The 115343-nt window shown below is 67.1% G+C and carries 98 protein-coding genes, 3 tRNA genes and 1 pseudogene (1 of these 102 running past the window's edge); 49 read left to right on the top strand and 53 right to left on the bottom strand.

What is annotated here, in order from left to right; genetic code table 11:
* The 5 genes from I6B53_RS00500 to I6B53_RS00480 form a co-directional block, all read right to left on the bottom strand.
* Window positions 1-525, bottom strand: the 5' portion of a protein-coding gene (locus tag I6B53_RS00500) for a GntR family transcriptional regulator (RefSeq protein WP_216764334.1). 168 nt of this gene lie to the left of the window's left edge; only the first 525 of its 693 coding nucleotides appear in the window; the start codon lies at window positions 523-525; its stop codon lies beyond the left edge, outside the window.
* 107 nt (window positions 526-632) lie between these two features.
* Complete coding sequence (mmsB, locus tag I6B53_RS00495) at window positions 633-1847, bottom strand: multiple monosaccharide ABC transporter permease (RefSeq protein WP_216764333.1); 1215 nt, start codon at window positions 1845-1847, stop codon at window positions 633-635.
* Between the two features lie 14 nt (window positions 1848-1861).
* Window positions 1862-3403 (bottom strand): sugar ABC transporter ATP-binding protein, encoded by a 1542-nt coding sequence (locus I6B53_RS00490; protein WP_253953901.1) that lies wholly within the window; start codon window positions 3401-3403, stop codon window positions 1862-1864.
* A gap of 99 nt (window positions 3404-3502) precedes the next feature.
* Window positions 3503-4648 (bottom strand): sugar-binding protein, encoded by a 1146-nt coding sequence (locus tag I6B53_RS00485; RefSeq protein ID WP_216764332.1) that lies wholly within the window; start codon window positions 4646-4648, stop codon window positions 3503-3505.
* Window positions 4649-4826: 178 nt separating this feature from the next.
* Window positions 4827-5858 carry a TIM barrel protein gene (locus I6B53_RS00480; protein ID WP_216764331.1) on the bottom strand — a complete coding sequence of 344 codons (1032 nt, stop codon included), beginning with the start codon at window positions 5856-5858 and terminating at the stop codon, window positions 4827-4829.
* Between the two features lie 216 nt (window positions 5859-6074).
* Here I6B53_RS00480 and I6B53_RS00475 point away from each other — a divergent pair, with 216 nt between their 5' ends.
* On the top strand, window positions 6075-7094 hold the full coding sequence (locus I6B53_RS00475) for a carbohydrate kinase family protein (protein WP_216764329.1): 1020 nt from the start codon (window positions 6075-6077) through the stop codon (window positions 7092-7094).
* Window positions 7091-8320 carry a mannitol-1-phosphate 5-dehydrogenase gene (locus tag I6B53_RS00470; protein ID WP_216764328.1) on the top strand — a complete coding sequence of 410 codons (1230 nt, stop codon included), beginning with the start codon at window positions 7091-7093 and terminating at the stop codon, window positions 8318-8320. Before I6B53_RS00475 ends, I6B53_RS00470 begins: the two co-directional genes overlap by 4 nt.
* Window positions 8321-8606: 286 nt before the next feature.
* Here the strand turns inward: I6B53_RS00470 and I6B53_RS00465 are convergent, their stop codons facing one another.
* Complete coding sequence (locus I6B53_RS00465; RefSeq protein WP_216764326.1) at window positions 8607-9962, bottom strand: xylulokinase; 1356 nt, start codon at window positions 9960-9962, stop codon at window positions 8607-8609.
* An 85-nt stretch (window positions 9963-10047) separates the two neighbouring features.
* A complete protein-coding gene (gene xylA, locus I6B53_RS00460; protein WP_216764325.1) occupies window positions 10048-11229 on the bottom strand; it encodes a xylose isomerase in 1182 nt (393 codons plus the stop codon).
* A 131-nt stretch (window positions 11230-11360) separates the two neighbouring features.
* On the opposite strand from xylA, the gene I6B53_RS00455 reads away from it, so the two are divergent.
* The 3 genes and pseudogenes from I6B53_RS00455 to I6B53_RS10995 all read left to right on the top strand — a co-directional run bounded on the left by I6B53_RS00455 (window position 11361) and on the right by I6B53_RS10995 (window position 13751).
* Window positions 11361-12623 (top strand): ROK family protein, encoded by a 1263-nt coding sequence (locus I6B53_RS00455; RefSeq protein ID WP_216764324.1) that lies wholly within the window; start codon window positions 11361-11363, stop codon window positions 12621-12623.
* Window positions 12624-12835: 212 nt separating this feature from the next.
* Window positions 12836-13454 (top strand): annotated as a pseudogene (locus tag I6B53_RS11005) (Abi family protein); the annotation flags it as partial.
* Between the two features lie 51 nt (window positions 13455-13505).
* Window positions 13506-13751, top strand: a complete 246-nt coding sequence (locus tag I6B53_RS10995) for a hypothetical protein (protein WP_253954048.1) — start codon at window positions 13506-13508, stop codon at window positions 13749-13751.
* A 176-nt stretch (window positions 13752-13927) separates the two neighbouring features.
* On the opposite strand, the gene I6B53_RS00445 is transcribed toward I6B53_RS10995, so the two are convergent.
* On the bottom strand, window positions 13928-14821 hold the full coding sequence (locus I6B53_RS00445; RefSeq protein WP_216764323.1) for a CPBP family intramembrane glutamic endopeptidase: 894 nt from the start codon (window positions 14819-14821) through the stop codon (window positions 13928-13930).
* A 185-nt stretch (window positions 14822-15006) separates the two neighbouring features.
* On the opposite strand from I6B53_RS00445, the gene I6B53_RS00440 reads away from it, so the two are divergent.
* The 3 genes from I6B53_RS00440 (at window position 15007) to I6B53_RS00435 (ending at window position 17121) form a co-directional block, all read left to right on the top strand.
* The gene (locus I6B53_RS00440; RefSeq protein ID WP_216764322.1) at window positions 15007-16023 is read left to right on the top strand and encodes a LacI family DNA-binding transcriptional regulator; all 1017 of its coding nucleotides are present in this window, start codon (window positions 15007-15009) and stop codon (window positions 16021-16023) included.
* Between the two features lie 308 nt (window positions 16024-16331).
* Window positions 16332-16583 carry a putative adhesin gene (locus tag I6B53_RS11255; protein WP_367880384.1) on the top strand — a complete coding sequence of 84 codons (252 nt, stop codon included), beginning with the start codon at window positions 16332-16334 and terminating at the stop codon, window positions 16581-16583.
* 55 nt (window positions 16584-16638) lie between these two features.
* Window positions 16639-17121: a hypothetical protein gene (locus I6B53_RS00435; RefSeq protein WP_216764321.1), complete on the top strand. Its 483-nt coding sequence runs from the start codon at window positions 16639-16641 to the stop codon at window positions 17119-17121.
* A gap of 244 nt (window positions 17122-17365) precedes the next feature.
* Here I6B53_RS00435 and I6B53_RS00430 read toward each other — a convergent pair whose 3' ends face one another.
* From I6B53_RS00430 to I6B53_RS00390, 9 genes are all read right to left on the bottom strand, one after another.
* Window positions 17366-17929 carry an RpiB/LacA/LacB family sugar-phosphate isomerase gene (locus tag I6B53_RS00430; protein WP_216764320.1) on the bottom strand — a complete coding sequence of 188 codons (564 nt, stop codon included), beginning with the start codon at window positions 17927-17929 and terminating at the stop codon, window positions 17366-17368.
* Window positions 17926-18993, bottom strand: a complete 1068-nt coding sequence (locus I6B53_RS00425; protein ID WP_216764319.1) for an ABC transporter permease — start codon at window positions 18991-18993, stop codon at window positions 17926-17928. The genes I6B53_RS00430 and I6B53_RS00425 overlap by 4 nt, the downstream gene beginning before the upstream one ends.
* A gap of 18 nt (window positions 18994-19011) precedes the next feature.
* Window positions 19012-20082 (bottom strand): ABC transporter permease, encoded by a 1071-nt coding sequence (locus I6B53_RS00420; RefSeq protein WP_216764318.1) that lies wholly within the window; start codon window positions 20080-20082, stop codon window positions 19012-19014.
* 1 nt (window position 20083) lies between these two features.
* Window positions 20084-21595, bottom strand: coding sequence for a sugar ABC transporter ATP-binding protein (locus I6B53_RS00415; protein WP_216764317.1), 1512 nt, complete (start codon window positions 21593-21595; stop codon window positions 20084-20086).
* A 116-nt stretch (window positions 21596-21711) separates the two neighbouring features.
* Window positions 21712-22773, bottom strand: a complete 1062-nt coding sequence (locus tag I6B53_RS00410; protein ID WP_216764316.1) for an autoinducer 2 ABC transporter substrate-binding protein — start codon at window positions 22771-22773, stop codon at window positions 21712-21714.
* Between the two features lie 302 nt (window positions 22774-23075).
* Window positions 23076-24038, bottom strand: coding sequence for a ribokinase (gene rbsK / locus I6B53_RS00405; protein ID WP_216764315.1), 963 nt, complete (start codon window positions 24036-24038; stop codon window positions 23076-23078).
* A gap of 144 nt (window positions 24039-24182) precedes the next feature.
* A complete protein-coding gene (locus I6B53_RS00400) occupies window positions 24183-24653 on the bottom strand; it encodes a response regulator (RefSeq protein ID WP_216764314.1) in 471 nt (156 codons plus the stop codon).
* Complete coding sequence (locus tag I6B53_RS00395; RefSeq protein WP_216764313.1) at window positions 24650-26800, bottom strand: sensor histidine kinase; 2151 nt, start codon at window positions 26798-26800, stop codon at window positions 24650-24652. The genes I6B53_RS00400 and I6B53_RS00395 overlap by 4 nt, the downstream gene beginning before the upstream one ends.
* Window position 26801: 1 nt before the next feature.
* On the bottom strand, window positions 26802-28262 hold the full coding sequence (locus tag I6B53_RS00390; protein ID WP_216764312.1) for a DASS family sodium-coupled anion symporter: 1461 nt from the start codon (window positions 28260-28262) through the stop codon (window positions 26802-26804).
* A gap of 153 nt (window positions 28263-28415) precedes the next feature.
* Here I6B53_RS00390 and I6B53_RS00385 point away from each other — a divergent pair, with 153 nt between their 5' ends.
* Entirely contained in the window at window positions 28416-29834 is a 1419-nt protein-coding gene (locus tag I6B53_RS00385) for a polysaccharide deacetylase family protein (protein ID WP_216764311.1), read from the top strand.
* A gap of 96 nt (window positions 29835-29930) precedes the next feature.
* Window positions 29931-30014: transfer RNA gene (locus I6B53_RS00380), tRNA-Leu, on the top strand.
* A 408-nt stretch (window positions 30015-30422) separates the two neighbouring features.
* On the opposite strand, the gene I6B53_RS00375 is transcribed toward I6B53_RS00380, so the two are convergent.
* On the bottom strand, window positions 30423-33497 hold the full coding sequence (locus I6B53_RS00375; protein ID WP_216764310.1) for an integrin alpha: 3075 nt from the start codon (window positions 33495-33497) through the stop codon (window positions 30423-30425).
* Window positions 33498-34126: 629 nt separating this feature from the next.
* On the opposite strand from I6B53_RS00375, the gene I6B53_RS00370 reads away from it, so the two are divergent.
* The 3 genes from I6B53_RS00370 (at window position 34127) to rarD (ending at window position 36036) form a co-directional block, all read left to right on the top strand.
* Window positions 34127-34336 carry a cold-shock protein gene (locus tag I6B53_RS00370; RefSeq protein WP_216764309.1) on the top strand — a complete coding sequence of 70 codons (210 nt, stop codon included), beginning with the start codon at window positions 34127-34129 and terminating at the stop codon, window positions 34334-34336.
* Between the two features lie 271 nt (window positions 34337-34607).
* Window positions 34608-34829 (top strand): hypothetical protein, encoded by a 222-nt coding sequence (locus tag I6B53_RS00365; RefSeq protein WP_216764308.1) that lies wholly within the window; start codon window positions 34608-34610, stop codon window positions 34827-34829.
* Window positions 34830-35043: 214 nt separating this feature from the next.
* Complete coding sequence (gene rarD, locus I6B53_RS00360; protein WP_367880383.1) at window positions 35044-36036, top strand: EamA family transporter RarD; 993 nt, start codon at window positions 35044-35046, stop codon at window positions 36034-36036.
* A gap of 55 nt (window positions 36037-36091) precedes the next feature.
* On the opposite strand, the gene I6B53_RS00355 is transcribed toward rarD, so the two are convergent.
* The gene (locus I6B53_RS00355) at window positions 36092-39160 is read right to left on the bottom strand and encodes a hypothetical protein (protein ID WP_216764307.1); all 3069 of its coding nucleotides are present in this window, start codon (window positions 39158-39160) and stop codon (window positions 36092-36094) included.
* A gap of 96 nt (window positions 39161-39256) precedes the next feature.
* Window positions 39257-40606, bottom strand: coding sequence for a replicative DNA helicase (gene dnaB / locus I6B53_RS00350; protein WP_216764306.1), 1350 nt, complete (start codon window positions 40604-40606; stop codon window positions 39257-39259).
* Between the two features lie 640 nt (window positions 40607-41246).
* On the opposite strand from dnaB, the gene I6B53_RS00345 reads away from it, so the two are divergent.
* From I6B53_RS00345 to rplI, 5 genes are all read left to right on the top strand, one after another.
* Complete coding sequence (locus I6B53_RS00345; RefSeq protein ID WP_253953899.1) at window positions 41247-42629, top strand: MATE family efflux transporter; 1383 nt, start codon at window positions 41247-41249, stop codon at window positions 42627-42629.
* Between the two features lie 199 nt (window positions 42630-42828).
* Window positions 42829-43119 (top strand): 30S ribosomal protein S6, encoded by a 291-nt coding sequence (gene rpsF / locus I6B53_RS00340; protein ID WP_216764305.1) that lies wholly within the window; start codon window positions 42829-42831, stop codon window positions 43117-43119.
* A gap of 85 nt (window positions 43120-43204) precedes the next feature.
* Window positions 43205-43792 carry a single-stranded DNA-binding protein gene (locus tag I6B53_RS00335; protein WP_216764304.1) on the top strand — a complete coding sequence of 196 codons (588 nt, stop codon included), beginning with the start codon at window positions 43205-43207 and terminating at the stop codon, window positions 43790-43792.
* Between the two features lie 136 nt (window positions 43793-43928).
* Window positions 43929-44171 carry a 30S ribosomal protein S18 gene (rpsR, locus tag I6B53_RS00330; RefSeq protein WP_216764303.1) on the top strand — a complete coding sequence of 81 codons (243 nt, stop codon included), beginning with the start codon at window positions 43929-43931 and terminating at the stop codon, window positions 44169-44171.
* A 27-nt stretch (window positions 44172-44198) separates the two neighbouring features.
* Window positions 44199-44663: a 50S ribosomal protein L9 gene (rplI, locus tag I6B53_RS00325; protein ID WP_216764302.1), complete on the top strand. Its 465-nt coding sequence runs from the start codon at window positions 44199-44201 to the stop codon at window positions 44661-44663.
* A gap of 88 nt (window positions 44664-44751) precedes the next feature.
* Here the strand turns inward: rplI and I6B53_RS00320 are convergent, their stop codons facing one another.
* Both I6B53_RS00320 and gndA read right to left on the bottom strand, forming a co-directional pair.
* Window positions 44752-47070, bottom strand: a complete 2319-nt coding sequence (locus tag I6B53_RS00320) for a transglycosylase domain-containing protein (RefSeq protein WP_253953898.1) — start codon at window positions 47068-47070, stop codon at window positions 44752-44754.
* 303 nt (window positions 47071-47373) lie between these two features.
* On the bottom strand, window positions 47374-48843 hold the full coding sequence (gene gndA / locus I6B53_RS00315; RefSeq protein ID WP_216764301.1) for an NADP-dependent phosphogluconate dehydrogenase: 1470 nt from the start codon (window positions 48841-48843) through the stop codon (window positions 47374-47376).
* A gap of 173 nt (window positions 48844-49016) precedes the next feature.
* Here gndA and I6B53_RS00310 point away from each other — a divergent pair, with 173 nt between their 5' ends.
* From I6B53_RS00310 to I6B53_RS00285, 6 genes are all read left to right on the top strand, one after another.
* Window positions 49017-49217, top strand: coding sequence for a hypothetical protein (locus I6B53_RS00310; RefSeq protein WP_216764300.1), 201 nt, complete (start codon window positions 49017-49019; stop codon window positions 49215-49217).
* Window positions 49214-50041 (top strand): ABC transporter ATP-binding protein, encoded by an 828-nt coding sequence (locus I6B53_RS00305; RefSeq protein ID WP_216764299.1) that lies wholly within the window; start codon window positions 49214-49216, stop codon window positions 50039-50041. Before I6B53_RS00310 ends, I6B53_RS00305 begins: the two co-directional genes overlap by 4 nt.
* Complete coding sequence (locus tag I6B53_RS00300; RefSeq protein ID WP_216764298.1) at window positions 50038-50688, top strand: ABC transporter permease; 651 nt, start codon at window positions 50038-50040, stop codon at window positions 50686-50688. The genes I6B53_RS00305 and I6B53_RS00300 overlap by 4 nt, the downstream gene beginning before the upstream one ends.
* A complete protein-coding gene (locus I6B53_RS00295; RefSeq protein WP_216764297.1) occupies window positions 50685-51386 on the top strand; it encodes an ABC transporter permease subunit in 702 nt (233 codons plus the stop codon). Before I6B53_RS00300 ends, I6B53_RS00295 begins: the two co-directional genes overlap by 4 nt.
* Window positions 51386-52417, top strand: coding sequence for an ABC transporter substrate-binding protein (locus I6B53_RS00290; protein ID WP_216764296.1), 1032 nt, complete (start codon window positions 51386-51388; stop codon window positions 52415-52417). The genes I6B53_RS00295 and I6B53_RS00290 overlap by 1 nt, the downstream gene beginning before the upstream one ends.
* A gap of 161 nt (window positions 52418-52578) precedes the next feature.
* The gene (locus tag I6B53_RS00285; protein ID WP_216764295.1) at window positions 52579-53211 is read left to right on the top strand and encodes an NYN domain-containing protein; all 633 of its coding nucleotides are present in this window, start codon (window positions 52579-52581) and stop codon (window positions 53209-53211) included.
* Here I6B53_RS00285 and I6B53_RS00280 read toward each other — a convergent pair.
* Window positions 53208-54722, bottom strand: a complete 1515-nt coding sequence (locus tag I6B53_RS00280; protein ID WP_253954044.1) for a CCA tRNA nucleotidyltransferase — start codon at window positions 54720-54722, stop codon at window positions 53208-53210. The genes I6B53_RS00285 and I6B53_RS00280 overlap by 4 nt on opposite strands.
* Window positions 54723-55166: 444 nt before the next feature.
* Here I6B53_RS00280 and I6B53_RS00275 point away from each other — a divergent pair, with 444 nt between their 5' ends.
* From I6B53_RS00275 to pknB, 11 genes are all read left to right on the top strand, one after another.
* Window positions 55167-55700: an NUDIX hydrolase gene (locus tag I6B53_RS00275; protein ID WP_216764293.1), complete on the top strand. Its 534-nt coding sequence runs from the start codon at window positions 55167-55169 to the stop codon at window positions 55698-55700.
* Window positions 55700-58165 (top strand): DUF6049 family protein, encoded by a 2466-nt coding sequence (locus I6B53_RS00270; RefSeq protein WP_216764292.1) that lies wholly within the window; start codon window positions 55700-55702, stop codon window positions 58163-58165. The genes I6B53_RS00275 and I6B53_RS00270 overlap by 1 nt, the downstream gene beginning before the upstream one ends.
* A gap of 167 nt (window positions 58166-58332) precedes the next feature.
* Window positions 58333-61677, top strand: coding sequence for a lipid II flippase MurJ (locus I6B53_RS10990; protein WP_253953897.1), 3345 nt, complete (start codon window positions 58333-58335; stop codon window positions 61675-61677).
* Between the two features lie 60 nt (window positions 61678-61737).
* Window positions 61738-62778: a thioredoxin-disulfide reductase gene (gene trxB / locus I6B53_RS00260; protein ID WP_216764291.1), complete on the top strand. Its 1041-nt coding sequence runs from the start codon at window positions 61738-61740 to the stop codon at window positions 62776-62778.
* Window positions 62779-63090: 312 nt separating this feature from the next.
* Window positions 63091-63795, top strand: a complete 705-nt coding sequence (locus I6B53_RS00255) for a DUF3662 and FHA domain-containing protein (RefSeq protein WP_216764290.1) — start codon at window positions 63091-63093, stop codon at window positions 63793-63795.
* Complete coding sequence (locus I6B53_RS00250; RefSeq protein ID WP_216765249.1) at window positions 63792-64286, top strand: FHA domain-containing protein; 495 nt, start codon at window positions 63792-63794, stop codon at window positions 64284-64286. The genes I6B53_RS00255 and I6B53_RS00250 overlap by 4 nt, the downstream gene beginning before the upstream one ends.
* 3 nt (window positions 64287-64289) lie before the next feature.
* A complete protein-coding gene (locus tag I6B53_RS00245) occupies window positions 64290-65690 on the top strand; it encodes a PP2C family serine/threonine-protein phosphatase (protein ID WP_216764289.1) in 1401 nt (466 codons plus the stop codon).
* Entirely contained in the window at window positions 65690-67090 is a 1401-nt protein-coding gene (locus I6B53_RS00240) for an FtsW/RodA/SpoVE family cell cycle protein (protein WP_216764288.1), read from the top strand. Before I6B53_RS00245 ends, I6B53_RS00240 begins: the two co-directional genes overlap by 1 nt.
* Window positions 67087-68544 (top strand): penicillin-binding protein 2, encoded by a 1458-nt coding sequence (locus I6B53_RS00235; protein ID WP_216764287.1) that lies wholly within the window; start codon window positions 67087-67089, stop codon window positions 68542-68544. Before I6B53_RS00240 ends, I6B53_RS00235 begins: the two co-directional genes overlap by 4 nt.
* A complete protein-coding gene (locus I6B53_RS00230) occupies window positions 68541-69884 on the top strand; it encodes a serine/threonine-protein kinase (protein WP_216764286.1) in 1344 nt (447 codons plus the stop codon). The genes I6B53_RS00235 and I6B53_RS00230 overlap by 4 nt, the downstream gene beginning before the upstream one ends.
* Complete coding sequence (gene pknB, locus I6B53_RS00225; protein ID WP_216764285.1) at window positions 69881-71890, top strand: Stk1 family PASTA domain-containing Ser/Thr kinase; 2010 nt, start codon at window positions 69881-69883, stop codon at window positions 71888-71890. Before I6B53_RS00230 ends, pknB begins: the two co-directional genes overlap by 4 nt.
* A gap of 56 nt (window positions 71891-71946) precedes the next feature.
* Here the strand turns inward: pknB and I6B53_RS00220 are convergent, their stop codons facing one another.
* The 4 genes from I6B53_RS00220 to I6B53_RS00205 form a co-directional block, all read right to left on the bottom strand.
* Entirely contained in the window at window positions 71947-72588 is a 642-nt protein-coding gene (locus tag I6B53_RS00220; protein ID WP_216764284.1) for an aminodeoxychorismate/anthranilate synthase component II, read from the bottom strand.
* A gap of 79 nt (window positions 72589-72667) precedes the next feature.
* Window positions 72668-72823: a hypothetical protein gene (locus I6B53_RS00215; protein WP_216764283.1), complete on the bottom strand. Its 156-nt coding sequence runs from the start codon at window positions 72821-72823 to the stop codon at window positions 72668-72670.
* A 12-nt stretch (window positions 72824-72835) separates the two neighbouring features.
* Complete coding sequence (locus tag I6B53_RS00210) at window positions 72836-73618, bottom strand: class E sortase (protein WP_253953896.1); 783 nt, start codon at window positions 73616-73618, stop codon at window positions 72836-72838.
* 13 nt (window positions 73619-73631) lie between these two features.
* Complete coding sequence (locus tag I6B53_RS00205; protein ID WP_253953895.1) at window positions 73632-74852, bottom strand: DUF881 domain-containing protein; 1221 nt, start codon at window positions 74850-74852, stop codon at window positions 73632-73634.
* Window positions 74853-74998: 146 nt separating this feature from the next.
* Between I6B53_RS00205 and I6B53_RS00200 the strand changes: the two genes are divergently transcribed.
* Complete coding sequence (locus I6B53_RS00200) at window positions 74999-75262, top strand: cell division protein CrgA (protein ID WP_216764281.1); 264 nt, start codon at window positions 74999-75001, stop codon at window positions 75260-75262.
* Between the two features lie 401 nt (window positions 75263-75663).
* Here I6B53_RS00200 and I6B53_RS00195 read toward each other — a convergent pair whose 3' ends face one another.
* Window positions 75664-76416 (bottom strand): rhomboid family intramembrane serine protease, encoded by a 753-nt coding sequence (locus I6B53_RS00195; protein WP_253953894.1) that lies wholly within the window; start codon window positions 76414-76416, stop codon window positions 75664-75666.
* A gap of 270 nt (window positions 76417-76686) precedes the next feature.
* Window positions 76687-77208, bottom strand: a complete 522-nt coding sequence (locus I6B53_RS00190) for a peptidylprolyl isomerase (protein ID WP_216764279.1) — start codon at window positions 77206-77208, stop codon at window positions 76687-76689.
* A gap of 153 nt (window positions 77209-77361) precedes the next feature.
* On the opposite strand from I6B53_RS00190, the gene I6B53_RS00185 reads away from it, so the two are divergent.
* Window positions 77362-77973: a hypothetical protein gene (locus tag I6B53_RS00185; RefSeq protein WP_216764278.1), complete on the top strand. Its 612-nt coding sequence runs from the start codon at window positions 77362-77364 to the stop codon at window positions 77971-77973.
* 60 nt (window positions 77974-78033) lie between these two features.
* On the opposite strand, the gene I6B53_RS00180 is transcribed toward I6B53_RS00185, so the two are convergent.
* The gene (locus tag I6B53_RS00180) at window positions 78034-78912 is read right to left on the bottom strand and encodes a Cof-type HAD-IIB family hydrolase (protein ID WP_253953893.1); all 879 of its coding nucleotides are present in this window, start codon (window positions 78910-78912) and stop codon (window positions 78034-78036) included.
* A gap of 128 nt (window positions 78913-79040) precedes the next feature.
* On the opposite strand from I6B53_RS00180, the gene I6B53_RS00175 reads away from it, so the two are divergent.
* The 6 genes from I6B53_RS00175 (at window position 79041) to I6B53_RS00150 (ending at window position 85634) form a co-directional block, all read left to right on the top strand.
* Window positions 79041-80969: an adenosylhomocysteinase gene (locus tag I6B53_RS00175; RefSeq protein ID WP_253953892.1), complete on the top strand. Its 1929-nt coding sequence runs from the start codon at window positions 79041-79043 to the stop codon at window positions 80967-80969.
* Window positions 80970-80979: 10 nt separating this feature from the next.
* On the top strand, window positions 80980-82335 hold the full coding sequence (locus I6B53_RS00170) for an amidohydrolase family protein (protein ID WP_216764276.1): 1356 nt from the start codon (window positions 80980-80982) through the stop codon (window positions 82333-82335).
* Window positions 82332-82778 carry a cupin domain-containing protein gene (locus tag I6B53_RS00165; protein ID WP_216764275.1) on the top strand — a complete coding sequence of 149 codons (447 nt, stop codon included), beginning with the start codon at window positions 82332-82334 and terminating at the stop codon, window positions 82776-82778. The genes I6B53_RS00170 and I6B53_RS00165 overlap by 4 nt, the downstream gene beginning before the upstream one ends.
* 215 nt (window positions 82779-82993) lie before the next feature.
* Window positions 82994-83884: an ABC transporter substrate-binding protein gene (locus tag I6B53_RS00160; RefSeq protein WP_216764274.1), complete on the top strand. Its 891-nt coding sequence runs from the start codon at window positions 82994-82996 to the stop codon at window positions 83882-83884.
* A gap of 71 nt (window positions 83885-83955) precedes the next feature.
* Window positions 83956-84885 (top strand): amino acid ABC transporter permease, encoded by a 930-nt coding sequence (locus tag I6B53_RS00155; RefSeq protein WP_216764273.1) that lies wholly within the window; start codon window positions 83956-83958, stop codon window positions 84883-84885.
* Window positions 84885-85634, top strand: coding sequence for an amino acid ABC transporter ATP-binding protein (locus tag I6B53_RS00150; protein ID WP_216764272.1), 750 nt, complete (start codon window positions 84885-84887; stop codon window positions 85632-85634). The genes I6B53_RS00155 and I6B53_RS00150 overlap by 1 nt, the downstream gene beginning before the upstream one ends.
* Before the next feature lie 174 nt (window positions 85635-85808).
* On the opposite strand, the gene I6B53_RS00145 is transcribed toward I6B53_RS00150, so the two are convergent.
* The 3 genes from I6B53_RS00145 to I6B53_RS00135 all read right to left on the bottom strand — a co-directional run bounded on the left by I6B53_RS00145 (window position 85809) and on the right by I6B53_RS00135 (window position 88470).
* A complete protein-coding gene (locus I6B53_RS00145; RefSeq protein ID WP_216764271.1) occupies window positions 85809-86255 on the bottom strand; it encodes a hypothetical protein in 447 nt (148 codons plus the stop codon).
* Between the two features lie 149 nt (window positions 86256-86404).
* Window positions 86405-87757 carry an ABC transporter permease gene (locus I6B53_RS00140; RefSeq protein WP_216764270.1) on the bottom strand — a complete coding sequence of 451 codons (1353 nt, stop codon included), beginning with the start codon at window positions 87755-87757 and terminating at the stop codon, window positions 86405-86407.
* The gene (locus tag I6B53_RS00135) at window positions 87754-88470 is read right to left on the bottom strand and encodes an ABC transporter ATP-binding protein (RefSeq protein ID WP_216764269.1); all 717 of its coding nucleotides are present in this window, start codon (window positions 88468-88470) and stop codon (window positions 87754-87756) included. Before I6B53_RS00135 ends, I6B53_RS00140 begins: the two co-directional genes overlap by 4 nt.
* 156 nt (window positions 88471-88626) lie before the next feature.
* Between I6B53_RS00135 and I6B53_RS00130 the strand changes: the two genes are divergently transcribed.
* The gene (locus I6B53_RS00130; protein ID WP_253953891.1) at window positions 88627-89418 is read left to right on the top strand and encodes a nitroreductase family protein; all 792 of its coding nucleotides are present in this window, start codon (window positions 88627-88629) and stop codon (window positions 89416-89418) included.
* Between the two features lie 277 nt (window positions 89419-89695).
* Window positions 89696-91102, top strand: a complete 1407-nt coding sequence (locus I6B53_RS00125; protein ID WP_216764268.1) for a hypothetical protein — start codon at window positions 89696-89698, stop codon at window positions 91100-91102.
* Here the strand turns inward: I6B53_RS00125 and I6B53_RS00120 are convergent.
* The 6 genes from I6B53_RS00120 to I6B53_RS00095 all read right to left on the bottom strand — a co-directional run bounded on the left by I6B53_RS00120 (window position 91047) and on the right by I6B53_RS00095 (window position 98244).
* A complete protein-coding gene (locus I6B53_RS00120) occupies window positions 91047-92264 on the bottom strand; it encodes an ROK family transcriptional regulator (RefSeq protein WP_216764267.1) in 1218 nt (405 codons plus the stop codon). The two genes, I6B53_RS00125 and I6B53_RS00120, sit on opposite strands and share 56 nt — an antisense overlap.
* Before the next feature lie 21 nt (window positions 92265-92285).
* On the bottom strand, window positions 92286-93545 hold the full coding sequence (locus I6B53_RS00115; protein ID WP_216764266.1) for a Gfo/Idh/MocA family protein: 1260 nt from the start codon (window positions 93543-93545) through the stop codon (window positions 92286-92288).
* Window positions 93546-93633: 88 nt separating this feature from the next.
* The gene (locus I6B53_RS00110) at window positions 93634-94620 is read right to left on the bottom strand and encodes an ABC transporter permease (protein ID WP_216764265.1); all 987 of its coding nucleotides are present in this window, start codon (window positions 94618-94620) and stop codon (window positions 93634-93636) included.
* Complete coding sequence (locus I6B53_RS00105) at window positions 94610-95590, bottom strand: ABC transporter permease (protein WP_216764264.1); 981 nt, start codon at window positions 95588-95590, stop codon at window positions 94610-94612. The genes I6B53_RS00110 and I6B53_RS00105 overlap by 11 nt, the downstream gene beginning before the upstream one ends.
* Complete coding sequence (locus tag I6B53_RS00100) at window positions 95580-97106, bottom strand: sugar ABC transporter ATP-binding protein (protein ID WP_216764263.1); 1527 nt, start codon at window positions 97104-97106, stop codon at window positions 95580-95582. Before I6B53_RS00100 ends, I6B53_RS00105 begins: the two co-directional genes overlap by 11 nt.
* 64 nt (window positions 97107-97170) lie before the next feature.
* The gene (locus tag I6B53_RS00095; RefSeq protein ID WP_216764262.1) at window positions 97171-98244 is read right to left on the bottom strand and encodes a substrate-binding domain-containing protein; all 1074 of its coding nucleotides are present in this window, start codon (window positions 98242-98244) and stop codon (window positions 97171-97173) included.
* A gap of 268 nt (window positions 98245-98512) precedes the next feature.
* Between I6B53_RS00095 and I6B53_RS00090 the strand changes: the two genes are divergently transcribed.
* A complete protein-coding gene (locus tag I6B53_RS00090; RefSeq protein ID WP_216764261.1) occupies window positions 98513-98902 on the top strand; it encodes a YchJ family protein in 390 nt (129 codons plus the stop codon).
* Window positions 98903-99181: 279 nt separating this feature from the next.
* Here the strand turns inward: I6B53_RS00090 and I6B53_RS00085 are convergent, their stop codons facing one another.
* Entirely contained in the window at window positions 99182-99988 is an 807-nt protein-coding gene (locus I6B53_RS00085; protein ID WP_216764260.1) for a DNA alkylation repair protein, read from the bottom strand.
* Window positions 99989-100045: 57 nt separating this feature from the next.
* Entirely contained in the window at window positions 100046-100426 is a 381-nt protein-coding gene (locus tag I6B53_RS00080) for a cytochrome b5 domain-containing protein (protein ID WP_216764259.1), read from the bottom strand.
* A 54-nt stretch (window positions 100427-100480) separates the two neighbouring features.
* Here I6B53_RS00080 and I6B53_RS00075 point away from each other — a divergent pair, with 54 nt between their 5' ends.
* Window positions 100481-101359, top strand: coding sequence for a TetR/AcrR family transcriptional regulator (locus I6B53_RS00075; RefSeq protein ID WP_216764258.1), 879 nt, complete (start codon window positions 100481-100483; stop codon window positions 101357-101359).
* Window positions 101360-101451: 92 nt separating this feature from the next.
* Window positions 101452-102339, top strand: a complete 888-nt coding sequence (locus I6B53_RS00070) for a fructose bisphosphate aldolase (protein WP_216764257.1) — start codon at window positions 101452-101454, stop codon at window positions 102337-102339.
* 546 nt (window positions 102340-102885) lie between these two features.
* On the opposite strand, the gene I6B53_RS00065 is transcribed toward I6B53_RS00070, so the two are convergent.
* Together I6B53_RS00065 and I6B53_RS00060 are read right to left on the bottom strand one after the other, a co-directional pair.
* On the bottom strand, window positions 102886-103107 hold the full coding sequence (locus tag I6B53_RS00065; protein WP_216764256.1) for a hypothetical protein: 222 nt from the start codon (window positions 103105-103107) through the stop codon (window positions 102886-102888).
* Window positions 103079-103549, bottom strand: a complete 471-nt coding sequence (locus tag I6B53_RS00060) for a hypothetical protein (RefSeq protein WP_216764255.1) — start codon at window positions 103547-103549, stop codon at window positions 103079-103081. The genes I6B53_RS00065 and I6B53_RS00060 overlap by 29 nt, the downstream gene beginning before the upstream one ends.
* A 271-nt stretch (window positions 103550-103820) precedes the next feature.
* Here I6B53_RS00060 and I6B53_RS00055 point away from each other — a divergent pair, with 271 nt between their 5' ends.
* Window positions 103821-104501, top strand: coding sequence for a TetR/AcrR family transcriptional regulator (locus tag I6B53_RS00055; protein WP_216764254.1), 681 nt, complete (start codon window positions 103821-103823; stop codon window positions 104499-104501).
* On the opposite strand, the gene I6B53_RS00050 is transcribed toward I6B53_RS00055, so the two are convergent.
* From I6B53_RS00050 to dnaA, 10 genes are all read right to left on the bottom strand, one after another.
* Window positions 104475-104547, bottom strand: a tRNA-Ala gene (locus I6B53_RS00050). The genes I6B53_RS00055 and I6B53_RS00050 overlap by 27 nt on opposite strands.
* Window positions 104548-104569: 22 nt before the next feature.
* Window positions 104570-104707 (bottom strand): DLW-39 family protein, encoded by a 138-nt coding sequence (locus tag I6B53_RS00045; RefSeq protein ID WP_216764253.1) that lies wholly within the window; start codon window positions 104705-104707, stop codon window positions 104570-104572.
* A gap of 30 nt (window positions 104708-104737) precedes the next feature.
* Window positions 104738-104814: transfer RNA gene (locus I6B53_RS00040), tRNA-Ile, on the bottom strand.
* A gap of 297 nt (window positions 104815-105111) precedes the next feature.
* The gene (locus I6B53_RS00035) at window positions 105112-105507 is read right to left on the bottom strand and encodes a DUF3566 domain-containing protein (RefSeq protein WP_216764252.1); all 396 of its coding nucleotides are present in this window, start codon (window positions 105505-105507) and stop codon (window positions 105112-105114) included.
* Window positions 105504-108098, bottom strand: a complete 2595-nt coding sequence (gyrA, locus tag I6B53_RS00030; RefSeq protein ID WP_253953890.1) for a DNA gyrase subunit A — start codon at window positions 108096-108098, stop codon at window positions 105504-105506. Before gyrA ends, I6B53_RS00035 begins: the two co-directional genes overlap by 4 nt.
* Before the next feature lie 56 nt (window positions 108099-108154).
* Entirely contained in the window at window positions 108155-110188 is a 2034-nt protein-coding gene (gyrB, locus tag I6B53_RS00025; protein WP_253953889.1) for a DNA topoisomerase (ATP-hydrolyzing) subunit B, read from the bottom strand.
* A gap of 176 nt (window positions 110189-110364) precedes the next feature.
* On the bottom strand, window positions 110365-111213 hold the full coding sequence (locus tag I6B53_RS00020; RefSeq protein WP_253953888.1) for a DUF721 domain-containing protein: 849 nt from the start codon (window positions 111211-111213) through the stop codon (window positions 110365-110367).
* Window positions 111200-112402, bottom strand: coding sequence for a DNA replication/repair protein RecF (gene recF / locus I6B53_RS00015; protein ID WP_216764250.1), 1203 nt, complete (start codon window positions 112400-112402; stop codon window positions 111200-111202). The genes I6B53_RS00020 and recF overlap by 14 nt, the downstream gene beginning before the upstream one ends.
* Window positions 112403-112414: 12 nt before the next feature.
* Entirely contained in the window at window positions 112415-113551 is a 1137-nt protein-coding gene (gene dnaN, locus I6B53_RS00010) for a DNA polymerase III subunit beta (RefSeq protein ID WP_216764249.1), read from the bottom strand.
* A gap of 376 nt (window positions 113552-113927) precedes the next feature.
* Entirely contained in the window at window positions 113928-115343 is a 1416-nt protein-coding gene (gene dnaA / locus I6B53_RS00005; protein ID WP_216764248.1) for a chromosomal replication initiator protein DnaA, read from the bottom strand.

Genomic DNA, 115343 nt, shown 5'->3' with positions numbered 1-115343 from the left:
CTGCACATTGCCACCCAGGACGTCAGCGGTCGAGGCCAGGAAGCGGTTGCCCGAGCCGGCGTGGATGACGCGATGGAACTTCTGGTCGGCGCGCATGAACGCACGGGTCTCCGCAGTGCCCTCAAGGGTCAGGGACGCCCGCTGTTCCTTCACGGCCCCCTCAAGCTCGCCGAGCAACTCCTCGGTGCGGCGCTCGCACGCCAAGTGGGCGGCCTCGGGTTCGAGAAGGCGTCGCACGCTCATGAGGTCGGCCAGCTCGGTCTTCGTGAGCTTGGGTGCTGTGCGGTATCCCCGGTAGTTCTCCCGCACGACCAGCCCGAGACCTTCGAGGCGAGCCAAGGACTCACGCACCGGTGTGGAGGAGACATTGAGAGCTTCTGCCAGTGCATCGATACGGATGGGAGCATCGTCGGGGATCAACCCTTCGAGAAGCATGTCGATGAGGGCCTCTTGGACCTGCTCGGTCAAGCCTTTGCGCATTGAAGCGACATTGAGCCGCGAGTAGTCCTGAAGGCCGTCGAGCATGTGTTCTCTCCTCACCGCGCGCAAGCCCACTCCTGGTAGGCAATGCACGCAGCCAGTCTAGTGGGCAGGGCCTTTCCGGCCGCCGAGGGGGCAGCGCCTCGGCCTCGTCAATGGGACGAGGTGGCCCTGGCCTTGTTCACCTGGTCGAAGGCCACCGCCACCAGCAGGACCAGGCCCTTGATGGCCTGTTGCCACGCGGCATCGACCGTCATGATCGACAGGCCCATGTTGAGCACACCCATGAACAGTGCGCCGACGATGGTCCCCGAGATCCGTCCGATGCCGCCCCACACGGCGGCGCCGCCGATGAAGCAGGCGGCAATGATGTCCAGCTCGTAGTTCTGGCCGGCGGCCGACACGGCCGCGCCGGCACGTGAAGTCGTGACGATGGCGCCCACGGCGGAGAGCAACCCCATGTTGACGAACATCCAGAAGTTCACGCTGCGCACGCTGATGCCGGACAGTCGCGCGGCCTCACGGTTGCCGCCCACCGCGTAGACGTAGCGTCCGAAGGTCGTCCGATCCAGCACGAAGGTGTAGGCCATGACCAGAACGCCGCAGATGATGAGCACGTAGGGCAGGCCGATCGCCGAGGCCGACAAGATGATGGCGAAGACGATGATGAAAACACTCACCACCGCCATCTTGGTCAACGCCAACCACAGGGGCTCGACCCGAAGGCCGTGGGCCACCAACGAACGACGCCGCCGCAGCCCCGCCAGGACGAACACAGCGGCCAGAACCGCCCCCAGGACCAGGGTGAACACGTCATGGACACCGGCATATCCCAGCCACCCCAGGACACCGCTGTTGGCGATGGACACGAATCCCTTGGGCAGCGGGGCGATGGTCTGCGGAACCATGACAATGGCCAGGCCGCGGAAAAGGAGCATCCCGCCCAAGGTGACGATGAAGCCCGGAATCCCGACGAATGCCACCCAGAATCCCTGCCAGGCGCCGACCAGCACACCGATGACCAGCGCCAACAGCACGGCCACACCCCATGGCATGTCCCAGTGGGCCATGGCCGTGCCCAGGAATCCGCCGATGAAGGCGATCAGGGAACCCACCGACAAGTCGATGTGTCCGGCGATGATGATCATGAGCATGCCGATCGCCATGATGATGACGTAGGCGTTCTGCTGGATCAGGGAGGCGACATTGTCGGGGCGCAGCAGGCGGCCCCCTGTCACCACCTGGAAGAAGACGACGACGGCAACCAGTGCCAGCATGATGCCGTACTGACCCAGGTCGACTTTGGACAACCACGAGGGCGCCTTCTTCGGCGCCGTTTCGCTTGCCGAGGAGTTGTGCGTACTCACTGAAGGACTTCCCTTCACTTCACTTGCGTCATGTGGGACATGAGGACTTCCTGGGTGGCCTCGGCGCGGGGGATCTCACCCGTGATCCGTCCGAAGCTCAGGGTGTAGATGCGGTCGCACAGGCCGATGAGTTCGACCAGTTCGGAGGAGATGACCACGACCGCTTTGCCGGAGTCGGCCAGGGCATTGATGTGCGTGTAGATCTCGTACTTCGCACCCACGTCGATGCCTCGGGTCGGCTCGTCCAGGATGAGGACGTCGGGTTCGGTGAGCAGCCACTTGGACAGGACGACCTTCTGTTGGTTGCCGCCCGACAGGGTGCCGACCCTGACGTCGACCGACTCGGCCTTCGTGCGCATCTTGGCGCACTGGTCCTCCGCCAACTCGTACTCGGTGATGTCCGAGATGACCCCCGCCCTCGTCACACGCGGCATGGAGGCCACCGTCATGTTGTGTTTGATCGGGGCGATGAGGTTCAGGCCGTAGCGTTTGCGGTCCTCGGAGGCGTAGGCGATGCCCGCGCGGATCGCCTGTTTGACGGAGTGGACCTGGACTTCCTTGCCGTGCAGGAACAGCCTGCCCGACTCCACCGTCCCCCACGACCGACCGAAGATGCTCATCGCCAACTCGGTGCGCCCGGCCCCCATGAGCCCGGCGATGCCGACGATCTCGCCGGCCTTGACGTCGAAACTCACCTCGTGCAGGGCGCGCCTGCCGGTGATGGGGCTGGTCACGGACCAGTTCTCGACGCGCATGACCTCTTGACCCGGATGCGACTCGTGGTCGGGGAAGCGATTGTCCATCGTCCGTCCGACCATGCCACGGATGAGCAGGTCTTCGGTGACCTCGACCTCGCCGCGCATGTCGTGGGTGGTGATGGTGCGTCCGTCGCGGATGACGGTGACCCTGTCGGCGATGGCGCGGATCTCGGCCAGCTTGTGGCTGATGATCACACAGGAGATCCCCCGCTCCTTGAGGCCTCTGATGAGATCGAGCAGCTTCTCGGAGTCGTCGTCGTTGAGGGCGGCGGTGGGTTCGTCCAGGATGAGGACCCGGACGTTCTTGCCCAGGGCCTTGGCGATCTCGACCAACTGCTGTTTGCCCACGCCGATGTTGGAGACGATCGTGTCGGGGCGTTCGTCCAGACCCACTGTGCGCATGAGTTCTTGGGCTTGGGCGTTGGTGGCGTCCCAGTTGATGACTCCGCGCCTGGCCCTTTCGTTGCCCAGAAAGATGTTCTCGGCGATGGACAGGTACGGGCTCAGTGCCAGCTCCTGCTGGATGACGACGATGCCGTCCTTCTCCGAGTCCTTGACGGAGCGGTAGGTGGCCTCCCTGCCGTCCAGAAGGATCCGCCCGGTGTAGGAGCCGTGCGGGTGCACGCCGGACAGGACCTTCATCAGGGTTGATTTTCCGGCGCCGTTCTCGCCGCAGATGGCGTGGATCTCGTTCTCGCGCACGTCGAAGGTCACCCCTGACAGTGCGACCACGCCGGGGAAGGTCTTGGTGATGTCGTCCATCTCCAGGATGACCCCGCCGGGACCCGGGTGTGCCATGTGTCCCCCTTTCGGGTTCGGGCGGGCCGGCTGCCGGGGGCGTCCTCGTGGGTGAGGAGGGCGCCCCCGGTGGCGCGGTGGTCCGCCTCGGGTGCGGTGTCAGAGTCCGAGGTCGGAGGCCTTGTAGAAGCCGGAGTCGACGAGGACCTTCTGGACCGTGTCCTTGGTGACGGTCTCGGGGGTCAGCAGGAAGGTCGGGACGACCTTGACCTCGTTGTCGTAGGTCTTGGTGTCGTTGATCTCGACCTCTTCGCCCTTGACGATCTGCTCGACCATCTTGGCGGTCTGCTCCGCCAAGCGGTCGGTGTTCTTCAGGACGTCCATGGACTGCTTTCCGGCCAGCAGGTTCTTGATGTTGGCGATGTCAGCGTCCTGTCCGGTCAGCAGCGGGTAGTCCGGGCCGGGCTTGTAACCGGCGCCTTCGAGCGCCTGGGCGATGCCCAGGGCCAAGGAGTCGTTGGGGGAGAGGATGACGTCGACCTTCTCACCGTCGGTGTAGAAGGAGTTCAGTCGGTTCTCCATCTCGGCCTGGGCGTCATCCGATCCCCATCCGAGGATGCCGATGGACTGCCATTCCTCGTTGCTCTTGGGGGATTTGCCCGAACGCACCTGCAAGGTGCCGTCCTTGACCAGCGGCAGCAGGATGTCCCAGGCGCCGGAGAAGAAGAACTTCGCGTTGTTGTCGTCCGGGGAGCCGGCGAAGGGTTCGAGGTGGATCGGCGCCTTGAGGTTGGCCAGTTGGCTCTTGATGTATTCACCCTGGAGCTGGCCGACTTTGTAGTTGTCGAAGGTGACGTAGTAGTCGACCGACTCGGTCTTGTTGATGAGGCGGTCGTAGGCGATGACGGGGATGCCCTGGGCCTTTGCCTTGTCCAGGACCGGGCCCAGTGCGGTGCCGTCGATGGAGGCGACGACAAGGACGTCGGCGCCCTCGGTGATCATGTTCTCGATCTGGGAGGTCTGCTGGTCGACCTTGTTGTCGGCGTACTGCAGCGACGTCTTGTAGCCCTTCTCCTCCAGGACCTCCACCAGGTGCGCCCCGTCGCGGTTCCACCGCTCCAGGGCCTTGGTGGGCATGGCGATGCCGACCATCGTGTCCTCGGCGTCGGCGGGGGCGGAGTTGCCGCTCTGGGTGCCACTTGCGGGGGTGCTCCCGGTGGATCCGCGTTCGGCCGAGCAGGCGGCCAATGATCCGACGGCGAGGGCGGCCGTGGACAGGGCCACGACGAATGTGCGTGTGTTCATCTTGGATTCTCCTGGCTTCGTCGAGGGGAGGAGGGATGCGCTTCCCGAGGTCGACCCGGTGTCCTGGCTTGCGTCTTCGCAGGTCAGGACACCGGATCAACGGTGAGGCGACGCGGCCCACGTCGGGCCGGTTGACGACATCGTAATAAGTGATGCTGAGAAATAAAAGGGTTTGGATTCACGAACCCAGAAGCAGTTCCAGGACGTACATCTCCAGCCCTTCGTAGTCCTCCTCGGCGACGAAGGCGTCGACCACGCTCTGGTCGAAGCGGTCGACCTTGTCCTCCATCAACTGCACGACGCGCAGCGAGTTCTCCAGGTGCTTGAAGCCGAACTCGTCCCCGCTGGAGCGCATCGCCTTGACGTCCAGGCCGATGAACTCCCCCCTCTGGCCGTAACCATTGTCGACCAGCAACTTCACCTGGTTGAAGGTCGAGCGCAGGGACTCCGATCCGAAGATCTTGTCCTGGTCGAACTTCATGCCGTTCTGGTCGTTGAGGTGCACGGAGAAGAGTTTGCCGGCCGCCAGCGCGAAGGCCATGTCGTGGGTGGGATCCAGCCCCGCCAGGACGGAGTGGGCGGACTCGACCAGGACGCCGCATCGGCTCGGGTCCTGCGTGAGGTCACCCAGGGCCAGCGCATGTCCCACGGTGCCCGCGTAGGAACGGTCGATCGGTTCATTGGGCTTGGGCTCCACGGCGATGCGGATCGAGTCGTCGTGGGCCAACATCCGGTCCAGTGACTCGCGCAACTGCTCGATCATCGTCACCGGATTCTTCGACTCCATGCACAGGGTTCCTTCACGCGCCAGCCACAAGACGATGAAGTCCGCCCCGAGGATCCGCGCAATGTCGATGCTCCTCTCGGAGCGCCACATGGCCTTCTCCCAGTTCTGCCTCTTCGGCGCCGTGTAGGCACCGTCCTTGAAGGCGGGGTCGAACCACAGGCGCGGAGCCACGAACTCGCAACCCACCCCCAGGCCGTCGAGGAACTCGCGCAGCGCATGGGCCTCGTCCTCGATCTGGGCAACGGATTTGGAGGCGATGTCGGGCACGGCGTCGTCGTCGTGGAACTGGATCGCGGAGAACCCCATGGCGGCGAAGCGTTCGACCTTCTCGTGCATGGTCAGGACTCGGCGGGTGGGTGGCCCGTAGACGTCCACGCCTTCGGCGACGTTCCACGGTCCCACGGTGTACTTGAAGCGGCTCATGTCAGGCCAGACCTTTCCTCCGGTGCGTCATGGGCGACCTCGTCGTCACCCACTGGTGGATGCGTCCTTCGCGGTGACACGGGCCGTTCCATGCGGTACGAGGGCGGCATCCGCTTCGACTTTCCGCGCAGGCCAGGCATCTTGTCAAGTACTTACACAAATTCCCGGTCGAACCTATGCTGGAGGGCAATCGTCCGCGGACACAGGAGAAACATCGTGGTTTCCGTCCAGCTCGTCGGCCACCTGTGCGTCGACCTCGTCCCCGCCCTCGCAGACGCCGTCACCACCCGACCGGGGGAACTGGTCGAGGTCGGCCCCGTCGAGGCACGCGCCGGTGGAACCGTGGCCAATTGCGCGCGCACCATGGCCGCCCTCGGAGAAGAACCCCTGCTGCACGCCCTGGTCGGGAACGATCCGCTGGGCACCATGTGCATCGGCCTGCTGGAGGCCGAGCACCCGGGCAGGGTTCGCGTCGAGACCACCGACCGGGCGGCGACCTCGTACTCGCTGGTGATCGCCCCGCCCGGCGTGGACCGTTCCTTCTGGCACCACACGGGCGCCAATGACGAATTCCGCGGCCAAGTGGCCATCGAGCCCGGCGGGCTGCTCCACTTCGGCTACCCCACACTGTGCCCCGCCATGTGCGAGGACGGGGCCGCTCCCCTACGGGAACTCTTCCACCGCGCCCACGAGGCCGGCGCCGCCACCTCGCTGGACCTGGCCTACTTGGCACGCAACTCCGCCCTGCAGGCCTTGGACTGGGAGGCCCTGCTGGTCGGCGTGGCACCACTGACCGACCTGTTCTGTCCCAGCGTGGACGACCTGCGCAGTTGCCTGCACCTGGAGGTTCCCGACGGCGACGCGGTGGGCGACCTCGCCGCGCATTTCGTCCGGGCCGGTGCCGCGACCGTGCTCATCACCGCAGGTGCGAACGGGGCCCACCTGGTCACAGGGGAGCGTGCAGCCCTGGCGCGACTTGCCGACGTGTGCGGCATCGACCTTGCCGCGTGGGCCGGGCGCGCCCTGCACGTGCCGGCCGCCCCAATCCCGCCGGGCGGCTCCGCAGGTGTGGGAACCACGGGGGCCGGGGACACTTTCAAAGCGGCCTTCCTCGTGGCCCTCACACGCGGCGCCTCGCCCGAGGAGTGCCTGGAGTTCGCCTCCACCGTGGTCGCACGGCACATCGGCGGCCTGCCTTTGCGCCCCTCAGGGGACGAGGGCGGGGCCCACGCATGAGTACACATCTGCTCGCCGCCTTCGGCGCCGGCAACGTGGGACGCGGTTTCGTCGGCGAGCTCTTCGAGGCCTCCGGGTGGAAGGTCGTCTTCGTCGATGTGGACATCGACCTGGTCCGGACACTCAACTCGGCGGCGAGTTACCTCCTGGAGACCGTCTCGAATGCGGGGACCTCGCGGCGCACGGTCGAGGGCATCGCCGCCGTGCACGCCCTTGACCGGGAAGCCGTGGACGCCCTCGTCACCCGGGCCGACCTTGTGACCACGTCGGTCGGTGCACGCGCATTGCCGCATGTGGCCGGCGCGCTGGCCAGCGGCCTTCGGGCGCGGTGGGACGCCGGGGGCGCGGCGCTGGACGTGCTCCTGTGCGAGAACCTGCACGGAGCCGCGGGGGCCTTCCGGGATCTACTGAAGGAGAACTCGCCCCCTGACCTGCACGAACGCCTGGATGTGCAGGTGGGGCTGGCCGAGACCTCGATCGGTCGGATGATCCCGTCGACCACAGGGCACACCTCGGGAGCCGACCCCTCCAGAACCCTTGTGCGGGTCGAGCCCTACAGGATTCTTCCCTTCGACGCGCGAGCCTTGCGCGGGCCGCTTCCGCAGGTCGAGTGCCTGGAACCGGTCAGCGATGTCGACTTCACGCTGTACACGGACCGCAAACTCTTCGTCCACAACCTGGGGCACTGCGTGTGTGCGTACCTCGGGGACCTGCACGGGACGGAGTTCATCTGGCAGTCGATCGCCCTGCCGGATGTCCGCCACGTCACCCAGGCCACGATGACCGAGTCCCTGGCGGCACTGGCCGGCGCCTTCGGTGTGACTCCTCTGCCACTGCTCGAACACAGTGACGACCTGCTGGCACGTTTCTCGAACAGGGCGCTTCGGGACACGAATGAGCGTGTGGGACGTGATCCGGAGCGGAAGATGGCGCCGGGTGACCGTTTCCTCGGCGCCTACGCACTGGCCGTTCGCACGGGCGCGCCACGAGGCTTCCTCTCCTTGGCCACGGCTTTGGGGGCTCACCGTCTGGCGGTCGAGCCCGGGTGGAACCGCCGTCGAGCCCTGGCCCACGTGTGGCGGTGTGCGCGTGAGGTGGGCGCCACGGATGAGGACATCTCGCTGCTCGCCAGTCAGACGGAATCCCTGTCGCACGGTTGGGACTGGGCCGAACAGATGCGCCTCATCGATGCTTCCACCTCCTCGTCTCCCCCCTCTTCCCCGTGAGATTCGTCCGTCAAGTGCTGTCTGCCGACTTGGTGGGGAGTCGTTCTCGTGAAGAGGCCTGCAGTCATGCAACCCGAGATTGTTGTCCGCTGGTGACAAGGTGAACTCGGTCGCTGAGTACCCGGGGAGGCCTCATGGCACCAAGGGTCGGTGAACGGTTGAGCGTGGGGCCACTTCGGTGCAGATGGGCCGAGCAGGGGCGACCCAATCCCCCAAACCCAGGACGGTCCCACGGGTTGACGGACGAATCTCACGCTCGGGGCTCGGGGCTGAGAGCTTCGGCGGGTCACCCCAGGACTCGGGCCGCCTGACGGGCCGCGCCCAAAGCGACGTACTCCCCCGCCTCCGGGAACTCCACGCGCGCATCCAGGAACTCGGCGGCCAGGGCCCGCACAGCCGTGGACTTCGCGCCCCCACCGACCACCAGCACACGCTCGATCGGTGCCCCCAGAGCCCGCACGGCGTCCAGTGAGTAGCGCATGTGACGCAGCAAACCCTCGATGCCGGCGCGAGCGACATGCGCCTGGTCGCTGTTCGCCAAGGTCATGCCGGACAGCGTGCCCGTGGCATCGGGCAGGTTCGGAGTGCGCTCGCCCTCGAAGTAGGGAACCAACTCCAGGCCACCGGCGTCGGGCACGGACAAGGCGGCCTCGTCGAATTCGTCGTAGCCCAAGCCCGTCACCCGCATCATCGCATCGACAATGCGTGAGGCGTTGAGCGTGCAGGCAAGCGGCAGCCAGTTGCCGGAGGCGTCGGCGAAACCGGCGACCAGGCCACTGCGATCCTGGACGGGGGCGGCGCTGACCGCCGAGACGACTCCCGAGGTGCCCAGGGACAGCAGCGCGTCACCGGGGGCCAGCCCCACACCCAACGCGGCGCCGGCATTGTCGCCCGTGCCCGGCCCCAGGACGATCCGGTCCCACCCGCGAGCAGGATCGCCCACTCCGGCACGATCCCACGGGCCCAGGATCTTCGGCAGAATGATGGATTCGGCCTGCTCGGGGGTGATGCGCAGGGCGGTGGCCAAGATGTCGCGGCGGTAGTCGAAGCTGGGGCCGCCCTCGGCGGAGACGCGCGCTGCGTATCCGGTGCCCGAGGCGTCGGATCGGTCAGTGGTGAGGTCTTCAAGACGCCCGGTGCCCTTGATGCGCCACGTCAACCAGTCGTGCGGCAGGCAGATGGCGGCGATGCAGGGCACCACCTCGGGTTCGGTGTCGGCCACCCACCGCAATTTGGTGACCGTGAAGGAGGCGACGGGCACCGATCCGATGGCGTCGGCCCACCAGGCGGCACCGGCCTCACGGTCGCCGGCTCCGGCCTCCGCCACCAGGGCCTCGGCGGCGTCGGCCGAGCGAGTGTCATTCCACAGCAGTGCGGGGCGCAGGACCTGCCCGTCCTCGTCGAGCAGCACCATTCCGTGCTGCTGGCCGCCCACCGACAGCGCGGCCACGTCGTCGAGCCCTCCAGCCGCCTCGACCGCCTTTTCGAAGGCGTCCCACCACGCGTCGGGGTGGACCTGGGTGCCGTCGGGGTGCGAGGCCTTGCCTTGGCGGATGATGCGTCCGGTCTCGGGTTCGACCACGACGACCTTGCAGGACTGGGTGGATGTGTCGACTCCGGCGACATGAGGACGCTGGCTCATGGTTCTCCTCCGATGCGTGGGCGGGGACGAGGGCGGGGCAGGGCCCCGGGGACTCCTTCCCCGAGGCCGCTGGCCTTCGCCGGTTTCAGCCGATGAGGTGCCTCATGGCGTGGTGGTACAGCTCGACGAAGTGGTATTCGCGTTCGCCGGCGGCGTCGGCGTCGAAGTCCTCGTAGGCGGAGCGGTCGGCCAGGAAGTCGGCCAGCGACTCGCCCTCGGCCAGCGTGGACTGACCCAGCTGGTCGATGGAGGCGGCCTTCATGAGCTCCTGGGTGCGCGGGTCGGCACGGAAGGCTTTGGCCTTTTCGGCCAGCATGATCCACATCTCCATGTTGGCGCGGGCGGACTCCCACACGCCTTCCATGCCTTCGGTGCGACTGGGCTTGTAGTCGAAGTGGATGGGACCTTCGTAGCGGGGACCGCCGTTGGGGAAGCCGTTGACCAGCAGGTCGACGGTGAAGAAGGCGCTGGACAGGTCGCCATGGCCGAAGACCTTGTCCTGGTCGTACTTCAGGCCGGACTGGCCGTTGAGGTCGATGTGGAAGAGTTTGCCGGCCTGCAGGCCCTGTGCCAGGGCGTGGGTGTAGTTGAGGTTGGCCATCTGCTCGTGTCCGACCTCGGGGTTCAGGCCCACCACGTCGCCGTTCTCGAGCTCGGCGATGAGGGCCAGGGCGTGGCCGACGCTGGGCAGGAAGATGTCCCCGCGGGGCTCGTTCGGCTTGGGCTCCAGGCCGATGCGCAGGTCGTAACCGCGTTCCTTGATGTAGGCGGCGACGGTGTCGAGGCCTTCCTTGTAGCGTTCGAGGGCGGCGAAGAGGTCCTTGGAGCTGTCGTATTCGGCGCCCTCGCGCCCGCCCCACATGACGAAGGTCTTGGCGCCCAGTTGGGCGGCCAAGTCGATGTTGCGCAGGATCTTGCGCAGGCCGAAGCGGCGGATGGAACGGTCGTTGTTGGTCAGTCCGCCGTCCTTGAAGACGGGGTGGGTGAAGGTGTTGGTGGTGACCATTTCAATGACCAGGCCGGCGGCGTCCGCGGCTTCCTTGACGCGCGTCACGCGGGCTTCACGCTCGGCGTCGCCGGCGTGGAAGTCCCACACGTCGTTGTCGTGGAAGGTGATGCCCCAGGCGCCGATTTCGCCGAGCTTGGCGGTGTACTCCCACGGGTCGAGAGTGGGGCGGGTGCCTGTGCCGAAGGGGTCGACGGCGTTCCAGCCGACTGTCCACAGGCCGAAGCTGAACTTGTCCTCGGGGGTGGGGGTCCGGGTCATTGTGTCCTCCGTGTGAATGCGCCCTGGTCGGCGGGAGCGGGGTCCTCGGGGCGCTCCTTCGCGTCCCTTCCGTCGACACAGACTTTAGTTGTGCTACAAAACTTACTTGCGGAACCAGCTATAGTCAAGACATGCCAGCCCGCAGAAGTGCACGGATCCCCGCATTCGGCACGCCCGACGTGTCTGCCAACCCCCTGACCTCCGGGGTGAGCGCCACCAGCCTGCGCGCCACCAACCTGTCCCTTGTCCTGCGCGAGGTCCTGGCCGCCGGCGACGCCGCCACCCGCGCCAGCGTCGCGAGCCGGACCGGCATCACCCCCACCACCGTCTCACGCCTGGTCGACGAACTGTTGAGCAAGGGCATCCTCTCCGAACTGCCCCCCGTTGCCGAGGCCACCCGCGGCCGCCCGGCTTCGCGCCTGACCGCAGCGCCGGGCCGGACAGTTGCCCTGGGAATGCAGGTCAACGTCTTCGGAATCGACGCGCGCCTGGTCGACCTGGCCGGCACCGTCCTTGCCGAAGCGACCGTCGAGGAGGACCTGGCCGGCTCCGACCCGCGAGAGGTCATGTCGACATTGGCACGCACCGCCCGCCGGGTCCTGGACGAGGGCGCCACTTCGACCTCGTTCCTGGTCGGCTCGGGCTTGGCCCTGCCGGGCATCGTCTCCCCCGAGGTCCTCACCGTGGCTCCGAACCTGGGTTGGCGCGACCTGCCACTGCGCTCCCTTCTTGAGCCCTTGGGCGAGTTGGCCCCGCGCATCGTCGCCAACGAGGCCGATCTGGCCGCATTTGCCGTCTCACAGCCCACTCCGGGGGTTCCATCCGGGCCCGCCTCCTTCATCTACGTCTCCGGCGAGGTCGGGATCGGCTCTGGAATCGTGGTCGACCATGTGCCTCTTGTCGGCGCGAATGGCTGGGCGGGCGAGCTCGGCCACGTGTGTGTCGACCCGCACGGGCCGGTGTGCTCCTGCGGCGCCTCCGGGTGCCTGGAGGCCTTCCTCGGCCACCGGGCATTGATTGCGCGCGCCGGTCTGCCACAGGGCGCCACCACCCGGGATCTGCTGGCCGCCCTCGCCGCGGAAGGGGAATCCGGGCCGGTCCACGACGCCATCGACGAGGCCGGGGCGGCGCTCGGTCGAGCTCTGTCGACGGCGATCAACTTGGTCGACATTCCCTTGGTGCTTCTCGGCGGCGCCGTCGGCGAGCTTGCCGAGGCGATCGCACCGGCGACTTTGGCCGAAATTCGGGTGCGCACCCTGCAGGCTCCGTGGATTCCGCCGCACATCGAGGCCGTGCCCGGATCGACCTGGCTGTCGGTGACGGGTGCGGCCCACCGTATCCTGCAGGGCCTTGCCCAGGACCCGCTGGCATGGACGGGTTCCATCAGCGCCTGACCCGCGCAGCGCACAGATACGATCGACCGGATTGCTCGTTCCGAGGACCTTGACGGCCGCGTGATGCCTCGGGTGAGGATCTCTGGATCGCAAGGGCCGTTGTCCCCTCCGGGCCAGACGAGGTAGCATGGGCTCCGACATGACCGGTTCCGCTACCCGCCTGTGCGGGAGTCCAGGGCCGGTCCTTGCTTTGCAGAAGGGCGAAGGCGGGCATGGCACACGCAAAGCAGTTCAAGACCTACTCTGAACAGGTCGAACTCCTGCGAACACGTGGGATGCACATGGAAGACGACATTCGCGCCGAGCACCTTCTTGCCCGACTCAACTACTACCGCCTGTCGGGATACTGGTATCCGATGCGTCGATTTTCCCCCGAGAGCGACTCGGCACTGGATGAGTTCGTCGAGGGCGCATCATTTGAGTTGGCGGTCGCCCTCTACGAGTTCGACGAGCGTCTGCGACATTGCGTGTTCACAGAGCTGGATCGCATCGAAATGGCAGTGCGCACAATGCTGGGACACGAACTGGGGCGCATCCACCCACTGATTCACCTGGACGCAAATCGTTTGGCGGCCTTGGCCAATCAACGCCGAAGAGACGGCCGCACGAAGTATGATGCATGGCTGGGAAAGTTCAAGGCTGCGGTCGGAAAATCACAAGAGGATTTTGTCCGACACCACGAACGGAAATATGGCGGAGAGATTCCCATCTGGGTTGCCGTCGAGATCATGGATCTGGGGAATGCTCTCCCATCTCTACGAAATGTCTCCGAATCGAGTTCGTGACAGCATTGCCGATCAGTGCGAATTGCGTTCCCCACAACTCGCCTCATGGCTCAGGTCACTGAACATCCTGAGGAATTTTGCCGCACACCACGCGCGGATGTTCAACCGCGTATACGGCTTCAAGCCCAAGTTGAGCAACGACAAGCGACTGACCCCACTGGCAGGAACAATGGATCGGGCCTTCGGACAGTTCACACTGATCCAGTACTTGCACCGTCAACTCGACCTGTCCTCCGCAGATCGTTTGCCGGAACTCCTGGCCACCTACCCCCAGAACCCCATCGTTCCTTTGAGTCGAACAGGAGCTCCTGAGGGCTGGAGAGAACTTCCCCTCTGGACCTGAAGCGCGTCGCGTACCGGTCTGCCGCAGGGCACCACCTCCAAGGACCCGCTGGCATGGACGGGTTCCATCAGCGCCTGACCCGCGCAGCGCCCCGAGGGGCCTTCTGGCCACCTCCGGCCCGACCGTCGCAGCAGGGTGACGAGGTCGGCCATCGAAGCGGCGCCCCGCCTGTGCGGTCAAGCCTGCGAGGCCTCGGAACCATTGCCCCTCTGGCGCCACCTGTTCCACACCAGGACTGACACACCGACCAATGCCCACAGGAACCCGACCGTGACCCACGTGGACGGTTGCCTGGGGACCCCGAGGAGATGGGCCAGCAGGTCCTCCGCCATGAGCATCCCCCCGTGCACACCGATCGCGGGCCACACCGAGCCGCTCACTTCGCGCACCGCCATGGCGGCCGTCGCAAAACCGATGGTGCCGATGAGGTAGACGAAGCGCTGGGCAAGCCCGTGTTGTCCGCCGCTGGACATCAGGTGCATGACGGTGAAGGTCAGGACACTGAGGACTGCGGCCACTCGTGTGGAACCGGCCGAGGAGTAGAACCATCCGCGCCAGATGGTCTCCTCCGGGATGGCGGCGAAGAGGAACGCCATGGAGATCGCTGCAGGGAGCCGCACCCAGTTCCTTGCGGACTCGGGTAGTGCCGTCATGGGATCTGCCACCGGGGCGCTCAGGCCCAGGAGAGTCAACACCCCCGCCGTGAGGCACAGGATGACAATCGCGACCGCGACCATTGCGGCAGTCCAGGCCAAGGCGCGACGGTCTGGCCGCAGACCCAGGTCGACCCGCCTCCCGCGATCCACTGTGCGCATGAGCAGATGCAAGCCGATGAGTGCGGTGACCGTCGGGACGGCGCACACCACACAGGTCACCGCACTCATGACCGCCACGCCCAGCGGGCCGCTGCCCAGAGGCGAGGTGGAGAGTCTGGTCAGGCTCCCGATGCCGGGAATGAATGTGACAAGAGCAGGAGACCCGGCGGCGATGAGTGTCAGAACGGCAGCGATCAGGAGCCGCCCCGCAATGCCGGCGAGGCGCAGCGACAGGTCATTGAGCGTGGAAGACATGCGATGACGCCAGGTTCGATCCGGCCGCCTTTCCAGAGTTTCCGGCGTGAATCAGGGGAAAACAGGGGCCTTGCCCGACGGTCTCTCGGGGACTGCCCCGAGGAGGCCTCCCGGGCGCTCGCAGCCCGGCCCTTGTCCTCCGAGAATTCGCAGATCCACTGCGACGGCGGGGCTACCATCGGGGCATGAGCAGCGACGAGCGGTCCCGCCCCAGACTCGTCGATGTCGCACGCGAGGCCGGAGTGTCCGTGTCCACCGCCTCGCGGGCACTGGGCCGCGGCTCGGAACTGATCGGGGCCACCACCCGCGACCACGTGCGCAAGGTCGCACGGCGCATGGGCTACCAAGTGAACCCCATCGCCCGATCGCTGCGCCTGGCGACCACCGACTCCATAGGCATGGTGGTCCCGTCGATCTCGAACCCCTTCTTCATGGAGCTGGTCGAGCAGGTCGAGCACCACTTGGCTGCCCGCGGGCGGAACCTGCTGCTCACCGATTCGCGCACTTCGGTCACCACTGAGGACAAGCAGCTGCGTTCCTTCGAGTCGGGACAGGTCGACGGGTTGTTGGTCGTGCCGTGCCACCAGACGTACTCAATGCCCGCCGTGGAGCGGACCAGTGCCGTGGTCCCCACCGTGTCGCTCGACCGACGGGTGCACGGGCTGGACCTTCCGACGGTGGGTGTGGATGACCCTCACGGGATGCGCACGATCTTGGACCACCTGTGCGAGCGCGGCGCCCGCCGCATCGCCATGCTGGCCAACACGGGCACGGAGCTCTCCTCCGATGTGCGTGTGGCTGCGACCCGCTCCAGCGCCGCCGAGTTGGGAATGGAGTTGGCCGACGAGGACTGCATGGAATGTTCCTTCTCCGTCCAGGCCGGGGCTGCGGCGGTGGCCGGGATGCTTCGACGAGGGCGACGCCCCGATGCGGTGGTCTGCCTGAACGACCTGCTGGCCATCGGCGCGATCACCCAGTTGCGGCGCGAGGGGATCGCCGTGCCGCGCGAGGTCATGGTCACCGGTTTCGACGACATCCAATTCGCATCCCTCATGCGCCCCTCGATCACGACGCTGCGCCAGCCTTTGGGTGAGATCGCGCGGATCGCCGTCGAAGCGCTGCTCGGCGGGAACCTGGACGCCGGCCACACGCGCGTGCGGGGGACCTTGGTGGTCCGAGAGTCGACGCTCACGCAGCCCTGAGCCGCGCCCTGTCGTGCCCCGCGCCCGACCTTGCTTCCAGGTGCAAGACGAGAGATCCGTGCCAGTTCACCGCTTGGGTCCTCATGCCCGTGCGTTCTCCACCGCGCCAACTGCACTCCGGATCCAGAGCGTCATCAGTGGCGCTGTTCACAAAATCCCAATATCTTCATTCATGAAGACCGCATGTCGTCCCAGACGACACCTTCGATCGATTCCGAGAAGCATGGGGGGCGGGTGGACATGGGTGAACCACGGACGACCGACGATGTGAAGTTCGACTTCGCGGCAGCTACGGATCTGGCAGCGCAGTGTCGCAGCGCGAAGTCGCGGGTGGATGCCCTGCACGGATCACGCGTGGGCTTGGTTCAATGGAGAGTCACGGCCTTGGGGAAACTGTTCCCGATTACATTTTGTCGCCGGATCCGAACCTGAACATCAAGGGAAATCCACTGACCGTCGCATCGGACACTCGATTGTCCACTCTTGTCAGCAATGCTCCCGGAAACCACGACTGGGCCGCTTGCAGATCACATGTCGACCCTTCGATCCACCAACCATGATCGCCTCGTCAAACAACTTCACCCTTCAAGAAGGACATGCCCGAAGGGAGACACAATGCCACACATTCCTGACGGAACCCCCATGGAGTTGGGCGAGCCTCTGCCATGGCGCCCGTCCTTGTGGGACCGGATTCGAGGACGAGGGCGAGAGCCCGAGGTGACATTCACGTGCATTCGCGCCTTCGGTTGGCTCAGTGCCGAGCACACCTTCCCCACGGGCAAAGTACCCGCAGGCCTCCTGGAAACTCTTGAGGAGGCCGCCCGTGAACGCGTGTGGGGCATCCGCTGCTACTACACCAGCGATTTCGCGCCCGGAAAGCCGATGCCCCTGATCTATCGGAGCACGAACGGCACTCTTCGACTGGGGGACGCCGGCCTGTTGGTGGTCGATGACGAGGGCCAACCGTGGGTGGCACCGAACCTGGTCCTGCACTACGTGCGCGACCTCGGCTACCTACCGCCTTTCACTCCACACCTTCCGTCATGGGAGATGTTGGCGGCTGTGCGCCGCCTTGATTCGCCGCCGCCCTGCAAGTGACCGTTCGGGCACACCGCTGTGCATGCAGCGCCATTCGAGAGTGCGGCACCGGCGAAGAAGGACCGGACGGTGCCACAGGTTCCCGAGGGCGCCCCCATGGGGTCGGAGCGGGTCCTGCCGTGGTGTCCGTTCCTGTGGGACCGGTTTCAGGGACGAGGAGGAGGGCGGGAACCGGCGCGCCTGTGAGACTTCCACGAGGCGCTTGACCGGCGCCCGCCCTCGTCAACGGGTCAGACGCGCCGGCTCAGTACGCCAACCCCACCGGCTGGGGGGCCAGCACCGCGGACTGCGGGTTGGGCACCTCGAAGCCGTTGGCCTTGTAGGCCTCGTAGTCGAAGTGCTCGCACTCGTCGAAGCCGATGCGGTGGTACTCGTGGAAGCCTTCCCAGTCCTCGTAGCCGCTGCCCAGGGTCGACTCCAGGAAGGCGTCGGCCATGGCCATTGCCGCAGGCGGCGCCGTCCAGAACGCGCCCATGGCCAGCAGGTTCGCATTGTTTGCGGCAGCCGCTCGCCGCGCCGCCGGCAAGGACTCGGCCACGGCGGCGTGCACGTGCGGCACCTTGGAGGCGGCGATGTGGATCCCCATGCCCGTGCCGCAAAATGCCAAGGCCCTCTCGAACTCGCCCTCGGCGATCTTGGCGCCCAGGGCGAAGCCGACCCGGTGGTACATGGGAGCGGTGTCGATGTCCGGGGTCAGGTCGGTGACGTGCCAGCCCCGCTCCTCCAAGTGGGCCTTCACGGCCTCCTTCAGGGGGAATCCGGCGAAGTCTGCGCCGACGACGACGTGCTTTGACCTGATGGTCTTCATGACTTGTTCCTTCCGGGCAGGAAACGTTCCAGGGGATTGCGGATGTTCATCTCGTTGACCGTGATGACGAAGAGCAGGACTGCTCCCCAGATCAGCGGCCGGTAGAAGTTGGAGATGCCGGAGAACATGTTCAGGCCACTGGACAGGACCTGCAGCATGAGGATCGACAACAGGACGCCGAGCAGACGCCCCTTTCCTCCATTCGGGTTGACGCCGCCGAGCACCACGATGAGCACCGTGAGCAGCGTGTAGGTGGCGCCGTAGTCCGCCTTGGCGGAGTTGTAGTTGGCCAGCATGACCAAGCCGGCCATTGCCGCGAGCACACCCGACATGACGTAGGTGCGCACCAGCAGCGAGGAAATCTTCATGCCTGAGAATCGCGCGGCCGTCTCATTGGTGCCGAGCATGAGGATCTCCTTGCCGAAACTGGTCAGGGCCAGCAGGGCACCTGCGACCAGCGCACACAGGATGAAGACGATGAGCGCCATGGGCACCACGCCGCCGATCTTGGCGGCGAAGACCGCCCCGTAGGCTTTCGGTACACCGGAGACGGGTTTGCCTCCGGTCAGGACGATCGCAATTCCACCGAAGAGTTCCAGCGTGCCCAGTGTGGCCAGGATGGCCGGAATCTTGAGTTTGGCGATGAGCAGGCCGTTGATCGCCCCGCAGACGATTCCGACGACCAGGGCCGTGCCCAGCGCGATCGCAACCGCCATCAGCGAGTTCGTCGCCGAGACTTCCGGCGTGAGCACCGCCCGCAGTGTCAGCGCCGTGCAGATGGCGGTGACATTGGCGATGGCGACGACCGACAGGTCGATGCCGGCGGTGAACATCGTGACCATGACGCCCAGCGCCATCAGCCCGAATTCGGGGAACTGGACGGCCATGGAGGTCCACGTGCGTCCGGAGAAGAACGCTTGGGGGCGCACGGCCGCGAAGAAGATGAGCAGCGCGATCATGACGACGACCAGTCGCGCACTCCACGGGTCACGTTCCCAGAAGCGCAGGGCCTGCGTCCGCGAGGGCGAGGCTGCGCGTGGTGACTTCGAGGTTGAGGTTTCCATCGTGTGTCCTTGCCTTCCTCACGCCGCCGTGATCCGTCGTCCGCGTGAGCGGGCGACCTGGACCGCGGAGACCCCGGTTCCGACGATGATGAGCAGACCTAGGGCGAATCCCTGCCAGAAGGTGGGGATGCCGGTGAGGATCATCGAGTTCTGGACGATGACGATCAGTGCCGTGCCCAACATGACGCCGGTGAGGGAGCCGGTGCCGCCGGTGATGGCGGTGCCTCCCAGGACGACGGCCGCGATGACCATCATCTCCATTCCCAGCAGGTTGGTCGGGTGCATCTGGCCCATGGCACAGGTGCGGACCATGCCGGCGATGGCGGCGATGACGCCGACCAGGACGTAGAGCCAGAAGCGGATGCGCTTGACCTTGAATCCGGCGCGCTCGGCGGCGGCCTCGTCACCGCCGATGGCGAAGATCCCCCGGCCGAACATGGTCCGGCGGGTGAGGAACCAGGCGCCCGCCACCACGGCCACCAGCAGCAGGAAGCTCATCGGCAGGACCGAACGCAGGCCCGAGGTCGTGTTGGTGGCCTCGAAGAGTTCGGCGGCGCCGAAGGCCGCCATGGACTGCGGGATGTTGGGGATCTGCACCGAGTTCAACGCGCCTTGCATGACTCCGCTGAACACGTTGGCGGTGCCCAGGGTGATGATCAGGGTCGGCACGGTCAGTCGCGCGGTGAACACTCCGTTGAAGGCTCCCAGCAGCGCTCCCAGGCACATGGCGATGGCGAAGGGCACGATGACGGGTCCTGCGAATCCGCTGTCGACCAGGACGCGGGTGGTGGCGTAGACCGCCAGCGAGGCCAGTGCCGGGAAGGACACGTCGATGCCTCCCGACACGATGACCAGGTGTGCGCCGACGGCGAAGATGCCGGGCACCACCATGGCGCCGGCGATGTCCACCAGGTTGTTCGCCGTGAAGAACTGTCCGGAACGCACTTGGATGACCAGGGCCAGCACGATGATGACGACGAAGACCCAGAATTCGTTGGTGCGCCAGAGTCTGCCCGTCCACTTGGACAAGGGGCCGGCAGCGGCTCGGGGGGCCCGGGTGGGTGTCGAGGCCGCGGATGCGGTGCTCATGTCAGGCAACTCCTTCCACACCTGCGTCGCTGGCCATGATTTCCGCCAGCTGCTTCTCGCTGGTGGTGGCCGGGTCGACGGAGGCGTCCAGGCGTCCGCCACGCATGATGAGGACGCGGTTGCAGTTGGTCAGGACTTCGGCGATGTCGTCGGAGATGACGACCACCGCCATGCCTTGTTTGGCGAGGTTCTGCAGGATCGTGTTGATCGTGTACTTCGACCCGATGTCCACGCCCACGGTGGGCCCGTTGAGGATGAGAACCTTCGGCCGGGTGGCCAGCCACTTGGCCAGCACCACCTTCTGCTGGTTGCCGCCCGAGAGGGTGTTGACGGCATTGTGCGGGTCGGGGGTGGCCACGGCCAGGTCCTTGACCCACTTGTGTTGTTCGGCTTCCAAGGCGGCGAAGTCCAGCGCCCCCAGTCCCTTGGCGAAGGAGTGCAATTCGGAGATGACGATGTTGTCGCCGATGGAGCGTTCGAGGAACAGGCCTTCGGTCAGTCGGTCCTCGGGCACGTAGGCGATTCCTGCGGCAATGGCGTCCCGGATGGTGGTGAGGGTGACGGGTGTGCCGTCGACGATGATCGTGCCCGAGTCGGCCTTCATCGCCCCGAACAGGCTGAGCGCCAATTCGGTGCGTCCCGATCCGAGCAGACCCGTGATTCCCAGGATTTCACCTCCGCGGATCGAGAAGCTCACGTCCTCGAATGCGCCCTGCATCGTCAAGTCCTCGACCTGGAGGGCGGGGCGCTCGGAAAGTTCACCGACTTCGAAGCGTTCGTCGGTGAAGTCGCGGCCCGTCATGTGCTTTGCGAAGCTCTTGCGGTCCAGTTCGGCGCTGGGGCAGGTGATGACCTTCTTGCCGGAGCGGATGATGGTGAAGCGTTCGGAGATCTCGAAGACTTCTTCCAGCTTGTGGGAGACGAAGAGGATGGCGATGCCGCGTTTTTGCAGGTCGAGGATGATCTCGAAGAGCTTGGCCACCTCTTTCTTCGTCAGGGCGGTGGTGGGCTCGTCCATGATGATGAGTTTGGCGTCGCTCATCAGGGCCCGGCAAATGGCCACCAGTTGCTTGTCGGCGACCGACAGGTCCCCGACTTTCGCGTCGAGGTCGACCTCGAAGCCGATCTTGCCGGCGGCCTCTGTGGCGATGGCGCGGAAGCGCTTCCAGTTGACGAGTTTGCGCCCTGCGGCCACTTCGGTGGTCAGCGCCAGGTTCTCCATGACGGACAGGTTGGGGAAGACGGCGAAGTCCTGGTAGATGACCTGAACTCCTGCGGCGATGGCCTCCAGCGGGGTGAGTTTGGACCAGCTGCGCCCGTCGATGACGATCTCGCCCTCGTCGGCCTCGTACACGCCGGAGACGACCTTGATGAGTGTGGACTTGCCCGAACCGTTCTCGCCGGCCAGGCAGTGGATCTCCCCCGGGTTGATCTCCAGGTTGATGTCCTGCAGGGCGTGGACGCCCTTGAAGGATTTGGAGACGTGGGAGACGGTGAGGAATGGGGTGACCATGGGAGGAGTTCCTTCTCGCTCTTGGGGTCTGTGGTCCGGCAGGTGCGGCCCCGCCCTCGTCCCCTTTTGACGAGGACGGGACCGCGCGTCGGTTCCGGATGGGGTGCGGAGGAGTCTCAGAAGCCGAGGTCGGCGACGTTGTCCTTGGTGATGGTGATCCAACCGTTGCCTTCGAGGACCTTGGTGGAGCCTTCGGCGAACTTCATGCTCTCGTAGCCCTTGACGCCCAGGTCGACGCCGTCCTGGATCTCCTCACCCTTGAGGACCTTGGTGGCCAGCGAGGCCATCGCGTAGCCCGCGTCGGCCGGATCCCACAGGGTCAGGGCGTGGACCAGGTCCTTCTGGAGAATCTCCTTGTTGGCGTCGGGCATGCCGGTGCCTGCGGTGAAGACCTTGCCCTTGAGGCCCAGTTCCTCGATGGCGCGGGCAACGCCGGGGGCGTCGAAGGAGGAGGTGCCCATGATGCCCTTGACCTCCGGGTACTTCTTCAGCAGCTCCTTGGCCACCTGGTAGGCGGTCTCGCCATTGTCCTGGGATTCGACCCGGGGTTCGGCCTCGAGCAGCTTCATCTTCGGGTAGGCCTTCTTGGCGTGCTCGACGCCGCCGTCCGCCCATTCGTTGTGGGAGGCGTTGGTCACGTGGCCCACCATGGTGGTGTAGACGCCTTCCTCACCCATGGCTTCGGCCAGGTTGTCCATGATGAATGCGCCGTATGCGGCGTTGTTGAAGGCTTCGATGTCGTACTGGGTGTTCTCCTGTGAGGCGCCCTCGTGGGTGATGACGACGATGCCGGCGTCCATGGCCTCCTTGAGGACGGGCTCGATGGCGCCCGGGTCGACGGGGACCACGCAGATGGCGTCGACACCCTGGGCAATGAGGTCCTGGATGACCTGCGCCTGCATGGTGGCGTCGGTCTCGGCGGGCCCCTTCTGGTAGACGTTCATGCCGGTTTCTTCGGCGTACTTCTTGACGCCGACCTCCATGCGGACGAACCACGGGTTGGTGGCGTCCTTGGGCACGACCGCGATGGTGTAGTCGCCGCCGGCCGCCGAAGCGCCGCTGGCGGTGCCACTGGCCGCTGACTGGGTGGCGTCTCCGCCGCCGGCGCAGGCGGTGAGCCCGAGGCTGAGAGCAGCCGTGAAAACGATTGCACTGACTGCAAGGCTACGTGGCTTCATGAGTGTGTCTCCTGCTCCTCATCGACATTGATGGGTTCGACCCGGCGCGCCGGTTGCGCCCCGGATCAGGTGGTGAAGTGTTCGCACTCCCCTCCGGACCTTCCACCATCGTCGGTGGGGGTGAGCCGGAGCGGGTCACGAGTACGACGGGGATCAATCTACCTGAGCGTCGATGACGTGGACCACATTCCGACGAAGCGTTGTGCAATCGTTACCAGAGAAGTACGCAGCCGCTTCCGGCTTCAATGAAATGGTGCACGATCAGGACATTTCACCCGAGTACGCGGCCAAGGCCCGCCGGCTCAGGCCGTGCGCCCGCAGCCTCGGGCCAGGCCCCGGGCACTGCACCACTGGTCGAAGGTGTCGGCATCCGGGTACGAGGTCTGCGTACCGCGTCCGGTCACCGACAGGGCCGCGTAGGCATTGGCCGTGGCCAAGGCCTGCGGCACCGCGTCCCCCCGTGTCAGGCAACGCGCGAAGCACCCGATGAAGGCGTCGCCTGCGCCGGTGGTGTCCACGGCCTCGACCTGGACGGAAGGCACCAGCGCCTCCTCCAACAGCGCCCCGTCCTCGTCCCCGTGCAGCCACAGGACTCCCCGGGAGCCCAGGGTGACCACGACATGTCGGCACCCGCGACGCAGCAGCACCATTGCCGCCTCTCGCACCTGGGCCTCGTCCTCGACCGGCATTCCGGTGAGCAGCGCAAGCTCGGTCTCGTTGGGCATGACGTAGTCACACCTGGCGGCCCACTCCAGGTCCAGGTCGGGGCTGGCCGGCGCCGGATTGAGCAGCACCGGCACGCCCAGGCGGTTGCCCAGGTCGATGGCGGCCAGGACGGTCTCCATCCGGATCTCCAGTTGCACGACGATGAGACGGCACTGGGCGATCCTGTCGGCGGCCGCTTCCAAGTCCTCGGGCGCCAGACCATTGTTGGCACCCTTGACGATGATGATCCGGTTGTGGGAATCGGGGTCGACGAAGATGGGGGCCACCCCGGAGGTGCCCGGCACCTGCTTGACCAGGTCGATGCCGATGCCATTGGCCCGGTAGTTCTCCAGGGTCATCGAGGCGAAGGCGTCGTCACCCACGCAGGTGACCATGAGGACCTCGGCCCCCAGGCGCGCAGCGGCCACCGCCTGGTTCGAACCCTTTCCTCCGCAGCCGATGGAGAAGTCGGGGGCTTCGATGGTCTCCCCGTCGACCGGCATGCGGGTGACGTAGGTGATGAGGTCGACATTGTTCGACCCGATGACGGCAATGTCCATGGTGCCCCTCTCCGTCGAGGTGTCCGAAAGCGTGCCACCCACGCTATCGCAACCGTTTGCACAATGTCGGGCTTCGAGGTTCGCCCGACTCGCGGCCCACGAGGGCCACACGACCCGTGGCGATCGGTGCGGGTCGCGCACGCCTCAGCGCAGAGCCTCCATGACCCGTACGCCGTCCAGGACCGGAAGGTAGGGCAACGGCGGCACACCCCGGTCCAGGACGTAGGTGGTCAACTGGTCACGGACCACCACCACCAAGTCCTGCGGGTTCCACGGCTTGGCCACGTAGTGGTCAAGACCGGCCAGGTTCAGAGCGCGAATCGTGTCGTCCTGGTCGGCCTGTCCGGTGACCAGGACCGTGCGCACCCCTTCGAAGCGTTCATCGGCGGCAAGTTCGACCAGGAAGTCCACGCCGGAACGCCCCGGCAGTCGATGGTCGGAAAGCACCAGGGCCAATTCGTCCCCATCGGCCAAGACGGCGTCAATGGCCGCCCAGGCGTCGTCGACGTCCTCGGCGGTCTCAAGTCGCACGTGCGACCAGAAGCATTCCAGGTCACGTTCCAGTGCCTCACGCACCTCGACCTCGTCCTCGACGGACAGGATTGCCAGGCTCATCGTTCCTCCTTCATGGGACGCACATCCAGTGCAACGGTCGTCGACGGGGGCAGGCCCCCACGCGAAGGTCCGTGGACCGTGGCGGCGCCGACCTGCGGCCCCGCGCCGTCCGAGTCGATCGTGCCAGCCCCGAGGGCTCCTCGTCCCGAGGACAGGCCGGCCGATCCGCCCCGGTCCCCGCCGGCCCCGTCCAATGGCAGGTGGATGAGGATGCGGGTGTCCCCCGGGCGCGACTCGATCCGCAGGTCACCCCCAAGGTCGGTGACGATGGAACGGCAGATCGACATGCCCAGCCCCAGCCCGTAGCGGACCCTTCCGGCCTTCGTCGTGAAATGCGGTTCGAAGATGCGTTGAACCAGTTCGGGCGGGATTCCCGGCCCGTTGTCGCGAATCTCCACCAAGATCGTGTCCCGGCCCTCGGAGTCGCGCCCGGGCGCCACCCGCACATGGATCCGGGCGGGCACGTTCTGGCCGCGGGCCGGCGCGCGCCCGGCCTCGGCGGCATCGGCGTCCCCGTCCTCGATGGCTTCGGCGGCATTGACCAGCAGATTCGTCCACACCTGCTGGAGTTTGCCCGGGTGCGCCATGATCGGCGGGCAGGGGGCGAAGTCGGTCTCCACCTCGATGCCGTGCAGGCGATGGCCCGTCAGACGCAGGACGTCCTCGACCCCTGCCGCGACCTCCACCCGGCCGACCTGGTCGGCGTCGGGCCTCGCGTAGCCCTTGAGGGAGGCAGTCAACGCGATGACCCTCTCGGAGGCGGCCAGTACGGACCTGAGGGACGATCCCACCCGCGCACCCGCCTCGATTGCCGCCAACTCCTGTTCGGGCCGCGAGCGCAACTCCTTGGCCCGGGCGGCATCACCCACACCGGCCTTGACCAGTCGGCGCGCCAAGGCGCGGTCCCCGCCCACTGCGGGCAGCACTTCGGCAACCAGTTGCCTCTCGGCTGCAGTCGAGCGCGGCGGAGCCGTGAGCGCCCGCTCCAAGGATGTCCGCGCCGGCGTGGTCTGGGGTGAGGCACCCAGGAGCTCGCCCACGTCCTTGCCGAGGAATTCGGCGGCACGCACCAGCGCGGTCACCGGGTTGTTGAGTTCATGGGCGATTCCGGCAGAGAGTTCGCCGAGCATGGCGAAACGGGTCTTGTCGACCAGTTCCTCGCGGGTGGCACGCAGGGCCTCCAGGGTCCGCGCGAGTTTGGCGCGCTCGGCCTCCAGGTCCGCGGCCAGCAGGTCCTTTTCGACGTGCAGGTCCTCGGCGCGCATGAGGCGTCGGGTCAGGGACTGGATGGCCAGGACCGCCAGGATGCTTCCGACTTCCGGCCTCGCAACCAGGACGGCGCGCAGCTGCTCGTTGGACATTCGCACCACGGTGGTGGGTTCGGAGGTGGTGGCGGTGAAGAAGGCGGCCTCACCGCAGGCGATGGAAACCAGGCCGATGAGGGGCCCGCTGGTGGCGTGATGCAGCAGGAGCTCCCCACGCTCGGTGTCGCGATGCAGGCTCACACTGCCGTCCAGGACCAGCAGCACCGCGGAGATCCGCTCCCCCTGACGGGTGAGGTCCACCCCGGCATCCACACGGATGCGAGGTCGGGGCCCCAGCACCGCCTCGACCCCGTCGAGCAGGTGGCGCATGACCTCGACCTCGGGCAGATCCAGCCCCGTGAGCAACGGCCCCTGGACCGCCGAGGGCGGCGGCGGGCCCACCAGGGCCAGGATCCGGTCCTGGCCGAGGCCTTCCTCCTGCAGGTGCCGCAGGATCACCGCGTGACACTGCCCGAGCATCAGCGGGACGTTCCACGGCACGGTGATGACCGTCCACAAGCGACCTTCCTCCAAGGCGCGGTCGACGTCGTCATGGAGTTGGCGGGTGGTGACCACCAGCCACTTGGTGTCGGCCAGTGCGGGCAGGTCGGCGCACACGTCCAGGACGGCGTCCACGTTCCCGACCTCTGAGGTCACCACTCCCAGGGCCACGCATTCATCGGCTGCCAGTGTGGCCACATGACCCGGAACCTGCTCCGCCCTCGCCACATGGTCGACCAGGACGTGGTCGAAGACGGAGGACAGTTCGTCGACGACGGCACCCGCCACGCCCTCGGAGTCGTCGCCGAGGACGAGGATCCGCACCCGGGCGACCCCACCCACGTCAGTTCACCCCCACCAGCGGCCATGTCAGGGGCGCCAGGACGGCCAGCAGGATCACACCCACCACTCCGACGACCACACCGACCAGCGCCATGTCCTTCGTCGGCGTGGTGCCCGTGGCGTAGGCGATGGCATTGGGCGGGGTGGAGATCGGCAGACACATGCCCAGGGAGCAGCCCAGGGCCAGGACCATGGCGACCTCCGCCTGGGAGGAGGAGATCGAGATGGCCAGTCCGATGCCCATGGGGATGAGGAGATTCGCCGAGGCCGAGTGCGAGATGACGTTGGAGACTCCCCATCCGACCAGCCCGAGGACCAGGACCAGGAGCATGACGGGAACCGCGTTCCAGGCAATGGATCCGATCAGCCACCCGTCCAGGCCGGTCTCCCCCACACCGGCTCCCAGGGCGATGCCTCCGGCCACCAGCCACAGGACCGGCCAGTCCAGGGCCTTGACGTCCGAGCCGTCCATGACGCCGATGACCAGCAGGGCCACCACGGGCAGGAAGCCGACCGTGTTGGAGGAGATGCCGTGCAGGGGCTCGGTCATCCACAGGAGGATCGTCACCGAGGCGACCACGTAGAAGACCACGGCCTTGGGGCTGGTGTCGAAGCGGGCGCTGGTGTCGATCTCGAAGCGGATGTCCCCGGGTACGTAGCGCCACACGATGAACAGCCAGGACACGGCCAAGGTGATGAGCATCAGGGGGCAGGCGGCCAGCATCCACTGGAGGAAGGACACATGGTGACCGTGTTCCTGCAACGCACCCAGGGCGATGGCGTTGGGGGGTGTGCCCACGGGGGTGCCCATGCCGCCGACATTGGCGGCCACAGGGATCGACAGGGCGATGCCCGTGCGCGCCTTTCCTTCGGGCAGGGCCCCGATGACGGGCATCATGACGGCGAACATCGTGGCGGTGGTGGCCGTGTTCGACATGAACATGCTCATCAAGGCGGTGATGAGCATGATGCCCAGGATCGTCGTTCGCGGGGACCCGAGGAAGGGTTTGAGCAGGACCGCCGACAGGGCCCTGTCCACGCGGTACTTGGCGGCACCGTCCGCCAGCATGAACCCGCCCAGGAACAGGATGATCACCGGATTGGCCAGCGCCCCGAAGAAGGTGGTGGCCTTGGGTGCTTCCTCCGTCACGGGCAGCAGGGCCTGGTTGGAAACAAGCAGCACTTCGAGGAGGATGACGAGGACGGCGGTGGCGGCCAGGGGAATTGCCTCGGTGACCCACAGGAGGATGGCGGCCAGGAAGATGCCGAACATGCGCGATCCTGCGGCGTCCAATCCGGGGATCTGGACGAACATGCAGATGAGCACGGCAAGGGCGGCGCCGATCCTGCAGACGGTCTTGACCCGGTCGATGCGCCGCTTGCCGGCGGCGGTTGCCGGCGCGCCGTGCGGTGCTTGGCGGGCGGAGACGTCGACGCGTTTTCCACGGGTGGTTCGGGCCATCGGTGAGCACCTCACTGTGCACAAGGGGTCCGGTCGACATTGTCGACCAAGCGAACACGTCGAATGTTATCCCCGCCACACGGGTGAAAGTATGACGGAGGACCCACGGGTTGTGGAGATTCGGATTGAGGATCACCTAAGGTGACTTGTGTGATGTCAGAGCTTCTCCAAGATCATTCCCTTTCAGCACCCCGACGGGCCTTCACCCTGACCACCGTCGTCGCCCTGGTCTGCGCGACACTGACGGCGTGCTCCGCGCTCGACGGACTCGACCTGCCCTGGGCCTCTCCTGCAGCTCCGGCCCAGTCCACCCCGGAGGAACTCATCCGGACCTGGGCGAGCCTGGACGCCGCCCCGTCCGCGTCCCTGGCGCGCGAGGACATGCGTGACTCCTGGCTGCGCGGAGTCGAGTCCCCGGTGTCGGGTCACTGGATCTCCGGCATGAATCTGCCCGCCGTGGACGAGGCCGCAAAGGCGACCATCACCGAACTCGGCGAGGGGAAGGGCTCCGTGCAGTGGAGTGTCCCGCTGGCTTCAGGAGCGATCCTCGCGCAGCGTTTCGTCCCGGACTCCCACGCCAAGACGGCCACGCTGTGGATCGACACGGCGGCCGGCACGGTGACCCCTTCGGCGGACCTGCTCTCCTCGGGTGCCTCACGCCGTCTTGACGAGGTCGCCGCAGCGGTGCAGTCCGGAGGAGCCCTCGGCGCACACGTGTCGACCTCGGACGTCATGTTGCGCGCGGACGGGTCGATGACGGTCACGACGCCCTCGTCGGCGGGGCCCCAGAGCGTCCCCGACGGAATGACGATCCGCATCGACGCCGCCCACACGCCCGAATTGCTGAGTCCTCGCGGCAAGGAGATCCTCGAGACGGTCAAGGCCGCTCAACCCTTCTCGGGTTTCCGGGTCAGTTCCATCGATGCCGAGGGGCACATGGGGACCATCCCCACCGAGGACGTGGACTGCACGGTGGCCAAGTGCATCGCGTTGACCTTCGACGACGGACCGCAGTCCTCCACCACGGTGCCGCTGCTGGACATCCTGGCCGACAAGCACGTCCACGCGACCTTCTTCCAGATCGGTCGGAGCATTCCCGGCAATGAGGAAATCCTCAAGCGGATGATCGCCGAGGGGCACACCATCGGATCCCACACCGAGACCCACCCGGACCTCACGACGTTGTCGGGTGACGGGGTGCGCGAAGAGGTCACCTCCGCCAAGCAGAAGATCATCGATGTCACAGGTGCGACCCCGACCCTCATGCGCCCGCCCTACGGTGCGCTGAACCGCAGGGTTCGCAACATCCTGGCCGAGACCGGGGACGCCGTGATCCTGTGGGACGTGGACACGCTGGACTGGAAGACCAGGGACACCCGGGACATCATTCGGCGCGCCCTTGGCGGCGCCCACCCCAATGCCGTGATCCTCATGCACGACCTGTACCCGACGACCATCGCCGCCGTGCCGGAGATCATCGACTCACTGCGCGAACAGGGCTACACGATCGTGTCGGCGCGGACGCTGCTGGGGCCGGTGGAACCGGGGAAGGCCTACGGCTTCTCGGAATGAGTTGCCGCGTGGAGCTTCGATGTGAGCGGCCTCGCAGTGGCCGACCGACACACGGTTTGACCCTTGGGTGAGGAACCTCGTATTGTTGCTCTGCACGCGCGAGTGGCGGAATAGGCAGACGCGCACGGTTCAGGTCCGTGTTCCAGTGATGGAGTGGGGGTTCAACTCCCCCCTCGCGCACGGTGTGGGGCCCCGAGACATCATTGATCGATGTCCCGGGGCTTCGCCGTTCCGGGGTACCGGCCGGAACGTGCTCCGGAGTTGGGGTTGGGCTGGTTCCATTGCGGGGGATGAACACTCCCGAATGTCCCACCTGCAACCGGATGATCCAGCACAGGGCAGCCCCGAACACCTGCACGACACGCCCCAGGCTTTCGAAACCTCACCCAACACCCTGACCATCGCACCACGGGGCTCGACTCATCGCAGCCGGTGCCCCTTCGGGTCGAGGTTCCGACTCCTGGGCGGTGTCGGGCCGAAGTGGCCCGACACCGCCCGTTGATCCCTTTCCTCCGGTCCTGGGGACAGCGATGACACCGTTGAACGGTACTCACTTCGGAAGGAGGAAGAATCCTCCCCGAGGAGTCCTCATTCCCTCCGGGCGGAGCGACCGAAGCGCACACCGGAGTGCAGCGCCACCGCACCCCCGGCAAAGACGATCAGTGCGAGCATCAGCACCCCGGACGAGTATCCGGTCCGAGCCAGGGCCGAATGGGCATGTTCGACCTTCGAGGTTCCGCTGCCCGCGGATCCAGCATTCGGACCAGCGTCGGCACCTGGAGTCGGCGGGAGCGGTTTCTTCCCCGATTCCCCATCGTCCGGACCGGCTCCGGTCGCCCTCACGCGCCACGCCATGATGTGTGCGGTGTGAGCATATCCTTGGACGTCCTTCGCGGCATCATCGATGACTCCATCCCCGCCCACGGCGACCGTCGGCGCGCCCAGGACTTCCCCGACGAAGGCGACAGCCCGGCCGAATCGGGCCATCGGCCCGCTGGAGTCGATGCGCTCAGTCTTGACCTCGTCGACGGAACGCGCACCCGTCAGGAACTGGTCGACCGACACGAGGAAGGCTGCCCCGCTCCTGTCATTCAGTCCTGGCGCCCCGATGACGAGCAGCGGGGAGGCACCCTCCTGGACCAACGCATCGACTCCGTAGCCGAAGCCCGAAGCCGCCGCATCTTTCGGGCCGGTGAGGATCGAGACCCGCGGGGAGGAGTCACCGGGGACAAGGGGGGAGATCACGACGTCCTCGACTCGAGTGCCGACGAGGTTCCGCTCGCCGTGGACGAGGGCGACGCCGCCGGGGGTCGTGTGGATCAACGCACCGCCGTCGAAACCGATCACGAAATCGCCGGTTCCGTCTCCGTCGACATCACCCACGGGAGCGATCGAGTTGCCCGCTCCCAGACGGTGGGAGGCATCGAAGGGCATCGTCAGCGCATGACCGACGCCGTCCTGCCCTGCTGTGATTCGCCGCCTGTCGGAACCGTAGACCACCCAGGCCTTGCCCGGAACCCGATACTCGGAGTCGAAGTGTTGGAAATCGGACACGACGTAGTCGCCCGTACCGTCCCCATTGACGTCTCCGACAGCGGCGAAGGCGTTCATCGTGTGCCCGCTCGGGGTGTCGATCCTTGTCAGGATCGCCGGATCCTCCCGATCGAGATCCTTCAGGTCGACCGGAGCACCGTCCTTCTTGCCCTTGACGACAAAGGCTGAGCCCTGTGATTCGCCTTCTCGTCCCGCAGCGTAGGTCGCGTTGCTCACGATGAATCCGAGTTCCGCCAAGCCGTCACCATCCACATCGCCGATGCGTGTCACCTGGAAACCTCCGGAGCCCTTGGAGGGCAGGTCCACGAACCAGCCGTGCGCCGGGTCAAGGGAGTTGAGATCGACCTCGCTCAGATGGGTGCCCCCGAAGAGGACCCAGACTCGCGCCATCGTGTGCGAGCCGAAGGCGATGTCATCGACACCGTCTGCGTTGACGTCTCCGAGGCAGGCGACGGACAGGCCGATGGTGGCGTCCACCGCAGGGTCCGAGGTCTCCTTCGGGCCATTGATCCGGATCGTGTCACCCGATTCGAGGATCTTGCCGGGCGTCCCTCCGGGGATGATCTCGATCTGTCCGGTGACGTTGAAGACCCATCCCTTCGTGTCCGTGCTCTCGGAGTAGAAGGGGTCGTACTTCCATTCAGAGCGCACGACATTGCCCGAGACGATGTCGTCCTTCCCATCACCGGTGACGTCGCAGCGGCCATGGGCGAGCGCGCCGCCCAGTCCTGAAGTGAATTCTCCGAGCCAGGATTTCTTCTCGACCGTGTCGATGGGGACGAGTCCGGGTTCGGCCTTCGGAGTGGGTGGCGCGGGAACCTTGGGGGTGGGCAGGTCCTTGGGATTCCGTTGCGGGTCGGATTGGTGACTCATGTCAAGGGTCCACAGGTCGACACGTCCACGCCGATCCATGGTGACCAGTCCGGTGAGTGGGTCGTCGCCACGGCGGGGGATGATGGCCGCGCCTTCACCGGAGGTCGCCTTCTCACCCTCCTGAGAGGTGATGAGGGTGTGCTGCGAGGAGGGGATGTCGGCGATGCCGAGACCGGAGTTCCAGTTCTTCGTCAATGCCTTCAGGGAGATGACGAGCCCGCCGGAGTGCTCTCCGTCGTTGGGGCGTCCCACGAAGAGCGCTCCCGCTTCGGCACCTCCGTCAATCCAGACCAGTGATGATCCCAAGCGTGTACCCAGAGCTTGGCGCAGAAGGAAACCAGCGCTCTCCTCGGCCTCGTCGACAATCGGATCAGAGGCTGACGAGGCGGTGTTGACGCTGATCGTGCCTTCTTCAGGGGTGTGGACGAGGGCGACGGCACCCCTGTCGTCGTTCGCGGTGGGAGCTCCGATGGCGAGATCAGGGATCGAGTCTCCGTTGATGTCCGGGATGACGCTGATGGCGTGCCCGAAGTCGGAGTCGGCGACGTCCTGGATGGTGCGCCTGACTCGTTGGAAGCGTGCGTTGGAAGCGTCAACGGGGGCGATCTGAACGGATCGGGTCGCAGGTGTCCCGATGGCGAGTTCACCCTCGGAGGTGTCGATCGGGGTGATCGTCACCCCTTGGGACCCGTCGAGGCTCCAGGTCCTGTGCTCGATGTCGGAGAGCACGAGTTCACCGGGGTGAAGCCGCGCCACGGTGAGGATGTGAACCGCTGTGGGGGTTCCGATCGCGAGGGAAGAGCGTCCTTTCGTCGGACCGGGCGACACTGCGGTGACGGATTCCCCGATCTGCACCGTGGTGACAAGGCTCGGAGCCATGGTGTCAGTGCCTGCGGCGTAGATGCGGACACGCGTTCCATCGGCGACGGCAAGGGCGCTCCGGTCCGAGTCGGCGTCGTGGATGCAGGCTGCCGCACTGGCAAAGTCCGTGGCATCGACAGGTGCGGGGGTCTTGAGAAGAGCCTCCTGCTCGGCAAGAGGTTTGAGAACCTCTTCGGAGGCACTCCCGTAGGGGATGTAGGGGAGGACGTTGACCGAGCTTCGATTCACGAGGGTGAGGTCGGCCTTCCCGTCACCGGTCATGTCGCATGCACTGGGAGGAAGTGTTCCCCCGTCGGTGTAGGCGACGCGGTCGGTCTTTCGGATGACGTCGCCGTATCGAGAGGGGTCGATCAAGGACCACTTGGGCTCGTTCGAATCAGCTCCGCCGGCTCGTTTCTCCGGCTCGGCGTGCGCAGGGAGTTCGAGAGCAAGGGGAAGGAGGAGGCCGAGGGCGAGCGCTGCGCTCAGGGCTCGCCCTCGACGGGGGCGCTGTGATGTTGTCATACTTCTCCAGTCATCGGATCAGGGCGCACTCAGGATACTTAGGTCGCCCTAAATCCTCATGGAGGGATTCGTCACTTTCCAGGTCAGAGCAGACGTCGCTCGCTTCACAGGACAGCCATCGGGAGCGCGATTCCAAGAATGGGGAGAACGTCGGCGCACCTTCCCGGAGATCCGAAACCTCGTACTCGGAACGTCCTTCCTCCCGCACACCCGAGCCGCCATGCGACAGAGGCGAGTTCGATGAAGGCGAGAGGCGCATCGCGACAGTTGCGCCAAGGGTCTTCCCCTGCCGGATGACCGGGCTGACGTGGACTCCCTGCCGCTACGGCACCACTGGCTGTAGGGTGGGTCGTGTAGTTCGACAGTTTCATTGCAGTGCATGCGGAATCCGGGTGGTTGCAGGGAGGTTGCGAGACTATGTCGGTTCCGACCGGAGCCGACCCGCGCCCATCCAGGGCCAACCTGATAGGAAGCACGCCATGACCATTGGTGTCGTCAAATGGTTCAACGACGAGAAGGGCTACGGCTTCATCACTCCCGATGACGGCTCCGCCGACGTCTTCGCCCACTTCTCCAACATCCAGCAGGAGGGCGGCCGCCGCACCCTCTTCGAGGGCGAGAAGGTCGAGTTCGAGATCACACAGGGCCCCAAGGGCCTGCAGGCCGAGGGAATCGTCCGCCTGGGTTGAGCCCGGCGGTCTCCACGACCTCGCACGCCCCCGCCCCTTCACCGGCTCCGCACCGGGAAGGGCGGGGGCCTTCCTCATCGGCACGATGAGCACCTGACCACGTGGTGCACATGACACCCTCCAGGCTGAAAATCGTTGCAGAAAACCGCGTACACCGTCGTAGGATCGACCTGCGTCCTGACGAGGCCACCTGGTCGGGACCCGCAAACTGACACGCTGCCGTGCGGGGCACGGTCAGTGCCACCGCCGGCACTGACCGAAAGGAAATCCCATGCGACACATCGTCGATCCCAAGCCCACCACCCCCGCCTGGAACTACGCGGCCCAGATGGGCGCCGCCATCGTCTACACCCTGGTCCTGGCCCTCATCGCCGGCATCGGCGCCCTGCAGATGGGTTCACCCGTCGCCGCCGTCCTGGCCCTGGTCATCGCCCTGGCAGCCCTTGCCTTCGTTCCCACCGCCATGGCCAAGTACACCCAGAGCCGAGCCTGAGACGCTCCCGGGGCGCGCAAGGACGCGCGCCCCTGACAGTGGACCCACCACGATCCGCTCCAACCGAAAATCGAGCGCGAAGCCACCGGGGCTTCGCGCTCAATCCATTTCGGCACCGCCCATCCGGCCTCGGCCCGCCGAAGGGTTCACCGCACACCCGCCTTCACGTGGTCGAGCCTTCACTGCCCATTCGACGTGCAAGTAGTCTTTCCCCGTGAGCTCCACCCCGGAACCCGTCCCGCCCGCCTCCGCACCTGACCCGGGTCCCGCGCGGGCGGCATCCCCCACGATCTCGACCCTACTGGCCATCAGCACCCACCTCATGTGGGGCTTCTTCCCCCTCTACTTCGCCCTGCTGACCCCGGCCGGAGCCCTTGAAGTCATCGTCCACCGCGCCGTGTGGGGCTTGGCATGCTGCCTGCTGGCCCTTGCCCTGACCCGACGCCTCCCCCACCTGCGCGCAGCGCTGCGGGACCGCGCCCTGGCGGGCCGACTGTCCTTGGCGGGATTCCTCGTCGTCATCAACTGGACGGTGTACGTCCACGCCATCCAATCCGGACACACGGTGGACGCTGCCCTAGGCTACTTCATCAATCCCCTGTTCACCGTGGCGCTGGCACTGGTGGTCCGGCGCGAACGGATCTCCTGGTGGCAGAAGGTGGCGCTTGCCCTGGGGGTCGTGGCCGTCGTGGTCCTGGTCGTCGGACTGGGGCGCCTGCCGTGGGTCGCTCTGGCCCTGGCCGGAGCCTTCGGCCTGTACTCCCTGGTGAAGAAGGGAGTTGCCACACGCGTCGGACCCATCGAAGGCATGGCGATCGAAACCGGGGCGGTCACCCCCGTGTTGCTGGCCTACTTCGCGTACCTGGTCGCCACGGACTCCACGTCCTTCCAGACTCTGACCTCCGGAGCCCCAGGACCTTCATGGCCCGCCCACCTGGCTCTGCTCATCGGTGCGGGCGCCCTCACGGTCTTCGTCCTGGCGATCTTCGCCAAGGCCGCCCAAGGCCTTCCTCTGGGAATGCTCGGCTTCATCCAGTACATCTCACCGACCATGCAACTGCTGATCGGTGTTTTGGTCTTCCGCGAGCACATGGAGCCGGTCCGGTGGATCGCCACCGGCATCGTGTGGCTGGCCCTGGGGTGCCTGAGCATCGACGGGCTGATCGCCATTGGCCGGGCACAGCGCCTACGGGCCCGCGCCGCCTGAGGCGGCGCGGGCCCGGCGATGACGATGCATCAGTGAGGTCGGCCCGGGAGGGGGCTCACTGCCCCTTCCACTTCTTCCCGTGGTCCTTGACGCAGGTGCCGCCCTTTGCCGCCTGGTCCTTGTGCCCACACGTCTTGCCAAGGTCCTTGTTCGCCTGATCCGTGGAATTGGCCCACAGCCAGTCACAGGATGCCATGTCGTCCTCGAGCAGGCAGGCCAGAGCCTTGTCGATCTCGTCCGTCGACATCGAGTCGCCACCCGCCCCCGGGGTCGGAGTGGGACGAAGATCGTCCTGGCCGGCGACCTTCAACGTGGGCAGACTCTTCTGGAACTCCGCGACCTGGACCGACACGTCATGGGACATCGTCATCCATGCGGCCACGACCGGCGACTGGTCCATGATCTGGATCATCTCTTGAGCGGACATGCCGACGGAGTCCAAGGACTGTGCCGCCTCGTCCGCGTTGTCGGTCAACCACTTCTTCGTCGCCGCGATTGCCTCGTCGGTGGCGCGCAGTGAGGCGAAGTTGCTGATCGTCCCGGACAGCGACACGTACCACTTGCCGTCCTGCTTCACGGTGAACAGGCCGATCCGTTCGGGGTTGGTCAGCGAGCGACCGTAGTCCAGGTCGAGCGTGAATTCACCGGCCTTGACGGAGAGGGCAGAACCCTTCGTGAAGGTGATGGTCTGCTTGCGGTTGCCCTCGCCCACGGTGATGACCGAGTCACCCATGGAGACCACGGCCCCGCCGTCGACCTGAGTCGAGGACAACTTCAGATCGGCATTCATCGCGCCCGTGGAGGTCAAGGGATTGCTTCCCGACGCCATCGACCCGTAGACGGCGGCGAGTCGCCTCTCGGTCAGAGGCAGGTACTGGCCCACCTTGGTCACCATCTCGTCCATGGTCGTCGCCGAGTTCATCGCTTCCCACGCGGCAGTGACGGCCGCTTCCGGCGATTCGGCGCCGACTCCGGACAGGTCGGCCGCATAGTTGGGGCTGCCTCCACCGAGCATGAGCATCGACTCGGCCATGGTCATGGCGCCGGAGACGTACCAGCGGCCGCCCTCGTTGACGGCGATGACACGCGGCCCGGGATTTCCATTGAGGACATCGCCGGAGTGAGTGCCGTCCTCGGTGATGGACTCGCGCATCCTGTCGAAAATCTCGGTCTCGTTGGAGCTCAGCGCCCTACCCATGGATTCCTCGTAGCGCTTCTGCATGACGTCGACGAACTTCGGGTCGACAGTGACATCCGCGCTCCACGAATCCACCTGGAGCACGGCCAAGTTGTCGTTCTTCTCGGCGACGCTCCACTCCATCTTGTTGTTGGAGATGGTGATGGCGTCGGCCATCCCCTTGAGGGTCTCCTGGTCGAGCAGAGGCCCGGAGGCCTTGGACGGCTCCGATGCCACGGCCTTCGTCAAGGAGTCCATCTCGGCGATCTCGGCGGGCGAGATCTGCCCGCCCAGTGCAGCCAAGTCCTTGTTGGAGATGATGGTGGTGAGTTTCTCGTGCAGTTCCTCGGGGCTGGCGGCACCGTTGGAGCCGCTGAAGACCCTGATGAACAGGTAGCCCAGTCCGAGGACGAGGACCAGCGCGATGACGACGATCACCGCGATGATCGCCGCAGTCCTGCCCTTTCCACGCTGGGGGGCACCTTCGATGGGCAGCGACGGGGAGACCATCGGCTGCTGCTGTCCGTACTGGCCCGGGGTGCCTCCTTGACCCGCGAAGGGCACGCCGGAGGACTGGGGGGCCGAACCCTGCGCCTGGTAGGACCCGGTGGGGATCCCCTGCGCGGGCGAGGGCGGAGCGGGCGGCATGCCCATTCCCTGCGGCGCAGCCGCCTGCGACCAGGAGGTGGTTTCGCTTGCCGCGGTCGGCGCCACCGGCGGGATTCCCACCGTGGGTGCCACCGGCGACGAGTGGTCCTCGTAGGAGGAGAGCACCTCGGTCGGTGTTGCCCGGTCAGGGACCGATGGTGTCTCCACGGGGAAGACGACCGTGGCCTTGTCCTCGGCGCCGGGCTGCTCGACCGGAGGTTCGGCTGCCTCGGTCGAAGCGTGGGCCTCGGGGGCCGCAGGTTCGGCCTCCGCCTTGTGGACCGCGTGCTCCTCCATGGTGGCCGCGGCGGCCATGGCTTCGGGCGAACGCGCCAAGTCGGAGGGCAGCAGGACGGTGACGTCCGAGGTGGGTTGCGCCTCGCGGGTGAGGTCCTTGCCGTCGTGGGCGGGGACGTCCTCACTCTTTTGGGGCTCCGCCGGGGCGCCGGCTTCGGGCGCCTCGGCCTGCACCGCCTCGGAATTGACCCGCACGGTGGTGGCTTCGAGCGACCGGCGATCCGCCGGCAGCAGGACCGTCATGTCGGAGTCCGCGCCGTCCTTCGCGGCCTCGTCCCCTGTCGGGGCGGGCGGGGCGGACGGTCCGGGCCACACCTCGTCAGGAATGGCGCTGGTGGGAGGTGTCTCCTTCTCCGCAACCTCGCCACCGGCGAAGGGCGACGCCGCAGGGGCGGGCCGGCCGGCCGAAGCGGGTGCTCCGCTCTGGGGCCATCCGGGCTGGGCAGGGGCGCCGGGCTGCGGGGAGGGAGCAGCCCACCCCTGTCCCTGCGGGGTTTGGAAGGGTGCGGGTGCCCCCTGAGGCGCCTGGGGCTGCTGACCCCACTGCTGGGCCGGGAAGGGTTGACCGCCCTGCGCGTGGAAAGGCTGCGGAGTCTGCCCCTGGGGCTGGCCCCACTGAGCGGCCTGAGGCGCCTGGGGAGGCTGAGGCTGACCCCACTGGGGAGCCTGCGGGGCTTGCGGCTGACCCCACTGGGGAGCCTGCGGGGCTTGCGGCTGACCCCACTGGGGAGCCTGCGGGGCTTGCGGCTGACCCCACTGGGGAGCCTGCGGGGCTTGCGGCTGACCCCACTGACCGGCCTGAGGCGCGGCAGCGGCCAGAGCGTTCCTCACTGCGGGGTCAGGGCTGGACTGCAACCATGCCCGGAGCGAGGGGGTGAGCCTCGGGTTCCTGGCCAGAGCCCAGTGCAGGTCGGGCCGCTGGGATGCGATCTGCCCCATGAGTTCAGGAGGCAAGTTGGGGTCGGACGCCATCTCAGGCGTGAATGCACGGAAATCGGCCATCGATCCACCTCACACGATGTGCTTGGACAGGTACGGGTCAACTCTCTCACAAGTCGTACCCACTGGCACCGCGTGGACAACCTGCAGTCACGGGTCTCAGCGCCCCTCCGGCTCCTCACGACCCGTGTAGTTGGCAAATCGCGCCATGTGGCCCTGGAAGAGGGCCTTGAGGGTGTCGGTGGACCCGTTGCGGTGCTTGGCGACAATGATGTCGGCCTCGCCCGGACGGTCCTCCTTGTTGTAGTAGTCCGGCCGGTGCAACAAGATGATGATGTCCGCATCCTGCTCCAGCGACCCGGATTCACGCAGGTCGGACATCATCGGCTTCTTGTCGGTGCGCGACTCGGGGCCACGGTTGAGCTGCGCGACCGCCACCACGGGCACGTCGATCTCCTTGGCCAACAGCTTGAGGTTCCTCGACAGGCCGGACACCTCCTGCTGACGGGACTCGACCTGGGTGCCGGAAGTCATCAGCTGCAGGTAGTCGACGACCACCAGACCCAGGTTGTGCTGCTGCTTGAGGCGACGACACTTGGAACGGATCTCGGTGATCGTCATGTTCGCCGAGTCGTCGACGAAGAGCGGGGCCTCGGAGATGCGCGCAGCCGTCTCGGAGACCTTGCGCCAGTCACGGTCGGTCATCCCTCCGGAGAGCATCTTCGACATGAACACCCCCGACTCCGCCGAGAGCATGCGCACGGCAATGTCGTTCTGGCTCATTTCCAGGGAGAAGATGACGCTGGTGATGTCGTGTTTGATCGAGGCCGAGCGACAGAAGTCCAGGGCCAGGGTCGACTTGCCCATGGCGGGCCTGGCGGCCACGATGACCATCTGCCCGCCGTGCAGACCCTGGGTCAGGCGGTCCAGGTCCACGAAACCGGTGGGAACGCCCTTCATCTTCCCCTTGTCCATCTCGATGCGTTCGAGCTCGGACAGGACGTTCTCCGAGATGGTCGACATGGGCACGTAGTCCTGGGTCGTGCGGTTCTCGGCCACCGCGTAGATCTCCTGCTGGGCGCGGTCGACGATCTCGTCCACCTCGCCTCCGGAGTTCGCATATCCCAGCTGGACGACGCGTGTACCGGCGGTGACCAGGCGTCGCAGGATGGAGCGTTCACGGACGATGCGCGCGTAGTAGCCGGCATTGGCGGCCGTGGGGACCGAGGCGATGAGGGTGTGCAGGTAGGCGGCTCCACCCACGCGGGCCAGGTCCCCGCGCCGCTGCAACTCTCCCGCCACCGTCACCGCGTCGGCGGGTTCTCCCCTGCCGGACAGGTCGACGATGGTGTCGTGGATGATCTCGTGGGCGGGCTTGTAGTAGTCGCTGCCCCGGATCTCGTCGGCCACGTCGTTGATGGCCTCGCGTGAGAGCATCATCGACCCCAGGACGCTCATCTCCGCGTCGATGTCCTGCGGAGGTGTCCTGTCGAACTCCTCGTCGCTCATGGTGTCCCCTCCCCCGGGCGCGTCGCGTCGGCGTCGCACCGAAGTGGCGTTGTCGGTTCACGAGGACGCCCTCGTCCCCGGGGCGCGGACGCACACGCGAGGTTAACCCCCAAGGCCCGCACCCCGCACACCCTGGATGTGGACGGAGGCGAAGACTTCTGTGGACAACCTGTGGACACGGGCCGCCCGAATCCACAGGAGATGTGGAGCTTGGACATTGGAAGGAATGGGGGAGCGGCCGCCCGCGCCCGACCGATCGGCCAGAATCAAGGGGGATCCACGATCCCTCCGTCCACAGCTGTGTACACAGCTGTGGATCGGAAGGTGTCCGACAGATCTGTGGAGATGAAATCCCTCTCCCCCACTCCTGCAGATTTCCGCGAAATGCCGGGTCAGAGGCACCGCCGGCCCCATCGGCGCAGGTCGCGCGCACTCGCCGCCGACCGCTGTCCGGCCCACCCCTCACACAACCCTCGACCTCAACTTGAGGGCTTCCGCACGGCCCGTCCACCCCCTTTTTCCACAACCTGATGGACCCTCGACGCACCCCCGTCAAGGCCCGGACAGAACACGGGTCGGCGCGGTCCACAGGTGTAGCGTGTGGAGCCGCGAGCCCGGGCGACCTGTGGAAGGAGAAGGCGTGAACACAGCCGGGAACACCACCACAGCCCGCAGGATCCTGTCCTTGGCGGTGCCCGCCCTGGGCGCCCTCATCGCCGAGCCCCTGTTCACCCTCATCGACTCCGCCATGGTCGGCCACCTGGGCACCGCACCCCTTGCGGGACTGTCCGTGGCCAGCCAGGTCCTGCAAAGCGTCGTCGTCCTCTTCATCTTCCTGGCCTACTCCACCACCTCACTGACCGCACGCGCCCTAGGGGCCGGTGACCACGCCGGAGCCCTGCGCACCGGCATCGACGCCATGTGGCTGGCCGCCGGCCTGGGTGTCCTTGCCGCCATCGCAGTGGCCACCTGCGGCCCCCTGTTCTTCGCAATGCTCGGCGCCACGGGCCAGACCGCCACCCACGCCGGCGCCTACCTGTGGACCTGCGCACCCGGCATGGTCGGCATGTTCGTCGTCCTGGCCGCCACCGGCACCCTGCGGGGCCTGCAGGACACGCGCACCCCCCTGTACGTCACGGTGGCGGGAACCGTCTTCAACGTGGGTGCGAATGCGCTGTTCATCTACGGGGCCGACATGGGGGTGGCCGGCTCGGGCCTGGGGACCTCACTCACCCAGAGCCTCATGGGAGTCGCCATGGTCCTGGTCGTGTGCCGAGGCGCCAGGGAGCGCCGCATCCCCCTGCTGCCCAGTGGGGCCGGCGTCCTCAGATCCGCCCTGGACGGAGCACCCCTCGTCATCCGCGGACTGGCACTGCGCCTGGCGGGCCTTGCCACCATCTGGCCCCTGACCCGCATGGGCACCGAGCCCTTGGCCGCCTACCAGGTGGTCCTGGCCGTGTGGACCCTGGGCTGCTTCGTACTGGACGCCTTGGCCATTGCCGCCCAGTCCATGGTCGGCCTGGCGCGGGGAGCCGGGGACGAGGAGGGCCTGCGCGAGCTGTTGCGGGTCCTGACCAGGTGGGGCGTGTGGGCGGGTCTGGTCCTGGCCGTCGTGGTCGCAGCGGCCTCCCCCTGGCTGCCGGCAGCCTTCGGCACCGACCCCCTCATGCGATCCCTGGCCACCTGGGGGCTACTGGCCTGCTGCGCGGGGATGCCCTTGGGTGGGGTCGTCTTCCTGCTGGACGGGGTTCTGCTGGGGGCCGGCGAGAACCGCTACCTGGCAGGGGCCGGGGTCGTGCAGCTCATCGCCTTCCTGCCCGCCCTGGGCGCGGTCGAAGCCCTGCGGCGTGCGGGGGCCGGCCCCCACGAGGTCCTCGCAGGGGTGTGGCTGGCCTACGGCCTGGTCTACATGGGCGCGCGCACGGCCACCAATGCATGGCGCACGTGGTTCTCCCCCCACCACGCCCTCGTCCCCCGCGCCGACGTGGCGGACCCCATTCCCGGGGACTCCCCCGCAGGATGACACGCCACCCGGGCTGACACTAGAGTGGGGGGTCGGACTGTCCACACCCTCTGGGCCAGGACGATCCGGCGGCCCCACCCGGGGCCGCACCGGGGCCACCGGGACGACGCCACCGCGACGGACCGGCCCGGATGAACGCATCACCCTCCTGTCACGGAAAGCCCGTGACCGCTGAGACCGCAGGAGGTGGGTACACACAGTGCGTCACTACGAACTGATGGTGATCCTCGATCCGACGATCGACGAGCGCACCGTCGCCCCGACGATGGACAAGTACATGCAGCAGGTCGTTGCTGCTGGCGGCTCCGTCGAGAACGTCGACATCTGGGGCAAGCGTCGCCTTGCCTACGACATCCTCAAGCACTCCGAGGGGATCTACGTGGTCATCGACATGACCACCACCCCCGAGGTCGCCCAGGAGATCAACCGCCAGATGAACCTCAACGAGGTCATCCTGCGCACGAAGCTCCTGCGTCCCGACGCCCACTGAGGCACCGGGAGGCGCCCACCGGACTGCCGGCGACGCCCCACTGACCACACACCCAGGACCACCCACCGAGGACGAGGAGCCGACAATGGCCGGAGAAACCGTCATCACGATCATCGGCAACCTGACCGCCGACCCTGAGCTGCGTTTCACCCAGTCGGGGGCAGCGGTCGCCGACTTCACGGTGGCGTCCACCCCCCGCACCTTCGACCGCAACGCCAATGAGTGGCGCGACGGCGAGACCCTCTTCATGCGCTGCTCCGTGTGGCGCGAGATGGCCGACAACGTCGCCGAGTCGCTGCGCAAGGGCATGCGAGTCATCGTCCAGGGTCGCCTGACCCAGCGCTCCTACGAGACGCGCGAGGGCGAGCGACGCACCGTCGTCGAGATGCAGGTGGACGAGGTCGGCCCGTCACTGCGTCGCGCGCAGGCCAAGGTCACCCGCAACGCCCCCCAGGGTGAGCCGGGTGGACGCGGCCAAGGCGGCTACTCGCAGGGAGGCGGCCAAGGCGGCTACCAGCAAGGTGGCGGGTACGGCGGCGCAGGCCGCGGCGGTCAGGGCGGCTACTCGCAGGGCGGATACGGCGCACCTGCCGGTGGACAGGCCGACGACCCGTGGCGCACCTCGGACTCCGGGGGCGGCGCGACGAGTTTCGGCGACGAACCGCCGTTCTGACATCCCCCGACGAGGGCGCCCGCAGCTGCGGACCCACCGCATTTGCCGGCGGCGACCTCGTCACCGGGACACGACTGCTTGAGACACCACGCTTGGGGTGGGCCCGAATGCCCGCCCGGATCATAAGGAGACCTCCATGGCGAAGCCCCAACTTCGCAACAAGCCCATCAAGAAGAAGGCCAACCCGCTGAAGTCGGCCAAGATCGAGACCATCGACTACAAGGACACCGCCCTGCTGCGCAAGTTCATTTCGGACCGCGGCAAGATCCGCGCCCGTCGTGTGACCGGCGTGTCCGTCCGGGAACAGCGCCGCATCGCCCGCGCCGTGAAGAACGCGCGCGAAATGGCCCTGCTGCCCTACTCGTCCTCCGGCCGCTGATCGACGCGAGGGAAAGGAAGGAACACCATGGCTACCAAGCTCATCCTCACCCACGACGTCGAGCACCTCGGTGCTGCCGGCGAGGTCGTCGAGGTCAAGGACGGTTACGCCCGCAACTACCTGGTTCCTCGCGGCCTGGCGGCCCGTTGGACCCCAGGAGCCCAGAAGCAGATCGACCAGATGGCCGCTGCGCGCCGCAAGCGTCAGATCGCCTCCCTGGACGACGCCCGCGCCGTGCGTGACGCCCTGCAGGGTCAGATCGTCACCGTCTCCGGCAAGGTCGGCGCGGCCGGCAACCTCTTCGGTGCCGTCTCCTCCGCGCGGATCGCCGATGCCGTCAAGGCCGAACTGGGTCAGACGATCGACCGCCGCCGTGTGGTCATCGCCGCCCCGATCAAGTCCGTCGGCGAGTACACGGTCCTCGTGAACCTGCACTCCGAGGTTTCCGCGAACCTCAAGGTGCGCGTCGTGGCCGCCAAGGCTTCCAAGTGAGCCTCTGAGTTCTGACGAACACGGCGGGCGGCCCCCATTCGGGGGCCGCCCGCCTTCGTCGTGTCAGGAGAGCGCTCCTGCGCCGCACTCAGCGGTTGGCGCTCTGGCTCGGGTCCTCCGGTTCGCTCGGCTCTGGCACGGTGGGCCCACTCGACTGGCCGGGGTCGGGAGTCGGCGCCGGTTGCGGGGCCGGCTGCGCCGGGGCGGGCTGGGTCGGCTGGGTGGGGGCGGGCTGGGTCTGCGGGGCCGACTGCGGACGGTCGGACTGAGGGGCCGGGCGCTCCTGCTCGACCTCGACGTACCAGCTGAAGTCCGTCACCGACAGTGAACCTTCGATCGCCCCCATGTACGACATCCACACGTCCACCGGCCAGTCACCGCCGTGGAACTGGTCCATGCCGCCGATGTTCGTCAGCGGCACGGGGTTTCCCTGGGCGTCGTTCTGGTACATGGACACTGCGGTGGACAGTTCCGGCACGAAGCCGACGAACTGGGCGGAGATCTGTTCCGAGGACGTGCCCGTCTTGCCGCCGGTGGAGAAGGGGAAGTCCGCGAGCTCCTCAGCCGTGCCCCCGGCCTTGGTCACGGCCTCCAGGGCGGGCATGACCATGGAGACGACCTCGGGTGTGAACGCCTGCGTCGGAGTGGTCGTCGCCGCGAAGACCTTCGAGCCGTCAGGACCGATGACCTCACGCACGATGTGGGGGGTGGTGCGCTGTCCACCGGCGGCCACGGTGGCGAAAGCTGCGGCCAGGTCCACATTGTGAGGGGCCGCCGTGCCCAAGACGTTGCCGATGGTGTCGTCCAGGCCCAACGTGTCCTCGGGGATGCCGGCGGCGATCGCCGCCTTCTTCGTGGCCTCCGAACCGATCTCCTGGTTGAGTTCCACGAAGGCGGTGTTCACCGAGTACTTCATGGCGTCGACCAGGTCGATGCGTCCCCAGGAGTAGCCGCCGTCGTTCTGGATGGTGCCGCCGTCGCCGGGCAGGTGCATGGGCGAGTTGCCGTCATAGGTCTTGTAGATGGAGCCGCCCTGTTCGGCGTTGGCGAGCAGCGTGAACAGCTTGAAGGTCGACCCCGCTTGGGAGATGTCCTGGGTGGCCGCGTTCTGCTGGCGCTTCTGGAAGTCGACACCGCCGAATTCGGCGACGATCTCCCCATTGGCGGGGTTCACGGAGGTGATGGCCGTGTGCATGGTGTTCGGGTCCCAGCCTTCGACCTGTGTCATGGAGTTCGCGGCGGCCACGGCGGCTTCCTGCCGGGCCTTGTCGATGGTCGAGATGATCTTGAGTCCGCCGGTGTCGATCTGGTCGTCGGTGAAGGCTCCTGAGGCGATGAGCTCGGAACGCACCTGCTGCAGCAGGTACCCGTTCGCGCCGGAGAAGTCCATGAGTGTCAGCGTCGCCGGGTCGACGGTCGTCGGGAAGGTCTGGGCTGCGGCGTCCTTCTGCGAGATCCACCCGTCCTCGACCATGATGTCCAGGACTCGCTGCCACCGCTCCTTGGCCATCTCCGGGTCCACTGCCGGGTCCCACGCGGAAGGCGCCGGAATGATGCCGGCGATCATTGCCGCCTCGGACAGGGACAGCTGTGCGGCGGGCTTGCCGAAGTAGGCCTTCGCGGCGGCCTCGATGCCGTATGCGCCGCGACCGAAGTAGATGGTGTTGAGGTAGTTGGCGAGGATCTGGTCCTTGTCCTGCTCGCGGCTGATCTTGATCGCCAGGATGGCTTCCTTGATCTTGCCCATGTAGCTGAAGGTGTCGCCCACGTAGTAGCGCTCGACGTACTGCATGGTCAGCGTCGAAGCACCGTGACGGGTGCCTTGGGTGATGTTGGTCCACAGGGCGCGCAGAATTCCCTTGAAGTCGACTCCGGAGTTCGTGTAGAAGGTCCGGTCCTCGGAGGCCACGACAGCCTTGGACACGTGGTCCGGCAGGGTCGATCCGTCGATGATCGTCCTGTTGACCTCGGACAGTGACCCCATGCGGGTCGTGCCGTCCGCGTAGTAGACGGTGGTCGTCTGCGCCAGGGCGAACTCGTCGGGTACGGGCACCTTGGCCTGCGCGTACAGGTACAGGAACGCCGCCGAGCCCGCGATGACCACGCCCAGGAAGGTGAAGACGAAGGCCAGCCCGATGCGCTTGGGCCATGAGCGTTTGCGCCCCGGTCCGCCTCGGCCGCTCGCAGCGGAGGCGTGTGCGCGCACCGACCGGGCACCTGAGGCGCCGGCCGGCTCGGAGGCGCCGCGCACCGAACGGCGTGCGGGAGCCGCGGGCACACCTCCCCCTGCACCGCTGCCAGCCCGTCGTCGCGCAGCCTCCGCACGGGAGGGCGGCTGTGGGCGTGACGAAGGAGAGGGTGAGCCGATGATGTCGTCCCAGTCCCGTCGGTCGCCATTTCGTGCCACGTGTCGCACCTTCCTCTTCAGGTCACTGACCCCACCCTAGAACGTGGACCTGTGGACCGGCTGGGACGGTGCGCCCCGTCCTTGTCACACGCCTGCCCTCCCGTGCACCCGGTCACACCACTGCGGAGGGACGTCCCACCAGGGTGCCCGGCGTGTCCCCACCGGTCACAGGGCGGCGAGGGCGGGCCACTCCGGTCGGATGCGGTGCGGGCGGGATGGACGTCCAAGGGTGAGACAGTCCACTTGACGGGGCCGCCCCCGACAATTTCGTCCGGAGCGGGCGCGGCCGGCAGGTGGAGGCGGTCAGCTCCACTGCTCCTCGGGCCGTCCGGCGGCGGCCCACAGGGTGTGGAAGACGCCGGGCTTGTCGACGCGCGCGTAGGTGTGCGAACCGAAGTAGTCCCGCTGCCCCTGGATGAGGGCGGCAGGCAGTCGCTCGGCGCGGATGGTGTCGAAGTAGGACAGGGAGGAGGCGAAGACCGGGACGGGCACGCCCGCCATCGCCGCCCGGGCCACCACTCGACGCAGGGCCGGTACGCACTGGCGGATGCGTGAGGCGAAGGGCTCTGCGGCCAGGAGCAGCGGCAGTTCCGGGTTCTCGCGGTAGGCGCGGGTGATGTCGTCAAGGAAGGCGGCGCGAATGATGCACCCTTCACGCCAGATGGCGGCCAGGGCCCCCCTGTCGATGACCCACCCGTGTTCGGCGGCGCCTGCGGTGATGAGGTCGAAGCCCTGCGAGTAGGCGATGATCTTCGAGGCGAACAGCGCTTGGCGGACGTCCTCGACGAAGGAGTCGCGCTCACCCTCGGTCACGACCAGGTCGACGTCGGAGCCCGCCAAGGCGCGGGCGGCCTCACGCTGGGGCATCGAGTCGGAGGCGCCGCGCGCGAAGGTGGCTTCGGCGATGCCGGTGACGGGCACGGCCAAGTCCAATGCGGTCTGCACCGTCCACTTGCCGGTGCCCTTCTGGCCCGAACGGTCCACGACCAGGTCCACCAGCGGGGCGCCTGTGGCCGCATCCTTGTGGCGCAGGACCTCTGCGGTGATCTCGATGAGGTAGCTGCCCAGCTCGCCCTCGTTCCAGGAGGCGAAGATCTCGGCCAGGTCCTCCGGAGCACTGCCCAGCCCCTTTCGCAGCAGGTCGTAGGCCTCGGCGATGACCTGCATGTCGGCGTACTCGATGCCGTTGTGGACCATCTTGACGAAGTGTCCGGCACCGTCGGCGCCGACGTGCGTGCAGCAGGGCTCCCCGTCGTGGTGGGCGGAGATCGTCTCGAACATGGGGCCCAGGCGGTCGTAGGAGGCCACGGTGCCGCCCGGCATGATGGACGGGCCCCACAGGGCCCCTTCCTCTCCGCCGGACACGCCCGCACCCACGAAGTGCACTCCGCGTTCGCTGGCCCACTTCTCGCGGCGGATGGTGTCGGTGAACAGGGAGTTCCCGCAGTCGACGATGATGTCGCCGCGCTCCATGAGGGCCGCCAACTGTTCCATGGCGGCATCGGTGGCCTCTCCCGCCTGGACCATGATGATGGCCACACGCGGGGTGGACAGCGAGGAGACGAAGTCCTGCAGGGTCTCGGCCGGGACGAAGTGGCCCTCCGTGCCGTCACCGTGGGAGGCGATGAGCCTCTCGGTGCGCGCCAGGGTCCGGTTGAACACCGCGGTGCGGTAGCCGTTGCGCGCGAGATTGCGGGCGAGGTTCGCGCCCATGACGCCCAAGCCGTAGACACCGATGTCGGCCGAGGCGATGGCGGGGGTGAAGGTGGTCATGGGCGCTCCTGCTGGCCGGGTGATCATCACGTCAAGGATAGGGGCGCCTCTGCGGGCACGCCCGGGGTGCCCACGGAGGGGACGAGGGCGACGACACGACACCGGCAACCTTCAGACCTGCGTACACATCCCTGCACTTTCCATGTCCTTGACCGACATGTAACGTGAAGTAGATGAAGACGCCACCCAGTACCATGCGCGCCGTGGTCCTCCAAGGGCCCGGCGGGCCCGAAGCACTGGAGGTCCGTCACCTCCCCGTCCCGCAGCCCGTTCCAGGAAAGAAGGTCGTCCGCCTCCTCCACGAGGACGAGGGCGGCGCCAGGACAGGTCGGAGGGACCACGGCGACCTCGACCGGAACGGGGCCCGCGCATGATCACCTTCGAGGACGTCCGCAAGGTCTGGCCGGACGGGACCGTGGCCGTCGACGGGGTCGGCCTGGAGGTGCCAGGAGGTTCGACGACTGTTCTGCTGGGAACCTCCGGATCCGGCAAGACGACCCTCATGCGCATGGTCAACCGGATGGTGACCCCGACCTCGGGCCGGGTCCTGGTCGACGGACAGGACGTGGCCCGGGCCGACCCGGTGCGCCTGCGTCGCTCCATCGGCTACGTCCTGCAAGAAGGAGGCCTCTTCCCCCACCAGCGGGTCCTCGACAACATCACGACGGTGCCGATCCTCGACGGGGTGCCCAGGGCCCGCGCCCGCGAGCGCGCACTGGAGCTCCTGGACCTGGTCGGGCTGGAGCGCGACCTCGCCACACGCTTCCCCGCCCAACTCTCCGGCGGCCAACGACAACGGGTCGGGGTCGCACGGGCACTGGCCAACGAACCGCGACTGCTCCTCATGGACGAGCCCTTCGGCGCCCTCGACCCCCTGGTGCGCTCCGACCTGCAGATGGAATTGCGCGACCTGCAGCAGCGCCTGGGCACCACGATCCTCTTCGTCACCCACGACGTCGACGAGGCCTTCCTGCTGGGCGACGAGGTGGTCGTCATGCGCAGCGGCGGGACGATCGCGCAGGTGGGCACTCCCGGGCAGCTCCTTTCAGACCCGGCAGACGACTTCGTCGCGGACTTCGTCGGCGCTTCGGCCGCCAGACGTACGCTGACCACCGTTGACCGCAATGGTCAGCGTCTGGTCGTCGATGCGACGGGCCGACCTCTGGGCACATTGGACGAGGCAGGAAGACTGCCGTGAACTGGCTGGCCGAGAACCTGGGGACCATCTGGGACCTGACCCTGACCCACGTGGCGCTGGCCGTGCCGGCGGTGGTGGCCAGCCTCGTCCTGTCGATCCCCTTGGGCCGACTGGCACACGCCCGGCCAAGGCTCGGCCGGCCCCTGCTGTCCGGCCTGGCACTGGTCTACGCGATCCCCTCCCTGCCCCTGCTCATCATGGTGCCGGTCGTCCTGGGCACCGGCCTGCGTTCTGCCGTGAACATGGTCGTCGTGCTGACCCTGTACGGGGTCGCGATCCTGGTGGGCCAGTGTGCCAGGGCCTTCTCAGACCTGCCCTCAGATGCGCTGGCCAGCGCCGACGCCATGGGCATGGGTCATTTCAGGCGTTTCGGCACCATCGAGTTGCCCCTCGCCCTCCCAGTGGTCATGTCCGGCCTTCGGGTGGTCGCCGCCTCCACGATCTCCTTGGTGACAGTCGGAGCCGTGGTCGGGGTGCGGTCACTGGGCACACTCTTCACCGACGGATTCCAACGAGGCATCATCGTGGAGATCATCGCCGGAGTACTTCTCACCCTGGGTCTTGCCCTCGTCCTGGACCTGACGATCGTGGGCCTCACGCGCATGCTCACCCCGTGGCGGCGGGCCGGGACAGGAGGCGCCGCATGAGTCTTCTCATCGCCGCACTCGCCTGGTTGACCGACCCCTCGCATTGGGGTGGGGACGGCGGGATCTGGGCGCGCCTGTTCGAACACCTCCTGGTCACGGCGGGAGTGGTCGCAGTGGCGGTTGCCGTGGCCGTACCCGTCGGCGCCCTCATCGGGCACACCGGTCGTGGCGCATTTCTGGTCCCCTTCAGTGTGGGTGCGGCGCGTTCACTGCCCACTCTGGGACTGGTCACTTTGGCTGCACTGTGGCTCGGCATCGGTCTTGGTGGGCCCGTCGTGGCGCTGCTGGTACTGGCGGTGCCGCCGATGCTTGCGGCTGCTCATGCGGGTGTGGCCAGCGCCGACCGCACGACGGTGGATGCCGCCAGGGCAATTGGCCTGACCGAATGGCAGGTGTTCACTCGCGTGGAACTGCCCCATGCCACCGGGCTGTTGGTCGAGGGGCTGCGCTCCACCGTGTTGCAAGTGGTGGCCACGGCGACCCTGGCCGCGTGGACGGCCGACGCGGGTCTGGGACGCTTCCTCTTCGCCGGGCTCAAGACCCGCGACTGGGCCCAGATGATCGGCGGGGCCCTGCTGGTGGTCGCCCTCGCCCTCGTCCTTGACCTGCTGGTCCTCGGAGCCGGCCGGCTCCTCCTGCCCGGCGACCCCCAACCGGCACCCGCGCCCGCCACCCGCATCGGACCCGAGGAGCAGTGATGAGCACACCGACGAACCTCCGCAGGCACATTCTGGACGCACCGCCCGTGGGTCCGAGCCACCACACGGACACCACCCGGAAACGCCGCAGAAGCGGCTTCGCCCTGGCAGCCCGGGCCCTGGCAGCCTCGCTGCTCCTCGCCTCGTGCGGAACCGCCGCCACACTGGAAGGGGACGCCGAGTCCTCAGACCCCGGTGCCCTCGGCTCCTCCGGCGTGGCCCAGTCCGGCCAGACCGGGCCCTTGGTGGTCGGCTCTCAGGACTACTACTCCAATGAGATCATCGCCGAGGTCTACGCCCAAGCCCTTCAGGCCGCCGGACACGAGGTCCGCAAGGACCTGCGCATCGGCCAGCGTGAGGTCTACATGCCGGAGCTGGCTGCCGGCAGGATCGACGTCCTGCCCGAGTACTCCGGGAACCTGCTGCAGTACGTCAACCCCGGCGCGACGGCTCGGACCAGTCAGGACGTGCACGCCGCCCTCGTTGCCGCCGTGCCCCAAGGCCTTCGGGTCCTGGACCAGGCAGCCGCCAGCGACCAGGACACCTACGTCGTGACCACCTCCTTCGCCAATGAGCACGGACTGCGGACCATTGCCGACCTGGCGAAGGTCGACGCCGTGGTGCTGGGCGGCAACTCCGAACTGGAGACGCGGCCCTACGGCCCAAAGGGTCTGCGCCAGACCTACGGGGTGAATGTCTCCTTCACGCCCATCGAGGATTCCGGAGGAGCGCTGACGGTCAAGGCCCTGCGCGACGGTCAGGTCCAACTGGTCGACATCTACTCTGCGGACCCGGTGCTCTCCTCACCGGACCTGGTCGCCCTGGAGGACCCGCAGGGGCTGCTACTGGCGTCTCACGTGGTGCCGGTGGTCTCGCAGCGGGTCGGACCAGAAGCCGCGGCGGTCATCAACCGGGTCTCTGCCGCCCTGGACCCGCAGGATCTGCGCGCCATGAACCGGCGCTCCGTCGACGAGGGCGCCCCCGCTTCCCAGATCGCCAAGGACTGGCTGGCCTCCGAGGGGCTCGGCTGACGGCAGGTCGCCCGGGAGCGAGCGGCTGGCATCCATCGGCGTCGGGTGTCCGCATCCCCGACGCTGGGATTGCCGAGTCATGGAACCAAGGGCTAGAGTGGGGCCATAGCTCCCCGCCATCCTTCGGGATTGGCGGGGTTTGTCTCACTTGGGAGCAACACATGGTTGAGCGTATGGCAGTGGTCATCGATTACCAGAACATGCATCTCACCGCTTCAGAGCTCTTCCTCCCGGGTCGCCCACTTGAGGAGGGGCTCATTGAGCCGTTCCGCTTTGCGAAGCAGCTCGCCAAGGCCCGGAACACCGATGGTTGCCATGAGGTCGACGTTGCGCGCGTTGAGGTGTATCGAGGCCTCCCCATTCGCGACGACGACGCCGATGCTTACCGGCGCAATCTCGAGCAGAAGTCACGATGGGAACGGGGCCATTCTGGGTCAGTTGCAGTCACACTCCGCCCTCTGAAGTACAGGTGGGATTGGATCGACGGTGTGAAGACCCCTGTTCGTTCCTCCCGCAGGGAGAAGGGAGTTGACGTGATGTGCGCCCTTGCCCTCATGAGGCTCGCACGCTCAGGACAATTCGATGTGGTGGTCCTGGCATCGCGAGACACTGATCTTGCTCCTGCGCTTGACGAGGCAGTCTCGCTGCATGCCGCGAAGATCGAGGCGGCGAAGTGGTACGACAGGTCTGATCGACGGACCTACGGCAACATCAAGACTGCGGCCAGAATCTGGACCACATCCATGCTCCGTGAGCATTTCACAGCGTCGCTTGACCCATTCGACTACACCTAGGCCAGGTCCGCCGACCCCTTCCTCTTGCGGGCGCGCTTGGCAGCCACCTGCGCCTCCCATGCGGCCTGCTGGGCCTGGTACTCCTCGGCCAGCTCGCGGACCTCGTCACTGGACCACCAGCGCAGCAGCTCCTCGACCGCGGCTTCCTCACCCAGAGGGCCGCGTTCCATGCGCAGTGCCAACAGGTGGTCCAGGGCCATCTTCACCGCGCGCGAGGGTCGCAGGCCCAGGATCTCCATGACCCGGTCCCCGTCCAGGTCGGGTCGGATCGCGTCCAACTCCTCCTGGGCGCGCAGCTGCGCAATGCGCTGCTCCAGGTCGTCGTAGGCGGCGCGCAGGAACTCCGCCTTGCGGCGGTTGCGAGTCGTGCAGTCGGCCCGGGTCAGGCGGTGCAGGCGCTCCAACTGGTCGCCTGCGTCGGTGACGTAGCGGCGCACCGCCGAGTCCGTCCACTTCGCGTCGCCGTAACCGTGGAAACGCAGGTGCAGGAACACCAGGTGCGAGACGGCCTCCGTCGTGGCCTTGTCGAACCTCAAGGCCTTCATCCGCGCCCGTGTCATCTTCGCGCCGACGACCTCGTGGTGGTGGAAGGTCACGCCCCCGCCTTCGAAACGGCGGGTCGCGGGTTTGCCGACGTCGTGCATCAGGGCCGCGAAACGCAGGACGAAGTCAGGGCCGGGTACCGGCCCGTCGGGCCCGGTTTCCAGGTCGATGGCCTGGTCCAGGACGGTGAGGGTGTGCTCGTAGACGTCCTTGTGGCGCTTGTGTTCATCCTTCGTGTCCTGCAGGGCGGACAGTTCGGGCAACACCACGTCGGCCACCCCGCTGTGGACCATGAGTTCCAGGCCACGGCGCGGGTGGGGCGAGGTCACCAGGCGTTCCAGTTCGGCCCGGACACGTTCGGCAGAGACGATCTCCAGGCGATGGGCCATTGCGCCCATCGCGTCCATGACGTCCTCGTCCACGTCAATGGCCAGTTGGGCGGCGAAACGGGCCGCACGCATGATGCGCAGCGGGTCGTCGTCGAAGGACTGCTCGGCAGTGACGGGGGTGCGCAGGCGAGCCGCGGCCAGGTCCTCCAGGCCGTTGTGCGGGTCGACCAGAGCCATCCCCGGCAGACGCATCGCCATGGCGTTGACGGTGAAGTCGCGTCGGGTGAGGTCGCCCTCCAGGGTGTCCCCGAAGACCACCTCGGGTTTGCGTGAGCCGACCTCGTAACTGTCGGTCCTGTAGGTGGTGACCTCGACGACCAGGTCCCCGCGGCGGGCGCCGATGGTGCCGAATTCCTTGCCGATGTCCCACGTGGCGTTGCCCCACCGGGCCAACAGTTCCTCGGTGCGCTCCGGACGCGCCGAGGTGGCCAGATCGAAGTCGCGGGGAGTCACGCCCAGGAAGGCGTCACGTACGGGCCCACCGACCAGCGCGATCTCCTCACCGGCGGCTTCGAAGACACGGCCGAGTTCGAGGATCTGCGGGGGCAGTGCCGCGAAGGCTCTCATGGCGTTGGCCATGAGGGCGGGGATGGACCTGTCGACCAGGCCTGTGCCGGGGACTTCAGGGGTGTGCGGGGACGCAGAGGCATCCGGTGCGGGGTGGGAGGTGTGACTCATCGCCACTAGCGTGCCACGTCTTCGGGCACCGACGAAGTCCTGCGGTGTTTCACGCAAGTGTCTGCGACGAGAACTCGGAGGTGGACTCGGTCCGCGTCGAGCGACCGTCCCGGTGGCACGAGGGCCCTCCGCCTCCCATTTCGCACACAATGCTGACGGCGGCTCGGGCCGACACAGGCCAAAAGCCCGGAATCCCCCCACTCTCGGCAACCGCGCCAGACTCCGATTGCGCACATCGTGTGCGGAACGGGTGGTGAAGAGGGTGACGGGCAGGGTGGTGGCACTCATCGCTGCCGCTCGGGGGCGCCTGAGCGACCCTGGACGCGCTCCAACTAGAGTGGAAGCATGTCTGCCCGCCCGCTCGACCGTCACGCCGGGGTCCCCCGACCCCCACGGCGTCGCACCTCGTCGCGGGCCCCACACGCCGCCCACCCGAAGCTCCCGGTCTCTGCGGAAACCTCTGCAGGTGGAGTCGTCATCGACGTGCGCGCAGGCATCCCCTACGTGGCGCTCATCGCCAGGCGCAACCGAACCGGCCGCATCGAATGGTGCCTGCCCAAGGGACACTTGGAGGCGGGCGAATCCGCCGAAAGGGCCGCCCTGCGCGAAGTCGCCGAAGAGACCGGCATCCGCGGACGCATCATTCGTCACCTCGCCTCCATCGACTACTGGTTCTCCAACCCCGACCGCCGTGTCCACAAGGTCGTCCACCACTACCTCATGGGGTACGTCGGTGGGCGCATCACTGTCGAGGGCGACCCGGACCACGAGGCCGAGGACGCCGCGTGGGTTCCCCTGAAGGAGTCCCTGCGCCTGCTCGCCTACCCCAATGAGAGGCGCATCGTCGGCATCGCCCTGGACCTGCTCTACCAGGACTGATGATGCCGACGAACTCCAGCCCCCACGTCGGCGGCCAGCCGGGCCCCGGCCGCCCACCTCTGCGAGCCCTCCTCACCCTGGCCCTCGCCACGGTCTTCGCACTGCTGCCGACTGCGCCCGCCGCCGCCTCGCACATGTCGCATCTGGCGGCTCCGCCCTCGTCACCCGCAGTGGCACCTCCCGCTCCCGCAAACCCCGCGCCGGCACCCACCGCCCCGCAGCGGCCCGACATCATGGTCCCCAGCCACCAGGACAACGGGCTGGCCGTGCGAATCACCCGGATCTCCCCCGCAGTCCTGACCGGCGAGGGCTCGATCTCCGTGTCGGGTACGATCCTCAACTCCTCCTCCGAGACCGTCCAGGACCCGTATGTGGAGCTCACCCAGCCGTGGGCCACCCCCTCCACCTCCGCGGACCTCATCTCCCAGCTGGCGGGTGAGGAGTGGGGTACCCACACGGTGTGGTCCGCCACAGTGACGATGACCCTCGCGCCGGGCGCCTCCGGCAGGTTCAGCATCTCGGTGCCGACCTCGTCGCTGGGGCTGACGGACACGGACATGTGGGGAGCAAGGGTCATTGGAGTCCACGTCGACGCGTGGGGGGCCGCCGGCGTCGACAGGACGGTGTTGGTCTGGGACCCGCAGGGACGAACCGGCAGCACCTCCATGGGCGTGTTGGTGCCGTGGACTGCGGCCAACGACCCCCTGAAGAGCCCCGACACCGCCTCCTCCGGCGCGCTCCCGTATGCCTCGACGGGCGCTGGGCTGATGGAGGTGATGAGGATCCCCGGCGTCTCACTGGCGGTCGAACCGGGGTTGCTCATGGGTCCGCAGTCGGGCGATTCCAGCGAGGGCGAGGCCGATGCCCCCCTTCCCGAGGGCCTGACCACCGGTGAGGGCTCCGCGTTCTGGCGCACCCTGCTCTCGGCGGACGAGCTCGTGGCTCTCCCGGCAAAGGATGCGGATGTGGGCCTGGCGGTGGCCACGTCATCGACTCTTCTGCCTCAGATGGTCCTGGCCACCCGCAGCGAGGTGGCCCCCGCCCTGCGGCGGATCAGCAGCGCCCTGGACGCCGCCCAGTCGACGCAGGGTGCCCAGTCCGGAGCGGTCGAGGGCGCCCAGTCCCACACCACCACTGGACCGGCTCCCGTCGACGACGCCCACTCCGCCTCAGGGAATGCGGGAGCCTCCGGGGTCCCGGGAGCCACCGTGCCCAAGGTTGTCGAGGGCGTCGTGTGGCCGACCTCGTCCTTCGGGCGCCCCCTGCTGGCCACCGTTCCCAAGGATCTCGTCATCGCCCCACCTGGGGCGATGCCCCTGTCCGACGGGGACTCGGTGACCCCGCCCGCGCGCATCCAGGTCGACGCCGACAGTGGCGCTGTGGTCGCGGGGAGCGGATCGGCGACCTCGGCCACCGTCCTCGTCCCACACAGGGACCTCTCCGAGCTGTTGGCATGGCAGCCCGACGACGAGGAAACCGCCCTTGACCAGCACCAGCTGCTCGCCGCCTTGGGGGCGTTGACGGCGCGGAGCACTGCTGGTGCAGGTGGTGCGCACCTTGTGGCGCTGCCTCGCGACACCACCATCGATGCGGGCCTGGCCGGGCGAATCCGCGCCCTGGTCGAACACCCGTGGATTCGGGGCGCCACCTTGACCCAGGTCGCCTCCTCGACCCCGTCAACCCTGCCCCGCACCGCCACGCCGGGTCCGACCCTGTCCGAGGGCGACCTGTCGAACGCCAGGAGTGTGGCCGCCCACGCCGGTCAGCTCGAAAAGCTTGTCGCCGCCGTGGACGATCCGGCGGCCGTCCACTCCTTCGTCCAGGACGACCTCATGGGAGCGCTGCGCACCGACCTCGCCCCCGAAACCCGTACGGGCCTGACGGGCCGCTTCGGCACACGTGTCACCGACCTCATGCACGGGATAGCGGTGGAGTCCTCCGGAACGGTCAACCTCATCAACAAGGAGGCGCGCTTCCCGGTGCGTGTACGCAGTTCACTGCCGTGGCCGGTCCACGTGAAGGTGAGTCTGCGCCCCTCGGACCCTCGCCTGTCGGTGACAGCTCCGGCCCAGGTCACCGTGCCTGCGCACGCATCGGTCACGGCCGAGGTGCCCGTGGAGGCGATCGGGTCGGGCGATCTGCATGTCACCTACGAGGTGCGCACCCCGGGCGGGCACGTCCTGGACGCGTCCTCGAAGGTGTTCGTGCGACTGCGTGCCGGCTGGGAGGATGCCGCCACCGCCGTCGCCGCCGTCCTGGTGGGCATCGCCTTCGTGTGGGGTGTGGCACGATCGGTGCGCAAGCGCCTGCGGGCGCGCGCCGGCGGCGTCTCGGGTGACGAGGGCGGGACGTCGGATGCTGCGTCGGCGCAAGAGGTGGAGGACTCGGGTGGGTCGGAGGAGTCGGCCCGGGCGCAGGATCCAGGGCCGCCGACGGAGTCGCTTCCGGACTCCGGGGCCGACTGAGGCGCCGCCCCTGCCGCGTCCTGGCGCATGGTGCCCTTCGCCACACGGGTGGCACCCGGCCTTCGTTCTCCCGACAATGGGGCGGTACGGGTCCGCTGCGAGGGCTCGTCTCCTGCGGGCGGCGCGCCAGGTGGGAAATGACATTGGCCCTCTGGGAAGGTGGAGGAATGACCACGAGCAAATCCTCGGCCTCGTCCTCTGGCGGCGGCTCGATCCTGCGGGCCAGCGCCCTCATGGCCTCGGGCACGATGGTCTCCAGAATCCTCGGCTTCGTGCGCAACGCCCTGTTGCTGGCCGTCATCGGCACGGCCGCCGGTGGCGTCAACGCCGCCTTCCAGACGGCCAACACCCTGCCCAACATGGTCTTCAACATCCTGGCCTCGGGCGTGTTGGACGCGATCCTGGTTCCACAGATCGTCACGGCCCTCAAGACCAGACACCAGGGGCAGCAGTACGTCAACCGCCTGCTCACCCTGGCCGGGACGCTGCTCTTCGGGATCACAGTGGTGGCGATGATCGCCGCCCCGCTGCTGGTCATCATCACCTCGGCCGGATACGACGCGCAGATCCGCTCCTTGGCGATCGCCTTCGCCCTTTTGTGCCTGCCCCAGATCTTCTTCTACGGCCTGTACAACCTGCTGGGTGAGTTGCTCAACGCCAGAGGCGTGTTCGGGCCCTACATGTGGGCGCCGGTGGTCAACAACGTCGTCGGCATCGCGGGCCTGGGCGTCTTCCTTGCCTTGTGGGGGACCTCTCCCACACGATTCGACGTCTCGGACCTCACCGCCCCGCAGTTCTGGCTCCTGGGCGGTTCGGCCACCCTGGGTGTCATCTGCCAAGCGGCATTCCTCCTGATCCCCATGAAGAGGGCAGGCATCGCTCTGCGCCCCGACTTCCACTTCAAGGGCACGAACTTCGGCTCCGCCTCGAAGGTGGCGGGCTGGACCTTCGCCACTTTGGGGGTCAGCCAGTTCGGAGTGATCTCTTCGAACAATCTCGCGGCGCTGGCCGACGCCTGGGGGCACGAGCACGGCACCTACGTGGTCGGCATCTCCGCGATGGCCACTGCCTTCATGATCTACATGGTTCCCCAGTCGCTGGTGTCGGTGTCGTTGGCCACCGCCGTGTTCACACGCATCTCCTCGGCCGTGGTCGACAAGGACGAGCCCGGGGTGGCGCACTGGTTCCACTTGGGAGTGCGTTCGACGAATGTGCTCACGATGCTGTTTGCCGCGGCCCTGGCCGCCGGCTCGGTCCCGATCATGCAGACGGTGGCATTGACCACCACGGAGCCGGAGCTGGTGCGCTCCTACGCGTGGGTGCTGCTGGCGTACCTGCCCGGACTGTCCGCCATGGGAATCCTGTTGATGACCCAGAGGGTCTTCTACGCCTACGAGGACGCCAAGCCGATCTTCCTGTCGGTCATCATCCCCAACGTCTTGCAGATCCTGGTCGGCTGGACGATCTACTTCCTCACCGACGCCCACTGGTGGGTGGTCGGCGCCGCCTTCGCCGAGACAGTGTGCCGAATCTCGCAGGCCTACATCGGGTTGCGCATGGTGGCCCGCCGCAACCGCCACATCGACGTGCCCAGAATCGTGCGCACGTACCTCACGTATTGGGCCACCGCCGTCATCGCAGTGGCCGTCGGCTTCGTCCTCATGTGGCTGGTGGGCATTGACACGGTCACGAACTCGACCCTGACCAGGTTGCTCGTGTCACTGGTGAAGGTCACTTTCGTCTGCTCCTTCACGATGGTCATCTACCTGGTCGCACTGCGGGCCATCTCACCTGCCGAGTCCGCGCGCACAGTGTGGCCGCTGCTTGCCCGGTTGCGCCTTCCCGCACCCCTGCTGTCGGTGCTCGCCGTCGATCCTGCGACCCGTCGCACCGCCCAGGACGGTGACCGCCAAGCTCTGCCCGTCGACCGGGAGGCCTCCGATCAGGTCATAATGGACCGGACCGCATCAACCGAAGGGATGGAAGGCGCCATGGACCCGGAACAGTCTGAGGACGCCGTGCCGACCACGGGCGCTTTCGACCCTTCGCACCCGGACACGACCAGCGGCGCCTCCTGGCTCGAGGACGACGACCAGACCGCCATCACCCGGGCCACCCGTGTCCCTGAACCCGAGCCCATTGAAGAACCCGAGGTCAGGAACTCCTCCGAACCCTTCACCGGTGCGCTGGACACGTCGTGGATCACCCTGGACGAGGAGACCTCCACGTCGCAGACCTCCGCCACGCAGGAGGCCCCGCCCGCCCTCGTCGAAGGCGACTTCGTGTGGACGCCGCCCGAGAACGAGACCGTGAGCACCCGCCTGCACGAGCCTCCTGCGACCATCGACGAGGGTGACGTCCTCGGCCCGCCGACAGGACTTCCCGGGATCGCGGACGGTGACGTGCACGACGACCCGGAGGCCACGGCCGTCCGCGGTGCCTTCGTCGCCGACGAAGCGACCGTCGTGCGCTCCGCGCCCGAGGACGAGGACCCGGAGGCCACGGCCGTCCGTGGCGCCTTCGTCGCCGACGAAGCGACCGTCGTGCGCTCCGCGCCCGAGGACGAGGACGATCCGAACGCCACGAAGATCGCCGGACTGCGCGTGGTCGACAAGTCCACCATTGTCCGGTCGATCCCGCTGATCCCCGCCGCTTCCGCCACCCCCGGTGTGACAGAGGCAGCGGACTTGCCCGACCCGGCCGACGAGGCGACCGCCATCCGCACTGCCCCCGACGATGCCACAGTCGTCCGCACATCCGCGGAGGAGGCGACCGCCATCCGCACCACTGCCACCTTCGCCCCCACCGGGGCTGCGGCCGGGGCGGCATTCGGCACGGTGGGCACCGGCGACCAGGACGGCGAACAGCGCTGGTGGTTGTTCGACCCGACGATCCCCTCTTTCGTCGTGGCCGGCGGCCTGGTCATCGTCGGCGGCATCTGGGCGCTGAACACCGCGTTTGCGCCGCTCGGCCCGGGAAGCGACCTCGGCTTCGCGGCCGCCCCCGACGTGGCCCAGTCGCAGCAGTCCGGCCAGTCCGAACAGTCGGCCGTGGCCGATCCCGCCCCTGCGCCGGCGCCGGCGCACGCCCCCCAGATCTCTTCGGCCCAGGTGTTCTCCTGGGACGGCAGCGGTGACCACGAGGATGAAGCGATCAACTTGATCGACGGCCGTCCTGAGACCCAGTGGCACTCGCGCTGGTTCGACGACAACCGCTTCACCGACGACAACACGGTCACCGTGCTGCTCAAGCTCAAGGAGAAGACGAAGGTCAGCCAGATCACCTTGGCCATGGACCCGACGACCTCCGGCGGTGAACTGGTCGTGCGTTCGGTGAATCCGGACACTCCACGTCAGGGAACAGAACTGGCCAAGACCGCGTTGAGTCCGACGACGACGATCAGCCTGCCCCAGCCTGTCGAGACCGACGCGATCTCGCTGTCGTTCCGAACCATGCCGACCTCGCAGGACGGCAAGGCCTGGGCGTGGATCAGCGAGATCACCGTCAAGTGACCCGGCCCGCTGCGCGGGCGCCACTCGCGGGGTGACCCGCACCCGAGTTCTGGAGGACCGATGACCGATTCCGCCGCTTCCCCGTTCACCCTCGCCCCCGGCATCTCCTTGGGCGCAGGCTTGGGCCCCGGAGTGCAGGACAGCGCCGCACCTGAGGCTCCGGCCGGCGAGCCGACCGTCCACGAGGTCGTCATCGTCGGGTCGGGACCCGCCGGGTACACGGCGGCCGTCTACACGGCGCGCGCGGGTCTGCGACCGGTCGTCGTCGCGGGTGCGCTGACGCCGGGCGGCGCCCTGATGAACACCACCGAGGTCGAGAACTTCCCCGGTTTCCCCGAGGGGATCCAGGGACCGGACCTCATGGACCGCATGCGCGAGCAGGCCGAGAAGTTCGGCGCCGACGTGCGCCACGAGGACGCTCTGGCGGTCGACCTGACCGGCGAGGTCAAGACCGTGACCTTGGGGGAGGAGGTCCTGCGTGCCCGCGCCGTCATCCTGGCCACCGGCTCCGAGTACCGCCACCTGGACGTCCCGGGTGAGGAGGAGTTGTCCGGGCGTGGTGTGAGCTACTGCGCCACCTGCGACGGCTTCTTCTTCCGCGACAAGGAACTGGTGGTCGTGGGCGGCGGCGACTCCGCGATGGAGGAAGCGACCTTCCTCACGAAGTTCGCCTCGAAGGTGACCGTCGTGCACCGCCGCGACCAGCTGCGCGCCTCCAAGGCGATGGTCGAGCGCGCCATGGCCGACCCGAAGATCGAGTTCGCGTGGAACGCCACCGTGTCGAAGGTGGTGGGCGAGGACGCGGTGACCGACGTGGAGCTGACCTCCACGGTGGACGGCTCCGTGTCGACCTTGGCCACCGACGGGGTCTTCGTGGCCATCGGTCACCTGCCGCGCACGGGCATCCTTGCCGGTCAGGTGGAGTTGGACGAGGCGAACTACATCCGCGTGGCCGAGCCTTCCACGGCCACCAACCTGCCAGGCGTCTTCGCCTGCGGTGACGCGGTGGACCACACCTACCGTCAGGCGATCACCGCCGCGGGTTCAGGCTGCCGCGCGGCCCTCGACGCGGAGCGTTGGTTGGCCGCCCAGGGGCACTGAGAGTCCCCCTGCGGGATCTCCTCTTCTTCACGTGGGCGGGGCACCAGGTCGTCGAGCTCGGTGCCCCGCCCACGGGTGCACCGGACGTCCCGGGTCCCAGGACTGCCCTGCGGAACTGACCAAGAGTTCGGACGCACATGCGTTCGAAGCGGCGTACAAGAACTCGGACTCTTTGATCAATGTGACACTTTCGGCCCTCCGAGCGCCCAATCCCACGCCGCCGCGTGTTCACCAGCCGGTTAGACTGGCAATGGGACCGCGTGTTCGCAGCTCGGCCCCGCGTCCCGGCGCCCACCGGGAAGAGGAGAGACGATGAGCATCTTCGACCGCTTCGAGAATGCGGTGGAGCGCGGCCTGAACGGCGCGTTCTCACACGTGTTCCGGTCGGAGATCAAACCCGTCGACATCACCTCGGCCATCCGGCGCTCCATGGACAAGGGGGTGCGCGAGCTCTCCTCCCACCGTTCGGTGGCGCCGAATTCCTTCACGGTCAAGCTCTCCACCGCGGACATCCAGAGCCTCGGCCCGGATCTTGACATGCTGGCGGGTGAGCTCGCTGATGACGCGGCACGGCATGCCGCCGACAGCGGGTGGACGCAGCTGGGCCCCACGACGGTCGCCTTCGAGTCCTCCGACCAGGTCGACCGGGGGCACCTGCGGGTCGAGGCCCGCGCCCGGCGTGGCGCCGTGGCGCCCGCTGCCAATGTCGCTCCTTCGCCCGAACATCCTGTCATCGACGTCGGCGGCCAGAAGTGGCTGCTCACGGACACGGTGACGGTGCTCGGCCGGGGTAGCGAGGCCGACGTGGTCGTCGACGACTCGGGAGTCTCACGTCGCCACCTCGAACTGCGCATCACCCCCTCCGGTGTGATCGCCACCGATCTCGGCTCCACCAACGGCACCTTCGTCGAAGGCCACAAGGTCGAGGCCGCGACACTGCTCGACGGCAACCAGATCGTCATCGGTCGCACACGTATCCTTTTTTGGACCCATCCCAGTGACAGCGAGGCGATCTGATGACTGACCTCACCTTCACGATCCTGCGAATCGGTTTCCTGGTCCTGCTGTGGCTGCTGGTCCTGTGGGCCGTGCACACCCTGCGCCTGGACATCTTCGGCACCGTCGTCACCCCCCGAGGCAAGGGACGCCGTGAGGCGGATCGCCGACGCAAGGACTCTCGCCGCAAACGACCCGACCCCTCCGCCGTGGACAGCGGCCCCACTTCACTGCTCATCACCGGCGGGCCGCTGGTCGGCACCGTCATGAACCTGGGGGCCACGCCGATCGTCGTCGGACGCTCCCCCGCATGCAACCTCGTCCTCGAGGACGAGTACTCCTCGGCCCACCATGCGCGCCTGGCCCCCGACGGCCAGGGAAACTGGTGGATCGAGGACCTCGGTTCACGCAACGGCACCAGTGTCGATGACGAATTGCTCGAATCCCCGCGCGAGTTGCGCGTGGGTGACATCGTGCGCATCGGGCAGACGACCATGGAACTGGTGAGGTGAGTGATGCCGACCACGGGTGTCCAGTTCCGTTGCGCCGCACGCTCCGATGTGGGCCTGGTGCGGGCCAACAACCAGGATTCCGGCTACGCCGGGGCGAATCTGCTGGTGCTTGCCGACGGCATGGGCGGACCGGCCGGTGGGGACATCGCCTCATCCGTCGCCATCGCCCACCTGGCACCCCTGGACACGGACAACCACCCGGCCGACTCACTGCTGCCGCTGCTGCGTGAGGCCCTCATGGACGCCCATGAGGAATTGGCCGAGCGTTCCACTCACGATCCCGACCTGCAGGGTCTGGGCACCACGTGCATCGCGCTCATGCGTTCTGGCAACAAGTTGGCCATGGTCCACATCGGCGACTCGCGCGCCTACGTCCTTCGGGACGACACCCTGACCCAGGTCACCACCGACCACTCCTTCGTCCAGTACCTGGTCGACACCGGCCAGATCACTGCCGAGGACGCCGAGCACCACCCTCAGCGCAATGTCGTGCTGAGGATCCTCGGGGACTCCCAAGCAGATGTCACCCCCGACGAGACCGTGCGTGAAGCCATTGTCGGCGACCGGTGGCTGCTGTGCTCGGACGGGCTGTCCGGGGTGGTCTCGGCCGAGACCATCGGGAACGTCCTGGCCTCCGTCGACGACCCGGGAGCCTGCGCCGAGGAACTCATCCGTCTGGCGCTGCTGGCCGGCGGCCCGGACAACGTCACCTGCGTCGTGTGCGACATCGCGCCCGTGGGCGCGTCGGAGCCGGCTCCCCCGCAGATCGTCGGCGCCGCCGCGAAGGACCGCCGCGCCCCTTCCCGTGGGGGCAAGGGGGCAGCCGCGCGTGCCGCCGCCCTCGACTCCTCCGGGGGGTCCGAGGACGAGGACGACGATGCCGACGACGAGGCGGAGCCACGACGTTCCCACTTGGCACCTGTCATCACCCTTCTGCTCACCGCCGCCGTGGCCGCCGGCGCGTGGCTGGGTTGGACGTGGACCCAAACCCAGTACTACGTGATCGGTGAGAACGACTTCGTCACCGTCCACCAGGGCATCCCCCAGTCGATTGCCTCCTGGAAGTTCAGCCACCGGATCGAGGTCACCGACATCGCCCTGTCCGACCTGCCTCCTGTGCACAGGCAGCTGCTCGCCGAACCGGTGACCAAGGGGTCGCGCGAAGAGATCGACACCTATCTCGACCAATTGGCCCGCAGTGCGGAAGAGACCCGTGCACGCGCACGCGACGAGGCCGCCCAGTCGGGGGATCACGCGCAGTCCGGCGACACCGCCCAGTCGGCGGACCGGGCCCAGTCCGCCCGCCGTGGCCGCACGGCGGACTCACCCGCCTCGGCGCGCACACCCACCGTGAGCCCTCCCCGCTCCGCTCCTGCGAGAACCACAGGCGGGGGTGCACGCTGATGGCCACGGTGTCCATCGCACCTGCCCGTCCCCACCGAGTCCTCGAAATCGTCCTCATGCTGGTGGCGTTGGCCGCCGGTGTCGGCGGCTACGTGCTCTCCAGCCTCAACCGCACCGGCGAGCTGCCCGTGAACCTCGGCCAGCACGTGGCGATCCTGGTCGCCGTGGCGGTCGTCGCCGAGGTCGGCATCCACTTCCTGGCCCCCTACGCCGACCCCGTGATCCTTCCGGTGGCCGTGGCCCTGACGGGCCTGGGCCTGGCAATGATCTACCGGCTGGACCTCAGCTACGCGATCATCGACCCCGACCAGGTCGTCGGGCTGCGCCAGCTCGTCTTCGTCGGCCTGTCCATCGCCCTTGCGGCTGTGGTCCTGGTCCTGCTGCGCGACCACCGCCTGCTTCGCCGCTACACCTACACCTTCGGCGCGTTCTCGCTGATCCTGCTGCTCTTGCCGATGATCCCCTTCCTCGGGCGCCAGGCCAACGGCGCCCAGGTGTGGATCAGGCTCGGCCCCCTGTCCTTGCAGCCCGGTGAGCTGGTGAAGATCACGCTGGCCCTGTTCTTCGCCGGATACCTCGTGGCCAATCGCGACAACCTGGCGATCGGCGGGCCCAAGATCCTGGGCCTGCGCTTGCCGCGTCTGCGCGACCTGGGGCCGATCATGGTCGTGTGGATGGTCGGCATCGCGATCCTGGTCCTCCAACGGGACCTGGGGACCTCGCTGCTGCTCTTCGGACTGTTCGTCGCCACCTTGTACGTGGCGACGAATCGCGTGTCGTGGCTGGTCATCGGCTTCTTGCTCTTCGTGCCCGCAGTGTTGGTGGCAATCCAGCTCTTCTCCCACGTCAGGCACCGCTTCGACGTGTGGCTCAACCCTCTGGACCCGAAGATCTACGAGTTGGAGTTCGGCAGCTCCTTCCAGCTGGTCCAGTCCTTCTTCGGACAGGCCTCCGGCGGGCTGCTGGGCGCCGGATGGGGTCGCGGCTACCCGCAGCTCGTGCCATTGGCGAACTCCGACTTCATCTTGTCCTCCTTGGCCGAGGAACTCGGTTTCGTGGGAATGGCGGCGGTGTTGCTGCTCTATCTGATCCTCATCGAACGGGGGATGCGTGCGGCCATCGGCGTGCACGACGGTTTCGGCAAACTCCTGGCCACAGGCCTGAGTTTCTCCCTCGCCCTGCAGCTCTTCGTCGTGCTGGGCGGAGTCACGGGCCTCATTCCCCTGACCGGTCTGACCGCGCCCTTCCTGGCGGCAGGTGGATCCTCGATGGTCTCCTCGTGGCTGACCGTGGCCCTGCTGCTGCGCGTCTCGGACGCCGCACGCCGACCCGCACAAGCCCCCACTCCGTGGAGCTCTTCACGTGAGGACCCCACGACCACGGAGGTGGTCACGGCATGAACACCCAGATCCGCAGGCTCTTCGTCATCGTCCTCGTCATGTTCGCCGCCCTGGGAGTGGCGCTGACGAACAACCAGTTCCTGCGCGCCCAGCAACTGACCGCGGACTCGCGCAACACCCGCTCCATCTACCAGGCGGCGGAGATCGAACGCGGACCGATCATCGTCGGTGGCGAGGCCGTGGCCACGTCGACCCTCATCGAAGGCTCCAAGCGCTACCAGCGCTCCTACCCCCAAGGGCCCCTCTACGCGCCGGTGACCGGCTGGTTCTCCGCGTCCTTCTCCTCCGCCACCGGACTTGAGGCGGCCGCCGACACCACCCTGGACGGCCAGACCGACGCCCTCTTCCTCCAGCGCATGCGCAACCTCGTCACCGGACAGTCCCGCCAAGGCGGCGGCGTGGTGTTGACCATCGACCCGGCCATGCAGAAGGTGGCGGCCGAGCAGTTGGGTGACAGGCGCGGTGCGGTGGTCGCCCTCGACGTGCGCACCGGGGCCGTCCTCGCCCTGTACTCCTCACCCTCCTTCGACCCGAACCAGCTTGCCCAGGCCGAGGGAAGCGCAGCGGCCGCCGCCCACCAGACTCTCTCGGAGGCGCCGGGACGTCCCCTGATGAACAGGGCGATCGCCGGAGACCTCTACGCTCCGGGCTCGACCTTCAAGGTGCTCACCACGGTTGCCCTGCTGGAGAAGGGAGAGGTCACTGCGGACACCCCGATGCCCTCCCCCGTCGAGGCGACACTGCCGGGCTCCTCGACGACCGTGCCCAACATCGAGTCGGCCGAATGCGGCAACGGAAAGCCCACGCTGACCGAGGCCTTCGCCAGGTCGTGCAACACGACCTTCGTCCTGGCCTCGGCCTCACTCACGCACGACGAACTGGCCCATGTGGCCACACGCTTCGGCTTCGGCACCGAAGAGGACATCCCGGTTCCCGTGACCCCGTCGGTCTTCCCCGACTCCACCGACCAGGCGCAGTTGGCCCTGGCCTCGATCGGCCAGTACTCGGTTCGGGCCACACCGCTGCTCATGGCGCAGGTCGCGCAGGCCATCGGCAATGGCGGGGAGATGATGCAGCCCTACCTGGTGGCCGAGGTGGTCGACCACGACCTGCAGGTGCGCTCGACCACGGCTCCGTCTTCACGAGGGCGGGCCACCGACAGGACCACTGCGGCCACCGTGACCTCGATGATGCGTGCAGTGGTCGAACAGCCCTACGGGACGGGCGGCGAACTGGCCATCGACGGGATCCCCGTGGCCGCCAAGACGGGCACCGCCGAAGTCGGTGGCGACTCCGGCCGCGCCAACGCCTGGGCCATCGGCTTCGCGCCCGCCGACGACCCGAAGATCGCCTTCGCCGTCCTCGTCGAGGGCGACGACACCGAGCCGGTGCCCCACGGGGGAACCACCGCAGCCCCCATTGCCCGCGCGCTGCTGGAGGCGGGTCTCCAATGACGCCCGACCGCAATCCTGCGGTCGCCGGGCGGATGCTCGGCGGCCGATACGTACTTCTTTCCCACATCGCCCAGGGCGGCATGGGTGAGGTCTGGAAGGCCCGCGACCGGACGACGGGTCAGATGGTGGCCGCCAAACTGCTGCGCCCGGAGCTCTCCGGCGAGCACCTCTCCCTGTCGCGTCTGCGCATCGAAGCCGACAACGCCATGCGCATCCACCATCCGAATGTCGCCAATGTCCTTGACTCCGGCGAGGACTCCGGCCGGGGCTGGATCGTCATGGAACTCATCGACGGTCGCCCCCTGACCGCCTACCTGTCCGGCGGCAAGCGGCTGGACGTCCAACACCTGCTGCCCCTGCTCATGCAGATGGCCATGGCTCTGGGCGCCGCCGAGGAGGCGGGCGTGGTCCACCGCGATGTCAAGCCCGCCAACGTCCTCGTGCGCATGGACGGGATGGCCAAACTCACCGACTTCGGCATCTCACGCACCACCGAACAGGTGACACTGACCGCCGACGGCATGGTCATGGGCACCGCCCAGTACCTGCCCCCGGAGCAGGCCATGGGAGAGGACGCCACGCATTTGGGCGACCTGTACGCCCTGGGTGTCATCGCCTACGAGGCCGTGGTCGGGAGGCGTCCCTTCACCGGCCAGACCCAGGTCGACATCGCCTTCTCCCACGTCAACGACCCCGTGCCGCCACTGCCTTCGGACGTGCCGCAGGAGTTCGCCGACGTCGTCATGCACCTGCTGTCGAAGGACCCGATGCGCCGACCGGAGTCCGGCACGTCGCTGGCCCGCGAGCTCATGACGGTGGCGAACCAACTGGGCATCGACATCGCGCCCACCCCCCTGCCCGAACCCGAGGGGTCCGGCGCCGGGAGCGCATCGACCGGGTCGAGTGCCGTGGCGCCCGTGCGTCACGAGAAGCGCACCCACCTGGACGCCGAGCTGCTGGCCCCGGTCGACATGGACGTCGAGGCGCCTGATGTGCAGCTTCCGCCTGTGCCCAGTCGCGGCAGCGCCGCCCGTGACCGTACCCGCGCCGACGCCCTGCCCACCTCTCCCAAACCCGGCCCGCGGATGTTGCGCCCGAACTCCCCGACAGGAGCGTCCTCGACTCCACCGGTGCCCGACCGGGAACTCACCACCAAGTACAACCGTTCACGAGTGGCCAGAACCAAGCCGGGGGTCGTCGAGATCATCCTGTGGGTGCTGATCATCTGCGTACTTCTTGGCGCAACCCTTGCTCTACTCGGTACTATCCACACCAGATTCGGAAATCCTGCGGCCACCATCTCTGCGGGGCTTCCACCCATCGAGGAGGTCACGACATGACTGAACCCACGGCCAGGCGCCTCGGGGGACGCTACGAGGTTCGCTCACCCATCGGGCGGGGCGGCATGGCGGAGGTGCACCTCGGCTTCGACACGCGCCTGTCACGCGTCGTGGCCATCAAGATGCTGCGCACCGACCTCGCCCGTGACGCCGTCTTCCAGGCACGCTTCCGCCGGGAAGCCCAGTCGGCTGCCTCCCTCAACCACCCCAACATCGTCGCCGTGTACGACACGGGTGAGGAAGCGGTGCTCGGCGCGGACGGCCGCACCGTGCCGGTGCCCTACATCGTCATGGAGTACGTCGAGGGCCACACGGTCAAGGACCTCCTGGCCGACGGCACCCCTGTGCCCATCGACGAGGCCGTCGAGATCACCTCCGGTGTGCTCTCCGCCCTGGAGTACGCGCACTCGGCCCACCTGGTGCACCGGGACATCAAGCCCGGCAACGTCATGCTGACCACGCAGGGCAAGGTCAAGGTCATGGACTTCGGCATCGCCCGCGCACTGACCGACTCCCAAGCGACCATGACCCAGACCAACGCGGTCGTGGGCACCGCCCAGTACCTCTCTCCCGAGCAGGCCCGCGGCGAGCAGGTCGACACCCGCTCCGACCTGTACTCCACCGGCGTGCTCCTCTTCGAGTTGCTCACCGGGCGGCCCCCCTTCAAGGGGGACTCCGCGGTGGCCGTCGCCTACCAGCATGTGCAGCAGCTGCCGCCCACGCCCTCGTCAATTGCCCCTGACGTGCCCGAACCGCTGGACCGCATCGTCATGAAGGCCTTGGCGAAGGACCGTGAGGACCGCTACCCCAATGCCTCGGCGATGAAGGCGGACCTCATCCGCCTGTCCCAGGGCGCGCAGGTCAACGCCCCGGCCACGGCCGTGTGGGCGCAGACGCTGCAGCCGCCGACTGACGCCACCCGCACGATGGCCGCTCCGCCGCTTCCCAGCGCTCCGACGGTTCCCGTTCAGCGTCCCACCCGTCCGACCCGCCCGCCGCAGGAGGCGCCGGTGGCCCTGGCCGACACGAACCAGGAGGACCAGGATCCGCCGTCGATGACCAAGCGCATCGTCCTCATCGTCGTCCTGGTCCTTGCCGCCGTCGCACTGGCGGTCGGCACCTGGTACGCCTTCGGCTCCGATGCCGGCCAGTCCCACTCCAACGAGTTCGTCGCCGTCCCCGACGTGTCCGGCAAGACCCAGGCCGAGGCCAAGACGGCGCTGGAGACAGCCGGCTTCAAGGTGGAACTGTCCGATGCCGTCCCGCACGACACGATCCCGGTGGACATGGTCGCCCAGACCGATCCGGCTGCCGGTGTCGAGGTCGAGAAGGGCAAGACCGTCAAGATCCACCTGTCCTCCGGGCCGTCCTCGGTCACTGTGCCGACGAATCTCGTGGGGCTGACTCCGGACGAGGCCAAGGCCGCAGTCGAGGCCGCGGGCCTGACCTGGGAGGTCTCCACCGACAAGGTCGTCTCCGACTCCGTGGAGGAGGGCAAGATCGTCAAGACGAACCCCTCACCCGGCCAGAAGGTCAAGGCCGGCACGAAGGTCGTCGCCTACCTGTCCTCCGGAACCGACAAGGTCACCGTGCCCGACGTCGCCGGCATGACCCAGGAGCAGGCGCGCAAGGCCTTGGAGACCGAGAATCTCACGGTGGGCAATGTCATCACGCAGAACCACCCCAGCGCCCCGGCCGGCAAGATCATCGAGTCGCACCCGGCTGCCGGTGAGAGCGCGAAGAAGGGCGACCAGGTCGAGATCGTCGTCTCCGACGGTCATGTGACCATCCCGACCGGGCTGGTCGGAGCCCAACGCGCCCAGGTGGAACAGGCCCTGAAGGACTTGGGCCTGACCGTCACGATCACCGAGGTGGACAACCCGGCGGCTGCGGGTACGGTCCTGGCCATGTCGACCGCGGAGGGCAGTGTCGTGGCCCAGCGGGCCTCGGTCTCGGTGACGGTGTCCAAGGGGCCGAGGGCGAACTCGCCGCAGTCGGCACACTGAGGTCGGGCTTCACGCCTCGCTCCACCGGCCGTGAAGGCCGGCGTGGGGTCGGAGCCTCACAGGGTCGAACGCGCGGCCACCATCGGCGCCATGGTGGCCGCACGGGCCGGAGCCTCCGTGTCCCCGCACACCGCCAGCCAATTCGCCAGCATCTTGTGGCCCTGCTGGGTCATCACCGACTCTGGGTGGAACTGGACGCCCTCCAGGGGCACCTCGCGGTGGCGCAGGCCCATGATGACGCCCTCGGCGGTGGTGGCACTGACCTCCAGGCACCCGGGTACGGTCTGGGGCACGACCGCCAGCGAGTGGTACCGCGTGACCGTCAGCGGGCAGTCCACGCCCTCGAAAACCCCACGCCCGTCGTGGGTGATGACCGAGGTCTTGCCGTGCATGAGTTCGGGCGCACGGGTGACCGTGGCTCCGAAGAACTCCCCCAGTGCCTGGTGGCCCAGGCACACACCGAGCATCGGCGCACCGTGCGCCGCACAGTCCTCGATGACCTGCAAGGACGCTCCTGCCTGCGCCGGGGCACCGGGGCCGGGCGAGACCAGCACCCCGTCCCACGGGCTCTCCTGCCACCACCGGGGGTCGACCTCGTCATTGCGCACGACGTGGACCTGGGCGCCCATGTGGCGCAGGTATCCGACGATCGTCCACACGAAGGAGTCGTAGTTGTCCACGCACAGGATGCGTGCCATGTGTGCCCCCTCAGGGTCGTGGTCCACTGGCGTTGTGGCGGTCGGGAACCACGGTTGCGGTCGACCGCCCTTGTCGCGGTCAACCGACGTTCGTGTCACCGATGTGGAAGTACTCCTGCGCCCACGGGAAGGTCCACGTGAACAGGGCGTACACGATGCCGGCAATGATGATCAGCGCTTCGATGACCTTGAGCCACACGGGACCGGGCAGGTGCCGGAAGATCCATGAATACACGTCGGGCTCCTCTCACTGACCCTCGGGGGCGCGCACCTGCAGGTCGGGTTCGCCGACCAGGGCCTTGGGCACTCCGGCCGACTTGGGGGTCCAGGACTCCCAGTCCAGGTGGATGATGTAGCGTTCGGCGATGCCCCAGTCCGGGTGGCAGGTGGTCATCGTCATCATGCGTTTCTTCGGGACCTGGGTGAAGGTCGCATCTCCTGGCACGGGCGCGATGACGCGCACATTCGTCTGGTCGTAGGCGTCGACGATCTCCCACGAGGCCACGGAGTAGGTCAGGTAGTGGTCGGCCAATTCGACGACCACCTTGTCACCGGCTTTGAATTCCTCGACGCGCTGGAAGATTTCGCCGTAGGTGCGCCGGTGTCCGGCCACGGCGAAGTTGCCGATGGCGCCGGGTTTTCCGGTGGTCGGGTAATGCCCGGCCGCACCCGTGTTGAGCACGTCCAAGGTGGTGCCCTCGGCGATGGGGGCGCGCAGCCAGTTCCACGAGGGAACGTGGATGACGGCGAAGTCCTCGCCCTCGGAAAGGCTCTGGGAGAAGTCCGGCGGGTCGGTGGTCAGGTCCGTCCCCGCCCCGGTCGAAGCCGGCGCGTGGGCGACGGTGAAGGACGCGGCACGCTGGTTCAACGTGTCCTGGACTTCGTAGGTGGTCCAGAAGGCCTGCCAGAAGGCGAACAGGCCCAGGACCACCGCCACGGTGATGAGCAATTCGCCGAAGATGCCGATGACGTCGAGGACGAGCGTCGCGGCGGTGCGGGGCCTGCGGGTCTTGGACCCGCGGCGTCTCACGTGACTTGCCACTTCACTCCACCACCTTCGCATACGTCAGGACGGCGTCCTGGGACGTACCGGGCATGGAGATCCTGTCTCTGGTCTCCATGTTCCAACCCAGTCCGTAGAGTGCCACATACTTCCGGTAGTTCACCACACGTGGGTTGGCTTCGACCGTGGCGACCAGCGTGTCCGCGTCGCCGATGGCCGCGATCTCGTAGGGCGGGGCGTAGGAGGTGCCGCCGACCAGGATGACATTGCCGATGCATCGCACCACGGTGCGTGAGGAGATCCGTTCACCCTGCACTGTCATCGCTTCGGCGCCGCCTTCCCACAGGGCGTTCATGACGTCTTCGATGTCCTGCTGGTGGATGACCAGGTCGTTGGCGGTGAGTCCCTCGGGGATCTCGCCGGGGGGTGCGTCGGTCAGGGTGACCACCACCCCCGGGCCGGAGACGGGGCCGTTGAGGGCGGCGGCGGCTTCGTCGACGGGGGCGTGTGAGGTTCCTGGTGCCGTCGCATTGACGAGGGCGTCCGCCTGCGCGGCGATGTCGTCACGGGCGGACTGCAGTGAGGCGACGTCTTCCTGCCGCTGTCTGACCAGGCCGACCAGGTCGGAGTCGGTGTCGCCGGTCTGGGTGGTCGCCGCTGAGACCTGGAAGAGCAGCCCGGAGGCCAAGGTGACGACGAAGACGGACAGCCAGGAGCGCAGGCGCGAGAATCGGGCGAGCGGTGTGGGCGCGGGGTCGGAGGGCGCGGTGGATGGGGCGCCGGCCTGGTCGGAGTCATCCGGTTCCTTCTGTTCTTCCGGAGCTCGCGGCCCCGCCGGCCGCTGCTGCGCCGGCTCCTTTCGGGGTTCTTCCGCCGGCACCTGTGTGGGCGGAAGGTCCAGGGCCTTCGCAGCCTCCGAGAGGTCGCCGTCCGCGTCACCGGTCTCCATTGGCGAGGCCGCAGCGGCCTGCTCCTCAAGGACCTCGGGTTCCTGTGTGGAAAGTCCGGTCTCGATCGCGGGCGCGCCAACCTCATCCGCGGGCGCGCCGCCCTCGTCCTCGGGCCGCGTGGCCTCGCCACCGTCGGCTTCCTCCGGCGAGTTCTCCTCCTCGGCCGGCCGGCTCTCGTCCTCGTCCTCGGGCGGTGGCAAAAGAGGGACGGTCTCCTCGGAGGCAAGGTCGCCGGCGGCAGGCGCCAGCGCGTCGTCAGGGGCCTCGGCGGCGCCATCGGAGCGGTCCATGCTTCCCTCGATTCCGTGCATCAGCCGCTCCCGGTGCGCTGCGGATCGCGCACCCCGGGTGGGCATTGTTGACTGTCGTGGCTCCGAGACTAGGCTAGGCCCAGTGTCGCCGCCTGCGGCACCAGGCCCGGCTTGTGTCCGCGGCTCAAGAGAACGGAAGGACCGACGTGCCCGAGTCGAAGAAGCGCCGGAAGAACGGCGAGGTTGCCCACGAGGACACCGAGATCCATTCCTGGACCGATGGAATCCCGCCCTCTCCCCAGTGGTGGGCGCCGGTCTTCCTGACCTTCCTGCTGCTCGGACTCGTGTGGGTGCTGGTCTACTACATCTCGCAGGCCCAGTACCCGATCCCCGGGTTGAACTGGTGGAACTTGGTCATCGGACTGGGGTCCATGCTGGTCGGCCTGTTCATGCTCATGCGTTGGCGCTGAGAGAGTCGTTGAACCTTGCACTCCCGCCCGTCGGTTTTCGACGGGCGGGAGCTTCGTCCAGAGCTCGGTCGTCGCACCGCGCGAGGCCCGCGAGGTGACGGTTGTGTATCAGTACTGATACTCGAAATGCCTGATTTCCAGTGCAAACACCCGGCTGTCCACAGCTCCGTCCACACCTGGGGATGAATTACAGCGGTGTCTTTTTGCAGACAGTCACTGCGAAATGATTCATGGACATCCACCGCGAGCCTCTGTCCACAGCTGTGTCCACAGGGATACGTGGAAACGTGTGTGAGCTCGGGCCGCAATGGTGAACCTCGGCCCCCGAGATCCGGGCCGCCCTCGGCTGCGCGGTCCAGGACGCCCGCGGCGGCCGCTTGTGCCGCATTCCCGCCAACTCCTCAGCCGAGCACCTCGAAGAGCACCCGATAGGTCAGCAACACCAGTCCGGCAAGCGCCACCGCCATGGCCACACCTGTCGCGACGGATCGCATGTCCTGGGCCTTCGCAGTCACTCCCGGCCGAGGCCTTGCCAGGGCGACCAGCCCCCACGTCACCAGGGCGCCCACGACCATGCCACCCAGGTGCGCCTGCCAGGACACATTGGGCACCATGAAGCCGTAGACCAGGTTCACACCCAGCAGGACCAGGACGGACCTGGTGTCCACGCCGGCCTTGCGTTGCAGGACGAACACGGCCGCATACAGTCCGAAGACTGCACCCGACGCCCCCACCGTGACCTGCGTCCACGTGGCCGGGGCGAAGAGCACCCACACGAGCACCGCCAGTGAGCCGCCGACCGCCGACAGGACGTACAGCAGGGCGAAGCGCCATGCACCCATGGCCTCTTCCAGGGCGCGGCCCACCCAGTACAGGGAGAGCATGTTGAAGAAGATGTGCATGAGCCCGCCGTGCAGGAAGGCGGTGGTGAGGAAGCGCCAGGGCTCGACCTGACCCACCTGGGGCGTGAAGGCCATCGCCTGGAAGACCGCCGGCGAGACGAGGTCGACCAGGAACACCAGGGCGCACAGGCCCATCATCACGTAGGTGACGATCGGGCCCCGGGTCGCCGAACGCCGCGCACGTCGCACGGTTCCCGCGCAGTCCACGCACAGGGAGCGCACCTCGGTGCGCACGACACAGTCGATGCACATCGGTCGATTGCACCGCTTGCAGTAGTCGACGCTGCGCTGACTCGGGTGCCGCGGACACGACGGGGCCGCACGCGGGTCGGATCGCTGGCCGTAGACGGGCTGGTCGCTCACAGGTTCTCCCGATGGACGAGGGCGAAGGTGGGCCCGAGGCGCGCAGACAGCGCCGGGCAACGGTGACGAGGGCGAGGCGATGCGTGGACCGGGGCCCGGAACGCAGCGTGCCCCGCCCTCGTCAATGGGATGCGAACCGCCGGGGCCGCACCCGAAGGATCACTCGGTCACATCCACCGAGGAAATGGTCACGTCCTGGACAGGGCGGTCGTTGCGGCCGGTCGGCACGGAGACGATGGCGTCCACGACACGCTTGGAGTCCTCGTCGACGACTCGCCCGAAGATGGTGTGGTTGCCCTGCAGCCACGGGGTCGGGGCCACGGTGATGAAGAACTGCGACCCGTTCGTGCCCTTGCCCATGCGCTTGCTGGCGTTGGCCATGGCCAACAGGTACGGCTGGTCGAAGGCCAGGTCGGGGTGGATCTCGTCGTTGAAGGTGTAGCCGGGGCCACCGGTTCCGGTGCCCAGCGGATCGCCGCCCTGGATCATGAAACCGGGGATCACCCGGTGGAAGATGACGCCGTCGTACAGGGGGCGGCTGGTCTTCTGGCCGGAAGCGGGGTCGGTCCACTCGCGCTGACCGAGAGCCAGGTCCACGAAGTTCTTGACGGTGTAGGGCGCGTGCTCGGGGAACAATTCGATGCGGATGTCGCCCTTGGAGGTGTGAATGGTGGTTTCCATGCCCCCATCGTCCCATTGCGCAGTGCGATGTGCGAGACCATCGGACGCCACCGCGGGGTGTTTCGGTGCACAATGGGGGGTGAAGTGCGCGCACGACGGGTTCCGCCGGGACCTGGCGCACCCCAGCCAATGCGCAGACCGATGGAGGAACCAATGGCCAAGAACACCGGGCTCGACACCGACAAGCTGAAGACCGAGGCACTCCAGATCCGTGACGCCGTCGCGGTTCATGCAGGTCGTGTCGCGGTTGCTGCCACCGACCTGGCCGAGCAGGGCCTGGACTGGGCCGCCCCTCGCGCCCAGGCTGCCCTGGAGACTGCGATCCAGCGCGCCACGCCGCTGGTCGAGAGCGCTGCCGACCGCGCACAGGACGCTGCCGAGCGCGCCAAGCCGATCATCGGTGACGTCCGCGAGCGCGTCGTCGACGACTACCTGCCGCGCATCCACCGCGCCGTGGAGGAGTCGGGTTCTGCTCTGAGCGCCAATGGTTCGCTGGTCGAGCGCGCCACCCGCGCCCGTGAACTCGGCGCCCTTGCCCTGACCACTCCGACCCGCAAGGTGCGTCGCAAGCGCACTTTCCTCAAGGTCCTGGGCTGGACGGCCGCGACCGGCGCCGTGGTCGGCATCGGCTACCTGCTGTGGAAGCGTTCGCAGCCGATCGAGGACCCGTGGGCCGAGGAGTACTGGGCCGACCTGGAGTCCGACACGATCGTTCCTGCCATGGAGCCCGAGAAGGTCGAGGAGTCCCCCGAGGACGACGCCTGACGGGAAGGGCCTGACAGAGGAGGGGCGCATTGCCGAAGCAATGCGCCCCTCCTGTCTTCGTCACGTCCCCAACAGGTGCCTGGTCACGGTGAGCACACCGGCCTCGGAGTTGGCCGGAGCCACGTACCGCGCCGCCGCAACCACCTGCGGGTGGGCGTTGGCCATGGCGAAACTCCAGTGGGCGTGGTCGAGCAGGCCCAGGTCGTTGTGGAAGTCCCCGAAAGCCAGGGTCTGCTCGGGCCCGATGCCCAGGCGCTCTTGCAGGGCGGCCAGCGCCACGCCCTTGTCGACCCCCTTGGCCTGCAGGTCGGCCCAGTTGTGGCCCGACACCGCGTACTGGTGGGTGGCGGCGAAGGGCTCCAGGGCCATGCGCGCGGTGGTCGTGATCGGTGTCGTGCAGTAGGCGGCCACCTTGATGACGTCGTCGTCGATCTGCCCCGACCTCGTCTGCTCCAGGACACCCAGCAGGTCATCGACCTTTCGCGTGCGGTGGTAGTAGGGCATGACACCCGCGATGAAGACCTCGTCGTGCCTCTCGACGTAGGCGCAGGCCTTGCCGCACATCACCAGTCCGCAGTCCTCGCCGGCCTGACGCGCCCTGCGCACGCCACGCACCACCTCGGCCACTGTCTGGTGGTCCATGGACACCGAGGAAATCTCCGTCCCACCGCGCATGACGATGGCGCCGTTCTCGGCGATGACCGTCATCTCGCCCTCGACCCGGTCGAACATGTCCAGCAGCGTCCAGCACTGGCGGCCGGAGGCGGGGGCGAAGACCACGCCTCGCCTGTCGAGTTCGTCCAGCAGGGGCCACAGGCCTTCGGGGATGCGCTTGTCGTCGTCCAACAGCGTGCCGTCCATGTCGGCGGCGACCAGACGGATGTCGGCATCGGTGGGCAGCTGGGACAGGGGCGTGGGGTTCGCGTGGTGTGAGCTCACCCCACCATTGTCGCCGATCCGGCGGGCCCGCCCGGCGGGAGTTTCCTCACCCGCCCGCCCGGCGCCACACATGTGAGACCTGCCGACTGCCCGTCAGCGCCGACCTTCGCGCTGCTAACGTCGTCCTCGTGCCGCTGAACCTGGTCCGTCGATTCGCCGCCGCCACCAACCTGCTGGTGTGCGGGCAGCGTTTCCTCGTCATACCCGCAATTCCGGGGACCGACAGTGCCCCCTCTTTCGACCAGGACGAGGCCGGCGCCCTGTGCGATCTCTTGCGCGCTCTGGGCGCCTTTCCCGAGGTGGTCGCGTCGCCCGACTCTTTGCCACCCGATTCCGCGTGGCGGCTCGGCTCCCTCGACCTGTCGGTGTTCGCAGCCGTTCTGGACCTGTCGGGCCACGTCGATTCGGCACCGGGCACCGTCCTGGTGAGCAGGCGGGGCGATGGAAGGGTGAGCGTCGTGGACCCCGCAGGTGCGCCTCTGGAGAGTCCGCACGAGGTCGGCCAGGCCGCCCCGACCTCGGCGTTGACCCAGAATGGGCTCCCACGAAGGGATCCCGGCGACCGCGCGCAGGAGTCGGCCCCCACCGCCTCGACCGGACCCGCCTCACGGCGCATCGCTTGGGCGCGCACCCACATGCCCATCACGGTGGCGGCCGTGCAGGCCCTGGCCACACGTGGCCTGCTCAAAGGGCGGCGGATCGGCGTGTCCCTGGTCCTGGAGCCGAAGACGGCAGTCCTGGCCCTGTTGCTGGCCGAAGCCGGCGCAGAGGTCTTCGTCTTCGGGCACGCGTCCGAGACCCGCGACGACGTGGCCGATGTCCTGCGTGGGGCAGGTGTGACCGTCTTCGCAGAATCGACCGCGGACCCGGCGCGGGAGGAGGCTCTGGCGCGGCAATTCCTGGCCCAGGGTCTGCATCTGCTGCTGGACGACGGCTCTCACCTGATCCGAATGGCCCACGACCCTGGGCGTGCACCCGGCGCCCTGGACCACATGATCGGCTGTGCGGAAGAGACCACTTCCGGGTTGCGGCCGTTGCGCACGCCCGGTTCGGCAAGTGTGCCGACGGATGATCGGGGGCAGGTCGGGGCCGAAGAGCCGAAGGGACGGGCAGATGGCTTCGGCCAGGGCGAGCCGCCTGTCCGGGGTCTTCGGCAGCGCACCCCCGTGCGCCCCGCGATCCCTGTCATGGCCAGCAATGATGCGCGTTCCAAGACCCTTTTCGACAACGCTTACGGCACCGGCCAGTCCTGCCTCATGACGGCGCTTGACCTGTTGGACCCCGACCACTCGGATCGCGCACTGGCCCGCTCGGGCCTGGTCGGCACGCGAGTTCTGGTGCTCGGCTACGGGGACGTCGGGCGTGGTTTCGCGCGCCTGGTGCGCGGCCTCGGGGGTGAGGTGGACGTGGCCGAGATCGACCCGGTGCGTCTGCTGCAGGCGCGCATGGACGGCTGCGGGACCGGCGCCCTGGGGCACGAGGGCGCCCTCGCGTTGGCGCCGGGTGCGCACTGGATCGTCTCTGCCACGGGTGAGCCGCACACCGTCACTGCGGACCTCCTCGCTGCGGCCCGCGACGGCGCCTTGTGCTTCGTCATCGGCGGAGTCGACCAGGAGATCGCCGTTGACCAAGCCGTGGCACGCGGCGCCACATGGCAGACGGACCCTCGCCGAGCCGTCGAACACCTGCGCGTGCCCGACCGGGCGGGCGGGCCCGGACCACTCGTCACGATTCTGGACCGCGGGGGCTGCCTCAACTGCACCGCCGGTGAGGGCAACCCCATTGAGATCATGGATCTTTCCTTCGCCGTGCAGGTGGCTGCCCTGGAGCATCTGTTGCTCGGCGAGGGCGCCCTCGCCCCCGGGATCCATCTCCTGCCCAAGGAGGCGGATGACGCGGTGGCCGCCGCCGCCATCTCACTGGCCAGCGCCTCCCCCGCCCTGGCCCCAGTCACCGTGAAACTCGTCGAAAAAGCGCTGAAGGACGAATCTCACGGAATGACGGACGAATCCCAGCAAATGAACGACGAATCCCAGACCACTGACGACAAGCACTGACGAAAGCCCCATGCCTCCCACCGAACACCCTTTGGCCAGCCCCACCCCCTGCCAACCCCTGCACGTGTGGTCCGCCGACCTCGTCATCCCCGTGACGGCCCCCAGCGTCCTCGGCGGCGCCGTTGCCGTGCGAGACGGACGAATCGAACACGTGGGCAGTCGTGACTGGGTGGTGGCCACCCTGCGCGAGCGGGGCCTGCCCTTCGAGGAGGTCCACGTCAGCGGCGTCCTCATGCCCGGCCTGGTCAACGCCCACACCCACCTGCAGTACACGTCCATGGCCGGTGTCGGCGCCGGCAGGTACAACGGGTTCCCCGACTGGATGCAGGCCTTCGACCTCGTCTACGACGCCGGAGGGTTGGACTTCCACGCCGCCGCAGCCGACGGTGCCGCACGCCTGCTACGCGCCGGAACCACCTGCGCCGCCGATGTCGTCACAGATCCCGAAGCCGCCGGCGCCCTGCACGACGCGGGCCTGCACGGGGTCGCCTACTGGGAGGTCATGGGCTACTCCAACGAAGCCTGGGCGGACGGCGGCCTGGACCAGGTGCGCTCCGCCCTGGCCGCCATGCCCAGCCCGCCCGCAGTGGGGATCTCACCCCACGCCCCCTATTCGCTGGAGGTCGCTCCCCTGCTGGAGCTCCCCGACCTGGCGCGCCGCCACGGCATGCGACTGCACATCCACCTGGGCGAGGACCAGGTGGAGGCCAGGTGGGACGACATCGAGGCCGGGGCCGCGCTGGCCGACCTGTGGCGCTCGGGCAAGTCCGAGTCCTTCCGAAAGATGCGCGATGCCGGAGTCGGCTTCTCGGCCACCGAATTCGTCGACCAGCTGGGGGTTCTCGGCCCGGACTGCCACATCGCCCACGGCGTGTACATGAGCGCCGAGGACCGCCGCCGCCTGCACGCACGCTCCACCACAGTGGCCCTGTGCCCGCGCTCCAACGACGTCATCGGACTGGCCGAGCCGCCCGTGGCCGCATACCTCAAAGAAGGCAACCAGGTGGCCGTGGGCACGGACTCCCTGTCCTCCTCCCCCAGCCTGGACGTGCTGGAGGACACCGCGCTGCTCTTCGACATCGCCCGCCGCCAAGGGTACGAGGGCGACGACTTGGGACGGCGCCTCCTCCACGCGGCGACCTTGGGGGGAGCCATCGCCCTGGGGCTGTCCACCGGCTCGCACAGGGTCGGACAACTGCAGGCCGGAGCCTTGGCGGACGTGGTCGCCGTCGACGTGCCCGTCACCGACATCGTGCCCACCATCGAACACATCATTCGCGAGGGCGCCGGACACCAGATCCTGACTCTGGTCGCAGGAAAGGTCCGCTGGGCCGCCCCCGAACTCGGACTGGAGATCCACCCGTGAGCGCCACCCCCAGCGAGGCAGCCGCCGCCCTCGTGACCCGGCTCGGCCTGGAAGCACACCCCGAGGGCGGGTGGTTCCGCCGCACGTGGACGGCGCCCACCGGCGTGTCCACGCCGCGCGGGCAGCGGGCCACGGCCTCGGCGATCCTTTTCCTGCTGGACGAGGGCGAGGAAGCCGTGTGGCACTTTGTCCACTCCGACGAATTGTGGCTGTGGCACGGGCCCGGGGACCTCGAAGTGCACCTGGGCGGTTCGGGGCCGGAGCCCGTCGAGGACCCGGCGCCGACTCTGCTTCGCGGGGACGAGGACGGGGTCGTGCAGATCCTGGTTCCTGCGGGCACCTGGCAGCGGACCTTCGCTCGGGCGGACGTGGCATTGGCCACGTGCGTGGTGTCCCCTGAGTTCTCCTACGAGGACTGGGAGCTGGCCTCAGAGGGGCAGTGAAAGCGCAGGTCATGGCGGTTGTGACGGTGCTGGCGACCGCCTGTGGGCGCATCGTGGCGCACCGGGGGAGGCAGCTGGGAGACGGTTCACGCAGTCTCAGGCGGCAGGGGGTCCTTCTGCCCGCCGGAGGCGCCCACTAGGCTCTTGAGTCGTGGGCCCGCGGTTCGTCCGCTCGCCGCCCCAACCGTTCGCCCATCACGACACAGGGAGTTCCCATGGCACGCCGTCACCAGCTCACCGTTCTGGCAGCCGCCGCGCTGACCACGACCTTCGCCCTCGCTGCCTGTGGAGGCGGCCAGACCACCCCCGCTTCGGGCGCCCAGTCCGACGACACCTCCGGCGCACAGTCGCAGGCCCAGTCCAGCGCCCCGACCCTGGAGACCGTCACCCCCGGCAAGCTCACCATCGCCACCGGCGACCCCGCCTACTCTCCGTGGGTCGAGGACAACAAGCCCGAGTCCGGCAAGGGCTTCGAGGCCGCCATCGCCTACGCGGTGGCCGAGGAGCTGGGCTTCGCCAAGGAGGACGTCGTGTGGACCCGCACCACCTTCGACGCCGCAATCGCCCCGGGCGCCAAGGACTGGGACTTCAACCTCCAGCAGTACTCGATCACGGATGAGCGCAAGAAGGCCGTCGACTTCTCCTCCCCGTACTACACGACCGCGCAGGTCGTCCTGACCACCGAGGACTCCCCGGCCGCCAAGGCCACCTCCCTGGCCGACCTCAAGGACGTCCTCTTCGGCGTCCAGGTGGGCACCACCAGCCAGAAGGTCCTCAAGGAACTCGTTGCTCCCACCAAGGAGCCGCAGGTCATCAACAACTCGGTCGACGTGGTCGCCAAGCTCAAGGCCAAGCAGGTCGACGCAATCGTCGTGGACCTGCCCACCGCCTTCTACCTGGCGGGCGCTGAGCTCGACAACGCCAAGCTGGTCGGCCAATTCGCCGACACCTCCGGCGGCGACGAGCTCGGCCTCGTCCTGCCCAAGGGTTCTGCGCTGACCCCAGCCGTCACCCAGGCCGTCGACTCCCTGCGTGAGAAGGGCACCCTGGACGAGCTCGCGAAGAAGTGGCTCTCGGACGCGGCCTCTGTCCCCGTCCTCAAGTGACCCGGTAGGCGGCCCCGCCCTCGTTCCCCGTGACGAGGACGGGGCCGTCGCCCCTTCCCGGAAGGTCTGCGATGCCCCTGGAAAGTCCCTCACGCGAAGGCGACGCCCGCACAGGCGCCGGCGCCTGTGCGGGCGTCGTGGAACAGCTCGGCGATTTCGAGCACCACCTCAGTCAGGTCGAGATCGACAGGCGCGCATGGCGGCGCGCCCGCACCCGACGCTCCACCGGCATTGCCGTGGCCTCGTCCCTGCTGGTGGGGGCACTACTGGTCACAGTGATCGCCACCTCTCCCGGCTGGGAGGCGACCCGCGAGGCCTTCTTCAACGGCCAGTACTTCATCGAGTCCCTGCCCGCCGTGGCCGAGGGTCTGCTGCTCAACATCCAGGTGCTGCTGGTCTCCGTGGTCTTCGTCGCCCTGGGCGGCGTCCTGCTGGCCACCGCCCGGTCGTTGCGCGGGCCCGTCTTCTTCCCGCTGCGTTTCCTGGCCGCCGCCTACACGGACGTCTTCCGCGGCATGCCCTTCATCGTCGTCCTGTACCTGGTGGGCTTCGGCGTGCCCGCGTTGAACCCGACGACGCGCATTCCCATCGGCCTGCTGGGTGGCGTGGCACTGGTGCTCACCTACTCCTCCTACGTGGGCGAGGTCCTGCGCGCCGGCTTGGAGGCAGTGCATCCCTCCCAGCGCGCAGCCGCCAGATCCTTGGGGCTCACCCATGCGCAGACCTTGCAACACGTCATCGTTCCCCAGGCCGTGCGCAAGGTCGCGCCGGCTCTGATGAACGACTTCATCTCCATGCAGAAGGACGTCGGCCTGATCTCGACCCTGGGGGCGGTTGATGCGATCCGCGCCGCCCAGATCCACCAGGCAAGCACCTACAACTTCACGGCCTATGTCGTGGCCGGATTGCTGTTTATCGCGCTGAGCTGGCCCTTCATCCGCCTGTCGGACTGGTGGACTGCCAGGTTGCAGCAGCGCGAACAGACGGGAGGGATGGTCTGATGGGCGCCAGTGCATCGAACACGGTCCTGGACGTGCGCGGGGTCGTCAAGGCCTTCGGCCACAACGTGGTCCTGCGGGGCCTGGACCTGCAGGTCCACCGGCACGAGGTCGTCGTCCTGCTGGGGGCCTCCGGTTCCGGCAAGTCGACTCTGCTGCGCACGGCGAATCTGTTGGAGCGCGTGGATGACGGGCAGATCTTCCTGTCCGGCCAGGACATCACCGACCCGCGTGTGGACGTGGACAAGGTGCGCGCCCGCATCGGCGTGGTCTTCCAGCACTACAACCTGTTCCCCCACCTGACGGTGTTGGACAACGTCACCTTGGCTGCCCGCAAGGTCCACGGCACGGGTCGCGCCCAGGCCGAGAAGCGCGGCATGGAGCTGTTGGAGCGCATCGGTTTGGACGCCAAGGCGCGCGAGTACCCGGACCGGCTCTCAGGTGGCCAGCAGCAGCGTGTGGCCATCGTGCGGGCGCTGGCGACCAACCCGGAGCTGCTGCTGCTTGACGAGATCACGTCGGCATTGGACCCGGTGCTGGTCGGTGAGGTCCTGGACCTGGTCACCGAAGTGGCTCGGCAGGGCTCGACGATCCTCATGGCCACCCATGAGATCGGGTTCGCGCGCAGCGCAGCCGACCGCGTGGTGTTCCTGGAGCGGGGACGCATCGTCGAGCAGGGCCCGCCCGAGCAGGTGATCGGCAACCCGCAGGAGCAGGCCACCTGCGACTTCCTGGCCCGAGTCCTCCACTGACCGGCCCGAGTCCTCCACTGCCCCTCCGCCCCGACCCTTCCAGCCCCTCCCTCTCCGCGAGATTCGTCCGTCCTTTGCTGAGATTCGTCCGTCATCTCGCGAGATTCGTCCGTCGGGGCGTTCAGGTCGAGCATCGGCGAAGGTGGGAGGGCCACCCGCCCCCGAGGGTGACGGTCAGCGGGCGCCCGGGGTGACTGTCAGGGTGAAGGGAATCTCGTTGCCGGCCGGGTCCTTGAGGACGACTGCGGTGGAGCCCTCTTCGATCAGCGGCTTGAAGGTCGGCGCCGCGTCGGCGCTGCCGGGGATGAACTCAACGACCTTCGGGTCCGCGATCGATGCCGTCCACTTGTCCGCATCGGCCTGGACAGTGAGCTCGAGGACGCGTTGGGCCGGCACCTTGATCTCGAAATCCTTCAGCAGCTCCGGACGCTTCTTGATGACACCGATCTTCGCGGTGGCACCCGACTGGGCCGTGGTACCCGACTGGGCGGAGGCGGTCGACTGGCCCGTGGCACCGGAGGTGGCGGAGTCACCGGCTGTCGGCGAGCAGGCGGACAGTGCGCCGGCAGCAAGGACGAGGGCGAGGGCGAGGGCGGCGGGGATGATCTTCTTCGCGTACATGTGATCCACGCTACCCCGGGCTGCGAAGTGACTTCCACTTCGACGAAGTGCGTCCTCAGGGCGGCCGGTGCGCCGAGCCCCGCCCTCGTCCCCGGCACCGGGCCGACAAGGACGGGACGGGGCCCAGCAGCTCACAGAACCCGCGCACCTCACCGTTGCGAAGCCTGCAGGACCCGCCGGCGGACCGGGGCGACGACTTCGGTCGCCACCACCACGACGAGGATGCCCAGGAGCGTGACCGGCAAGGTCCAGGCCAAGGCAGCGGCCACCCCCTGGCCGGAGAGCATGGGCGCGACGAAGACGATGCCCACGCCGACCCCTCCGCCGATGAGGACCAGGGCCGGCAGCAGCACCTCCGTGCGTCGCGCCCGGTCCAGGAAGCCGGGCCTGGCGCCCATGACGAACAGCGAGCGCGTCTCCTCGACGGTGTCGATCGCCCGGATCGACTGGTTGACAGCCGTGGAGGCGGCCGCCAGGACAACGGTGATCCCCAGGGTGAGCAGCATGCCCGTGGACACGTCGGCCACGACCACCTTGGCCATGTGAGTGTCGGGAGCGTCGGGAGCATTGGAGAGATCAGTGGCGCCCAGGAGGTTCACCACCGGCAGCATGAACCCGGTGAGGAAGGCGACGAAGGCGAAGGAGCCGTAGGAGCGCCACACGGAGCGCGGATCGTCCATCAAGCGACGCCCGGCCAGCATCATGGCGGGTCGACGCGCCAAGCGCGCCATCAGCCAACCGATGACGGACAGCGTCCACGTACCGATGAGGTTCACCAGTGCCACGAAGACGGCCAGCAACACCAGGGCAATGCTCATCACCACCATGGGCGCGAAGCCTCCCCCAAAGGTCAGGACGACGAACCATGCGACGCCCACCAGGCCGCCCACCAGCAGCCAGATCCACGAGATCCCGTGCGCCTGGCTGCGCCGGGCGACCCCCAGTGGGGTGACAGCGACGCGGTGCACCGCCGCCAGCGCGGACAGGCCCGCGAGCAGGACCATCGCCAAGCCGCACACGAGCATCGGCAGGAATCCCATCCACATCTCCGCGACCGAGAGTCTGACCTCCTGGAAGGTGATGAGCGACCAGATCGGCAGAGCCACGATGTACAAGGCGGTGCCGGCCAGGACCCCGATGACCGACAGGGCCACGGTGTCCAGGACTGAGGCGAGTCTGGTGCGCATTGCCGAGACGCCGATCAGTCGCAGCACGGCCAGGTCGCGCGAACGTCTCGACAGGCCCAGGCGCGCGGCCGCCGATCCCATGGATGCGGCGGGCACCACCAGCAGGATTGCGGCGAATGCGGCCAGGGAGACGTGCACGGGCTGTGACATGATCTCATTGAGGGGGGCCTCCCCGCGGCGTGCAAACATCATGACACCTGCGACGACGCTGAGGATGACGGCGTGGGGCAGGGCCAGGGCCACGACGGTGAGGATCGCGGTGGCCCTGTCTCGCCCGGCGACCAGGGCGCGGGCGGCAACCATGACGGGGTTCATCGTGCGCTCCTGGTGACCTGGAGGATCCGGCCGTCACGAACGTGGATGGTGTGGGCCAGACGCGAAGCGACATTGGCGTCGTGGGTGACCAGGACGAGGCTGGCGCCCGTGGCCGCACACGCCTGGGTGAGGACGTCCATGACTTCGCCGCCGGTGGTCTGGTCGAGGGCGCCGGTGGGTTCGTCGGCGAAGACGACGGAAGGATTGGTGACGAGGGCGCGTGCGATGGCGACCCTTTGCGCCTGTCCTCCGGAGAGTTGTCCGGGGCGGTGCGGGCCGAGTCCCGACAGGCCCAGGCGTGCGAGGAGTTGGCGCGCGACCTCCAGCGCCTTGGCACGTGGGGTGCCCAGGAGCATGAGGGGCAGGGTGACGTTCTCCTCGGCGGGCAATTCGGGAAGAAGCTGCCCGTCCTGGAAGACGAATCCGAAGGATTCCAGTCGCATCCTCGAGGTGGCGGCATCGGACAGGCCGGTCAGGGGCTTGCCGTCGACGGTCACGCTTCCCGAGGTGGGGGTGAGGATGCCGGACAGGCAGTGCAGCAGTGTCGTCTTGCCGGAGCCGGAGGGTCCCATGACGGCCACCTGGGCGCCTTTGGGCACGTGCAGGTGGACGCCGTCGAGCGCGTGCACGCTCTGGCCTCCACGTTGGTAGGTCTTGGTCAAGGCGGTGGCGACGATTCCGTCACGGGGTGGGTTCTGAGGTGCTGTTTCCATGTGTTCATCGTGCATCGGGGCCCTGCTCCTGCGCCCTCAGGAAGCACCCCGGTTGACCCCGGGTCCATCCCGGAGGCCTCCCGGGTCCGCTCCGGGCGCCGCGTCAGGGGCGCGGGGGTACAGTGGGACGAAAACGACCACCTGGGAGGACGTGTCATGGTCGGCGATGACCTGAGGACCCCTGAGACGACACCCGTGTCGAATGAGACCGTGGCGGTCCAGATGCGTCATCGGACGGTGCGCGCCTACACGAGCGAGCCGGTTTCCGAGGACGCGGTGACGACCCTGATGGAGGTCGCAAGGCACACGGCCAGCACGGCTTTCCTGCAGCAGTTCACGATCATCCGGGTGAAGGATCCGGCGGTGCGCGCCGAATTGCACGGGGCCTCCGGCCAGCCCTATGTGGGTGGGGACCGTGGGGAGCTGTTCGTCTTCGTGGTGGACCTGTACCGGAATTCGCGGATCCGCGCCGAGGCGGGCCTGGACGCGGAACCTTTCGGTCGGGTGAACCTGTTCATGGAGGCGGTGCAGGACACGGCGCTTGCCGCGCAGAACGTGGTGGTCGCTGCCGAGTCCATGGGTCTGGGGACGTGTTACCTGGGGTCGATCAATGCGGATCCGGCGCGGGTCGTCCGGGCGCTGGCCCTGCCGAAGCTCACGTATCCGTTGTTCGGGTTGTTGGTCGGTCACCCGGACCAGGAGCCGCAGTTCAAGCCCCGTCTGCCGCTGTCGGTGACCACTGCGGTGGATGCGTATCCGCAGGTGGATTCCTACGAGGACGCCTTGGCGGGCTACGACGAGGAGCTGCAGTGTTACTACGACGTGCGTGACCTGAACGCCAGGGTGGATTCCTTCACCCATCAGATCCGCACGAGGGTGGGCAAGGGTGCCTCGGAGTCTTCTCCGGTCCTGGAGGTCCTGCACGACCAGGGCCTTCTCCTGCGCTGACCCCTCCGCGAGATTCGTCCGTCATCTCGCGAGATTCGTCCTTCCCCCGGGTGCATCAGGGGACGAGGGCGGGGCTTCGCTGCGAATGTCGGCATCCTGTCGCGCTCCGGCAACAGGACGGCCTCGCACCTCCAGGTGGAGGTTCTGAGCGAGAAGTTCGTCCAATCGCCCTCGTCGAGCGGGTACACAGGGCGGAACCTAGACTCACTCTTGACACACCTGTGGTGGCCCTCACCGCCCACATGCCCGTCTCGACGTCTCTGCTCCAAGGAATCCCATGTCACACAGACGAATTCTTCCGCGCCCCTTCGCCTTGATCGCTGCGGTGGTGGCCGTGACGACACTGGCCGCCTGCACCCCGACGATCGACTGGGTCCGCGAGGTCCGTGACAGCGGCAAGAAGACCTGGAAGGTCGCGACCACCCCGTCCGACGCTCCTGCCGGCGGCCAGGCCACCCCCGTCAACCTGCTGGAAGGCCTTGCCGCACCCATTTCGGTGGAGGACATGCGCCAGCGGGGCGCTCTGCGCGACTTCAAACCGAACCGCAGATCCCACGAGGAGTTCGGGATTTCACTGACGGACTCGATCATCTCCACCTCTGCCGGTGACTACGCGGAGATGAAGTTGGACGATGAGGCCCCGATCTACTCCTCGGAGAACGCGACCCTTTTGCGCGAACAGATCAGCTCGACGATCGGACCGGACAAGGTCGCCAAGGTCCTGCGCACCGCTGCCAAGTATGCGGTGGAAGCCTTCCTGGACTCTCCCACATGGTGGGACGACTCAGATGCCGCTTGGGAGGTGTCCAACGCCAAGGTGGCCGCGTCTCTTGGGATCGACCCCGCGAATTGGAACCTCGACCGACGCGCCGACGGTTTCAAGGATCGGGAACCCTTCAACCGCGGCAGGTGGCGCGAGTCGCTCGGCCTTTCCCTGGTCCCGCCGAAGGACGGCGAGGCGAGAATGCAGATCTCCAAGATCGAATTCAGCGCCGACAGCACTCCGACGAAGACGGCACTGAAACACGGTGCAGCATTGTCAATCGGCGTGGATTTCGGCATCATGTGGCCGGTGACCGTCACCGGTGCCGACGAGGTCGCCGCCATGCATCAAGAGGTGACTGCTCTCGTGAGCTTCAACAAGCAAGGGGACCCGATCTACTTGTGGGAGCCCGAGCTGGTCCACGAGGTCGGCTTTTCCACCCCGTCACATGTCATGGACTTCCCGGTCCTCGACGGGGAATCGATGACCCCCACGGCTCCGCAGACCTTCACCTACGAGGCCGGGTTCACCCTCACCCTGCCCGGGACGGCAAGCAAATGGGGCGGCGACGACCGGACGTGGGGGCTCACGGAGATTCCGGCTGATGGACCCCTTTTCCCCGCGAAGGGACACCTCACGTTGCAGCTGGATCACGAGGACTCCGGCGACGTCGACGTCCCCGTGGGCTGGGTGATCCGCGACACGAAGATGTTCCGTGTCGAGGTCGACGGCTTCGACTCGGTGCTGGTGGCACACAGGCCACTGCCGCGCGACCGCGGAAAACACGAATGCAGGATCATCTACCGGCACACCACCGCCACCGGCACACATCGGTGGACCCTGAAATACTTCTCCGACACCGAAGTCAGTCCCGAACGTGCGTTTTCCTTGGCTCGCCTGGCGCGGATCTCCAAGCAGTGACCCCGGCCTCGCTTCCCATGGCATCGACGAGGCCGTCCAACGCTCCCGCGGCGTCGAAGGCCAACACTGCGGCTCCGACCAGAGCCGCTTCCTGTCCCAAGTGAACGACCTCGAGATGGGGCATGTCGACGACGTGTTCGGCCAGTCTGCGTCGCAAAGCAGGTAGGAGCAAGTCCTTCCATCGCTCGAAGAGTCCCGCGAAGAGGATGAGTTCAGGGGCAAGCAACGCGCAGACGTTCACCAGTGTGGTGGCCACGTCGTCGAGCACCTCTTCGACGAGCTTCAGCGCCCGTTCGTCCCCGAGAGCAGCGCTGCGCATGAGGGCGTCGGCGTCGGTGCACGACTTGCCGGGAATTCCTGCCTCACGTGCCCTCCTGACAAGGGAAGCCGCGCCCACGGCGGACTCCAGGTCACCGAAACCCGTGTAGGAGCGCGAAAGGGAAGACCGTCCCATGAGCATGCGTCCGATTTGGCCGGCCGCCCCTGAAGTGCCCCTCCACAGGCGCCCGTCCTCCACGATGCCCGAACCGACCCCGTCGAAGAAGGCAACGGCCACGAGGGAACGCACCGGGTCCCAGTGGCGGCTCGTGTACTCGGCCAAGGCGATGAGATTCGCGTCGTTCTCGACTGCGACCGGCAGGTCGAAGGCCTCCTCGAGTTCGGACTTGAGTGGCACGTGGCGCCACCCGAGGGCGGGGGCGAAGAGGATGTTCCCCTCGTCATCGACCGGACCGGGTACGGAGACGCCGACCGCTGACAGATTCGTGCCCTGTGCGTCAGCCACCGCCTGTGCGAGTTGTGACTGCAAGTCGGCCCTACGTTGCTCGGCTCCGCCAGTCGTCAGGTGGATTCGTTCGCGGATCGGTTTGCCCCGCAGGTCGGTCAGGCGGATCGTCGTGTGATGGTCGGCGACGTCAGCGACCAACAGCGAGGCCGCCGATGCGTTGAAGTCGAAGACCATCGACGGGCGGCCTCCGGTCGGCACAAGCATGCCGGTGTCGACCAGCAAGCCGTCCTCCTGGAGGCGTCCGGCCAAGCGTGAAACGGTCGCAGGGGCCAGGCCCAACTCACGTCCGATCTCGGCCCGGCTGGCAGCGCCGCCCTCGTAAAGGGAGGTGAGGATGCGCAGGGTGTTCGTCCTGGACAGGTCGCCAACTCCCACGCGTCCTCCTCACATCTCTCGTCAGTGCCTCGACCTCGGATTCCACTGGCCTTGCGCCACTGCAGGGACGAAGGACTCCAGTTCCACCGGCCACGTGACGGTCCTGCCCGTCTCTGCCGAATGATAGGCGGCCATGAGCAATTCGATGACTTCCAGACCATTGACCAAGGACTCCTTCGGCTGACGGCCCGCAAGGAAGTCGGCGGCGAAGGCCGCGTTCTCGCCCGTGTAGCCATAACTCAGGGCCTCGTCACTGACGATGGGCATGAGCCCCTGTTCGGCGTTCTGCTTCTCGACCAAGTCTTCGCCCCGCTCCTGGGTGAGGTTGCGTGAGAGGAAGACGCGGGACTCCGTGGCAAGGGTCGAAGATTCCATCGAGTACTCGGGGCCCAGCAGTTCGAAACCCAGTCGAAGTCCTGCCCCGACATGACTCCACGAGGTCGTCGCCTCGACGACGACGGGTTCACCGTCACCGTTGACGAACTCGAACACGGCGTGGGCGTAGTCCTCCGACGGGGTGCGCGTGTAGTCGACGACCCCCGGGTAGGTGTCGCTGAGTTCTCGCGCGTATCGAGTACGCCCCCACTTGAGGGAGTGGATGGAGGCACTGACGCTGACGGGCGTGAGCCAGGTCGACGGGTCGGTGCCGGGCGGGGTGAGGAGGAAACGCCCGGCCTCCACCGAATGGCACATCATGTCGTTGAGCACGCCGCCGCCTTCTTCGGCCCCGTTCCAGAACCACGTGTTGTGGGGGCCGGAATGTTCCTCGGCGGCACGTGCCAGGTACGGTGATCCGGCCACGGCTGCACCACGCGTCCAGACCAGCTCATGGGCACGGGTGATCGCGGGGGAGAACACTTGGTTTTCCAGGTATCCGTGCAACAGTCCGACCGACTCGACCAGATCGAGGACTCGTTTGGCCTCGGCAACGGTGCGTCCCAAGGGCTTCTCGACGGCAATCCCCCGAAGACCTGCCCGTCCGGAGCGCACCTCCTCGACGATGGTTTCTATGGTGGAAACCCGCGCGAAGTTCGGGGTGAGAACCCACACGGCATCGACGCGCGGGTCGCGTACCAGTGCTGCGACGTCCTCGTGGATGCTGACATCGGTGCCCGCTCCGAGGCGTTCCACCTCAGCGGCAACGGCTTCGGCCGAAGTGCGGGTTCGCGAGGTGACGGCCACGATGTCGGCGTCTCGTACCCCTTGCCAGGCGCGAGCGTGGAACTTCGCGATGAATCCTGCTCCGACCAGGCCCACGCCCAGTCGCGGTCGAGTCTCCATGAGTGTTCTCCTTCGGTCGGTTCGTGCATTGCTGTTGCACAGGTGCGGGTCGATGCGTTCAAGTGGCGAGGGCGCGAGTGGGCTTCCCTCAACTGCGCAGGCGTCTTTGACGCCCGTAGAGGGCGAGAATGGCCAGCAGGACACCACCGTTGACGATGGTGCGCACGGCCTCAGGGATGTTGACGGTTGTGAGGAAGGAGTTGAGCACGGTCAGGACGATGGCTCCGATGAACGAACCCGCGTAGCCGCCCACACCTCCCGAGGCAAGGGTTCCTCCGATGATGACTGCTGCCACCGAGGGCAGGGTGTAGGAATCGGCCAAGTTGAGGAAGACGGACTCGGTGTAGCCGACCAGCATGACTCCCCCCAATGCGGCGAAGAGCCCGGAAAGGGCGTAGGCCTGTACGACTCGCGCGGCAACGGGCACCCCGGAAAGCCGCGCCGCCTCCCTGTTGGCTCCGACAGCGTGGATCTCCCAGCCAAAGCGAGTGCGACGCAGCAACACGATGACCATGGCGGTGACGAGCATCCAGGTCCACACAACTCCCGGCACCCCCAGGAGGAAACGCCCTCCGACCAGTGTCGTCAGCGCAGGTGCGGCGCGTCCTGCAGCCACACCCGCGGTGTAGGCCAAAGCCGCCCCCTGGACGACTCCCATCATTCCCAGTGTCATGACGAAGGGCGGGATGCGCAGGGCAACTATTCCGAGGCCATTGACCAGTCCGACCAGGGCCCCGGCTGCGAGCGCGAAGAACACTCCCTGGACGACATTGGCGTTGGAGCCGTCCATGACCCGTGCGGCGATGATCGCAGCCAAGGTCGCGACCTTGCCCACGGACAGGTCGATGCCGTCTCCGCCCGCCAGGATGACGATCGTCTGTCCGACGGCGATGAATCCGAGGAAGCTGGCGACGCGGAGCATGGACACGACCTGTCCCGGGGTTGCGAATCCAGGAGAGACCACTTGTCCGACCATGAGCAGTCCAAGAGCGATGAGGGCCGAGACGGCGATTGGGTTTCGCGCGAGGGCGGCGAGCACTGCGGGGGCGCGGTGGGTGTGAGCGTCAGTTGCCACGATCGGCTCCTCCCCTGGTGGACAGGACGGACAAAGCCAAGGCGGCGATGATGACGAGGCCGCTTGCGAGTTGCCGGAAGGTGGTGGGCACTCCGACGAAGAAGAGGATGTTGGAGGTCAGCGAGAGAATGAGCGCCCCGGCCATGGCGCCCGGGCCGGATCCACGCCCGCCGGACAGGGCGATCCCGCCCAGGACGCAGGCGGCGATGGAGTCCAGGGCGATGTTGGCTCCGATGAACGGGTCCCCGGAACCCGTGTTCGCCAGAATCGCCAAGGCTGCCAAGGAAGCTATGGCTCCGCAGACCGCGTAGGTGCCCACACGCACTCCAGTGACCGGCACCAGTGAGGCGTAGGCGGCCTCGGCATCGGAACCCACTGCCTTCACGTGACGCATGAAGACCGTCGCCGCCAACACGACCCACACGCTCAGGCACACACCGATGAGAAGGAGTGGTACGGGTAACGGCCCGACAGCCATCCGGTAGACGGCGGTCATCGAGGGCGGGACGGCTCCCCCGGGACTGGGCAGCACCAGCAGGGTGATTCCGGAGAACACCGATGCGGTTGCGAAGGTCGCGATGAGTGGCTGCAGGCGCAGGACTCCGACGACCAGGCCGTTGAGCGTGCCGCATGCCGTACCTGTGGCCAGGGCGGCGGCGAATCCGAGAGGGGTCAGACCATCGTGACCGTTCATGACCGTCAGGGCGGTGACCGAGGCGAGGGCGGTGATCGCGCCGACGGACAGGTCCAGGCCCCCTCCGATGATGACCACCGCCTGCGCCAGGGCCGCGAAGACCAGGGGGACGAAGGTGGCCAGGTTCGAGGTGACGGAGTACAGGGTGAAGAAGGTGGGTTGCAGCAATGCGTTGGTCACGAGAGCGGCCACGAGCAGCGACCAAGTGACCACGGTTGCGGGCGTCATTCGGGCGGTACGGGCGCGCCGCGACGCCCTCGTCGATTCAGTGTCCACCGCGAGTCTCCCTTCCGTGGCCGCGCCCTGCAATTGCGGCTTCGACGAGGTTGCCCGGCGTGATCTGCTCGCCGATCAGTTCTCGTACAACACGTCCCTCGAACATGACGAGGACCCTGTGACACATTGCAGTGAGTTCCTCGTCATCGCTGGAGTTGAGCAGAACGACGCTTCCCGCTGCTGTCAGCTGGTGGATGATCTGGTAGATCTCTCTTTTGGCTCCCACGTCGACGCCTTTGGTCGGATCGTCGAGGAGGATGAGTCGGGGTTCACGGACGAGCCACTTTCCCAGGACCACCTTCTGCTGGTTTCCGCCCGAGAGGCTGGTGACCGGGTCCGCCAGGTCACTGATCTTGATCCCGAGGCGTTGGACCTGTTCGTTGGCACAGGACCGTTCGGCGCGCATGTCGACCAGGCCACCTGGTCTCGTACGCGCGCGCAGGGACGCGATGGAGAGGTTCTCAAGGATCGAGCGTTTCCCCATGAGCCCTTGACTGTCTCGGTCGCCCGGCACCAGGGCCATCCCCACAGCCATGGCGTCGCGTGGGCGCCCTGGTCGGAACTCGGTGTCGTCGACACGCACGGTCCCCGACGTGGCTTGCTGCGAACCGAAGAGGGCGTGGAGCAGGTTGGACTGTCCTTGTCCCTGCAGGCCGCCCAAGCCGATGACTTCTCCGGGTCGTGCCTTGAAGGAGATGTCGCGGAAGCCGGCTCCCGTCAGTTGACGCACCTGGACGCAGGGGGCGGTGGTCTTGTCCGGTGCTGTGCTGGGAACTGTTGTCACGTCGGAGCGTCCCACCATGATGGTGATGAGGCCGGCATCGTCAGTGGATGCCATGTCCACTCGGGCGATCGTGCGGCCGCCCCTCAGGATGGTGGCGGAATCGCAAAGTTCACGAATCTCCTCCATGCGGTGGGAGACGATGACGACCGCAGTCCCGTGTTCTGCCATGCCTCTGGTGATGTCGAAGACGAGTTCGACCTGGTCGCGTCGCAGTGAAGCGGTGGCTTCGTCCAGGACCAGGATCCTCGGGCGGCGCCCGATGACCTTTGCGAATTCGACCAGTTGACGTTGCCCGGGGGACAGGGCCGAGACGGAAGTGTTCAGGTGCACTCCGACGCCAAGACCCGGTGCGATGAGGTCGAAAACCTCGTCCACTCGATCGGAGGTCCCTCGGGTCCGCAGGAACCCCCATCGCGATTCCTCAAGTCCCAGCACAAGATTCTGTCCGATGTCGAGGTGCGGGACGACGGAGAGTTGCTGGTGGACGGCGGCTGTTCCGTGTCGGTTGGCATCCATGGGGCAGGTGATGCGTACGTCGTGACCGGCGATCCTGATCCGCGCATGGTCCGGGCTGACTGTTCCTGCCAGGACCTTGTTCAAGGTCGACTTGCCGGAGCCGTTGGGACCGAGAAGGCCGTGGATCTCGCCCTCGTCGACCGTCAGGCTCGCATCCGAGAGTGCGCAGACACCGCCGAATCTCTTGGTGACCTCGCTCATCTCCAGGAGCGCCATTGCTCCTCCTGTTCAATGTTGATGACTGCCCCGGCGAGACCACGTTGTCCCGCCGGGGCAGGGCTCACTTGAGGAATGCCGCGACCTGTTCCGCGGTCAGGACGGAGTCCAGGACGTATGTGTCCGGCTTGTCCTTCACCTTTGCCCACTCGGCATCGAAGGTGTCGTTGGTGAGCAGGGGCTGCAGGGGCAGGACGATGGTGTGCCCGTCGGTGATCTTGGCCGGGTCGACGGTCTTTCCCTGCAGCTGTGCGATGGCGAAGTGCAGGGCGGTGCCACCGGTTCCTGGCGGATTGACGACGCCAACCGACTTGAAGCCCTTGTCCTTGAGCTCACTCCACATTCGCATGAATCCCACGCGTGCTTCACCGGCGACGACGAAGGAGTTGTCCTTGCCGGCGGCTTGCACTGCGCGCAGGACTCCTTGAGCCATGCCGTCGTAGGTCCAGATGCCCTTGATGTTGGGGTAGGTCGCCAGCAGTTGAGTCGCAACCGTCTGCCCAGTGGCCTGGTCCCAGCCTCCGTCAGCAGTGGCCACCACCTTGATCTTCTTCGCGTCGAAGACTTCTTTGGCGCCGGCCCACCGTGCTTCAGTGGCCGGGTTGCCCGTGGTGCCGGAGACCACGGCGATCTCTGCGCCTTCCCCGACCTGTTCGGCGAACCATTCGGCGCTGGCCTTGCCGAGTTCCTTCTGGTCGATGCCGATGTTCGTGACCTTGGTTGACTCGACAGCCTGGTCGATGGCGTAGACCTTGATTCCTTGACCGACTGCCTCCTCGAAGACGGCGGACAGGGCGGTTGCGGAGTTCGGGTCGACAATGATGACGTCGACCCTCTTGTTGATGAGGTTGCGAATCTGTTGGATCTGTCCGTTGGCGTCGGCGTCGGCGTTCTCCAGGACCAGTTCTTTGACCAGTCCCTGCTGCTTGTACTCGTCGAAGACGCTCTGGATGTCTTCGATCATCTGGGTGCGGTACTCACTTCCCACGAAGGCATTGGAGACCCCGATGGTCCAGGGGCCTTCGGAAGCGCTGGTCGCGCCGGAGGTCGCAGCCTCCGGTGTCGGGGTGGTGCATGCGGCGATCATCGCGGCCGTGGCCGCCAGGGCGGCGCCGATGCCCAGCCGGTTGGTCTTCATCGTCATATCTCCCTTGACATCCGATGCTTCTTTTCAGGTCAAAAAAATTACCTGATGGGCATACGCTATCCCCCTGCCGCGCAGCCGCATCCGATCCGGCAAAGTTGTTATGGAACTGTGACGCCCGTCGCACTCGACACCCTTGCGGTGCAGCCGGAACTCAACGCCACGACAACTCACCAGTCGAGAGGGACACCGGCGAGCAGGGCGGGCAGTGAAGAGATGCTGAGGAGATGGACTCGTTCCCGCGTCCCACTACCCTGACCTCATGACCCGTTGCCCATGCTCTTCGGGGCGCGACCTGAACCATTGCTGCGGCCCGTATCTGGACGGCTTCCCGGCACCCACCGCGGAGGCCCTGATGCGTTCGCGCTACAGCGCCTTCGTCCTGGCCAATGAGGACCACCTGTTCCGCACTTGGCATCCGCGTACGCGCCCGACCCTTCCGCATTGCGATGGATCGGTGACGTGGTGCGGTCTGCGAATCGTCGACGTCGTCGCCGGTGGCCCCGGCGACGAGGAGGGGGTGGTCGAGTTCATCGCCGGTTTCCGCTCCAGTGGCGATGGTGCACTCACATCCGAGCTGCACGAGCGTTCCCGTTTCACGCGACGCGCAGGGCGCTGGTTCTACGTGGACGGCGAGGTGGATCCGACATGATCCCTTGACCGGCACACCGGCATGGTCCTGCTCTCAGGAAACTCCTAGGTTCACACTGGGATGCTCCAAGGTTCGACCAATACCTTGTACATCACAAGGCAGGAAGCCGGAAGCAACCTACACGAGGTCCGCAAGAGTTTCTGCCGGAGAGGGAGCCGCATCGGGAGAGACTCGCACTGTGTTGATGGGATGCCAAGAGGGGTCGGTCTTCGGACCGGCCCCTCTTGGTGTGCGCTTCCGGGTGGCGCGCATTGCACCCGCCTCAGGTGCCCGTGGCGGCTACCCGGGGCCCGCCGATCCCGCACTGACTTCTTGGTGGCGAACCGGCCCCAGTGCGTTCATTCGCGGCTCTCCTGTGCAGCGGGGGTGGAGGGGACATGGGGCGCGGACGCGGCGGAACTGGCGCGGCAGGCCGGCACGCACCTGGCGCAGCAGGTCCTTGGTGGTGTCGGGAATGCGGAGGGACTCCAGTGACTTCTGGATCGCCTTGCGGCGGGCAGCGGGCGGAAGACGGCCCTCCACCAGCCATGGCAGGGTCTCCTCAGGCTGGTGGGCCAAGGCAGTGGCGAAGTACCAACCCTGGACCATGTGCAGGTAGTACTCATCCGACTCGATCCCGGCCACCAGGGCGTGGAATTCGGGTCGGAAGTGCTCGCGCAGGAAGTGTTCCATGAGCATGCACACGGCGAAGCGGCGTGTGTACACGGCACTGTCCGGCCCGATCCACCGGCGGATGGAGACTTCCAGGCGCTCGGGGTCCTTGGCCAGTGCCTTCGGCGAAAGCGAGTCACACGATGCCCAGTTGTCCACATACGGCAAGAAGGCGTCAATGCGCATGTACACGGTGTCCAGGTCACGCTCTTGGGCGATCAGAAAGCTGTGGAGCAGGTCCTCGTCCAAGGTGGCGTGGGGCAGTGCGTCGAGGAAGGCCAGTGCCTCCTCTCGCCTGTCCCGCCAAGCCCGTTTCGCGATTTCGCGCAGGGCCGGGTTGCGCGCTCCCTTGATGCGCGCCGGATCGATGGTGGGCACCAAACGTGCCAAGAATGCGGCATTGTCCGCATCTGCCAGGTGGTCGACGTCCAACATTCCCACATGGTCGCACGGGTGCCCGCCCCACGGGGGCGCAGGTGGGGTCTGCGCTGTTCATTCCAGAGAGCCGACGACCGGCAGCTTCTGGAGGTAGGTGATTCCGTGATGGGACTTGACGAAGGACTCGGTGACGTCAGCACCGGGTTTGACGCCGTGGTGCTTTCCTCGCACCCAGGAGGGCACTCCAGAGACGTCATAGACCTTTCCGTCCACGGCGATCCAGCAGTGGAGGGCGTCACCACAGGTGGCGGCGCTCAGTTCGGCGCGTGAGACGGTCACGGTGTCCAGCGTGTGTTGTTCGGCGGCGGTGAAGGTCCTGTGCAGCTTGGTCCGATCTCCGACATTGGGCGAAGCGTTCGACAGGAGGAGGATGGCGACCGCCGCGACGGCGACCAGGGCGAGGGTGCCGCCAATGATCCAGGGAAGCATGCGCATGTTGTCCTCTCCATGAGACACAGTGTCTCATCAATGTGTGAGACAGTATGTCTCATGACTCCTTCGACGCGCAAGACCCCCGGGGCCGCAGACCGGATCATCGACGCCGCGCTGAAAACCCTCAGCACCGAAGGCCTGGAGGTGGGTCTGGAGAACATCCGCATGGAAGAGGCCATCGCCGTCTCGGGAGTCTCTCGGGCGACGGCTTATCGACGCTGGCCCAGTCGCCAGGAGTTCTTGACCGACGTCCTCGTGGCCGCGGTGACCCGGACCGACCTCATCCCCGAAGGGGAGGAGGACATCCGCTTGCTCATGGAACTGGTCGAGGCGCGCATGCCCCGCCTCCACCTGGACCAGGAGCGGCGGGACCTCGTCGTCGAGGCACTGCGATTCACCTTGGACGCCGACATCAAGCGCCTCATGCACTCGCGCCAGTGGCGCACCGCCATGTCCTTGTCCGCATTGCATCCCACCTTGGAACCCGCCTCCGTACGTGACCAGGTGGGGGTGGCCCTGCGCGAGGCCGACAGGCGCCTGGACACTTCCCGCGCCGCGATCTACCGGAACCTGGCCTCCATGATCGGGTACCGGCCCGTCATCGACGTCCGCCACGGTGAAGAGGACGCCTTCGACTCCCTGGCACGCGCAGCCGGGGTGATGATGAAGGGCGTGCTGTTGCGCGCCCTGCCCGATCCCGGGTGGATCGAGCGCCGCCAACGCGTCCACCTCTTCGGATGTTCACACCCGCTGGACTGGTCCGAGCCCGAAAGGATGCTCGTCCAATTGCTGCTCAGCCACCTCGAACCCGACCCCGACCTGGTCTGGGACCAACAGAGTGTGCGAGTCAGCCACGCCGCCCTCGTCGAATTGGTCAGGACACTGTACGGAAGGGTGCCCGGCGATGCGGGAGAAGCGGACCCCGTCACCCATTGACCGGGGCGAGGCACCCCTTGGGCCACTGTTGATGCGAATGATTCTCATGTAGGCTGATCGGGTACCCACCGCCGACCAGGTCAGGAGAGCCCATGTCCCACGCCGAGATGCTCCAGCGCTTCGAGAACGACCCCGGCTTCATCGCCGCCCTCGACCAGTCGGGTGGATCCACCCCCCGCGCTCTGGCCGGCTACGGCGTCGACGCCTCGCAGTACTCCACTGAAGCCGAAATGTTCGACATCATCCACACCGCCCGCACCCGGGTCATCACCTCGGAGGTGTTCACCAAGGAGCACATCCTGGGCGCCATCCTTTTCGAAGGCACCATGGACCGCGAGATCTCAGGACGCGGCACCGCCGAATACCTGTGGGCCGTCAAGGGCATCGTCCCCTTCCTCAAGATCGACAAGGGCCTTGCCGACGAAATCGACGAAGTCCAGCTCATGAAGGACATGCCCGAGCTGGACGCCCTGCTGGCACACGCGAAGGAAAAGGGCGTTTTCGGCACCAAGGAACGTTCCGTCATCCACGCCGCCAATGCCGAGGGCATCAAGCGTGTGGTCGACCAGCAGTTCGAGGTCGCCGAGAAGGTCATTGCCGCAGGTCTCATGCCGATCGTCGAACCCGAGGTCGACATCAAGACTCCCGACAAAGCGCAGGCCGAAGCCATTCTCAAGGCCGAGTTGCTCGCGCACCTCGATGCACTGGGGGACAAGAAGGTCGCCCTCAAACTCACCCTGCCCGAGCAGGACGACTTCTACGCCGACCTGGTTGCCCACAAGAACGTCTCGCGTGTGGTCGCCCTGTCCGGTGGCTACCCGCGTGAACTGGCCAACCAGAAGCTCGCCCGCAACCACGGGGTCATCGCCAGCTTCTCCCGCGCCCTGCTCGACGGTCTGACCGCCCAGCAGAGCCAGGAGGAGTTCGACCAGACCCTTGCGGCAACGATCAAGGCCACCTACGAGGCTTCGATCGCGTGAGACGAGTCCGGCGCAGGCGATTGCGGATCGACGTGAAGAATCCTTCGCACTGACCTGCACCGTCGGCTCGTCATTGCACGAAGCGGCGTCCCTCCTGCGCGGGGCGCCGCTTCGTCATGGCCTTTTCGCCGGCACACGGCTGAGGCTGGAGTGCCCGGCGGCCCGTTGACGGTCAGGGTGGTGGCTGACCTGGTGAGCGGAGGAGTCATCAACAGTCAAAAGCATGGCGCCCTGCCCCGACCGCAGAACATTCCGCACACAATGCTGTGTGCGGGCCCGGGGCCGCTGCCGCCATGAAGCCCGGAATCTGGCCACTTTCATCCAAGTGCCGACACCTTGATGGTGCACATTGTGTGCGGAATCAGGAGGAGCGGCCCGGTGTGGGCGGGGTCGGGTCCTTCCGCGCCTCGGTTTCGCACACAATGCTGGTCACGACTGCGGAGTACACGGCACGGGAGGCCCGAAATTCTGCCAGTCCCGTCACCCGTCCAGCGCGCCGATGACGCACATTGTGTGCGAAATGGTTCGCCGGTGACACCGCCCTCCTCAGGAGGCGGTCGCCTTCCACGCCTCCACCAATTCCTGTTGTTCGGGCGCGATGTTCTTGCCCGGCGCGGTGACGTCCAGAATGGGACCCGTTCGCCGAAGGCCGCGATGGACCAGAATCGGCCCCTTGTCCGAGATGGTGCGCAACTTCCTGAAGACGAGGACCGCATCCGCGTCTTCGTCGAGGATGACTTCAGTGTTTCCCCTGAAACTGATCCTCACTGCGCCGAGCGAGCGAAACTCGACCATGTTCCTCATCATGCCGGACACCTGCTCCCACGGGACCTCGAAGGTGCACCTCGGCGCTTGGGCAGTCGGCCGCCATGTGGATCAGTGGGCGCTCCCCGAATTGCGGCCCGCAGACCGCGGGCATCGGGTCCTCGCTCACGATCTCCATCTCGGTGTAGTTGGCATCGATGATGATGTCGACCCCGTTCGGCAGCGCCGCCACGGCCCCCGGCGGATCGGGCACTGGCGCGTTGGTGTGGGCTCGTATGCGTTCCCACCAGACGAACCATCCGACTCCCAGAACCTTGAGGGCGCCCACCATCTCGTCCCTCGTGGCAAGTGTGATGCGGCGCCCCTCGTACTTCGCCGGGTGCGACTCCGTGATGATCTCGCGATCCTCGGGGTACAGCCAGGACGTGCACTCGACGTCGGTCACCGCCACTTTCTGGCCGCCATCGCCGAGGGTTTCGGCCAAGGCCATCGGTCTTTGCCGCGGTAGAGCGTCGGCACCGTGAAATCGGTGCACGAGTGCTCTTCGTTGACGCTCTTGGCCAAGGTGCTCGGGCGTTCAACGGCGCCAGCGGGAAGGGACTCGTCCGCCTGCACCCACTGTGTTCCAGGCACAGGTCACTGGGTGCAACGCGACCGTCCCGACGTGGTGCTGCCGGCCATGATCGACTTCCTGCGCGGAAGGAAGTGAGGTCCGAATGCCACGTCCTCTCATTCCTCATCGGCGCGAACGCATCCTCGATGCCGCCCATGCCTTGATCCTGGAGCGCGGCTTCAATGCGATGAGCATCCAGGCGATCGCCGAGAGGGTCGGAATCGCAAAGGGTGCGGTGTACCGCGAGTTCACCAGCAAGCAGGAGATCCTCGATGTCCTGCTGACCGAGTCGATGGGTCGCATGGTCCGGGCCAGCAGGGCATTGCTGGGCGAGGAGCCTTCGCGGCTGAGCAGCGCTTACCGGGTTGGGGTGCGGGTGCTCCTGGACGAGCCGTTGATGACTGCCGCTTTCCTCGATGACGAGGGCGTCCTCGGCACCTACATCTCCGAAGTGTCGGATGGCCGCTACAGAGCCCGGTACTTGGCGGTGGTCGAATGGATCCGCGAGCTCCAACGTGCCGGTGCACTGGCGGCTGACGTCGACGCCGAATCATTGGGTCTGGCACTGTCGAGCACGACCCTGGGTCTGCTCACCGCCGCCAAACACCTGGGACCGTTGACCCGGGATCAGCTCGAAGGCGCCCTTGAGGCGATGGAACACATGGTGTCGAGGCTCGAGGACTCGGCGGTGTCATCGGAACAGACCGACGATCCCATGATGAGGGCACCCGAGCCACCGCGGGTCGGGGATCAATTGTGGAGCCAACGGGACTCGAACCCGTAACCCCCTGCTTGCAAAGCAGGTGCGCTACCAATTGCGCCATGGCCCCGAAGGGGTTCGCCTTCGCCTGGTCAGTCGAGGGCGGGGGTGTCCGTGACGGACTGCCACAACTCGGCGTCGGTGGAGAGGTCCTGGACGATCTGTCGAACGACGAGGCCGACGGCCACCGCCGTGCCCACGAGCGCCAACGTGGTGACCCACTTCTTCACGGGAACCTCCGATTCCGTGCCGCATGTGGCTGGTGGGCCTAGGTGGGCTCGAACCACCGACCTCAGTCTTATCAGGACTGCGCTCTAACCTACTGAGCTATAGGCCCGTTCGCCTCTGGGGCGAACCGTGCCCCGTCAGGGCACCGGATCATGTTACACACGACGGCCCCAACTGGGCAAAGCGGCCCACGGTGACCTCCGGCACGCCCCGAGGCGCCGATGAGGACAAGTTCCGAGCGCTCTCACCGACGTCACTGCTTCGAGCCGACGAAGCCGTACCGCCACCGACGTCGCAACGTCGGTGGCGAGGTCACGACGTCGGTAACCGGGCCACAACATCAGCAGCAACGGGCGAGGCCCGAAGGCCCCGCCCGTCCTGTCACACTCTGCGAGTCGGCCTCAGCTCACTCGTCCATCAACGACACCCGGATGCCACCCACCAGAGAAGCGATGACGTTGTACAGCAGCGCCCCCAGCGTCGACATGGCGGTCAGCAACACCACGTTCACCACGGCGATGATGGTCGCATACGACATGACACGCGGCAGTCGCACGTACTCCAACAGGGCAGAGAACCGCTCGGCGCCGATGGACTTCAGGAAGGACTCGATGTCGGCGAAGACGTGCATGCCGTCGACCATCATCCACAGGACCATCGTCGAGATGACCATGGCGATGCCCAGGCCCACGGAGAGCAGGAAGCTCACCTTCATGACGGTCCACGCGTCGATCCGCGCGATCGACAACTCGACGCGGCGCGGCGCACCGTCCCTGGCCAGCACCTTGCTCGGCTCGCTCATCGCTCATCCTCCTGCTCGTCGGTCTCGTCCGACGGTACAACTTCGAAGGCCCCTTCGGCATCCCCTTCGATCGGCTCGGACATCTCGTCCTCGTCCTCGGGCACCTCTCGCTCCGGGTTCGGGGTGACCGCGATGATCCTGTCGTCGGCGTCCGGACGGGCGAAGATGACACCCATCGTGTTGCGCGAGGTGGGTCGCACGTCGGAGGCGTTGACCTGCACCAACTTGCCCGATTCCGTGATGACCATCACGTCCTCGTCGGGGGCCACGACGAGGGCGCCCACCAGGCCGCCACGCTCGTCGACCAGCTTGCCCACACGCACACCCAAGGTGCCCCGACCCTTCGTCGGGTACTCCTCGACGGGGGTGCGCTTGGCGTAGCCGGACTCGGTGACGATCAGCAGATCCGTGCCCTCACGCGGCACTTCCATGGTGAGCAGTTCGTCGCCCTCGCGAAAACGCATGCCGCGCACGCCGGAGGTGGAGCGGCCCATGGGCCGCAGCTGCTCGTCGGTGGCGGCGAAGCGGGCCGCCTGGCCGTCACGTGAGACCAGCAGCAGGTCGTCGGTGGCATTCGCGATCTGGGCGCTGACCAGCTCGTCGGGGTTGCCGGCCTCGTCTTCACGCAGGTTGACGGCGATGATGCCGCCGGTGCGGGCGCTGCGGTAGTCCTCCAGGCGGGTCTTCTTGACCAGGCCGGACTTCGTGGCCAGGACCAGGTACTCGGCCTGGTCGTAGTCCTCGATGGCCAGGACCTGGGCAATGTGCTCGTCGGGCTGGAAGGCCAGCAGGTTGGCCACGTGCTGTCCCTTGGCGTCACGCCCGCCCTCGGGGATCTCATAGGCCTTGGCCCGGTAGACGCGACCCAGGTTCGTGAAGAACAGCAGCCAGTGGTGGGTGGTCGTGACGAAGAAGTGCTCCACCACGTCGTGGCCCCGCAGCTGAGTGCCGCGCACACCCTTTCCGCCGCGCTTCTGGGAGCGGTAGTTGTCGGTGCGGGTGCGCTTGGCGAAACCGTCGCGGGTGATGGTGACCACCACGTCCTCCTGCGGGATAAGGTCCTCCATGGACATCTCCCCGTCGAAGGGCACGATGGTCGTGCGGCGCTCGTCACCGTACTTGGTGACGATCTCTCCCAGTTCGGCCGACACGATGGAACGCTGACGCCCAGGGCTGACCAGGATGTCCTCCAGGTCCTTGACGCGGGCTGCGAGTTCAGCGTGCTCGTCGAGGATCTTCTGGCGCTCCAGGGCGGCCAGGCGGCGAAGCTGCAGGGCAAGGATCGCATCGGCCTGGACTTCGTCGATCTTGAGCAGCAGTTGCAGTCCCGTGCGGGCCTCGTCGACCGTGGGCGAACGGCGGATCAGGGCGATGACCTCGTCCAGGGCGTCCAGAGCCTTGAGGTAGCCCTCCAAGATGTGCAGGCGTTCCTTGGCCTTGGCCAGGCGGAACTGGGTGCGACGCACGATGACTTGCAGCTGGTGGGTCACCCAGTGGCGCACGAACCCGTCCAGGCTCAGCGTGCGGGGAACGCCGTCGACCAGGGCCAGCATGTTCGCCGAGAAGTTCTCCTGCAGGCTGGTGCGCTTGTACAGGTTGTTGAGGACAACCTTGGCCACCGCGTCGCGCTTGAGGACGATGACCAGTCGCTGGCCGGTGCGTCCGGAGGTCTCGTCGCGGATGTCGGCGATGCCCTGGATGGAGCCGTCTCGCACCAGCTGGGCGATCTTGTCGGCCAGGTTGTCGGGGTTGACCTGGTAGGGCAGTTCGGTGACGACCAGACACTGGCGGCCCTGGAGTTCCTCGAGATTGACGACGGCCCGCTGAGTGATGGAACCGCGGCCCGTCCGGTAGGCGTCCTCGATGCCCTTGCGTCCCATGATGGTGGCGCCGGTCGGGAAGTCGGGGCCGGGAATGATGCGCAGCAGCGCCTCGAGCAGCTCCTCACGGCTGGCCTCGGGGTGGTCCAGGTACCACTGGACGCCCTTGGCGACCTCACGCAGGTTGTGGGGCGGAATGCGGGTGGCCATACCCACCGCAATACCCTCCGAGCCGTTGACCAGCAGGTTCGGGAAACGGGACGGCAGAATCGTCGGTTCTTGGTCGCGACCGTCGTAGTTGTCCTGGAAGTCGACGGTGTCCTCGTCGATGTCGCGAACCATCTCCATGGCCAGAGGCGCCATCTTGCACTCGGTGTACCTGGGGGCCGCGGGCCCCAGGTTGCCGGGGGTGCCGAAGTTGCCCTGACCGGCCACCAGCGGCGCGCGCAGCGACCACCACTGGACCAGTCGGGCCAGGGCGTCGTAGATGGCCGAGTCGCCGTGCGGGTGGTAGGTGCCCATGACATCGCCGACGACGCGCGCCGACTTCGAGAAGGACGAGGTCGGACGGTATCCGCCGTCGTACATTGCGTAGAGGATGCGGCGGTGGACGGGTTTGAGGCCGTCGCGCACGTCGGGCAGGGCGCGCCCGACGATGACGCTCATTGCGTAGTCCAGGTAGGAGCGCTGCATCTCGTGCCGCAGGTCCACCTGCTGCACCCGGTCGTAGTGCTGTGCTTCCTCGGTGTCGGTGGTGTTCGTGTCGCTCACATGTGTCCTTGGTGCGTCGTGTGGGGACGAGGGCGGCGCGCGCCCTGTCGCTGGCGTCAGATGTCGAGGAAGCGCACGTCGGAGGCGTTGCGCTGGATGAAGGAGCGGCGCCGGTCGACGTCGTCTCCCATGAGGATCGAGAAGATCTCGTCGGCGTCGGCGGCCTCGTCGAGGGTCACCTGCTTGAGGACGCGGCGCGACGGGTCCATGGTGGTCTCCCACAACTCGTGGTCGTTCATCTCACCCAGACCCTTGTAGCGCTGGATGCCACCTTCCTTGGGCAGGCGCCTGCTGGCGGTGGTGCCCGCCTCCAGCAGCTGGTCGCGTTCCTTGTCCGAGTAGGCGAACTCGTGTTCGGCGTTGGTCCACTTGATCCGGTACAGGGGCGGCATGGCGATGTACACGTGTCCGCCCTCGACCAAGGGCCTCATGTAGCGGAAGAGCAGCGTGAGCAGCAGGGTCGCGATGTGCTGGCCGTCGACGTCGGCGTCGGCCATGATGACGATCTTGCCGTAGCGCAACTTGTCCAGGTCGAAGTCCTCGCCGATGCCCGTGCCGAAGGCGGTGATGAGGTTTCGGATCGTCTCGCTGGACAGTGCCTTGTCCAGGCGTGCCTTCTCGACGTTGAGGATCTTGCCGCGGATCGGCATGATCGCCTGGTGCTCGGGGTCGCGCCCGCCAACCGCGCTGCCCCCTGCCGAGTCGCCCTCGACGATGAAGATCTCGCAGTCCTCGGTGACTCTGGAGGAGCAGTCACGCAACTTGCCGGGCATGGAGGCGGACTCCAGCACGCCCTTGCGACGAGTGGCCTCGCGAGCCTTGCGGGCGGCCAGACGCGCCAACTGGGCCTGCTGGGCCTTGGAGACGATGGCCTTGGCGTCGGCGGGGTGGGCGTCCAACCAGTCGGTGAGCAGGCTGTTCACCGTCTTTTGGACGAAGGTCCGGGCTTCGGTGTTGCCCAGCTTCGTCTTGGTCTGACCTTCGAACTGAGGTTCGGTGAGTTTGACGGAGATGACGGCCGTGAGTCCTTCACGCACGTCGTCACCGCTGAGATTGTCGTCCTTGTCCTTGAGCAGTCCCTTGTCACGCGCATAGCGGTTGACCACGCCGGTCAGGGCCGTGCGGAAGCCCTCCTCGTGCATGCCGCCCTCGGTCGTGTTGATCGTGTTGGCGTAGGTGTGCACGGAGGAGGAGTAGGCGCTGGTCCACTGCATGGCGATCTCCAGGGACATGGTGCCCTCGTCGTTCTCGCACTCGAAGTCGATGATGTCGGCGTTGATGACCTCGGTCTTCTTCGTCGAGTCCAGGTAGGCGACATAGTCGCGCAGGCCGTGTTCGTAGCAGTAGGTGACACTGCGGTGGCCGGGCTTCGGGTCGTCGCCCGCGCCGCCCTCGTCACCGGTGATCTCGTCGCCCTCGTCAACGGCCCACTCGCGCTCGTCGGTCAACGAGATGCTCAGTCCCTTGTTGAGGAAGGCCATCTGCTGGAAGCGGGCACGCAGGGTCTCGAAGTTGAACTCGACGGTCTCGAAGATCGCCGGATCCGGGTAGAAGGTCTGGGTGGTGCCGGTGGCGGAGGTTTCCTCGCCCTTGACCAGTTCGGTGATGGGGGTGCCACCGTTGGCGAAGGACATGCGCCAGACGTGACCCTGCCGGCGGATCTCGGTGTCCACGCGGGTCGACAGGGCGTTGACCACGGAGATGCCGACACCGTGCAGGCCGCCGGAGACCGCGTATCCGCCGCCGCCGAACTTGCCGCCGGCGTGCAGGATCGTCATGACGACCTCGACGGTGGGTTTGCCTTCGGTGGGGTGGATGTCCACGGGGATGCCGCGTCCGTTGTCGGCCACGCGCACGCCGCCGTCGGCCAGGATGGTGACGTCGATGTGGTCGGCGTACCCGGCCAGGGCTTCGTCGACGGAGTTGTCGACGACCTCGTAGACCAAGTGGTGAAGGCCTCGTTCCCCAGTGGATCCGATGTACATGCCGGGCCGCTTGCGCACGGCCTCCAGGCCTTCGAGGACGGTGATGTCCGAAGCGCCGTAGCCCTTCGACCCGTCGTCGACGGTCGTCGCGTCAGTCTCAGCCAAAACCCTGGCTCCCCTCATCGCCCGCACGCGGTGCGCAGGCTGTGGACAATCCCCGCAATTCTACCAAGTCGGAGCGTTCCGACCCGGTTCGCGCAAGGCGGCCCCACCCTCGTCAAACACCTACTGACCTGCAAGTATGCGGGTGTGACAAGTCCCACCCCGGGGTTGGGCGGGGCTCAGCCGTAGGTGTCGCGCGGACCGCGCCCGGGAACCGACCAGGGGCCCTTCTTCCAGGACCTCTGGGCGGGCCCGCGCACGATGACCTGGGTGACGACACCCGGCCCGACTTCCTCGGCGATGCGACGCTCCACGGTGGGCAGCAGCAATTGCATCTGCTTCATCCACGCAGTTGAGGAGGTGCGCACCACCAGGGTGCCTGCGTCGAAGGTCTCGACCTCGCAATGCCTGGCCACGTCCGGGCCCACGATGGTCGGCCACTTGGCCATGACCGAACCCATTTTCGCGGGGGTTTCCCAGCCATTTAGGCGCATGAGTCGCTCGACCGTCCCGCCCAGGGAGCGCGGCTGACGGTAGCGTGTGCGTTGTGCCGCCATGCCTGCGCTGCGCACCCATCTTGCCCCGGATCGGCGGGTGGCGGCATCGACTGCAGTGAGGTCGCCGTCGACGTCGGCGCGAATGGCAGCACGACGCAGAGCGTCCTCGGAGGTGGGATTCGTGGCTGCGCCACCGGTGGCGCGTCGCGCCCCGGCCTCGTGGGCATTGATCCCGGCACTGGACTCGCCGCGGTCCTGGGTGCCTTCCGGCACGAGGTCGAGGCCGGCGGCGGAGAGCTCGACCGCGTCGGATTCGCGCGTGCCGCTGCGGCCGAAGGACCCGGTGCGCGGGGCCATGGAGGAAGGCAGGGTGGTGCGCAGGTGCCCGCGTCGACGAGCCACCACCTGCGCCCTCTCCAAAGCCCTTGCCGCGAACCCTCGGAATTCGACCTCTCTGGCCTCGAAATCCGACGCACCTCCAGTCGCAGCCGGCCCGTGCTGGGCCTCAGGGGCTTTGTCAGTGCCCATCATCGGCCTCCAGAACCATCGACCCATGGTCCGGGTCGAAGCGGACCCTGCGCACCCGGGCACCCAGTGACTCGGGCACGTCCTGCTCGACCGCAGCGGTCACCAGGACCTGGTCCGCATCACGCACGACCTCCGCCAGAGCACGCCTGCGGGCGGTGTCGAGTTCGGCGAACACGTCGTCCAGGACGAGGATCGGCTGCTCACCGTCCTGTTTGAGGACCTCGAACGCCCCCAGTCGCAACGCCAGCGCCACCGACCAGGACTCGCCGTGGCTGGCATAGCCCTTGACCGGCATGTGCCCCAGGTGCAGGCCGAGGTCGTCCCGGTGGGCACCCACCAGGTTCACGCCGCGTTCGACCTCACGGTCGCCGACCAGCCGCAGCGCCTCCAGCATCCGACCGGTCTGCACCTCCACGTCCTCCAAGGGGTCGGCATCGGGCGCAATGTGGGGCTGGGGGAGTTCCTTGTCGAGTGAAGCCTCGAAGACCATTCGCAGTGAGCGGCCCGAGTCGGCCACCGTGTCGTGGGCCAGGCGGGCGGGTTCGGCCAACAGCCGCACGGCCTTCGCACGCGCCGCAGTGAGTTTGGCGGACAACTCCGCGAAACGCTCGTCCCACACGGACAGGGTGGACAACTCCGGGGTGCGCCCCCTGCGCAGCGCCGACTGGGCCTGCTTGAGCAGCGCCGCCCTCTGCCGGGCCACCTTGTCGAAGTCGGCCTTGACACCCGCCACCACAGGCGAGAGTTGAATGGCCAGTTCGTCCATGAAGGTGCGACGCACAGCGGGGTCTGCGCGCACAAGCGACAAGTCCTCAGGGGCGAAGACGACCGTCCGAACCAGGCCAACGACTTCTCGGGGCCGCACCTGCGTGCGGTTCAAGCGCGCACGATTGGCCTTCCCCCGCACGATCTCCAGCTCGACGACCTGCTCACGACCGCCCGACAGGACCGCTTTCACGCGGATGACCGCCCCACCCGGCGCCGCCTCGCCCTCGCCGGCGGGAATGCGGACCAAGGCTCCTTCGGCGGCCACACGATGCGAGGAGAAGGTGGACAAGAAGGCGATGGCCTCGACCAGGTTCGTCTTTCCTTGGCCATTGGGGCCCAGAAGCACTGTGGCACCGGGATCCAACTCCAGGACTGCGTGGCGGTAGGAGCGGAAGTCGTCGACCGCCACGTGCGACACGCGCACGAGGCACCGACCTCACATGCCGAAGCGAATGGGCATGAGCAGGTAGCGGAAGTGCGTGACCTCGCCACCGTCGGCCTTCTCCTGGCCCGTCATGACGGCCGGCTTGTTCGGGTGGGTGAAGCCGAATCGCACGAAGTCGGTGTCGATGACGCTGAGCCCGTCAATGAGGAACTGCGGGTTGAAGGCCGTGGCGATCTCCTCGCCGAAGAGCTGTGCCTCGATGGCTTCGGAGGCCTGGGCGTTGTCACCCTGGCCGGCCTCGAGGACGACCTGCCCCTCCGAGAAGGACAGGCGCACACTCGTCTTGCGTTCGGCCACCAGCGACACGCGCTTGACCGCTTCGAGCAGCACGTGACGGTCGGCGACGGCCTGGATGGAGGTCGACTCGGGGAAGAGGCGACGCACCGGCGGGTAGTCGCCGTCCATGAGGGTCGAAGTCGTGCGGCGTCCGCCGGCGGTGAATCCGATGAGCGAGGAGGCTCCCGGCGCGGCATCATGCGACAGGCCCAACTCCACCTTCGCGCCACTGGTCATCGACTTGGCGACATCCTGCAGGATCCGCGCCTTGACCAAGGCGGCCTCTTCGACGGAGGAGTCAACGGGCTGCCATTCGAGTTCACGCATCGCCAGGCGGTAGCGGTCGGTTGCCAGCAGCGTCATGCGCTCACCCTCGACCTCGATGCGCACGGCGGTCAGCAGCGGAAGCGTGTCGTCCTTGGAGGCGGCCACACTCACTTGGCTGACGGCCTGGGACAGGGTGTGGGAGTCCACGGCGCCGGTGGTGGCCGGCTGGGCGGGTAGCTGCGGGTACTCGTCCAAGGGCATGACCGCCAGCGCGAAGTGGGAGGAGCCGCAGGTCAGGTTCACCTTCTGACCATCGAGTTCGATGGTGACGGGCCGGTTGGGCAAGGACTTGGAGATGTCTGCCAACAGGCGCCCGGAGACCAGGACTTCACCGGGTTCCTCCACCGAGGCGGGGATGCGGGAGTTGGCGGAGACCTCGTAGTCGAAGGAGGCCAAGGTGAGTTCCTCACCGGCGGCGGTGATGCGCACACCGGCCAGGATCGGGGAAGCGGGGCGCACGGGCAGGGCGCGGGCGGTCCAGGACACGGCTTCGGCGAGGACGTCGCGGGCGACGGTGAACTTCATTCCGGTCCCTCCCGGTGATGCTAACACTTCCGCATCACTCTACCCGTTCCTCACGGCCGTGCGCGCATCCGACGAGCGGCCCCGGATCCCTTTGAAGGCTGTTCACAGGAGTCATGGATGAAATGATTCGTCATAGTCATCGGGTGTGTGGAAACTGTGGAAACCGTCCGTTTTGCGCGAAATCACGCAGAAATCGTCGGTGGATGTCGTGGGGAGCGACCTGTGCACGCACCAGTGTCGCCTGTGCACGCAGCGTCGCGAGTCTGCGGGCCGTCCACAGCAGGATGTGTGTTGTGCACTGCCCGGGCCCCGGGATCCACCGTCTGTGCACATCGGGGTGTTGACGGCGCGGTGGCGGTGGGCGCGAGGGCGGGTCTCAGGCCTCGCGAGCCTTCTGCTTGATGCGAGTGGTGAGCTCCTGGACGTGGTTGAAGGTCTCGCGCTTGCCGGCCATCTGGGACTGGATCTTCTTGTTGGCGTGCATGACCGTCGTGTGGTCGCGACCGCCGAAAGCCGAACCGATCTTCGGCAGGGAGAGCTCGGTGAGCTCTCGGCACAGGTACATGGCGATCTGGCGGGCCTCGACGACGGTGCGTGAACGCTCCTGCGAGCACAGCTGGTCGATGGTCACCCCGAAGTAGGCGGCGACCTGGCCCATGATGAGGGGTGCGGTGATCTCGGTGTCCTGAGGGTCGGAGATGAAGTCCTTGAGCAGCATCTCCGCCAGGGCCAGGTCGATGCGTTCATTCGACAGGTTCGCAAAGGCGATGACGCGGACGAGGGCCCCCTCGAGTTCGCGGATGTTGGAGGAGATGCGTGAGGCGATGAACTCCAGGACCGCGGGGTCGATCTCCAACTGGTCGGCCGCGGCCTTCTTCTGGAGGATCGCGATGCGTGTCTCCAGGTCCGGCGGCTGGACGTCGACCAGAAGGCCGGCCGCGAAGCGTGAACGCAGGCGGTCCTCGATGCCGGAGAGTTCACGCGGCGGCATGTCGGAGGTCAGGACCACCTGCTTGCTGGCGTTGTACAGGGTGTTGAAGGTGTGGAAGAACTCCTCGACCGTTTGTTCCTTGCCCTGGATGAACTGGATGTCATCGATGAGCAGCACGTCGATCTCTCGGTAGCGGCGCTGGAACTCTTCGGCACGGTCCTCGCGGATGGAGTTGATGAAGTCGTTGGTGAACTCCTCGGAGTTCACGTAACGCACCCGCAGGTGGGGGAACAGGGAGCGCGCATAGTCGCCGATGGCGTGCAGCAGGTGGGTCTTGCCCAGGCCCGAGTCCCCGTAGATGAACAGGGGGTTGAAGGCCATGCCGGGGCTCTCGGACACGGCGAAGGCGGCTGCGTGGGCGAAACGATTCGACGCGCCGGTCACGAAGTTGTCGAAGGTGAACTTCGGGTTGAGGTGGGTGGTCGTGTCATCGGAGTTGACCGGTGGGGCCGCAAGGGACGAGGGCGCCTGGGCGTTGCGTGGGATCGTGTCGATCGGCAAGGAGGAGTGGTCGTCGAAGGGGTCGGCAGCAGGTTCGGGAGGGGTGATGGTCGGGTCGACGGTCAAGGCGGTGCGCACGGTGCGACCCAGCGCCAAGGACAGGGCGGCGTCGACCGTGTCGGCAACCTCTTCGATCTTCTTCTTGGCGGTCACGTGGGGCACGGCCACGAGGATCGTCCCGTCGATGTCACCGAGGGGCCTGGCCGAGTGGAGGAAGGCCCTTGCCGCAGGTCGGAGGGTACTTGCATCCAGGTTTTCCACGGCCTGGATCCAGGCGCTGGAGAGCGAATCCGCTGTCAC

Source organism: Schaalia sp. 19OD2882 (assembly GCF_018986735.1).
Classification (GTDB): Bacteria; Actinomycetota; Actinomycetes; order Actinomycetales; family Actinomycetaceae; genus Pauljensenia.
Note: the sequence above shows the minus strand (reverse complement) of the source record. Positions and strands in the feature narration are given on the sequence as shown.

Coding starts and splice junctions, on each gene's coding strand:
- I6B53_RS00485 (WP_216764332.1), bottom strand. CDS start 4,648: ATGAACACACGCACATTCGTCGTGGCCCTGTCCACGGCCGCCCTCGCC.
- I6B53_RS00295 (WP_216764297.1), top strand. CDS start 50,685: ATGAGTCTTCTCATCGCCGCACTCGCCTGGTTGACCGACCCCTCGCAT.
- gndA (WP_216764301.1), bottom strand. CDS start 48,843: ATGACCACCTTCACCCCCGCCATCGCCTCGGCCGACATCGGTGTCTAC.
- I6B53_RS00170 (WP_216764276.1), top strand. CDS start 80,980: ATGCCTCCCACCGAACACCCTTTGGCCAGCCCCACCCCCTGCCAACCC.
- I6B53_RS00240 (WP_216764288.1), top strand. CDS start 65,690: ATGGCCACGGTGTCCATCGCACCTGCCCGTCCCCACCGAGTCCTCGAA.
- I6B53_RS00135 (WP_216764269.1), bottom strand. CDS start 88,470: ATGGAAACAGCACCTCAGAACCCACCCCGTGACGGAATCGTCGCCACC.
- I6B53_RS00280 (WP_253954044.1), bottom strand. CDS start 54,722: ATGGCCAACGCCATGAGAGCCTTCGCGGCACTGCCCCCGCAGATCCTC.
- I6B53_RS00355 (WP_216764307.1), bottom strand. CDS start 39,160: ATGGCCGATTTCCGTGCATTCACGCCTGAGATGGCGTCCGACCCCAAC.
- I6B53_RS10990 (WP_253953897.1), top strand. CDS start 58,333: ATGACCACGAGCAAATCCTCGGCCTCGTCCTCTGGCGGCGGCTCGATC.
- I6B53_RS00185 (WP_216764278.1), top strand. CDS start 77,362: ATGGCCAAGAACACCGGGCTCGACACCGACAAGCTGAAGACCGAGGCA.
- I6B53_RS00425 (WP_216764319.1), bottom strand. CDS start 18,993: ATGGAAACCTCAACCTCGAAGTCACCACGCGCAGCCTCGCCCTCGCGG.
- I6B53_RS00400 (WP_216764314.1), bottom strand. CDS start 24,653: ATGAGCCTGGCAATCCTGTCCGTCGAGGACGAGGTCGAGGTGCGTGAG.
- I6B53_RS00290 (WP_216764296.1), top strand. CDS start 51,386: ATGAGCACACCGACGAACCTCCGCAGGCACATTCTGGACGCACCGCCC.
- I6B53_RS10995 (WP_253954048.1), top strand. CDS start 13,506: ATGTTCAACCGCGTATACGGCTTCAAGCCCAAGTTGAGCAACGACAAG.
- dnaB (WP_216764306.1), bottom strand. CDS start 40,606: ATGAGCGACGAGGAGTTCGACAGGACACCTCCGCAGGACATCGACGCG.
- I6B53_RS00070 (WP_216764257.1), top strand. CDS start 101,452: ATGTCCCACGCCGAGATGCTCCAGCGCTTCGAGAACGACCCCGGCTTC.
- I6B53_RS00305 (WP_216764299.1), top strand. CDS start 49,214: ATGATCACCTTCGAGGACGTCCGCAAGGTCTGGCCGGACGGGACCGTG.
- xylA (WP_216764325.1), bottom strand. CDS start 11,229: ATGACCCGGACCCCCACCCCCGAGGACAAGTTCAGCTTCGGCCTGTGG.
- I6B53_RS00095 (WP_216764262.1), bottom strand. CDS start 98,244: ATGAAGACCAACCGGCTGGGCATCGGCGCCGCCCTGGCGGCCACGGCC.
- I6B53_RS00480 (WP_216764331.1), bottom strand. CDS start 5,858: ATGAGCCGCTTCAAGTACACCGTGGGACCGTGGAACGTCGCCGAAGGC.
- I6B53_RS00085 (WP_216764260.1), bottom strand. CDS start 99,988: ATGTTGGACGTCGACCACCTGGCAGATGCGGACAATGCCGCATTCTTG.
- I6B53_RS00020 (WP_253953888.1), bottom strand. CDS start 111,213: ATGATGGGCACTGACAAAGCCCCTGAGGCCCAGCACGGGCCGGCTGCG.
- I6B53_RS00390 (WP_216764312.1), bottom strand. CDS start 28,262: ATGGCCCGAACCACCCGTGGAAAACGCGTCGACGTCTCCGCCCGCCAA.
- I6B53_RS00270 (WP_216764292.1), top strand. CDS start 55,700: ATGATGCCGACGAACTCCAGCCCCCACGTCGGCGGCCAGCCGGGCCCC.
- I6B53_RS00115 (WP_216764266.1), bottom strand. CDS start 93,545: ATGGAGACTCGACCGCGACTGGGCGTGGGCCTGGTCGGAGCAGGATTC.
- I6B53_RS00440 (WP_216764322.1), top strand. CDS start 15,007: ATGAGCAGCGACGAGCGGTCCCGCCCCAGACTCGTCGATGTCGCACGC.
- I6B53_RS00285 (WP_216764295.1), top strand. CDS start 52,579: ATGGTTGAGCGTATGGCAGTGGTCATCGATTACCAGAACATGCATCTC.
- I6B53_RS00255 (WP_216764290.1), top strand. CDS start 63,091: ATGAGCATCTTCGACCGCTTCGAGAATGCGGTGGAGCGCGGCCTGAAC.
- I6B53_RS00055 (WP_216764254.1), top strand. CDS start 103,821: ATGCCACGTCCTCTCATTCCTCATCGGCGCGAACGCATCCTCGATGCC.
- I6B53_RS00090 (WP_216764261.1), top strand. CDS start 98,513: ATGACCCGTTGCCCATGCTCTTCGGGGCGCGACCTGAACCATTGCTGC.
- dnaN (WP_216764249.1), bottom strand. CDS start 113,551: ATGAAGTTCACCGTCGCCCGCGACGTCCTCGCCGAAGCCGTGTCCTGG.
- I6B53_RS00080 (WP_216764259.1), bottom strand. CDS start 100,426: ATGCGCATGCTTCCCTGGATCATTGGCGGCACCCTCGCCCTGGTCGCC.
- I6B53_RS00230 (WP_216764286.1), top strand. CDS start 68,541: ATGACGCCCGACCGCAATCCTGCGGTCGCCGGGCGGATGCTCGGCGGC.
- I6B53_RS00220 (WP_216764284.1), bottom strand. CDS start 72,588: ATGGCACGCATCCTGTGCGTGGACAACTACGACTCCTTCGTGTGGACG.
- I6B53_RS00190 (WP_216764279.1), bottom strand. CDS start 77,208: ATGGAAACCACCATTCACACCTCCAAGGGCGACATCCGCATCGAATTG.
- I6B53_RS00430 (WP_216764320.1), bottom strand. CDS start 17,929: ATGAAGACCATCAGGTCAAAGCACGTCGTCGTCGGCGCAGACTTCGCC.
- pknB (WP_216764285.1), top strand. CDS start 69,881: ATGACTGAACCCACGGCCAGGCGCCTCGGGGGACGCTACGAGGTTCGC.
- I6B53_RS00130 (WP_253953891.1), top strand. CDS start 88,627: ATGGTCGGCGATGACCTGAGGACCCCTGAGACGACACCCGTGTCGAAT.
- I6B53_RS00410 (WP_216764316.1), bottom strand. CDS start 22,773: ATGAAGCCACGTAGCCTTGCAGTCAGTGCAATCGTTTTCACGGCTGCT.
- rpsR (WP_216764303.1), top strand. CDS start 43,929: ATGGCGAAGCCCCAACTTCGCAACAAGCCCATCAAGAAGAAGGCCAAC.
- I6B53_RS00235 (WP_216764287.1), top strand. CDS start 67,087: ATGAACACCCAGATCCGCAGGCTCTTCGTCATCGTCCTCGTCATGTTC.
- I6B53_RS00435 (WP_216764321.1), top strand. CDS start 16,639: ATGCCACACATTCCTGACGGAACCCCCATGGAGTTGGGCGAGCCTCTG.
- I6B53_RS00275 (WP_216764293.1), top strand. CDS start 55,167: ATGTCTGCCCGCCCGCTCGACCGTCACGCCGGGGTCCCCCGACCCCCA.
- I6B53_RS00365 (WP_216764308.1), top strand. CDS start 34,608: ATGCGACACATCGTCGATCCCAAGCCCACCACCCCCGCCTGGAACTAC.
- trxB (WP_216764291.1), top strand. CDS start 61,738: ATGACCGATTCCGCCGCTTCCCCGTTCACCCTCGCCCCCGGCATCTCC.
- I6B53_RS00335 (WP_216764304.1), top strand. CDS start 43,205: ATGGCCGGAGAAACCGTCATCACGATCATCGGCAACCTGACCGCCGAC.
- I6B53_RS00035 (WP_216764252.1), bottom strand. CDS start 105,507: ATGAGCGAGCCGAGCAAGGTGCTGGCCAGGGACGGTGCGCCGCGCCGC.
- I6B53_RS00490 (WP_253953901.1), bottom strand. CDS start 3,403: ATGGCACACCCGGGTCCCGGCGGGGTCATCCTGGAGATGGACGACATC.
- I6B53_RS00125 (WP_216764268.1), top strand. CDS start 89,696: ATGTCACACAGACGAATTCTTCCGCGCCCCTTCGCCTTGATCGCTGCG.
- I6B53_RS00455 (WP_216764324.1), top strand. CDS start 11,361: ATGCCAGCCCGCAGAAGTGCACGGATCCCCGCATTCGGCACGCCCGAC.
- I6B53_RS00195 (WP_253953894.1), bottom strand. CDS start 76,416: ATGTGCATCGACTGTGTCGTGCGCACCGAGGTGCGCTCCCTGTGCGTG.
- I6B53_RS00155 (WP_216764273.1), top strand. CDS start 83,956: ATGCCCCTGGAAAGTCCCTCACGCGAAGGCGACGCCCGCACAGGCGCC.
- I6B53_RS00100 (WP_216764263.1), bottom strand. CDS start 97,106: ATGGCGCTCCTGGAGATGAGCGAGGTCACCAAGAGATTCGGCGGTGTC.
- I6B53_RS00205 (WP_253953895.1), bottom strand. CDS start 74,852: ATGCACGGAATCGAGGGAAGCATGGACCGCTCCGATGGCGCCGCCGAG.
- I6B53_RS00465 (WP_216764326.1), bottom strand. CDS start 9,962: ATGAGCCAGCGTCCTCATGTCGCCGGAGTCGACACATCCACCCAGTCC.
- rplI (WP_216764302.1), top strand. CDS start 44,199: ATGGCTACCAAGCTCATCCTCACCCACGACGTCGAGCACCTCGGTGCT.
- I6B53_RS00415 (WP_216764317.1), bottom strand. CDS start 21,595: ATGGTCACCCCATTCCTCACCGTCTCCCACGTCTCCAAATCCTTCAAG.
- I6B53_RS00310 (WP_216764300.1), top strand. CDS start 49,017: ATGAAGACGCCACCCAGTACCATGCGCGCCGTGGTCCTCCAAGGGCCC.
- I6B53_RS00140 (WP_216764270.1), bottom strand. CDS start 87,757: ATGAACCCCGTCATGGTTGCCGCCCGCGCCCTGGTCGCCGGGCGAGAC.
- I6B53_RS00145 (WP_216764271.1), bottom strand. CDS start 86,255: ATGTACGCGAAGAAGATCATCCCCGCCGCCCTCGCCCTCGCCCTCGTC.
- rbsK (WP_216764315.1), bottom strand. CDS start 24,038: ATGGACATTGCCGTCATCGGGTCGAACAATGTCGACCTCATCACCTAC.
- I6B53_RS00445 (WP_216764323.1), bottom strand. CDS start 14,821: ATGTCTTCCACGCTCAATGACCTGTCGCTGCGCCTCGCCGGCATTGCG.
- I6B53_RS00420 (WP_216764318.1), bottom strand. CDS start 20,082: ATGAGCACCGCATCCGCGGCCTCGACACCCACCCGGGCCCCCCGAGCC.
- I6B53_RS00075 (WP_216764258.1), top strand. CDS start 100,481: ATGACTCCTTCGACGCGCAAGACCCCCGGGGCCGCAGACCGGATCATC.
- I6B53_RS00385 (WP_216764311.1), top strand. CDS start 28,416: ATGTCAGAGCTTCTCCAAGATCATTCCCTTTCAGCACCCCGACGGGCC.
- I6B53_RS00160 (WP_216764274.1), top strand. CDS start 82,994: ATGGCACGCCGTCACCAGCTCACCGTTCTGGCAGCCGCCGCGCTGACC.
- I6B53_RS00370 (WP_216764309.1), top strand. CDS start 34,127: ATGACCATTGGTGTCGTCAAATGGTTCAACGACGAGAAGGGCTACGGC.
- I6B53_RS00470 (WP_216764328.1), top strand. CDS start 7,091: ATGAGTACACATCTGCTCGCCGCCTTCGGCGCCGGCAACGTGGGACGC.
- I6B53_RS00150 (WP_216764272.1), top strand. CDS start 84,885: ATGGGCGCCAGTGCATCGAACACGGTCCTGGACGTGCGCGGGGTCGTC.
- I6B53_RS00245 (WP_216764289.1), top strand. CDS start 64,290: ATGCCGACCACGGGTGTCCAGTTCCGTTGCGCCGCACGCTCCGATGTG.